This window comes from Paenarthrobacter ilicis, from assembly GCF_016907545.1.
Lineage (GTDB): Bacteria > Actinomycetota > Actinomycetes > Actinomycetales > Micrococcaceae > Arthrobacter > Arthrobacter ilicis.
In genome coordinates this window covers 1-114,469 of record NZ_JAFBCD010000001.1, presented here as the reverse complement: position 1 = coordinate 114,469, position 114,469 = coordinate 1, and the positions used below count along the sequence as shown (strand labels likewise).

Here is a 114,469-nt window from a genome sequence, read left to right as displayed (position 1 = left end):
CACTGACGCCACAGGCTGGATTGCGGACCGTGCAAACCAGCTCCTGGAGAACGGGCTCCGCGGAGTCAAGCGCATGCCCCTGAACGATGCCCTAGTTGCGGACACCACGGGGAAGTTCGATTTCCTCAGCAGCTACGTGGATGATCTTCCTTCCGTGCTGAACCTTGAGGCGATCCGCAACGCTGGAGTCCGCATCGGCGCAGACCCCATGGGCGGAGCCTCCGTTGATTACTGGGGCGAGATCGGCGAGCGCCACCAGTTGGACCTCACCGTGGTCAACCCCACCGTGGACCCGCAGTGGGCCTTCATGACCCTGGACTGGGACGAGAAGATCCGCATGGATTGCTCCTCCCCTTCCGCCATGGCGTCCCTCATCAAGCGCATGTCCGTTGGCGCCGACGGCACCACCGCTTATGACATCGCCACCGGTAACGACGCCGACGCCGATCGCCACGGCATTGTCACACCTTTGGTTGATGGGGTGGGTGGCCTCATGAATCCCAACCATTACCTCGCCGTCGCCATCGACTACCTGTACCGGAACCGCAGCGGCTGGAACCCGGAGTCCGTGGTGGGCAAGACGCTTGTTTCTTCCTCAATCATCGACCGCGTTGCCGCCGGATTGGGCCGGAAGCTGGTGGAGGTCCCCGTGGGCTTCAAGTGGTTCGTTCCGGGGCTGTTGTCCGGGGAAGGCGCCTTCGGCGGCGAAGAGTCTGCCGGCGCATCATTCAACAAGCTGGACGGTTCCGTGTGGACCACGGACAAGGACGGCATCCTGCTGGCCCTGCTCGCGTCTGAGATCACCGCCGTAACCGGGTCTTCGCCTTCGCAGCTGTACAAGGGCCTCACCGACCAGTTCGGTGCACCCGTTTACGCCCGCATCGATGCCGCCGCCACCCGTGACCAGAAGTCCAAGCTGGGCAAGCTCTCCGCTGCCGACGTCACGGCCACATCCCTTGCAGGCGAGGAGATCACCGCCAAGCTCACGGAAGCACCCGGCAACGGTGCATCCATTGGCGGCCTGAAGGTTGTCACCGAGAACGCCTGGTTCGCCGCCCGCCCGTCAGGCACGGAGGACGTCTACAAGATTTACGCGGAGTCCTTCAAGGGTGCCGACCACCTGGCGCAGGTGCAGCAGGAAGCCAAGGCATTGGTGGACGGCGTCATCGCCTGACCGCCCCTCTCTCACAGAGCGTTCGAGGGGGCCTACCGGTCGGGGCTTGCCGGGCTGTCCAGGAGTGCGCGGAGGAGTTGTTCCATCGGCTCGGTGAGCTGCTCACGGGACGCCGTTGAAAGTGGCTGCACTTCCGTGGAAGTCCGCAGCATGACGAGTCCCAACATGGTGGCGATTGCTATCTGTGCCCTGAGCAACAGCGGCTGCGAGGCCGGATCATCCAGCCTCCACCCTGCGGCCTCTGCGAGCTTTTCCGTATAAGCCTCCAACGTCCTGCGCCGGATCCTGTCCGCATTCTCGTCACCGGACGAGCGCAGCAGGAGCAGGAGCTGCAGCGGATCGTCGGGATTCGGCGCTTCCACCACATGGGTGAGGAGCCGGGCAATGACGTCGTCGACGCCGGCGGGCCGGGTCCGCGGATCCAACTCGTCAAAGGTGCGGTTCATGCAGGCTTCAAAAAGCCCTTCCTTGGATCCGAAATAGCGGCTGATCAACGCGACATTCACACCGACGTCACCAGCTATATGGCGGACAGTGGTGGCGCGATAGCCTTCGGTGGCGAACCGGCGTCGGGCGGCCCGCACCAGCGCGCGGCGGGTGGCATCGGCGTCGCGACCGGAGCGGACAAGCTCCTCGTCTAAAGATGCTGCTTCAGTGGCCACTGCTATGGACTTATCGGTTTCACTGCTCACCTCTCTACTGTAGCCCGGCAGCATTCAAAGTAAACGCTTGTTGACATGATCATTTGGACAGGTCTACCCTCGAAGTAATCAAACGTTTACATGCCGAGGAGCATCATGTCCGCAGCAACCACGGAGCACCCAACACCCGGGGCCGCACCGCAATCACGGGGCAAACGCTCCCGCGGCACCGCGATCATCGCCTACCTTTCCCTGGGCGGGCTCTCGTTCGCAGTACTGCAGTCCCTCGTGGCTCCTGCCTTGGGGACCATCGGGAAGGATCTTGGCGTTTCCACCAGCGACGCCAGCTGGGTACTGACCGCCTACTTGCTCTCGGCTTCCGTTCTGACCCCCATCCTGGGCCGCCTCGGTGACATGGTGGGCAAACGAAAAGTCCTAATCGTTGTCCTTTTCCTCCTGTTGGCCGGTGCGGTTCTGGCCGCGCTTGCGCCCAACCTCACCGTGCTGATCGTCGGCCGGGTACTTCAGGGAGCCGCAGGCGCAGTCATGCCGCTGTCCATTGGGATCGTCCGCGACGAGCTTCCGAAAGAACGCGTGAGCGTCACCATCGGATTGCTTTCCGCTATTTTCGGGATCGGGGCCGGAGTCGGAATCGTCGCAGCCGGCCCGATTGTTGAATCCCTGTCCTGGCATTGGCTGTTCTGGCTGCCTGCCGGCCTGGTGGTGATCGCCCTGTTGGGTGCCATCTTTGGCATGCCCGAATCGCCGGTGCGTACGCCCGGCCGCTTGGACTGGCTGGGCACCGGAATCTTGTCCGCAGGTCTCGTGGCCGTTCTTTTGGCGATCAGCGAAGGCCAAAACTGGGGCTGGGGTGACGGCAAGACCCTGAGCCTGCTGATCGGCGGAGGCATTGCCCTCATCGCATTCGTCCTGGTGGAATTGCGCGTCGCAGAGCCTTTGATCGATGTCCGCCTCTTCCGCATCCGGGGCGTCTGGACAGCGCATGTGGTTGCCTTGGCCTTCGGGTTCGCCATGTTCGGCACTTTCGTCCTGGTTCCCACCATCCTGCAACTTCCCAGCGTGCTGGGGTACGGCTTCGGCAAAACCGTCAGCGAGGCAGGCCTCTATCTGCTGCCCACGGTGGTGGCGATGGTCATCTCCGGCGTTGTTGCCGGCGCACTCATTCGCAAGGTCGGACCGAAAATCCCCATGATCGTCGGAGCCGTTGCGGTGACCATCGCCTTCGTGATTCCAGCCCTTGGACATGGCGAAGAGTGGCAGATCATTATTTCCGGAATCCTGACGGGCATCGGGATCGGCATGGCACTTGCTGCTACGTCCAACGCCATCGTTGAAAGCGTCCCCGCGGCCCAGACCGGAGAGGCAATCAGCGCCAATACGGTGCTCCGGACCATCGGCAGCAGCATCGGAACAGCCGTCATCGCGGCCTTGATCTCCTCGAACATCACTCCGCAGGGCGCGCCGTCGGATGACGCCTTTACTCTCGGTTTCTGGGTTTCAGCGGGTATCGGAGTGCTGGCGTTGCTCGCAGCCCTGGTTGTCCCCTCCCGCGTGCAGCGGCGCCGGAATGCGGCGTCCGCCGGAGTTGACGACTTTGACGAGTTGGAGAAGCACTGACGCAAGGGCACCCGGCCAGCGGCCGTGCGGGACGTGAGAGAGGAAGTCCCACAAACCGTAGGGATCTGAGAGAACAACGGTGGTTGCTCTCTCACATCCCGACCCGTTCACGTGGTTGCTCTCTCACATCCCGACGCTTAAACAGGAACGCTCCTGCACATGACGTGCAGGAGCGTTGCCTTTTAAGCGATGAAGACTAGACCGTGCGGACAACGTCCTCGTAAGCGAACTTGGGCTTGGCGTCGCCCCAGGCATCAGGACCCGGCTGACCGATGTTGACCACCAGGAAGCTCTTCTGGTCGCCGGCGGGGAAGAACTCGGCGTCGATGGCCGCGAAGTCGGCGCCGGTCATGGGGCCGGCGGCGAAACCGAGCGAACGGACGGCGAGGATGAAGTAGCCTGCCTGCAGGTGCGCGTTGTTGTTGCCGGTGGAGGCAGCAAGTTCCGCATTGTCGTCGTACATGGCCTTGGGGGCGTTGTATCCGGGGAGGAAGTTGTCCCACTGGCCCTGCCAGTTGGTGTCGTAGGACAGGACTGCCACCAGCGGTGCCGAAGCGGTCTTGGCCTGGTTTCCGCGGGAGAGCGTGTCAACCAGCTTTGCGCGGGCCTCGTCCGAGCGGACGTAGGTTACGCGGAGGGGCTGGGAGTTGAAGGCGGTGGGGCCGAACTTGGTGAGCTCGTAGATGGCGCGGGCCTGCTCTTCGCTGACTTCACCGGCAAAGCTGTTGGCCGTGCGGGCTTCGGCAAAAATGGCGTCGACTGCTGCGGCGTCAATGACTGCTTCTTCGTGGGCAATCGTCATGGTGAACCTTTCGCTGGGCCTGACCCTGAGCCGGCCGGGCACTTCTGCTTTCCATAGTTGCAACTTCAACTACCTTTGTCCTCTTCCCATGACGGCCCGTGACGTTGCGCACACAGCGTGACTCCGCGCGTCGTTTCCTAGCGTTGCGAGGCCCGTTGTGCGCGCTCCCAGGCGAGCGAGGCGCGTAGAGCAGGCCCCGCAATGGCGGTAATGTTGCACCGAATCCCAACACTCTTCCCAGGAAGGCCCGCCATGAGCATGCTCGGCATGAAATGGAAGCTCCACGGCAACGGCAAGTCCATTCGCCCCGGCCACGTAGTAGCTCCCGATGAGCGGCTCGCGTGGCCCCTGACCATCGGCATCGGCATGCAGCACGTTGTTGCCATGTTCGGCGCCACGTTCCTGGTGCCCATCATCACGGGCATGCCACCGGCCACCACCCTGTTCTTCTCGGGCATCGGCACCCTGCTGTTCCTGGTCATCACCAAGGGCCGCGTTCCCAGCTACCTCGGGTCCAGCTTCGCCTTCATTGCGCCCATCATGGCGTCGCAGCAGCAGTACGGCGTGGCTGGCGCCTTGGGCGGCGTGGTGCTTGCCGGCGTCGTGCTGGCCATCATTGGTGCGATCGTCCAGAAGTTTGGCGCCGAGTGGATCAACAAACTGATGCCGCCGATCGTCACGGGTGCAATCGTGGCGCTGATCGGCTTGAACCTGGCGCCGGCCGCGAAGAACAACTTCGACCTCGCGCCGGTTACGGCGCTCATCACACTTGTCACGATCATCCTGGTCAGCGTCCTGTTCCGCGGCATTTTGGGCCGCCTGAGCATTCTGGTGGGCGTTGTGGTGGGGTACATCGTTGCGATGATGCGCGGCGAAGTGTCCTACGAAAAGATGGACGCCGCCGCCTGGATCGGCCTGCCGCAGTTCCAGACGCCCGAGTTCCACCTTGGAGTGGTGGGCCTCTTCGTTCCGGTGGTTCTGGTGCTGGTGGCTGAGAACGTGGGCCACGTGAAGTCGGTTGCGGCAATGACGGGGCAGAACCTCGACGGCGTCTCCGGCCGCGCGCTGATGGCCGACGGCGCCGCGACGGTACTTGCCGGGTTCGGCGGCGGTTCCGGAACCACGACTTACGCGGAAAACATCGGCGTCATGGCCGCCACCAAGGTGTATTCGACGGCGGCCTACTGGGTGGCCGGTATCTTCGCCATCCTGCTGAGCTTCTCCCCGAAATTCGGCGAACTCATCGCCACCGTCCCGCCGGGTGTCCTGGGCGGCGCAGCAACCATGCTGTACGGCATGATTGGCGTCCTCGGTGTGAAGATCTGGGTCCAGAGCAAGGTCAATTTCTCCAACCCCATCAACCTGACCACCGCCGCCGTCGCGCTGATCATCGGCATTGCGGATTACACCTGGACCATTGGCGAGCTCAAGTTCACTGGCATTGCCCTCGGTTCCGCCGCTGCCTTGGTGATTTATCACGGCATGAAGGGACTGGCTCTCTGGCGCGGGACTGTTGCCGAGCCCGAGACCGAAACCGCGGGCCTGCCGCCGGCCGCGAAGTCGGCGATGAATGCCGCGGCCAAGCGGGGCGGGAAGAAGGGGAAGTAGGCAGGACGCCGTAATAGTCAGCTTGCTTAGTACCCGCTCCTTCCTTAGGCTTGAACCGGTCACACAAACGACTCTCACCGCAGAGGTCCGCTCCCACAAGGGCGGCCGAACAAGAGGAGGAACAGTGTCAGAACACAACATCTCAGGCAAGAAGGTTGCATTCCTGCTGACGGACGGCGTGGAGCAGGTTGAACTCACCAGCCCTTGGCAGGCAGTGAAGGACGCAGGCGGCGAGCCCACCCTGATCGCTCCGGAAAAGGGTTCGATCCAGGGGTACAACGGCACCGAGCCGGGCGACACCTTCGACGCGACCCTGGCCGTAGCCGACGCCAACGCATCCGACTTCGACGCGCTGGTTCTGCCCGGCGGCGTGGTCAACGCGGACAACCTCCGCGTGGACAAGGACGCCCAGAACTTCACCCGCGCGTTCTTTGAACAGCACAAGCCCGTGGCATCGATCTGCCACGGACCCTGGCTCCTCATCGACGCCGGCGTCATCAAGGGCCGCAACGTCACCTCCTTCCACACACTGCAAACGGACCTCAAGAACGCAGGGGCCAACTGGAGCGACGAGGAAGTGGTGGTTGACCAGGGCCTGGTCACCAGCCGCAACCCCGACGACCTCCCCGCCTTCAACGCCAAGGTTGTAGAGGAAATCTCCGAGGGCCAGCACGCAGGCCAAACCGCCTAGCGGAGCCTGAACAGCCCACGGCGAGTGCCGCCGTCGTACTTTCACAAGAAGTACGACGGCGGCACTTCCCTTAAGCGGCTGGGCGTACTTACGCTGGGGACGCTGCAGGGTGGCAGCACTGATGAAAGGCACAGATGCGCAAAGTTACCGCCGGCCTCTTCCACTCCGTGGATGGTGTGGTCCAGGACCCGTTCAAGTTCCAGTTCGACAGCTTCGACGAGGACCTGGGCAAGGGCCTCACCAAGATGATCAACTCGGTGGATACCGTGGTGCTGGGCAGGGTCAGCTACCAGGAGTGGGCCCAATATTGGCCTAATGCGACGGAGGACGACGACTTCGCCAGATTCATCAACCCAGTCGAAAAGTTCGTCGCATCGCGCACCCTCAAAGAACCCCTTGAATGGGAGAACTCGCACCTGATTGAGGGCAGCGTGGAAGAGTTCGTCACGGGCCTCAAGTCGCGGGAAGGCGGCGAGATCGCCGTATGCGGCAGCATCTCACTGGTACGCCAGCTCCTGTTCGCCGGCGTCTTGGACGAGCTAACGCTCATGACGCACCCGGTCATCGCGGGCAGTGGACGGCGCCTCTTTGACGACGGGGATCCCCTGAACCGGCTCGTGCTGGAGGACCAGTACGCTACCAGCAAGGGCAACGTGGTGACCACCTACAGCGTGCGAAAAGACTGAACGCACGACGGCGGCGCTCACCGAGGACTGCCGCCCCTAAGCACGATCACCCCAGCAGCAACGCGGACCCCAGCTCGCTTCTGAAATAGAGCACACTATGGCCGTACCGCGTCGATGTCACCAAGCCGGCGTCCCTGAGCGCCCTGAGGTGCTGATTCACAGCGGACGCGGTGACGCCGAAGCGCACGCCGAGTTCAGTGGATGATGCAGGCGCTGCCAAGGCAGTCAGCAAACTGGTCCTGACGTCGCCGAGCACCGCCACGACAGCGGCGGGGTTCCGAACATGTTCCGCCTCCCACATGGCGCCCTGCCCCCGCGCAGGGTACATGAGCATCGGCGGATCGCCGTGGTTCACCGGTGCGGATGCCCTGCGGGTGAACATCGTGGGAACAAGGGTCAACCCCAGTCCGTCAGTCTTCTCAGTTCGAGATTCCGGGTTCTTCATCCGCACAGATATGACGCGGCCGTCGAACCCCACAGCCCCGGACAAATCGTTGAGCATTGTGAACAGCCCACCCTGGGCGATCTGCCGCCCGCGGTAGACGATATCCGCTTCCAGGATGGTCCGCATGCGCGGCCAATGCGGTGAGAAGCAAGTATCCCAAAATTCCCTGAGGATAAGGACCATGCGCCGGACGGCCGATCGCGTCGATCCGCCGAAGACCGCGGGCACCACACCATGGACCCGGATCAGGTCGCCATGAAATCTCTCAGCGGAAATCCGCTCCAACGTCGCGAACTCGTCGTCGATCCGGGTCAGCGGCGACTGAGGCCTGGGGTTGAGGAAGTCCGGCGTCCACAGCCGGTCATCGACCAAGGCAAGCAAACCCTCGAGGTCCAACCGCGAACGGGCCTCTTCAGTTCGACGCAGCCACGGCAGTTGAAGGGGGTACTGGCTGGGGTCCCGGATAGCCCTCAGGGAAAGGCCCAGTTCGCACAGGGGTGAGATGCCAAAACGCACGCCGCCCAGATCTGCCTCGGTCAATTCGTACTTCAACATCAAGCACAACGCTACATCAATACCGACACCGTCCCCAGATTGGCAAAACTGGGGCCGTGACTAACTCACCCACAGGAACTACCCCCGTTCCGAAGCACACGCTTCGCGCAGCGCTGTCCGAACCCACCCTTAAGATCCTCGCCTCCGCCATCCTCGTGTCCACCTTGGGCCGCGGCATCTTCCTCACCCTGACCGTTTTGTACTTCAGCCGCTTTGTGGGCCTGAGTGCAGCGGAAATCGCCCTGATTCTCTCCATCTCCAGCGGGGTTGGCGTCGCTACGTCGTACATCGGCGGTCGACTGGCCGACCGCTTCTCCGCGCGTCGGCTTCTGGTGGGGATGGTAGCCGTCCAAGGTTTCGCGATCGCAAGCTATACATTCGCCGGAAACTTCGGCGCCGCCGTCGTCATTGCCTGCATTACGGTGGGCGTGGACCGGGGTGCCAATGCAACACGCTCAGCGATCATCGCCCGGGCATTTGAGGGTCCCAACCGGGTAAATGCGCGTGCGGTCCTCCGGACTGTTACAAATGGGGGCATCGCAGTGGGTGGCATGATCGCCGGACTCGCATTGCTGGCCGGAACCGCCGAGGCATTCCGGGTCATGATGGTCAGCGCAGGTGTGGTCTACATCCTGAGTGCACTGCACCTCCGCCGCCTCCCCAACCGGGTCAACGCTCCCCGCCACGACCCCGCCAACGCTGCTCCGATGCGGGGGATCTCCCCCTTCCGGGACCGCCGCTACCTTCTGCTGACCGCGCTTTCAGGCATATTTGGCATGCAGTTCGGGTTGGCCGAAATGGGCGTTCCCCTGTGGATATCCCAGGACACCAGCGCGCCGGATGTGCTCATATCCGTGGTCCTTGTGATTAACACCGCGTGCGTGATCATGTTGCAAGTGCCGCTGTCCCGCGGCACCCACCAACCCCGCCATGCAGGGAAGATCGTGATGACAGGTGGGTTGCTCATGGCCGTAAGCTGCGCGCTCTACGCAATGGCCGGCGGCGTGACGATGGTCGCCGCCGTCGTCCTCCTGTGTGGAGCTGCGCTGCTGCACTCTTTGGCGGAAATCCTCTCCCAGGCGGGAGCGTGGGGACTCAGCTTCGAACTCGCCAACCCACTCCAAGCCGGCGCTTACCAAGGGATGTTCGGCATGGGATCTGCCCTTGGAGCCATGCTCGCACCGCTGGTGGTGACCGCCACCGTCGTCGAACATGGCCTCGCTGGGTGGTGCGTCCTCGGCGCCGTCTTCCTGGCCTCAGCGGCAGGGATCGCCCTGATAGCACGGAAGGCATAGTGCTCCCGTGGGTAACTACTTCTTCCCAGCCTTCAAATCTGAAACCACCTTGGCGATCCGTCGCGCCCTGGTCTCCTCGGTTTTGGCGTCGCCGATGGGTTCCACGTAGCGCCGCTGGCTGCTGTAATTCAGTGTGCTGTAGAACGCCTTGGCCTCCGGCTCGGCGTCCAGGGCAGCAGCCAAGTCTTCGGGCACTTCGACCACCCGCGGCTCGGTGTCCACTTCCAGGTCGACTTCCAGGGTGTCGCCGGCCTCAACTCCGGTCAGCTTCCTGTTGGCTGCACTGACGCCCACCATGAATTTGCCGCCCATCACCGCGATGCTGCTGCGGTAGCTCTGGCCGTTCATGGTCACCACCACGGGAGGTTTCTTGCCGCCGCCCAGCCCATCAACCACGTCCGGTGGAACTTCAATGCCTGCCTTGTTGCCATCGCCAACGATGGTGGTGGTGAATTTCATGACCCAAGTATGCCGCCCGCATCCCATAGACGCACCCGAAAAGCTGGACTACGTTCAATAGCAAACAGCGCTTCACCCGGACCAAGGAGACATCATGGACGATCACGACCTTCTGGAACGCATTCAGTCGCTGGTGGAAGAAGAACACCAACTCCGCGATGCGTCGGCCAACTCCGGCGAAGACGACGGCGCCGCAGGCAGTGCGCGCTTGGCCCAACTGGAAGTGCAGCTGGACCAGTGCTGGGACCTGCTGCGCCAACGCCGGGCCAAGAAAGAAGCCGGAGGAAACCCTGACGACGCCGAGGCACGCCCGGTCAGCGAAGTGGAAGGCTACCGGCAGTAGCCCTTACGCGCCTTCAAGTACCTGACTGGTAGCCCACGCCAGGTACTTCGCGGCGTTGGCCACGGCATCAGCCACATCCGGAACACCATCCTTGCGCTGCGCCACATCCAAAAGCTGCGCCGCTGCCACAATGCCGTGCTTGGCCAGGTCCTCCGGTGTCACCGTGATCCGTCCGGCGACGGCCACCACTGGGATTCCGTGCACGCTGGCTGCATCGGCCAACGCGATGGGAGCCTTGCCGGTCAGCGATTGGTCATCCATGGACCCCTCACCGGTAATCACCAGGTCCGCCTCACCCAAATGCTGCGCCAGCCCGGTCAGTCCAGCCACCAAAGCGAAGCCGCCTTCCAGCGCGGCCTCGGTGTAGGCAAGGAACGACGCCGGGAACCCACCTGCTGCTCCGGCACCCGGAATGTTGACGTCCCGGCCGGTTGCTTCCCGAAGGAGCGAGGCCCAGTTGCGGAGACCGGCGTCGAGCTTCTCTACGGCGTCCTCGTCGGCACCCTTCTGGGGACCGAAAACGTACGCGGCACCTTCCGGTCCGTACAGAGGGTTTTGGACGTCCACGGCAATGCGGAACTTCACAGCGGAGAGGCGCGGATCCAGCCCGGATGCATCCACTGCGACCACGTCAGCCAAGGAACCGCCGCCCAGCGGGACCACGTTTCCGGCTGCGTCAATGGGCTTGAGCCCCAACGCGCGGAGGGCACCACTGCCGCCGTCGGACATCGCGGAGCCGCCCAGGCCCAGGACAATCTCCGTGGCTCCGGCTTCCAACGCGGCTGCAATGAGCTGGCCGCAGCCGTAGCTGTGGGCACGGAGGGCGTTTTCGGGCGTCGGCTCCATGTGCTCCAATCCGGAAGCCTGGGCCGTTTCAATGACTGCTGTGGCGCCGCCAAATGCGTCCTTGCGGATGGCCCATGACGCACCCACCGGCTTGAGGATGGGACCCACCACGGCGTTGTTCCGCTCCTCGTAACCCGCGGCAATGGCGGCATCCAGTGTGCCTTCGCCGCCGTCGGCCACGGGAAACTGTGTGGTCACGGCGTCCGGGTAGACGCGAAGGGCTCCTTCGGCCATGGCTGACGCGGCTTCGGCGGCGGTCAGGGATCCCTTGAACTTGTCCGGGGCGATGAGGATACGCATGGGTCCATCTTGCCAGCTTGGTCTGGAAAGCGCTTGCCGACCCGTAATGTTCCGTGCGAGCTACCCGTTCAGCACACGCACCGGGTCCCCCGCCAGCCACGCCTTCACGTCCTCGAACGCCCCGCCATAGAACTGCCGATAGCTCTCATGGGTCACGTAGCCGATATGCGGGGACAGTACGGTTCGACGGGAATGGATCAGCGCGTGCCCGGCAGGAAGCGGCTCCTCGTCAAAGACATCCAGTGCGGCGCCGCGAATCCAGCCTTCCTCGAGGGCCTGAACAAGCGCAGCCTCGTCCACCAAGGGACCCCTGGCGGTATTGACCAGAACGCCCTCCGGCCCCAGGAGACGCAATTCCTTGGCGCCCACAATCCCTTCGGAACGCTCGGACAACCGCAGATGCAGGGTCACCACGTCCGATTCCCGGAACAGCTCTTCCTTGGTCACTTTCCGGGCCCCCGCAGCCTTTGCCGCATCCGCAGTAAGGTTCTGGCTCCACGCGAGGACATCCATCCCAAATGCGTTGGCGTAGCGGGCCATCCGGGTACCGATCTTGCCCAGCCCCACGATGCCCAGGGTCTTGCCTTCCAGCTCGAAGCCGACGCCGGTCTGCCACCCACCCGCCCGCAGCGAGTTCTCCTCCACAGGCAGATTCCTGGCGAAGGCCAACAGCAGTGCCCACGTCAGTTCGGGAGCCGCGGCAGGTGATCCACCTGTCCCGCACACCACGATTCCACGTTCTGCCGCCGCTTTCATGTCGATCGCCGCGTTGGCCATGCCCGTGGTGACCAACAGCTTCAGGTTGGGGAGGGCATCAAGCACCGTCTGTGGAAAACGGGTCCGCTCCCGCATCGCCACAACAATGTCGAACGGCTCCAAAGCCGCCACAGCCTGCTCTTCCGAGACGAACGGTGCGCTGAACACGCTGACCTTCACGTCGTCGTCGGGCAGTGAATCCCACGGGGCGTAGTCCCCGGAGACTTGCTGGTAATCGTCAATGATGGCTAAGCGGTATGGGGTCACAAGCCCCATCCTTGCGTGCGACACCCCCGGGACTCAAGCATGGCATCACAAGGCAAAAGATTCTAACGTTGTAAAAGACGCAGAATTCCCCGCAAAAGGAGACCTCTTGGCTGATCCACGCACTATCCCGAAGCCCGAGCACCCCCGCCCGCAATTGGTTCGCGACAAGTGGATGAACCTCAACGGCACCTGGGAATTTGAGATCGACGCCGGTGACTCGGGGTGGGAGCGCGGCCTCGCCACGCGCCAACTCGCCAGCGAGATTCTGGTTCCTTTCGCACCTGAGTCGGCGCTTTCCGGGATCGAAAACGTGGATTTCATGGAAGCCGTGTGGTACCGCCGGACCGTGGATATCCCCGCCGATTGGGCCGGCTCAACGGTCCTGCTTCACTTCGGCGCTGTGGACCACGATGCCACGGTGTGGGTCAACGGTGTTGAGGTAGCCCGGCATCGGGGCGGGTTCACACAGTTTACCGCGAACCTCGCAGGAGTGGTGGAACCCGGTGGTGAAGCCGTGGTTGTGGTCCGGGCGCGTGATTCCCGGCATGGGATGCAAGCGCGGGGCAAGCAGGCAACCTGGTACAACAACACACACTGCCAGTACACGCGCACCACGGGGATCTGGCAGACAGTGTGGATGGAGGCCGTCCCCGAGGTCCACATCAGGCGGCTCACGATGACCCCCAATCTGGCCGCGTCGAGCATCAGCGTGGAGGTACCCCTGAGCCGGAACAAGGCTGGGCACACCATCACAGCCGTGCTCAGCGGCGCCGGTGCAACTGTTGAGGCACAGGGAAGGGCGGATCTGGACCTGACCCCGGTCCTGCACCTCAGCATCCCGGAGGAATCACTCCGCCCCTGGTCCATCGATGACCCCTTCCTCTACGACCTCGAGGTCACAGTGCGGGAAGGTGAGGGCGCGGTGGTGGACCACGTCAGCAGTTACACCGCAGTGCGCTCCATCGCGTTGGACGGCAAAATGGTCCGCATCAACGGCAAGCCTGTCTTCCAACGGCTTGTCCTTGATCAGGGTTACTGGCCCGAATCCCTCATGACCTCGCCGGACGATGCCGCCTTGGTCCGGGACATCCAGCTGTCCATGTCTGCGGGGTTCAACGGGGCCCGGCTGCACCAAAAGGTTTTTGAGGAGCGTTTCCTCTACCACGCAGACCGGTTGGGGTATCTGGTGTGGGGGGAATTCGGAGATTGGGGTGTGTCAGGCGGTGGAACAGTGGGCCACAACCAGCAGCCCACCGCCAGCTTTGTGGCCCAGTGGCTGGAAGTACTCATGCGGGACATCAACCACCCCTCCATCATCGGTTGGTGCCCACTGAATGAGACCCACCAGGTGCTGCACGATCGCCTGACGGTTCTGGACGACGTTACCCAAGCCATGTTTCTGGCCACCAAGCTGGCCGATCCCACCCGTCCCGTCATCGATGCCTCAGGGTACGCGCACAGGATCCGGGAGACGGACATCTACGACTCCCACTCCTATGAGCAGGAGCCTGAACGCTTCCGCGTTGAGCAGCAGGGACTTGCCGATGGCAAGCCCTACATCAACCGGAAGGATGACGGCCAGGAATACTCGGTTCCGTACGCCGGCCAGCCGTATTTCGTCTCCGAGTTTGGCGGGATCTGGTGGAACGAGGCGGAAGCGCGCCAGGCCGCAGAGGCGGCGGGCACCGACGTCGAAAGTTCTTGGGGCTACGGTCAGCGCGTGGGCAGCGTGGAGGAGTTTTACGCACGCTTTGATGGCCTGTGCCAGGTGCTGCTCAGTAATCCGGACATGTTTGGCTACTGCTACACCCAATTGACGGATGTGTTCCAGGAAAAGAATGGCATTTTCACCTTTGACCGGGGCACCAAGTTTGATCTGGACCGGCTCCGGGCAACGCAACAACGTCCGGCCGCCATCGAAACCGACGGGATGTGAGAGAGGAACTGCAGGAAAACCGACGGGATGTGAGAGAGGGGCGGGTTTAGAGCCACTCGCCGCGGCGGATCAGGACTTCCTTGAGCAGATCCAGTCGATCCGAAACCAGCCCGTCCACACCCAGGTCCAGGAGCCGGTCCATCTCTGCAGGCTCGTTGATGGTCCACACGTGTACGTCCAACCCCAGGCCGTGGGCGCGCTGAATGAACGCGGGCGTCACCACCGGCAGCTTGCCGTAGCGGACGGGCACCTGGAAAACGTCGACGCCGGACAGCAGCTTCCGTGCCAAGGGAACCGGAAGCACGGGGCCAAGGAGCACGAACACAGCGGTCACCAGGCTGCCGGCCGAAGAAGCGACCCGGCGGGACAACCGACGGAGGACAGCCCGTCGCCGGCGGTCGGAGAAACTGGTGACCAACACCCGGTCATAAATTCCGTGCTTCTCAATGGCCGCAGCCAAGGGAGCCACCGAATTCCAGTCCTTGACGTCCAGGTTGAACCGGGCCTGCGGGAATGCCGCAACAAGTTCATCAAACGTGGGCACGGATTCCACGCCGCCGATCCGCGCCGTGGCAACCTCGGCTGCGGTCAGCGAGGAAATGGTTCCCACGGAATCGGTCACGCGGTCCAAGGAAGAGTCGTGGAAGACCACAAGAACGTCGTCAGAAGTGGTGTGCACATCGGTTTCCAGGTGCACGGTCCCCAGGTCCACTGCAGCGCGGAAGGCGGCCATGGAATTCTCCAGGCCATCCAGGGAAAATCCACGGTGGGCGAAGGCCAAGGGACCCCGCGAACCGTCTTTACGGAGGAAATAGGGCAGCGTCACACCCGTAGCGTAGCCCACCCCCATCACTGCGGAACTGCGTCAGGAGTCGTGCGGAACTATCGCCACGCCGTCGCTGATGTGCACCAACGTGCGGCCGCGGCCGCCGTCGAGCTCCACCCACACTGCACTGGCGTCGCCGGTGACATCGTCAATCACGCCCGTGGACTCGAAGCCCGGGGTGAGCGTCACGTTGACGCGGTCACCCTGCCTCAGCGAGCGCCAGTGGTGATCCGGTTCCACGCGCCGCAAAGGCGCCGTGGTGAAGTCATTGATCCTGCGCTTGGCCATGATTTCCCCTGCATCTTCCAGCTAACCGGTCCGTGGCTGAAAGCCTACGGACGCAAGATGAACGCCGGTTGTATGGAGGCTGGGAAGTCGGTGACAGCCAAACTGCTGCGAAACTAGGGTCATGACTGTGTTGATTGCCGGTTGCGGCGACCTCGGAACTGAAGCAGGACTCCGTTATGCCGCCGCCGGGCACCGGGTGGTTGGCTTGCGCCGCTCGCCCGAAAAGCTGCCCCCGGAGATTGAGGGCCTCCGCGCTGATCTGTCGCAGGAACTCCCGGAGCTTCCCTCAGATGTGGACATTGTTGTGGTGGCCATTGCCGCTGATTCGTCCACCGAGGAGGCCTACCGCGCGGCGTACCTGGACGGCACACGCAACGTGTTGGACGCGTTGGAGCGGCAAGGCCTGGAGCCGCGCCGCATTCTCTTTGTTTCGTCAACGGCTGTCTACAGGGATTCGGGCGGGGCTGTGGTGGACGAGTCCACTCCCACGGAGCCCACGCGCTTCAGCGGCCAGGTGCTGGTGGAAACGGAGCAGCTGCTGTTCAACCGGACCAAGGGAACCGCAACAGCGCCGGTTTCCCTGCGGCTTGGCGGAATCTACGGACCCGGCCGCACGCGGCTCATCGATCAGGTCCGCTCCGGCAAAGCAGTCATCCCGGCGCAACCCCGCCACACCAACCGCATCCACCGTGACGATGCTGCAGCCATGATCGTGCACCTGACCACCATGGCTGACCAGCCCGCCGGGGTGTACGTGGGCGTGGATGACCACGCAGCCGAGATGGGCGAGGTCCTACGCTTCCTTGCGGCGGAAATGGACTGCCCGGAACCCCCGACGGCGGCACCTGGCGGCGCGTCCGACTCCGGACCCGGGGACAAGCGCTGTTCCAACAAGCTGGTGCGGGCCACGGGCGTGGAGCTCGCGTTTCCCACCTACAAGGAGGGGTACCGCGCCTTGCTGGCGGGCGAAGGCGTGCGCCACCCCTGAACCCTCCGGAAGGAGCCTGCTAAACCCGCTGCTCCGTGAGCATTGCCTCGAGGACCTGGGCTACGCCGTCGTCGTCGAAATGCGGTGCTGACTGCCCGGCGGCGGTGATGGCGTCCGGGTGCCCGCTCGCCATTCCGTACCCTTGGCCGGCCCAGCGGAGCATTTCGATGTCGTTGGGCATGTCCCCGAAGGCAATGACGTCAGCGGCCTCAATACCCAGCGATTCTGCGTATTGCGCCAGCGTGACGGCCTTGTTGATCCCTGGGACGGACATCTCCAGCAGGGCCGTGCGCGGGGCGGAGTGGGTGGTGCTCACCAGGTGGGCCACGGCAGGCTGGACCTCCGCAAGGAATTCATCCGGGGTAGCGTTCCGGGTAACGGCCAGGAACTTTACCACCGCGTCATCCGCGGTGAGCGTCTCATCAAGCGGCTTGGGGGTGAACTGCGCCAGCAACTCGCTGGTTTCGTTCTCGATGAACCCGGGCTCCAACTGGAAACCCGTGAGCGTCTCAACGGCGAACAGTGCCTCCGGGCGGAGGGACTTGATGATGCGGCGGGCCTCAAAGACCGCTGCAGCATCCAGGGCGGTGGACTGAAGGGCCCTTTCCGTTTCCAGGTCCCACACCACAGCCCCGTTGGAACAGATCACGATTCCGCTGTGTCCCAACTGTTCCTGGAGCGGGTAGAGCCAGCGGGGCGGCCGTCCCGTCACGAACACCAGCTCCACCCCGGCGTCGCGGCAGGCTTGGAAGGCCCTGATGGTCCTGTCGCTGATTTTCCCGTCATGACCCAGGATGGTTCCGTCGATGTCGCTTGCTACGAGCCGCATGAGGCCAGTCTACTTTGGCGCCCTGCCACACAAATTCCGCCGGTGCTGGGCACATTGCCAGGCAGGCAGCATAGGGTGAAGCCATGAGTGGGAAGACAAGCGAAGTCGAAGAACACAGCACCAAAGGCGCCTACGTCACCGGCAATGAGTTCACCCGGGACACCAATTACATTGAGGACCGCATCACGCGCAGCGGTGCTCCCGGGCCGAATGGTGAGCCTGGCTGGCCGGTGGAACCCGGGCGTTACCGGCTGGTGGCAGCCCGCGCCTGTCCCTGGGCCAACCGCACGGTGATTGTCCGGAGGCTTTTGGGACTTGAAGACGTTATCAGCCTGGGGCAGCCCGGCCCCACCCATGACGCCCGCTCATGGACTTTTGACCTGGACCCGGACGGCAAGGATCCAGTGCTGGGGATCGAGCGCCTCCAGGAGGCCTTCTTCCGCCGCTTCCCGGACTACCCGCGTGGGATCACCGTTCCTGCGCTGGTGGATATCCCCAGCGGAGAGGTAGTCACCAACAACTTCCCGCAAATCACCCTGGACTTCTCCTCCGAATGGAAGGAATACCACCGGCCGGGAGCTCCGCAGCTCTACCCTGAGCACCTGCGGGAAGAAATCGACACCGTCAACAAGCGGGTGTTCACCGAGGTCAACAACGGCGTGTACCGGTGTGGCTTTGCCGGCTCCCAGGAGGCCTATGACGCCGCCTATGCCCGGTTGTGGACCGCCATGGACTGGTTGGAGGAACGGCTCACGCACCAGCGCTACCTGGTGGGAGACACCATCACCGAGGCTGACGTGCGGCTGTTCACCACCCTGGCCCGCTTCGACGCCGTTTACCACGGCCACTTCAAGTGCAACCGCAACAAACTCAGCGAAATGCCTGCTCTGTGGGCCTACGCCCGGGACCTGTTCCAGACTCCTGGATTCGGCGACACCACGGACTTCGTGCAGATCAAGCAGCACTACTACATAGTGCACGAGGATATTAATCCCACGCAGATCGTCCCTGGAGGCCCGGACCTGTCCGGCTGGCTGACCGACCATGGCCGTGAGTCACTGGGCGGCCGTCCGTTCGGTGACGGCACTCCTCCGGGACCGGTCAAGGCCGGCGAAGAAGTGGCCCCCGGACACGGAGCCGGCTAAGCGCGCTTGGTGATTTCTGCCCGGGTGGGAGGATTCGCCCCCGCCCGGGAGACGGTGATGGCGGCCGCCTTGGTGGCATGCGACAGGATGGCAGACAACGTTTCAGCGGGGATGGCCCGGAGCGCAGCACGGTTCTGGGCGCCATCCAACCCGTGGTCCACCACGGCGGACAACAGGCCAGCCATGAACGAATCGCCGGCGCCCACGGTGTCCACCACGTCCACCTGCGGCGCCGGGATTTCAACCTCACCGGACCTCGCGATGCCCCACGGCCCACGCGAGCCACGCGTCACAACCACCACAGCGGGCCCTTCATCGCCGGCCAGGCTCAGCCAGCGTCGTGCCGACTCCTCCGGTTCAACTCCCGGGTACAGCCATTCAAGGTCCTCATCGGAGGCTTTGACCACGTCGGAGAGCGCCACGAAACGTTCCGCCTGGGTGCGGGCATAGTCAACATCGGTGATGATGGTGGGCCGGCAGTTGGGATCAAAACTGATGGTGCTGTTGGGGTGGGCATGCTCGACGGCGGCAATCACCTCGGCTGCGCCAGGCTCCAGGGCAGTGGCAATGGATCCCGTGTGGAGCAGCGTGGCCCCCTGCAGCATCACCGGCAACCGCCCGGCGAGCCCGGGCAATTCCCAGGCGAGGTCGAACGTGTAGGTGGCGGCGCCGTCGTCGTCAACCAACGCCGTGGCAATGCTGGTGGGCTTCTGGTCCGGGGGAAGCGGCACCATCACGGAGCTGGCACGCAGGTGCGCGGCAATGGACTCGCCGTACTCGTCCTGGCCGTAGCGCCCAATGAACTGCACGGGGTGGTCCAACCGTGCCAGGCCCACGGCAACGTTGAGGGGACTGCCCCCAACGTGCGCCTCGGTTCCGGCGGTGCGTTGGACGACGTCTACCAGGGCCTCACCAATAACTGTCAGCATGGCACCACTCTGCCAGAGCGCCCGCCGAAGCGCGCAAGCGCCCACCAACAATTACGAAAGCAGTCTCTGCACCAGTTCGCGGCACTTTTTGTAGGCAACGGCCTTGGGATCGATCAGGTCGAAGTGGTCGCCCGGAACGCGCAGCAATTGTGCAGGGGTGCCGGCGGCCGTGGCGGCTGCGACATAGGCTTCGGACTGGCTCGCAGGAACGTCCTCGTCTTCAGTGGCATGCACTGCGTAGACGGGGACGTTAATGGGCAGCAGGCTCATGGGATCAGCGTATTTATGCCGCTTGGGGAATCTACCGGAATCCCCGCCCATGAGGTTGCAGACCGCACCGTTGCTGAGGTTCAGCTTCTCCGCGGCGGCAAGGTTCAGGACGCCGGATTGGCTGACGACGCCCGTCAGATGCACAGCGTCGTCCTCGGCCGAGCGGACCAGTTGCCTGTCGGCGTCGGGAGTGCCGATTGCGGAGAGCCGCTGGCGTCCGGCGGCCCATACTGCAAGGTGGCCGCCGGCAGAGTGGCCCAAGGCCACAACTTTCCCGAGCTGGAGGTCATGGTCCCCGGCAATCGTGGAAAGGTGGTCAATCCCGGCAAGAATGTCCTCGAACGTGTGGGGCCATCCACCGCCGTTGCCTGCACGCCGGTACTCGAGGTTCCAGGCAGTGATGCCGTGCGCGGCCAGGTCCCGGGCCAAAGGCTCCCCAAGTTCAGCGCCGTACTGAGAGCGCCAGTAGCCCCCGTGGATCACAACGGCCACTCCGCCGGAGGCCGTGGCACCCCTGTGGTTGCCGTTGCCCGGTTCAGGTATGAAGAGTTCGCCCCATTGGCTGGGGTGTTCGCCGTAGCTGTACTTGTGCCGCAACATTGCGCCCTCCTTTGTACTGAGCCTATCCTGACGGTCCGTCGGTTTGGCTAGAGGCACCCCGACGACGGTTGTCCCGGTTCAGTGTCGGACCAGCACCGTAAGCTGGGGGCATGGCAAGCAATTGGGACCTCCTGGACCAGGATCAGCGCGACGCAGTGGATGCGAATGTGGCGCTTTACGAGCGCGTCCGGCCCGCCCTGAAGCGGGTTACCCGGGATGTCCTGCTCACTCTCCGCGACATGCTCAATGACGCTGAGGTCACCCCGCTGTTCGTTACCGGCCGCACCAAAACGGTGGAGTCCTTCCGGGAAAAGATTTCCCGGACCGAGGATTCGCTGGAGCCCGGCGGCCCACGCCTTTTGAAGTTCCCGGACCCCTTCCGTACGTTGAACGACATGGTGGGCATCCGCGTCATCACCAAGCTCCCCGCGGAGAACGCGGCGGTAGCCAACATCATCAAGCGGCAGCGCCAGCTTTTCGATTGCCGTGGTGACCGGGAGAAGGATATCGGCTCCATTGAGTCCGGTACCTATGGCTATTCCAGCCGCCACCTGATCCTGCGGACCATCCAGAACGAAACGGTCAAGGAGTACCAGCACGCCTTCAACCCGGAGATGCCGGCCAACGGCAGCTACTTCTTCGAATGCCAGATCCGCACCGTGTTCGCGCACGCGTGGAGCGAAATTGAGCACGACATCCGCTTCAAGGCCGAGGATCCGCGCGCTTGGACACCTCATTTTGACCGTCAGTTCACAGCCACGGCCGCCATGTTGGAAACCGTTGAGAGCGCGTTTGCTGACCTTCATGAGCGTTACGAGGAAGTCCGGGGCTACTGGGATCTGCACGGCGAAGGCGCCATGCCCCTCACGCCCAACCGGGTCCGTGACGTCTGGAGAACCCTCTTGCCGCACGTTGACCGTAAAGTTGATGATGACTGGGGCTGGGCCGCTGAACTGCTTGCCGCCCACGGTTTGACCAAAACCGTGGAACTGGCGGGACTGCTCAGCGCCAACCGGATCACCGAGGTCCGCAAGGCTTTGGACCACCGCTACTCCCCCGGCCCGGACCGCCTCCTGGATGATCTCCTGTTGTGGCAGTACGGAACCGAACACATTGACCTCACCGCTGAGGCGCCCGACGCCGTTCCGCACCCGCGGCGCGACAGCCTCCAGCGGCGCCTTAAGCAGATTGAGCGCTACCGCCAAACTGCTCTGTAAAAAGAGTGCATCTTAAGGACCCATGACTCCCGAGCAACTCATGTCCCTGCGGGTGACTTTCCGGTCACCCAGACGCCTGCTGACGGAATCACTGGCAGGGCTGGTTGTGGCTCTGGCTTTGATTCCGGAGGCAATCGCGTTCTCCGTGATTGCCGGGGTGGATCCGCGTATCGGGCTTTTCGCGTCCTTCACCATGGGCGTGGTCACTGCCCTGGTGGGTGGACGGCCCGCCATGATTTCGGCAGCCACAGGGGCTGTGGCGCTGGTGATCGCTCCCGTGATGAAGGAGCACGGCCTCGATTACCTGATTGCCACGATCATCCTGGCCGGCGTGTTCCAGATCATCCTTGCTGTCCTTGGCGTGACCAGGTTGATGCGGTTCATTCCGCGCTCCGTGATGATCGGGTTCGTGAATGCCCTGGCCATTCTGGTGTTCACGTCCCAGATGCCGGAACTGTTCAACGTACCGTGGATGGTCTATCCGATCGTGGTGGTGGGACTGGTGATCGTATTCGGGCTTCCGCGCCTGACTACTGCCATTCCCGCACCGCTGGTGGCCATCGTGCTGATCACGCTGGTAACCGTAGTGGGCGGCATCGACGTTCCGACTGTGAGCGACAAAGGCGAACTCCCGGACAGTCTTCCCGGGTTCTTCCTGCCCCATGTTCCCTTGACCTTGGAGACATTCCAGATCATTGCCCCCTTTGCCCTGTCCATGGCTTTGGTGGGCCTCCTTGAGTCGTTGATGACAGCCAAACTGGTTGACGACATTACGGACACCCGTTCCAACAAGACACGCGTCTCCTGGGGTCAGGGAGCGGCAAACATCGTGACGGGCTTCCTGGGTGGGCTGGGTGGTTGCGCGGTGATCGGCCAAACCATGATCAACGTCAAGGGCTCGGGAGCGCGCAGCCGCCTTTCCACCTTCCTGGCGGGTGTATTCCTCCTGTTGTTGGTGGTGGTGTTGGGCGATGTTGTGGGGATGATCCCCATGGCCGCCCTGGTAGCCGTGATGATCTTCGTTTCGCTCATCACCTTTGATTGGCACTCGGTACGGATTTCCACCCTGAAGCGCCTGCCGAAATCGGAGACGGCGGTAATGCTGCTGACCGTTGCCGCAGTGGTGGCGACGCACAACCTGGCGGTGGGCGTCGGCGTCGGCGTCCTGGCTGCCATGGTTCTCTTCGCGCGGAGGGTGGCGCACTTCGCGACCGTTGAGCGGACCGAGCTGGAGCTCAATGGCCAGCATGTGGCAACCTACACCGTGGATGGTGAGCTCTTCTTCGCGTCCTCCAATGATCTCTACACGCAATTCGACTATGCGAAGGATTCCTCCGAAGGCATAGATCGGGTGATCATTGACCTTCACGGCTCGCATATCTGGGATGCCTCCACAGTTGCCGTGCTGGATTCGGTGACGGAGAAGTACCGCAACCATGGCCGCGAGGTGGAGTTCATTGGCCTCAACCAGGCAAGCGTCCGGATGCGTGAGCGCTTGGCCGGGAAACTGGGATCCTGACGGTCACCTGACATATACACGTCAGCGAATGTAATGAACTCGCCTGCCCGCACGGCAAGTGTGAGCATGGATGGATGCTTGAGGCAACCAACACTCCCCCTAAGAATGATGAATCCGCGGCTCCCGTGAACCCTGCCCTCGCCGCCGAGGCCAGGATTGCCCGGGTAGCCGTCACGGTGTTCCCGCTGCTGGTGGTGCTTGCCGGCGTGGTGGGCTTCCTGATTCCGGATGTCTTCAAACCCATGGGCGTGGCCGTTCCCTACCTGCTGGGCGTCATCATGTTCTGCATGGGCCTGACGTTGACCCCGCCGGACTTCGCCTCGGTGGCGCGCCGGCCGTGGGCGGTGGCGCTAGGCATCGTTGCCCACTACGTGATCATGCCCGGCGCGGGCTGGCTGATCGCCGTGCTGCTGCAACTCCCGCCGGAATTGGCGGTGGGCCTGATCCTGGTGGGCTGCGCTCCCTCCGGAACGGCGTCCAACGTGATGGCATTCCTTGCCAAGGGGGACGTTGCGCTGTCCGTCGCCGTGGCCTCGGTATCCACCCTCATCGCCCCCCTGGTGACTCCGGCGTTGACCCTGTTCCTCGCCGGCTCCTTCCTGCATATTGACGCCGGCGCCATGGTCCTGGACATCGTGAAGACGGTCCTTCTTCCCGTGATCGCGGGCTTGCTGGCCCGGCTGTTCCTCTCCAAGGTGGTGGCGAAAGTCCTCCCCGTCCTGCCCTGGGCATCTGCTGTGGTGATTTCCCTGATCGTGGCAATCGTGGTGGCCGGCAGTGCCAGCAAGATCGTGGCAGCGGGGGCGATTGTGTTCCTGGCCGTGGTCCTCCACAACGGCTTCGGCCTGGGCCTGGGGTACCTCGCCGGCAAGCTGGGAAGGCTGGATGACAAAGCCCGCCGCGCCTTGGCTTTCGAAGTCGGCATGCAGAACTCGGGGCTGGCTGCCACGCTGGCAACCGCGCACTTCAGCCCGCTGGCAGCACTGCCGTCCGCCGTCTTCTCCCTGTGGCACAACATCTCCGGCGCGATCGTTGCCGCTTGGCTGGCCCGCCGCCCGTTGAAGGACTGACACCAGGCCGCAGGTGAGCTCCCGGACCGCCTGCGGACACCCCTTGACTAATTTAGTTAAGGCCGTGAACAATTAAGGCACTTACTAATTCCTAGGGGAAGATCCTTCAATGAAGAACTGGGCAGGAAATCTCGAGTACTCTTCCGCGGAAGTGCACCGTCCAACCACCGTGGCGGAGCTTCAGGAACTCGTGGCCAGCGCTTCAAGGATCAAAGCGCTGGGTTCCCGCCACTCCTTCAACACCGTTGCAGACACCGATGGCACACACATCCTGCTGGATGGACTACCCCAGGAAGTGATCCTCAACAAGGAGAAGTCCACGGTCCGCGTCAGCGGCGGCATCAGTTACGGAGCCCTGGGACGCGCCCTCGAGGAACGGGGTTATGCCATCCACAACCTGGCCTCCCTTCCCCACATCTCCGTGGCCGGCGCCATCCAGACCGGCACCCACGGCAGTGGCGTCAACAACCCCTCCTTGGCTGCCGCCGTCGTCGCTATTGACTTGGTACGCGCTTCAGGCGAGTTGGTCACCTTGACCGCGGACGACGCCGATTTCCACGCCAGCGTGGTGGGCGTGGGAGCACTGGGCATCGTCACGGGACTTGAGCTCTCTGTCCGTCCCAGCTTTGAAGTCCGCCAGCGCGTGCTCACCAACTTGTCCTGGGAAGGCGCCCTGGCCAACTTCCACACCATTGCAGCCAGTGCCTACAGCGTGAGCTTCTTTACGGACTACACCGGTGACACCATCCCGCAGGTGTGGTTCAAGGCCCTTGACACAGAAGCGCCGCTGGTTGACCTGTTCGGGGCCACACCGGCAACAGCGGCTTTGCACCCACTTCCGGACATGTCGGCCGAAAACTGCACGGAACAGCTGGATGTTTCAGGTAAATGGCTGGATCGTTTGCCCCATTTCCGCCACGAATTCACTCCCAGCAACGGCGAGGAGCTTCAGAGCGAGTTCCTGTTGCCCCTGGACCAAGCACCCGCAGCCCTTCAAGCGGTCCGTGCGATCGCAGACAAGATCGCGCCCCTGCTCTTTGTATCCGAGATCCGCACCATTGCTGCCGACGAGTTTTGGCTCAGCCCGTTCTACCAGCAGCAAAGTGTCGCCCTGCACTTCACGTGGAAGCCGCGCCAGGAGGACGTGGAAGCCGTGCTTCCCGAGTTGGAGGAGGCGCTGCGCCCATTCAGCGCACGGCCGCACTGGGGCAAGCTGTTCACTCCCGCCCAGTACAACTTTGCGGCGCTTTACCCGCGGTTCGACGATTTCCGGGCTTTGGTCCGGGCACATGATCCGTCGGGGAAGTTCAGCAATACGTTGCTGGACACCGTGCTGGGCGTTCCTGTTACGTCGTAGCTCTGATCACGCCACCGGCTCGTAATTTCGTTGCCAGCCCGCAGTTACGTTGCCGGGCCGCAGTTACGTTGCCGGGCCGCGACGGAATAGCGGTCCGGCAACGGAATAGCGGGACTACTCAATAGCGGCACTACTCAATATGGGCCAGCACGGCGCCGGCGGTCACCACTTCCCCGGGCGCAGCGGCTACGTCTGCGAGCGTCCCGGCGCGGTGGGCAGTCAGTTGCGTCTCCATCTTCATGGCCTCCAGCACCACCAGCGGATCTCCGTTCTTGACCGTCCCTCCGGGTTCCACCAGCCACTTCACCACGGTGCCGGCCATGGTGGACACCAGGGCCGACTCAGCTGGTGAGTCGCCGCCGGGGATGACAGAACCCGGCGCATCGGTCAGGGATGCAGGCGGCAGCCCCTGCCCGGAGCGTGCCCAACCGTCCAGCAGGTCCGCGGGCAGTCCTACGGCCAGCCGCTTGCCGTCCAGGTCCACGGTGATGGTTCGCCTGCTGCCCGCAGGAGCCGAGTGGCTGTAGTCCGGGTCCACCGGGATCTTGTCAGCGAAGTCGGTTTCGATCCACCGGGTGTGCACCCGGAGATCGGTGGCGGACGTGAAGTCACTGGACTCCAGAACGGCCCGGTGGAACGGAAGTACGGTGGCCACGCCGGTGATCTTCATGTCGGCGAGCGCGCGGCGCGCACGGCGAAGCGCCTGCTGCCTGTCGGCCCCGGTAACCACCAGCTTGGCCAGCAGCGAATCGAATTGTGGCGGCACCACGGAACCACTGCGCACCCCGGAGTCCAGCCGAATTCCAGGGCCGGTGGGTCCCTCGAAGGATTCAACCGTTCCCGGGGAAGGCAGGAATCCGCGCCCCACATCCTCGGCGTTGAGCCGGAACTCAAAGGAATGTCCGCGGGGAGAAGGGTCCGTGGAAATACTCAGGGGCAACCCGGCAGCTATGCGGAGTTGTTCCTGCACCAGGTCAATGCCTGCCGTCTCTTCCGTGATGGGGTGTTCAACCTGAAGCCGGGTGTTGACCTCCAGGAACGCCACGGCACCGTCAGCAGAGACCAGGAACTCCACTGTTCCGGCACCGTAGTAGCCGGCCTCGCGGATGATCGCTTTGGCGCCGTCGTAGATCTTCTGCTGCTGTTCGCCGCTCAGGAAAGGTGCGGGGGCCTCTTCCACCAGCTTTTGGTGGCGCCGCTGCAGGGAGCAGTCGCGGGTGCCCACCACCACAACATTGCCGTGGGTGTCGGCAATGATCTGGGCCTCCACGTGCCGTGGCCGGTCCAAGTACTGCTCCACAAAGCATTCGCCCCTGCCGAAGGCCACCACTGCCTCACGGACGGCGGAATCAAAAGCTTCCTCTACCTCGGCGAGTTCACGGACCACCTTGAGGCCGCGGCCGCCGCCTCCAAAGGCGGCCTTGATGGCCATGGGGAGCCCGTGCTCCTCGGCGAAGGCACGCGCTTCAGCCGCAGACTCCACGGGACCATCACTGCCCGCCACCAAGGGCGCCCCGGCCCGCACGGCAATCTCCCGTGCGGTGATCTTGTTGCCCAACTGGCGGATCGACTCGGGCGAGGGACCGATCCACTCCAGCCCGGCGTCGATGACAGCCTGGGCAAAGTCCGCATTCTCGGAGAGGAAGCCATACCCGGGATGGACCGAGTCAGCACCGGAGCGGGCCGCAACATCGAGCAGTTTTCCGATGTTCAGGTACGTGTCCGCTGGGCTGTTTCCGCCCAAACTGTAGGCCTCATCCGCGGCACCGACGTGCAGGGCATCGGCGTCGATGTCCGCATAGACGGCCACTGAGGAGATACCGGCGTCATGGCAGGCTCGGGCCACGCGCACAGCAATTTCGCCGCGGTTGGCGATCAGGACCTTATGCATCTTCACTCACTTCTTTGGTCTTGTTGAATTCCGGGGAAAGGCGGAACCGGATCCGCCCGCCGATGGGGACCTGCGCCACCCGGTCCAGGTGTTCATCCCGCACCACGCCAATCACCGGGTAGCCGCCCGTGATGGGGTGGTCCGCCAGGAAGAGGACAGGAAGTCCGGCGGGCGGTATCTGCAGCGCTCCGGCCATGGTTCCTTCGCTGGGGAGCTCACCGTCACGGGTCCGCTCCAGCGGCATCCCGTCCAGGCGTAGCCCCACGCGATTTGATTGGGGTGTCACCACCCAGTCCTGGCTGGTCAGGGACTCCATGGCTGATGGGTCGAACCAGTCGGCACGAGGCCCGGGAACCACCTCCACTTCGGTTACTCCGGCGCCTGGAAACTCAGGCTGCAGTTCGGGGCTGCCCACGGCTGTGGAGGCCGTGGCCGCGCCCCGGGGCAGCACCGTGCCGGCGGCCAAGGGCTTTGGTCCGATCCCGGACATGGTGTCGGTGGACCTGCTGCCCAGGACCTCCGGGACATCCACTCCGCCGCGGATGGCCACGTAATTCCGGAAGCCTGAGGCAGGCGGGCCCACCGTGAGGACCTCACCGTCAAGCAGGGCGAACGGGGTGGCCATGGGAACTGTCCTCGGGGCACCTTGCCGGGTGTCGCCGTCGGAATCCGTCCACGACGGCGGTTGGACCGTCAGCGTTGCCGGCGCACCGGTCACGGCAATCACCTGGTCCTCCACCGCTTCCAGTGCCAGCCCACCGCTGACGGACTCGATGGCTGCGGCGGCAGCGTGGTTTCCTACCAGCCGGTTGGCCCGCCGGAGCGATGCCCGGTCCAGTGCGCCTGCAGCGGAGACCCCCAACGGGCCGTAGCCGCGGCGCCCCAAATCCTGGATCAAACTCTGTGCTCCCGGGGACACAACAAAGAGGCCAGGTCCTTGGTGGGGTTCCTTTCCAGGCTCCTGGTCAACGGCTGCCGTGGCGTTCACGACCTCGCGGATGGCCCGGTATTGCACACGATCACCCGGGCGAACCAGCGCCGGCTGCGCGCGGTCCAAGTCCCACATCCGGGCCCCGGTCCGGCCTATCAACTGCCACCCGCCCGGCGAACGGCGAGGGTAGACGGCCGAGTACTGACCACCGAGGGCCACGGACCCAGCGGGAACTGCTGTACGCGGGGAAGAACGGCGAGGAACCGTGAGGGCCTCGTTCTCTCCCACCATGTACCCAAATCCGGGCGCGAAGCCAGCGAAGGCAACCGTCCAAATCTGGCCGGTGTGGGCAGCAACAACGCCTTCGACGCTCAGTCGGGTCAATTCAGCGACATCGGCGAGGTCTTCGCCGTCGTACACCGTATCTATGACCACCAGGCCTGAGCCGGTGGCTTCACGGGGCAAAAGCTCCAACTCAAGAAGGCGGGCGCCAATGGCGCGGGTGGCAGCGGCAGATTCACCCACCACCATCACCGTTTCCGCGGCGGCAAGTACGTCCACCTGCCCGGGCAGCGGAGACTTGTTGAGCATGTCCTGCAGCGCGAGGACATCCTGCAGGCCGTCCAGTTCGGCCAGCACGGCGCGGGTGCCGACGGGCCTGACGGAGCGAACCCTCTTGGCTGTAGCTGTGTGCATCACGGTTTCCATTTTTCGTTACGTCGCCGGCTGAGCGTGCGTCCCCTGCATCAGTCGGACGTCTTCTTCCGGCTCGGGGTCGCGGCCGAGGAGCATGCCGACGATGGTGACAACAGCGGCCACCAGGATGTAGACGGCGATCAGGTACCAACCGCCACCGGCTGCGCCGTAGAGCGCCGTGAAGATGATGGGTGCAATGGCTCCGCCAACGACACCGGCCAGGGTGTAGGCCAGCGAGCTGCCCGCATACCGCAGGCGGGCAGGGAACTGCTCCGTGATGAAGGCGGCCTGGGGGCCGTACATGAAGGCGTGGAGTGCCAGGCCAATCACGGTGCCGACTGTCAGCATGGCAACGGACTTGCCCTGGATCATGAGGAAGAACAGGGGAATGTAAGCCGCTGTTGCAGCTGCGGCGATGCCGTAGACCCAGCGACGGTTGAAACGGTCCGTCAGCGCACCGGCCGCGGGGATGAGGAAGAGCTGGAATGCGGAGCCGATCAAGATGGCGGACAGCACGTTGCCGGTGGTCATGCCCAGTTCCTTGGTGGCATAAACAGCCACGAACACCGTAAACAGTGCGTACAGGATGTCAGGGCAAACACGGGAGAGAGCCGCGGCCACCAACGCCTTGGGTTGCGTGGTGAAGACTTCCTTGATGGGAGCCTTGGGACGGTCGCCTTGGGCCTGGATGGCCTTGAATACGGGGGTTTCTTCAAGCTTCAGCCGGATGATCAGGCCGAAGCCCACCAGAAGTGCGGAGGCCAGGAAGGCTACGCGCCAGCCCCAAGACAGGAAGGCTTGTTCGCTGAGGGAAGCGGCGAGAATGGCGAGGACACCGTTGGCCATGAGGTTGCCGGCGGGCGGGCCGATCTGGGCCGCGGAAGACCAGAAGCCGCGCTTGTTGGGGTCGCCGAATTCGCTGGACAGCAGCACTGCACCGCCCCATTCGCCACCAACGCCAATGCCCTGCGCCAAACGCAGGAGCACCAGGATGGTGGGCGCCGCGACACCGATCACTGAGTAGTCAGGCAGCGCGCCGATGAGGACCGTAGCGACGCCGATCAGGACGAGCGTGAAGACCAGGACGTACTTACGGCCAATCTTGTCTCCGAGGCGACCAAAGATCACGCCACCAATCGGCCGGGCCAAGTAACCAACCGCAAATGCTGAGAATGAGAGGAGCAACGCCACGAACTCGTCATTGCCGGGGAAAAAGATCTTGGGAAACACGAGGGCCGAGGCCACCGAGTAGATCGCGAAGTCGTAGTACTCCAGCGAGGTACCGGTGAGGCTGGCAATGTACGCCTTGAGCGCGCCGGGCGGTGGCTTCCTTGTCACTGCCTTGGCTGCATTGTTGGTGCTGGTCATGATGTCCTCCGGGGGGATGAGGGGTGGTGCGGTGTCTGGGATGGGACTAGAGGAACGAGCCGACAGTTACGCCGGCGTCGCCCAGAGCGGACTTCACTGCGGTAGCCATTGCCACGGCTCCGGGTGAGTCACCATGCACGCAGATGCTCTCTGCGCGGATTTTCAGGATGGAACCGTCAATGGTCCTGACGGACTGTTCGGTAGCCATGCGCAGGACGTGCTGGGCCACTTCTGAGGGGTCATGAAGAACGGCCCCCGGTTGTGAGCGGGAAACCAGCGTGCCGTCCGGGTTGTAAGCACGGTCCGCGAATGCTTCGGAAACGCCCCGAAGGCCGGCTTCCTCAGCGAGGCGCAGGACCTCGGAGCCGGGGAGGCCAAGGATCGGAAGGTTGGGGTCAACCGATTTCACAGCCTCGACGACGGCGCGTGCCTGGGCGGTGTGCTTCACGATCGCGTTGTAGAGGCCGCCGTGCGGCTTGACGTAGTGGACCTTGGCGCCGGACACGGCAGCCAAGGCTTGCAAGGCACCGATCTGGTACACAACATCGTCAGCCAGCTCCACGGGATCGATGTCCATGAAGCGCCTGCCGAATCCCGCCAGATCACGGTAGCCCACATGCGCTCCGATAACGACGCCGGCCTCAACCGCCTTTTCGCAGGTGTTGCGGATGACGCTGGGGTCGCCAGCGTGAAATCCACAGGCCACGTTTGCGCTGGAGACGGAGCGGAACATGGCCGAATCATCGCCAAGTGTCCACCGGCCGAAAGACTCTCCGACGTCGCTGTTCAAGTCAATGATTGCCATGAGTGTGATCCCTGCCTCGTGATGCGCGTTACATCTAGGATGCATCAATCTGCTGGATTGTTCAACAATCCAGCGATCCTAGTTTTCGGCAATCGTGTAATTTTGAGGCATGGCCAGTGCAGATCAGGAAAAAAGCGAACACGCTGGCTTTGACGGTGCGCGGGCCAGGGTGCGGATGAAAGTTCCGTCCGTAGCCGAGAGAGTCGCGGAGGAGCTGCGCTACCAATTGGCCGAAGGATTCCTGGTCCCGGGGGCCAAGCTCACCGAAGCCACCATTGCCGAGGACCTGGGCGTTTCCCGGAACACCGTCCGCGAAGCTTTCGCCGAACTGGCCGGTGAACGCCTACTCCTCCGCCAGCCCAATAAGGGCGTCTTTGTGGCCACTCTTGAAGCAGGCGACATCCACGACGTCTACACGGTTCGCCGGGCAATCGAGGTCAGTTCCATCCGCGCCGGCGGTTCACCCGAGCGCGTAGCCGCCGTCAGGGCCGCCGTCGAGGAAGGCAAGCAGGCTGCTGCGAGCAACGACAACGAGGGGTTGGGAAGCGCCAACCAGCACTTCCACGGTGCAATCGTGGCCCTGGCCGAGAGCAACCGGTTGAACACGATCATGGCGCAGATCCTGGCCGAGATGCGGCTCTACTTCCACAAAGCCACCATGAACGCGCACTTCTACAGCGACTGGCTCACGGAGAATGAGCAGATCTGCGCAGCCTTGGAAACGGGTCAACTGGACCGTGCGGCGGATTTGCTCCTCGCGTACCTCAACCGTTCAGAGCAGCAGCAAACCACCATCCACGGCGAATAGTCAGCGCTTGCCCTTCTTCCGCGAACCCTTGCCGCGACCCTTGTCCGGATTGGGGGCGTAGCGCTGCGCGACCGCGGGCTTCTTTGGGCCGCCGCCACGACGATCGGGCTTGGGCGCCTTCTTGGGCTTCTCCTGTTGGGCTGATGGTTGGCGCGAACTCTGCGCCGTCCGTCCCCGGACGATTCCAATGAACTCTTCAATGATGGGGCTGTCCGAACCCTCCAGCCACGCCAAGCCGATCTGCGTGGTGGGAGCCCCGGTCAGGCGACGCATGACAGTGTCTTTAGCATTCAGGTGACGCGCCACGGACATCGGAAGGATCGCCAGCCCGGCACCGGATGCAACCACCTGGAGGGCCATGTCCGGCCCACCCATTTCGTCGATGTCCAGGAAGTTCTCCTCGGACAAATCGTCCAGCGCGACTTCCTCGAACACGGAGATTTCGTGGCCCTTGGGGGCCACCACCACAGGTTGCTCCTCGTAGAGCGGGATGACGTTCAGGCCGTCGCGTTCCACGGGCAACCGGACAAAGCTGAGGTCTGCGGAACCGTCGCGCAGTACCGAAACCTGGGCGTCGTCGTCGGACATGAAGGAGACCAACGGAACCGTGGGCATCCGCTCTTCCCACCGGCGGATCCACTTCCCGGGCGTCACACCTGCAACATAGGCGAAGCGGAGGTTGGGGAGCGGCTCAATTGTTTCGGGGGATTCTTCAGCGGCTGGCACACACTCACAGTACCGGCCAGATACCCTTGAAGCATGACGTCCTCCAACTCCCAGTCCATGAAGCCGGCAACAGTTGCCAAGAAACTCGGCATCTACCTGCCCGCAACACCCCAGGAGTTCCAGGATTCATCCATCTCCCGCGATGAATTCGCCGAGCTTCAGGCCAACCCGCCGGAGTGGTTGGCCGAACTGCGCCGCAACGGCCCGCACCCGCGTCCGGTGGTGGCGCAGAAGCTGAACATCTCCATCAGCGGCCTGGCCCGCGGTGGAGTGGAAGACGCACTCACGACGGCGCAGATCGCCGAGCTGCTGCAAGCTCCCCCGCAGTGGCTGGTCACCGAGCGCGCCACCCACGCCGCTGTTCGCAGCGAAGCCCAGCGCGTGAAAGATGAAGCACACAAGAAGGCCGCCACGAAGGAGGCCCGTGAAAACGCGGCCGCCAAGCGCGAGGCCCCCAAGGGCACCAAGCGCAACCACGCGTAGGGTTCTAGGGCACATAGGCATCAAAAAGCTGTGGCCGGGACGTATGTCCCGGCCACAGCCATTTCATTTTTACGCCGAAGCAGTTCAGTCCTGGTGGAGTTGGACGTAGTTTCCGCAGCCGTCGTCGAACACCGCGCTGATGCCGGACGGGTCCTCCGCCGGCTCGCTTTTGAAGGCCACTCCGGCGGCAAGCAGGCGATCGTACTCTGCCCGCACGTCCGGTACCCCAAGGACCAGGGCAGGCATCCCTGCTTGGTACACCGCATTCATGTAGTCGGAGCCGATCGGGTTGTCGCTGGGTTCAAGCAACAGTCCCGGTGAATCGTCCCCAGCCCCTGGGTCCTTGATGATGAAAAGGTTGTACTCGGGCATGGCCATCAAGGTGTCGAAGCCCAGGGTCCCCGTGTAGAAGGCGTGGGCCAGCGCAGGGTCCTTGACGTGGATGCTCAGCATTTTCAGTCTCATGGACAAAGGCTACGCCGGGGAGCCGCCGGGAAGCAGGGTCAGGCCGGGGTGTAGGCGGCTTCAAGGTCCAGCACCCAGGTGACGCCAAAGGCGTCAGTGAGTTGGCCGTAAAGGGGGGCCCACTGGGATGGTCCCAGAGGCTGGATGATCGAGCCTCCAGTGGCCAGCTTGTCCCAATACCCCTGAAGCTCGGCATCGCTGGTCCCCCGCACGGAAACGTAGAACGGGTTTTGCCCCTGATGCCACGGCAAGTGCGGGTAAACGTCGTGGGCCATGATCCGGAACCCATTTCCGGCCTCTACTTGTCCCCACACCACATGGTCCGCCGTGTCCGTGTTGGCGTTGCCCATATCGGCGTAGGTGATGACGGAGAGTTCGCCTCCAAAGGCCTCGCGGTACAGCTCGAGCGCCTTGCGTGCTGTGCCCCGGAAGTTGAGGTGGGGGGTGATGGTGATCGGCATGTGTTTCTCCTTGTACGGGTGGCGTGGTTGCCAGCGCCACGAACAGCTTCACAGGAGTAGCGGTCAGATTCTGTCCGCTATTTCGAGGAGACTGGAAATATGGCAACACCTTCGGCCCGCATGTTGGCACTGCTCTCCCTACTCCAAACCCGGCGCGATTGGCCTGGCGGGGTCCTTGCCGACCGGTTGGACGTCAGTGACCGCACCCTCCGCCGCGATGTTGATCGGCTCAGGGAGCTGGGGTACCGCGTCCTCGCGTTCAAAGGGCCGGACGGCGGCTACCGCCTGGACGCCGGCTCCGAGCTCCCGCCACTGCTGTTCGACGACGAGCAAGCCGTCGCCCTGGCTGTGGCCCTTCAAGCGTCCTGGGCCGCCGGACTGAGCGATCCCGAGCCAGCGTTGCGGGCGCTGCATACCGTCCGGCAAGTCATGCCGTCACGGCTCCGTCATCGCGTGGACAGCATCTCCTTCTCCACCGCTCCACCATCGGAGCCGGGGGTGGCCTCCGACGTCCTGGTTGCCCTCAGCACTGCCGTCAGGGCACAGGAGGTACTGCGCTTCGAGTACGTTCAGGCGGGCAAAGAGTCCGACTCCAAACCATCCCGGAGGAGGATCGAACCGCATCACCTGGTGTTCCGCAACGCCCGCTGGTATGTGGTGGGCTGGGATCTGGACGTGGATGATTGGCGTGTGTTCCGGGCGGACCGGATGGTTCCGAAGATTCCCACTGGACCCACATTCCACCCGCGGTCGCTGCCCGGCGGAGATGTCCAGCAATACCTGTCAGGACGTTTCCGCGGATCCGCCGGTTCGTCTGCCTCCTGGCCGTGTGAGGGAAGCGCCGTCCTTGGGATGGCAGCGTCCCTGGCTGCTCCGTTCATCGGCGAAGGCAGCGTGGAGGAATTGGAGAAGGACACGTGCCGGGTAACCATGGGCTCGTGGTCCTGGGTGGCGTTGGCCGCTTCCCTTGCCCGCTTCGACGCGCCGATCCATCGCGCAGAGCCGGCAGGCCTGGCGGATGCATTCGCGCACCTGGCCCAACGGTTCCTGGCGGTTGATCGGGGTCAATAGGTCCAGGATTCCCCCATCCCCACCTGCCCCTCGCCACCGGCGTGCGGCTGGCCCATACTGGAAGGACAGCAAGGAGATCCCACCAGGAGGTGGTCCGATGCCCGTCATGATGCTTCTCTGGGGGTTGGCTCTGGTCCTCGCGACTGCAGCCACCACCTACTCCCTGCATGGGAAATTGACCCGTGGCCCAGGGGACGAACCGGATGCAATTTTCTGGGACCTCTTCGGAGGCTCCGTAGTGATCCTTCCGGCAGTCCTGGTCCCGGCGGTGCACTGGGGGCCAGCCGGCCTGATCATGGTCATGGGCGCCGTGGCCACCTCGGCGGCAACCCTGGCCACCATCCGCAAAGTGGAGCGTCAGCACGCAGCCGAGCCCCGCCGTCGTGCCGGTTTTTCCGAGGACGTGGCCCGCCACCAGAGCCTGGTCCGGCAATGGCAGCAGTACGAACTGGACCCCGCGCAAACCATTGATTTCCCGGCAATGACTGACGTCAGGGCAGCGGAGACCGCCGCCCTGACCCGCGCCATGCGTCACGCCGAGCATTGCCGGGTGACTGCCGGAACCGACTACGGAGATGCCGTGGAGCACCTCTCCAATGCCCTCGCGGCAGCGGAACGTGCCGCCGGCGTCCCGCGCCAGGTGACCAGCTAGGCCCTGCCCAGCACCTTGCCTTTGAAGAACTCGGACCGTACCCGGTACATCACCAGCATGATGGCGACGCCCAGCAGGATGACGCCCATGCCCAGTACGAACACCAGGCCAACCCCGCCAACGGAGGAACCTGAGCCGTACCCGGGGTCCATGGAGTCGATTGCCGTCTTGACGAACATGACCAACAGGATGACCCCGCCCACCAGCGGCGCCAGGAAGCTGAAGAAGAACGCCCGGACGCTGCGGAAGGCGGTAGCCCGGAAGAACCATACGCAGGCCAATGCAGTGATGCCGTAGTAGAAGCAGATCATCATGCCCAAGGCGGTGATGGTGTCCCACAAGGCGTTCTCGGAAACGGTCCGGGTGATCACGTAGAACGCCGCAGCCGCTATGGCAGCCGCGATCGTGGCGAAGCTGGGCGACTTGTACGTGGGGCTGATCCTGCCAAAGCGCGGCGAGAGTGCACGGTAATGTCCCATGGCCAACATGGTCCTGGCCGGCGAAACAAAGGTGGACTGCAGGGATGCTGCGGAGCTGCTGAGGATGGCCAGGGACATCAGGATGGCGAACGGACCCATGACCGGACCTGCCAGGACGGCGAAGATGCTGGACTGGTTCTCCGGGTTTCCGGCACCCAGGCCCGCGTCGCCCACGCCTGCGAAGGAGAGTGTGGCCAGCGCAACGGTCATGTAGATGACCACAATGACCAACACAGTGATGGTCGCGGCGCGTCCGGGAGTCTTCTCCGGGTTCTTGGTTTCCTCGTTCATGGTGAGCGTGACGTCCCAACCCCAGTAAATGAAGATGGAGAGCGAGACTCCTGCAGCAAAGGAAGAGAACGAATCAACGGCAAAGGGATTGAACCAGTCGGGCGAAATGGCGGTGGCATCGAATGCGGTCCCGTTGGCCACATGGATGAACGCGGACACGGCAAACCAGCCAAGGACCAGCAGTTGGAAGGCCACCAGTACGTACTGGACGCCTTTGGTGGTTTCCATGCCGCGGTACGAGATCCAACATGCCAGGGCAATGAACACCAACGTGGTGGCGATGTTGAGCGGCAGGACCTTGCTGAGCGACGCGAGCTCGGGGTTGCTGAACAACTGGCCGAGCATCAGGTAGAAGAAGTCCACCGCCACGGCCGCCAAGTTGGACAACACAATGATCGTTGCAGCGATCAGTCCCCAACCGCCCATCCACCCGATCCACGGGCCAAAGGCGCGCGTTGCCCAGGTGAAGGAGGTACCGGCGTCGGGCATGGCGTTGTTGAGTTCGCGGTAACCCAGCGCCACCAGCAACATGGGAATGAAGCCCACCAGGAAGATGGCCGGAAGGTGGACACCCACTTCGGAGACTGTGGGGCCCAGGGCCGCAGTGAGGGTATAAGCGGGTGCAATGCAGGAAACACCGATCACGACGGCGCCGATCAAGCCCACCGATCCGGCTTTCAGCCCCTTTTCACTCAGGGCCGCTGTTTCTTTCGACTGGACCGTCTTTGGTGCAGTAGACATGGGTTTTGCCTCTCAGGCGATTGCTAGGAGATTTGACGCGTGTAATCGCGGGGAACCACGATCATGGGAACGGGAAGTGCGCGCAGGATCCTGTTGGCAGTAGTCCCCAGGAAAGTTGCGCGGTGCTGGGCCAAACGGCTGGACCCGATCAGCAGAATTTCGCCGTCTTCCCAGTCCATCCGGTCCACGGCCTCTTCGATGGTCCGGCCCTGAGCCACCACAATTTCGGGCTCGGACAGCTGCGGGTCATCGGACGAACTTTCGACGGCGGCAATCCGCTGGGCGGCATGCATCCAGGCCGCGTCGAGCAGCTCGGGCGAGTCGCCGCCGTCGAGCGCCAACAGTGAGACAAGCCGCAGCGGAAGGCCGCGGTCCCGCGCTGATTCCACGGCAACGTCCAGCAGTTCATCAGCGCCGGGGCGCGTTCCGAAACCGCAGCTGATCCGGGTGATCGGCTCGGTCCGCTGGTAACCCTGCGGCGCCAGTGCCACCGGCAACGGCGCGGAATGGAGCAGCGAGCCGGCAACAGATCCGATGGTGAAGCGCTTGAGCAGCCCGCTGTTGGTGGCGCCGATGACCAACGCCGCCGCATCCAGTTCCACGGCAGTGTTGATGAGAGTTTGGGCCTCCGAATCGCCACGGCGGATATGCCCGCGTGCCGTGACGTCGTCCGGAATGAGGGACAGCCCCTGGTCCAGCCACGTTTGGGCTTGGTCGTTGAGGATGTCGTTGTAGCCGGCCTCAGGCGGATAGACGGCGTTGTAAGGAGAGTCCTCCGGGATCACCAGGACGAGGTCCAGGCTTACGTTTTGGTTCCTGGCGAGAGCAACGGCGAGGTGCACGGCGTCGTGTCCCCTGGCGTTGGCGGTATAACCCACTACGTAACGCATGGTGTTCCCTTCGGCTCTTAAGCAGTGCGGCCGGCAGGCCGGGGGTTCACTTCCCCCGGCCTGCCGGTGCGGTGGTCACGGCGATCAGACCGTTACAGAACTCAGTGTGTTTGCTTCGACGATCCGCGCGGCCGTGGCCTGGCCCATACGCACTGCACCATCCACGTGCTGGTATCCCTCGGCTGCCAGATCCGAGGAGGACCAGTAGATCGGCCCCACGTTGGCGTGCTGATCCTTGCCGTAGCGGTGCAGGCCACCCAGGTCGTAGCTGGACGCATAGGCGCCACGTGTCCATTCCTCCGAGCCCCAGTCGGACTCGTAGTAGACCTCGGGAGTCAGCGCCTGGTCGCCCAGGAAACCTGCGATCGATTCCAGGATGGCTTTCTTGCGGTCTTCGGCGCTGAGCTCGAACACGGCGTCGGCCTTTTCGTCCGAGACGAAGCCCACCAGGGTGCCACGCGAATCGCCGTGGTTGGTGTTGTCGTAGACCTCCTGGACCAGCGCGCCGGCGCTGAATCCTGTGCCGGAGAGGCCCGCTTCACGCCAGAACGGTGTCTCATAGACGGCGTGCACCTTGATGACGAGGCCCAGCGACTGGTGCTGGTGCATCTGGTGCTGGCGGCGGGGCAGCGGAGGGTTGAAGGAAACCCTGGAGTACAGGTTGGGCGGAACAGCCATGATCACGTAACGGGCATTGACGGTTGCCTCGTCCGAAACAACGGTCACGGCGTTCTCTGACCAGTTGATGGTGCGGACCGGGCTGTTCAGGACGACGTCGGAACCCAGCTCGGCTGCCTGCAGCAGTGACACCTGCTGCATGCCGCCCACAACGCGCTTGTCCAGGATGAAGTCTTCGTCCGTCAGGTGGCTGAAACTGCCGGCCGAGGCTGCCATCAGGACGGCCTGGAGTGCGGAGAAGGCGTGGGCGGGTTTGGTCAGCATGCCACCGGCGATGAACAGGCCAATGTTGTTGCAGGCCTCTTCGTCGTGGGAGTTCTGGCGGAGCCAGTGGTGGAAGGAGATGGTATCCAGCTCACGTGCCTTGGGATGTGCCCAAGGCTCGGTGGGGCCGATCTCTGCGGCGAGCCCGTCGAGGATACCCACCAACTTATCCATCTCGGCCTTGGTGGTTTCGTTCACCGGGAAGGTATCTCCGGTGTACTGGGTCCGCTTGCCGTCGGCGCCGATGTAGACGGACTCGCCGTCGCGGTACCGCGAGTACATTTCGAGGCCGAGCTCGCCCAGCAGGTCCATGAGGGCGGTCTGGTCCGGGGAAACCCACTGGCCGCCGATTTCCAGCATGGCGCCATCAATGGTGTCGGTCCAGGTCCGGCCGCCGACGCGGTCGCGTGCCTCGAGCACTGCAACGCTGAGTCCGGCCTTTTTCAGTTCGCGTGCCGCCGTCAGCCCTGACGGCCCGGCACCGACGATCACAACGTCGCGATCAAGATTCTTCATGATGTCCTTTCCGTGGCCGTCCGTTCGTGGCTGACCAATAAATGAATGACGTTCATTTATGATCATGATAGCCCCGGAATCTGCCGCTGTGAAGACCCAGTGGAATAATGCTGGGGACACAGGCAGCAGAAAGGCCTCCGATGCCCGCACCCAAGCCCGCCACCGGCTCCCCCGCCGCCTCCCGCCGTCGTGCTGGGCGCCCGATGGCCCGGGTCCTGAACCAAGGTGGAATTACGACGGCGGCACTCGAGTTGATCAGGACCAAGGGTTACGACGGACTCACCATGGCGGCCTTGGCCCGCTCCCTGGGAGTGGCCCCTTCCGCGCTGTACAACCACGTCTCCTCCAAGGACGACGTACTTATCCTGCTCATGGACCACCTGGCCGCAATGGTGGACGTGTCCGCCTTCGGCTACGAATCGTGGGATGAAGCTGTCCGGCGCTGGGCGTGGTCCTACCGGGACGTTTTCTCCGAGCACACCCCCCTGATACCCATCATTGCCGTACTTCCTGTGGCCAACGCCCCCAAAACACTCGCCATGTACGAGTCCGTGACCGCCGGTTTCCGCGATGCCGGATTCCCGGAGGACCGGATTATTTCGGCGATCGTGGCCCTGGAAGCCTTCGTCTTCGGCGCCGCTTACGACGTCACCGCCCCCGAGGACATTTTCGACGCCGGCACCCTGGCCGCCGAGGTTCCCAATTTCACCTCAGCCGTGGAACACCTCTCCCTGGCAGGCCAGGAGCGGCCAACAGACACTGCCTTCAACCTGGGACTTGAAGCCCTGATCGCAGGATTCGGAGCGCTGCGGGCGTAACGTACCAAGGCTGGATCCCCATGGGATGCTTAATGCCCACTTAGTGCACTATGCTGCACTGTGTGGATAAAAGTGCAGAGACGTTGGCGCGCGCAATCGGTGAGCGTGTAAAGCAGGAGCGCAAAGGCCGCGGCTGGACGCTTGACCAGCTGGCTGAAACGGCGGGCATCAGCCGCCGCATGCTGGTGAACGTCGAACAGGGCGGGGTCAACCCAAGCATCGGAACCCTGCTGCGGCTCAGCGATGCCTTGGGCGTGGGACTGCCCGCGCTGGTAGAACCACCTGCTCCGCGGCCCGTGCGGGTCACCCGGTCCGGCCAAGGCGCAGTGCTGTGGACCGGGGCCTCCGGGGGTCGGGCCGTCCTGGTTGCAGGCACCGGGTCTCCAGACGTCGTCGAACTCTGGGACTGGACGCTGGAAGCCGGCGAACAGCACGCGAGCGAGGCGCACTCTGCCGGCACACGCGAACTGCTGCAGGTCCTGGAGGGCTCCCTGACAGTAAGCGTCGATGGTGAAGTCCACGAGCTGGATACAGGAGACGCCATGACCTTTTTCGGCGACGTCCCGCACGCTTACTCCAACAGCTCACGGCAGTCCACCCGCTTTGCCTTGACCGTGTTTGAACCCGGGGTGGGGACGGCGCACCGAACGGAGAACTCGAATGCGTGAACGCCTCTCCGGAACCATCGGCGGCCTTCCGCCATGGTCCATGGCAGTTGCCGCGATGATGGCTATTCAGCTGTCAAACGCCGCGTCCGTGGTGGTGATCCAGCAAGTGGGACCGGGCGGTACGGCCTGGCTTCGCATGAGCTTTGGCGTCCTGTTCCTCTGGATCATCAGCAGGCCGGCACTCCGCTCCCTGCGTCGCCACGATGTGCCGGCATTGATCGCGCTGGGCGTGGTGACCGGTTTCATGACCACCTTCTTCCTTGCCGCGGTGGAGCGCATCCCGCTGGGCACCGCAGTCGCCATTGAGTTCCTGGGTCCCCTGACAGTGGCCGGCATCATGAGCAAGCGGCCGAAGGCGCTCATCTGGCCCCTCCTCGCGTTCGCGGGTGTGGTGCTTCTGACTGAACCGTGGCACGGATCCATTGATCTGGTGGGCGTCGGTTTCGCACTGGCCGCCGGCGCCTGCTGGGGGCTGTACAACGTGCTCACACAGCACGTGGGAGATCGCTTTTCGGGCATCAGTGGCTTGTCGCTCACCATTCCGGTTGCCGCCTTGGCAACACTTCCCGTAGGCCTGCCTCAGGTCCTCGGTGGTTCCTTTGAGTGGTGGGTGTTGCCTGTCGCGGCCGGGATTGCCCTGATCACCCCGGTGATCGCCTTCGGCCTGGAAATGCTTGCTCTGCGTCGAATGACACATACCGCTTTTGGCACGCTGCTCTCCATTGAGCCTGCATTCGGAGTACTGATCGGAATGCTGGTACTTTCCCAGGCGCCCACCGCCCTGCAGATTGCGGGAGTCGCCCTGGTTGTTGTGGCGGGGAGCGCTGCGCAGCAGGGTGGACGGCGCCCTTCACAACAGGTGGCGCAGAACTAATTTCCGTCAAGCTCCGGATCAAACGGAGTACGCAATGCTTGGATCATCCCGCGGAGGATGGTGAAGGCAGCGGCCTGTTCAGAGGAAGAAAGCCCTTCCAACATCCGGATTTCCACGGATCGGACGGCGGCACTGGCTTCCGCGAGCCTTTCGCGGCCCAGCGGCGTGAGCTCGGTGGGAAGAACTTTACCCACACGGGCCTCCGGGGCCCGGCTCACGAATCCATCGCGTTCCAAGGACTGCAACAGCACGTTCATGGATTGGCGGGTGACAAAGGCACCCCGGGCGAGTTCGGAGTTGGAGAGCCCCGGCCGCTGAGCAAGCAGTTCCAGGCAGGAGTAGTGGGTGACGGTCATGCCCAATGGCTTGAGAACGGCCTCCATCCCTACCCGAAGAGCGGTGGACGCTTCCTTCAGGAGATAGCCCAGCGATGTCTTGAGCTCGATTCCCTCTTGACTCATGTCAGTATTCTGACATACATTGCTGATGTCAGATAACTGACACGAACGAAAGAAGCTGAAATGCCCGTTACCGGACCCGATTTCATCTCCCTCCAAACCCGCGACCTCGTGGCATCGCGGGCCTTCTACGAGCAGTACCTCGGCTTGGTCCGCTCTCCCGCCGGGCCTCCGCACGCCGTTGTTTTCGAAACCCAGCCTGTGGCTTTCGCGCTACGGAGCATCATTCCGGGCTCGGGGGTTGAGTCACTCTCCCAGCCAGGCGTGGGTGCGGCGATCTGGCTCCACGCCACTGGCGTGCAGGAAATCCATGACGCCCTTGCCTCGGATGGCAACACCATTGTTGCGGCTCCGATCGATGGCCCCTTCGGGCGCACCTTCACTTTCGCCGATCCGGACGGCTATCACATCACCCTCCACGACAAGGCCTGACAGGGATCGGCGCCACGCGCCGTCGTCGGAACGGCGCAATGGCGCCCTCTTGTTCTACAAGTCTTAAACTTGTATCCTAAGCGAAAGGCAACGCCGCCTCGTCAAGGAGACCCATGAGCACCGTAGATCTGATCCGCCACATCAAGTTATCCACCGCCAGGCTTCCACTCACCGTGCCCATCAGCGATGCCAAAGTCTTCACGGGTCGTCAGAAGCCCATGACTGAAGTGGTGTTCCTCTTCGCGGAGATCACCACGGAGCAGGGACACAGTGGCCTGGGATTCAGCTACTCGAAGCGCGCCGGGGGACCCGCACAGTATGCCCACGCCAAGGAAGTCGCAGAGGGCATCATCGGCGAGGACCCCAACGACATCGGCAAGATCTACACCAAGCTCCTCTGGGCCGGCGCCTCCGTGGGCCGTTCGGGCGTAGCAACCCAAGCGCTGGCGGCGATCGACATCGCGCTCTACGACCTCAAGGCCAAGCGCGCCGGACTCCCCTTGGCCAAGCTGCTGGGCTCGTACCGCGATTCCGTGCAGACGTACAACACCTCCGGCGGCTTCCTCAACGCCACACTGGACGAGGTCAAGGAACGCGCCACGCAATCCATCAACGACGGCATCGGCGGCATCAAAATCAAGGTGGGCTTGCCCGATTCAAAGGAAGACCTCCGCCGTGTTGCCGGAGTCCGCGAGCACATCGGCTGGGACGTGCCGCTCATGGTGGATGCCAACCAGCAGTGGGACAGGGCAACCGCGCTGCGCATGGGCCGGCAGTTGGAGGAATTCAACCTGATCTGGATTGAAGAACCCCTGGACGCGTACGACTTCGAAGGCCACGCGCACCTGGCCCAGGTCCTGGACACACCCATCGCTACCGGTGAGATGCTCGCGTCCGTCGCAGAACACAAGGGCCTTATTAACGCGAACAGCTGCGACATCATCCAGCCCGACGCGCCACGCGTTGGCGGCATCACCCAATTCCTCCGCTTGGCGGCCTTGGCCGATGAACGCGGACTGGGCCTGGCGCCGCACTTCGCCATGGAAATCCACCTCCACTTGGCCGCCGCCTATCCACGCGAGCCCTGGGTGGAACACTTCGACTGGCTGGACCCGCTGTTCGAGGAGCGTTTGGAGACCAAAAACGGCCGCATGATCGTTCCGGACCGTCCCGGCTTGGGCGTCACGCTCAGCGAGCAGGCGCGCGCCTGGACCACCGAATCCGTGGAGTTCGGCGCGTAATCTTGAACCCATGAGCCGAAACCTGACCGCGGATCTCGCCGCCGACCTTCGCAACCGCATTGTGGACGGCATCATCCAGCCAGGTGAGAAGCTCCCCAGCGAGAACACCCTCATCAGTGAATTCGGGGTCAGCAGGACGGTGGTCCGTTCGGCCCTGACCCGGCTGCAGGCCGAGGGACTGGTGGAAACCGAACGTGGGCGGGGCAGCTTCGCGCTGACCCCGCCGGCAGACGGCCCGTCCGCTGCGCCTGGCACACGTCCGGTGGCAAGCAGGGAGGACCGGCTGCAGATGCTGGATTTCCGAGTTGGCGTGGAGACGGAAGCCGCTTCCTTGGCCGCACTCAACCACACCGAGCGCCAGCTCAAGGCCGCGCATGGCGCCCTGGAACTGTTCATCGCCAGCTCAGGGCACCCGGCACACTCCATGAAGGCTGATTTCGAATTCCACCGGGCCATCGCCGCCGCCACTGGCAACCCCTTTTATACGGACTGCATTTCAGCCTTGGGCCAGACCATGATCACCATGCCCCGGCCGCGGCTGGTCACCAGCGAAGACCAGGAGTCCCCGGAACGCTTCGCACAAGTGGTCCACGAGCACGCATCCATCTACGCAGCAATCGCGGAACGGGATCCAGTAGCTGCCGCGGCTGCCATGCGGCTGCACCTGAGCAACTCACGACGCCGGTTCACGGGTTCCGCGCGAGGCTGACCCGCGGCACGACAAAGAAAAAAGAGCCCCGGTCCTAAGACCGGGGCTCTTTCAATTGCGTGCGCGAGGGGGGATTTGAACCCCCACACCCTTTCGGATACTGGCACCTGAAGCCAGCGCGTCTGCCGTTCCGCCACTCGCGCGCAACTTCTTTTTCCGGAGTTCCCACTGGCTTCCCAGTTTCGCTTCCTTCAAAAGCAGCGAGATCAAGCATAACGGACACCCTCGGCAAAACACCAATCGGGCCCCTCACAGGAGAATTTTCACCCCTCACCAGCCCCGCCACCACGGGCCGGAGGCGAACTTTTCCAGCCCTAAAGGCGTTGTGGATTAAGGCCATTCCCAGTCAGTCCCAGTAGTATCGGGAAGTGGAAGGGCCGTCGGGCGCGCACTTTGACGTGTTCGCAGATGGCCGCAAGGCTGGACTATCGGATCAGGCACTGAAGGTGCCGCGGCAAGGAAAGGAGAAGGACATGGGATTGCTGGACAAGGTCGAGCGTGGCATTGAAAAGGCCGTCCGGAACGTCTTCTCCACGGGGTCGCGTGCACGTGTTGAACCGGTGGAGATCGCAAGCAAGCTACGGGGCGAGCTGGACAACAAGTCCATCACCATCGCCGCCGGGCGGACGCTGGCCCCCAATGTTTTTGATGTATTGCTCAGTGATGAGGATTTCGCCCGGGCCCAGGAATGGGGAACCCCGCTGGCCGAGGAACTGTGCGACGTCGTCATCCAGCATGTGCGGAGCCAGGGTTACACCTTGCAGGGCGCAGTCCGGATTTCTTTCCGCCGCAACGAAGAAGAACGCGCCGGTCACTTCGAGATCGCTTCAAGAACAGAGAAGCAGTCAAACGACGGATCAGCACCGGCGCCGTCCCCCCGGGCCAACGTCCCCGCCGCTCCGGTGCGGCAGCCCACGCGCATGCAGCCGGTCCTGGACATCGGAGGGCAACGTTATTCCCTCAACGCGCTGTCCGTGGTGCTGGGACGCTCCTCCGAGGCGGACATTCTTGTGGATGACACCGGCGTTTCACGTAAACACCTGGAGATCCGCACGGAGAATGGCAGTACGTGGGCCGTTGACATGGGTTCCACCAATGGCAGTTACGTTAATGGACACAAGGTAAACGGCAGCGTCGAGCTTACCGACGGCTCAACCATCACGATGGGACGTACCAAGATTATTTTCCGTCTCCTCCCCCAAACCCCGGGTGGCCACGCGTGAACGACATCAGCGAACTGACCATCACCGCACTTCGCTTTGGATTTCTCCTTCTCCTGTGGATATTGATCTTCAGCATCGTGTCCACCATGCGCCGGGATTTCCAGATCGGCCGCAAGGCTGCGACCGGAGTTCCCACCGCCCGTGAAGTGCGCAAGCACCCGGAACTGGCCGCCTCACCGCCGCCGGCCATCCAGCACGCACGGAACCTGGTGGTCACGGAAGGTCCACTCAAGGGCACAACCCTTCCGCTGGCAGCCAGCCCCATCCTTCTGGGCCGTGCGCAGGAAGCAACGCTGGTCCTTGAAGACGACTATGCTTCCGGGCGCCACGCACGCCTGTTTCCGCAAGGAAGCCGGTGGTTCATTGAGGACCTCGGCTCCACCAACGGCACCTACCTGGCCGATCAACAGCTCACCCGCGCTTTGCCGGTTGAACTTGGCGTCCCCGTGAGAATCGGCAAGACGGTCATTGAATTGAGGCCGTAGCCCGTGGCCTCCCCCGAGACTCCCAACACCGCCGAGAGCAAGGAAACACCGTCGGCGCGCCCGCTGATCATGCGCTACTCGGCGCGCTCGGACGTTGGACGTATCCGCTCCAAGAATGACGACTCCGCATATGTGGGCCGCCACCTTGCTGTGGTGGCCGATGGCATGGGTGGTCACGCCGGAGGCGACGTCGCTTCAGCCTCAACCGTCCTGGACATGATCCACCTGGACCACGACGACTATCCCGACGGCGCGGAAACAGTGCTGGCTGACGAAATCCAGACAGCCAACTCTTTGCTATCCGAGCTCGTCCACCAGAACCCCAAGCTGTCAGGCATGGGCACCACTGTGACGGCCCTGCTCCTGGAGGACCGCAAACTCCACTTTGCGCACATCGGCGATTCCCGGGCCTACCGGCTTCGCAACAATAAGTTCGAGCAGATCAGCATTGATCACACCTTTGTTCAGCGCCTGATCGATGAGGGCCGCCTCCGCCCCGAGGAAGCCGAAACCCACCCGCACAAGAACGTCCTGATGCGGGTCCTCGGGGATGTTGATGCCAGCCCGGAGCTGGACCTGGACATCCTGGACGTGGAACCCGGAGAACGCTGGCTCCTCTGCTCGGACGGGCTCAACTACGTTGCCGGCCACGTTGTGGAGCGGATGGTCCGTGAAACCAAGGATCTCCGCGAATGCGCCGAGATCCTGGTGGACCTCACCCTGGAGGCGGGCGCCCCGGACAACGTCACCGTGGTGGTACTGGAGATCGTCGAAGAGACGGACGACGACGTCAACACCGCCGCCGTCGACGTCGTTCCTGCCGCCGCCCTCGCCGCAGCCGACCAAACTGACGCTGTAACAGCCACCAAGTCTGCCGACGCACCAACGGCAGTCAAACCGAAGACTGAGACCAAGAACCCGGCTGCTCCCGCAGAGCCCGGCACTGGCGGGTCCTCCTTCAGCACGGGCGATCCGTCTGCCGCCCAGGAAGACGATCCCACCAGTTCCGCGGATGGCGCCGGCGAGCCTCCTGCCACCACAGATCCGCACCTGGGCGAGCACCTGTCCGCCGAGGTCCTTCGGGAAGAACTGGCCAGCCGCCCCCACGAATTGGTGGGCGCAGCAGCCACAGCCGCTGAAACCGGATCCATCCCCACCATTGCCGGCCGCACAGTGGCTCGTCGCGCCGCAACAGTACTGACGCACAAAGCTGAGCAGGACCGCCCCGACGCCGAGGAACCACCCCGCCGCCGGGTCCGCTGGTTGATGCCCGCAGTGGCCGCTGTAGTGGTCCTTGGCGTTGCAGCCGGCCTCTGGCTGGGCTACGCCTGGACCCAGACGCGCTACTACGTGGGTGAATACGACCAGCGTGTGGCGATCTTCAACGGAATCTCCCAGAGGCTCGGCCCCATCCAGCTCTCCAGGCTCGAGGCAGTGACCGACGTCAAGGTGGACAGCCTGCCGGAATATGGCCAACAGAGCGTCCGGCAGACAGTCCCGGCCGGCGATCTGGACGATGCCCAGATGATCGTGGAGAACCTCAAGAACTTCGGCAGCGCGTCGGCCAACTGTCCGGCACCCAAGCCTTCCGGCTCCGGGACCCCCACGCCGACGGCGTCCGCCACGGCCACAGTGCCGGTTCCGAGCACCGCAGCGGTGGCGACTCCCAGCCCCTCGCCCGTTCCTACTCCCTGTGAGGGGGCCAAATGACGCAGATTGAAGCAGCCCCCAAGCCCCGCCGCAACGTTGAGCTTGTACTCATCGTGGTGGCCCTGGCCGTGGGGATCGGCGCCAGCGCACTGGTCAGCATCAACTCGGATCTTGGCTTGGACAGTGACTTCTGGTTCCAGTCCAGCCTGCTTGCAGTGGCCGCCTTCGCCTTCCACATGGTGCTCAGGATCCGCGCGAAGTATGCCGATCCGGTAATACTTCCAATTGTTGTAGCCCTGAACGGCTTGGGGCTCGCCCTGATCCACCGCATGGACGGTCCCGGGGACGATACCGGCAACAACCAGCTCCGGTGGACCTTGATCGCCATGGCGGTATCCATCGCCGTGATCTGGTTCCTCAAGGATCATCGCGTCCTCCGGCGTTTCACCTTCATTTCCCTCGCGGTCAGCGCGCTCCTGCTGCTTCTTCCGCTGATCCCCGGCATCTCCGCCGGCGAGATCCTGGGTGCCCGTGTGTGGATCCGTGTTGGACCCATGACCTTCCAACCGGGCGAAATTGCCAAGATCACGCTGGCCATCTTCTTTGCAGGCTATCTTTCGTCCAACAGGGATTTGATCCTCCTGGCCGGCCGGAAGATCGGCCCCATGCAGTTCCCGCGCTTCAAGGACCTTGGCCCCATGATCACGGCCTGGTTGGTGAGCATCGGCGTGCTGGTGTTCCAGCGCGACCTCGGTTCCTCCATCCTCTTCTTCGGCCTGTTCATCGTGATGATTTACGTTGCCACCAGCCGCATCTCCTGGGTGGTCATCGGTGTCCTCCTGATTCTGGGCGGCGGCTTTGTTGCCTCGCAGATCTTCTCCCATGTGGCCTTCCGTATCGACAGCTGGATCAACGCGTTCACCCCGGAGGTGTTCGGCAGGTCGCCGGGCGGCAGCGGGCAGATTGTCCAAGGCCTCTTCGGCATGGCAGACGGTGGGCTTGTTGGCACGGGACTTGGCCAGGGCCGCCCGGATCTGGTGCCCTTCGCCAACAGCGACATGATTGTGGCCCTGATCGGCGAGGAATTGGGCCTGATCGGTCTCTTCGCCGTGGTGATGCTGTACCTGCTCCTGTTCACCCGCGGCTTCCGTGCTGCTTTGGGCACCCGCGACGCTTTCGGCAAGCTGCTGGCCTGTGGACTGTCCTTCGCGATCGCACTGCAGTGCTTTGTGGTGATCGGCGGTGTTACCCGGCTCATCCCGCTGACGGGCCTGACCACGCCGTTCCTGGCGGCCGGCGGTTCATCACTGTTGGCCAACTGGATCATCGTGGGTCTGCTGCTCATGATCTCCAACACGGCCCGCGGACCGGTGGACACCACCCCCATGGTGACCAAATCCCCCACCAGCAACAGCACACGTAAACCAACCACGGCACAGACTCCCAGTGCACCAACAGAGGCGGTGAGGCAACAATGAACCAGGCAATCCGCAGTTCCTGGATGGCCGCCGTCGCCATGTTTGCCCTGATCTTTGGTGCCATCAGCTACGTGCAGGTCATTGGCGCCGATGATCTCAACAAGAATCCGTGGAACCAACGCGCCATTCTTGCCTCCTATTGCAATGAACGCGGCTCCATCCTTGTTGGCGGAAAACCGGTTGCCGAGTCCGTGCCCGGCACGGAATCGTGTGCGTTCCAGCGCAAGTACAACCAGCCCGAGCTTTACGCCGGCGTCACCGGCTTCTTCTCCCGCGGTTTCGGCTCCACCGGACTCGAACAATCCATGGGCGATACTTTGGCGGGCAACTCCGACCAGCTGTTCCTGGACCGCATCAGCCAGATGTTCCTCGGCAACGAGCCCAAGGGCGCATCCGTGGAGCTGACGTTGGATCCCGAGATCCAGAAGCTCGCTTACGATCTCATCCCGGACGGACAACGCGGGTCAATTGTGGTGACCAACCCCAAGACGGGCGCCATCATTGCCATGGTCTCCAAGCCGTCCTACGATCCCAACCTCATTGCCACGCATGACTCCAAGGCAGCTGAGGCCAGCATGGCCCAGCTGAACCAGATCCCGGGCATCAACCTGAACCAGAATGTCAGCGGGCCCACGGGGAACCTGTTGTCCCCCGGTTCCGTCTTCAAGCTGATAGACACCGCGGCCGCCCTCAACTCGGGCAAATACAACAAGGACAGCGAGCTGCCCAACCCCAGCAGCCTCCCTTTGCCCGGGTCCAGCGCCAGCCTGCCCAACTACGCCGGTGGTAACTGCAATGTCCGCCAGACGGCCTCCTTCGTGTTTGCGTTGGAGCAGTCCTGCAACACTCCGTTCGCCAGCATTGCCCTGGACCTGGGACAGGACGCTATCCGCGACCAAGCCCGGAAATTCGGTTTTGGTGAGACGTTCGGTGACCAACTGAAGCTCCAGCAAGCCAGGAGCGTGTTCCCGGAGGACCTGGACCAGGCCCAGCTTGCCCAGTCCGCTGTTGGCCAGCGCGACGTCAAGGCAACACCGCTGCAGATCAACATGATGACAGCGGCGATCGCCAACGCGGGTGTGCAGATGAAGCCGAACCTGGTGAAGACAGTGCGCGCTCCCGATCTCCGCGTCATCAGCGAACTGAAGCCTGAACCCCTCAGGACCAGCACCACGCAGCCCATCGCCAGCCAGATCACCGAGTGGATGACCAGCGCTGTGGACAACGGCATTGCCAACGGCGCGGCCGTTCCCGGCGTGAAGGTGGCCGGAAAAACCGGAACCGCCGAGCTGGGCGATTCAGGGTTGAACAATTCTTGGTTTACCGGGTTTGCCCCGGCAAACGATCCCCAAGTAGCCGTCACCATCGTCATGGAAAGTATCGATGTGGTCAGCGGTGCCAAGCTAACCAGTCCGAACGCAAAGAAAATTTTTGAGGCGGTGTTGAATAAGTGAGGCCTACTTCGGGAATCACACTCGGCGGCAGGTTCCAGCTGACAAGTCGCATTGCGATTGGCGGCATGGGCGAGGTCTGGAAGGCCAAGGACCAGATCCTCGGCAGGATCGTTGCCATCAAGGTGCTGAAAGAGGAATACACGGGAGATCCCGGTTTCCTTCAGCGCTTCCGTGCCGAGGCGCGCCACACGGCACTCCTTAACCACGTGGGTATTGCCAACGTCTTCGATTACGGCGAGGAAGCCGGCTCGGCCTACCTGGTCATGGAATTGGTTCCGGGGCACCCGCTCAGCGGCATTCTGGAGAAGGAACAGGTCCTGTCTCCGGACATGACGCTGTCCATCATCGCCCAGACGGCCCGTGCCTTGGCGGTCGCGCACGCGCAGGGACTGGTTCACCGGGACATCAAGCCCGGCAACCTGTTGATCACTCCGGACAACCGGGTGAAAGTCACAGACTTTGGCATCGCACGCCTGGCAGACCAGGTGCCGCTCACCCAGACGGGGCAGGTCATGGGCACAGCCCAGTACCTGGCACCTGAGCAGGCCACCGGACAGACCGCCACGGGTTCCTCGGACATCTATTCGTTGGGCGTCATCGGTTATGAGTGCCTCACGGGCCACCGTCCGTTCTCCGGCGAATCCCAGATCGCCATTGCGCTGGCGCAGGTGAACGACGCTCCGCCACCGCTTCCGGAGACCCTGCCCACCCCGGTGCGCGCGCTCCTGATGTCCATGCTGGCCAAGGATCCCAAGAACCGCCCGGCCAACGCCATCAAGCTGGCCGAAGCCGCTGAAGCCATCCGGAACGGCGACATCGCCACCGCCCACGCCGCAGTCCCCGGAATGCTGCTGTTCGAGAGCACCACCGGACCCATCACGGCGCCGGTGGACACCGCAACGGCACCAACCGGCGTCGTCTCCTCGCCTTACGGCAAGGAGCAATCGTCGACGGCGACCTCCGCACTTCCGGTGCTTGGTGCCGGAGCCGCAGGGGCTGCTGTAGGCGCGGCTGCCGCGTCGGCTGACAACCCTTTGACCCGGGCCAACGCCCTCGAGGCAGAGCGCCAACTGAACGACGAAGAAGAAGTCGCCTACTCGGATGAAGGCTTTGACGACGCCGAACCTGAACGCAAGAAGCGCAGCCCGTGGACGTGGCCCCTTGTGGCCCTCATCCTCCTTGTTCTCTTTGCGCTGGTGGGTGTCCTGATATCCCAGTCCGGGTTCTTCTCTCCGAGCCCGGCTCCCAGTGAGACCACGTCGACCAGCCCCAGCCGATCGTCGACCCCCAGCCCAACGTCCGAAAGCCCGACTCCCAAGCCGACGCCCACCTCCGAGGCGCCTTCGCCCACACAATCCACTCCGACGAAGGTCAACGTCATCCCGGAAGAGTTCCTGGGCCAACCGTTTGCAACCGTCAGCGCGCAGTTGCGCGATCTTGGCCTGGCCGTCGACGGCCAGGAAGTCTTCAATGCGGCTGTTCCGGGTACAGTGATCAGCCTTAACCCCACGGGACCCGTTGATCCTGGAGCGAAAATCACCGTCCAGTACTCCAAGGGCCCCGAGCAGGTTGCTGTGCCCAGCATCGGCGTTGGCCTTGACGAAGGACAGGTACGGGACCTCATTGAAGCCGCAGGCTTGCGCTGGGTAGCGGGAGATCCGGTCAACGGTGCCGTAGGCCAGCAGCCGGGTACCTTTGTTCGGTCCTCGCCCGCTGCAGGAGCCCAGGTTGCAGCCGGTTCAACGGTCACGTATTTCCTGTCCAAGAGCGTTGTTCCCACCGCCCCGGGGACTCCCAGCTCCAACCCCAGTGCTTCCGGCAGCCCCAAGAACTAAGAAGAAGCCATGTCCACGCCACGTCCCGGTCCCGCTCATCGAGAGGAGAATACTCCCGTGTCTGAGCAGCGCATCCTCAACGGCCGCTACGAACTCGGCGAGCTGATCGGTCGTGGCGGCATGGCGGACGTCTACCGTGGAACAGACACCCTGCTGGGCCGGACCATCGCGGTCAAGGTTCTCAGGGCAGACCTGGCAAGGGATCCGCAGTTCCAGGCGAGGTTCAAACGGGAAGCCCAGGCCGTGGCTGCCCTGAACCACCCCTCCATCGTGGCCATTTTTGATACCGGTGAATACCCGGTTCCCGGAGGTCCGGGCGAGGATGTGCGGGTGCCGTACATCGTGATGGAGTTCGTTTCCGGGCGGACACTCCGGGACATGATCAAGGCAAAAGAACTCAACGTAGACAGCTCTGTCGGCTTTACGCTCGGGGTGCTGAGCGCCTTGGAGTACAGCCACCGGGCGGGAATCGTCCACCGCGACATCAAGCCCGCAAACGTCATGGTCTGCACCGAGACAGGCGAGGTCAAGGTCATGGACTTCGGGATTGCCCGGGCCATGGCAGACTCCGCCGCAACCATGACGCAGACCGAGGCCGTGGTGGGTACCGCGCAGTACCTGTCACCGGAGCAGGCCCGCGGCGAAACCGTGGACGCCCGCAGTGACCTCTACTCCGCCGGATGTTTGCTTTACGAACTCCTGACCAGCAGGCCACCCTTTGTGGGTGACAGCCCCGTGTCTGTGGCATATCAGCATGTGCGGGAAACCCCGGATCTGGCCAGTGCCCATAATGCCGAGGTCACCGAGGCCCTGGACTCCGTGCTCTCCAAAGCACTCCAGAAGAGCCGCTCCGACCGTTTCCAGGATGCTGCGTCGTTCCGGCGCGCACTTCGCGCCGCCAACAACGGTGTGCCTGTACCGGCACTGCCGGCCAGCGAAGCCCCGACTGACCCCAACGATCTTGTAGAACCCGAGGACGCCTCCACCCAGCTCCTCAGCGCCACCGCCGTGGGGCTTCTGGACGTCGGTCAGTTCAAGGACCTGCCTCCCGAAGAGCCCCACGAGGAACCACTGCCCCTTGGCCTCCCGGCTGAACGTGAGCCGTCAGCCAAACAGAAGTCCCGCCGTCGTGCATGGACCGCCACTTTGGTGATCTTTACGGTCATTGTCCTGGTGGGTGGCGGATTTTGGCTGTACAGCCTGATGAACATGCAGCCGCCGCCCCCGGCAAAGATTGCAGTCCCGGCCGTCTCCAACATGTCCGAGTCGCAAGCAATCCAGGAGTTGTACACCGCCAAGCTGGTCCCCAAATCCGTGCGGGAACCCAGTGACTCCGTAGCCAAGGACATGGCAATCGGAACTGCACCCGTTGCAGGGTCCATGATGGACGCCAACGCCGAGGTGATCCTCAAAGTTTCCAGCGGACCCAGCTCGGTGACCATCCCTGCCAACATCGTGGGCCGCACCGAACCGGACGCCCGGGAGGCCTTGCGCAAGCTGGGCATCACCGGGGACATCGTGTCGGTCCGCACCCATAGCGCCACAGTGCCCGTGGGCCTGGTGATCACCACCGGACCTGCTCCTGGCGGGGCCATTGCGGCTTCTTCCAAGGTGGAACTGCAGGTTTCCTCCGGCAAGGTCCTCATGCCGCAGCTGATTGGCCTGCCGCTGACGGAGGCCGAAGCGGCGCTCAAGACCAACGGTTTGGTGCTCAACGTGGTGGAGCAGGAGAACTCCGAGGTTGCGCCGGGAACGGTCACCGCCCAGAGCGAAGTCTTCAACACCGAGGTTGACCAGGGCAAGACCGTCACCCTGACCGTCTCCAAAGCCCCTGTGGTTCCTACGCCTACCCCGACGCCGACGCCCACCCCTGAGCCTACGGAGACGGACAAACCGAACCCCAAGCCCACTCCCACCAAGAAGTAAGGGCTATTGCTTGATCCCTACTGTTTGATCAGGGGGCTCAGCTTTGATGCCCGTTGTGCTGCGCCCTCCATGCCCAAGGACTCCAACCAGTTGCCCAGCATCTGGTAGCCGCCCTCGGTCAGTACCGACTCCGGGTGGAACTGGACACCGCACAGGGGAGCGGTTTTGTGCTGCAGTCCCATCACCACACCGTTGGTGGTTTCAGCGGTGATTTCCAGGACATCAGGGATGGAATCCCGAACCGCAGCCAAGGAGTGGTATCGCGTAGCTGTCACCGGGGACGGAAGCCCGGCAAAGACGCTCTTCCCCTGATGCTGTACCGGTGAGGTCTTGCCGTGCATCAATTCCGGGGCATGGGTGACAACACCACCGTAGGCTTCGGCCAGGGCTTGGTGGCCCAGGCATACCCCGAACATCGGCTTGTTGGCGTTGCCACACCATTTGATGAGCTCAATGCATACGCCGGCCTCGGCGGGAGTGCCCGGCCCGGGTGAAACCAGGACGCCGTCGCGTGCGGAGGCCAGCTCAATGGCTTCAGCCAGCGTGACATCATCATTCCTGACCACGGTGGTTTCGGCACCGAGCTCCTGAAGATATCCCACCAGGGTGTATACAAAGCTGTCGTAGTTATCCACTACCAGGATTTTTGTGGTGCTCATGGTTGCTGCACTAAACCAATCGTCGAGTCAGTCAATGTGGTGAATTGGGAAAACCAAGGGAACAAGAATTCAACCATCAGTACCAGTGCTGCTGCCACCAATACCAAGCAGGTCAGGATCCGGACCCACAGGGGCCCGGGCAGGTTCCGGAAGATCCAGGCGTACATCTCTCAGCCCTTTCCGCTTGCTTTGGCCACTTGCGCTGCAATGTCCGACGGCGGCCCGGCGGAGGCCGGTTGCCAGCTCTCCAGCAACGAGTAGGCAATGATCCGCTCTTGGGAACCAAACCGGGGGTTGCAGCTGGTCATGGTGAGAATGCTGTCCTTGGGCTGCACTCCCGGCTGGGTGGGTACCGGCATCAGCACATCCGAGCGGTCAGGAGTAACAATCTGGTTGTTGCGGAAAACGTAGGTGTAGTAGCCATCGGCCGTTTGGACATAGATTTTGTCTCCCGGAACCAGGGTGTGGATGTTGTCCAGGACCGCACCGTGGGTTTGCCGGTGACCGGCAACGGCAAAGTTGCCAACGGCGCCGGGCATGCTGGTGTTTTCATAGTGGCCAAGCCCCAGGGTGTCCAGCACCGCTGAGTCAGTCCCATCAATGATGGGGCGCGTGTAGTCCGGGCCGAAGCGCGGAACGTACATGATGCCCAGGGTTTTCCCGTAGCCGGGAGCCTGGCCCACCACCGGTTGGCCGGTGGTGGACGGATCCGCGGGTGCCGTGGGAGCCAGTGGCCCGGTGAATTCCTGGGCAAAGTTCTGGACCACCTCTGTTTGTGCGGCATCTGCCTGCACATTGGTCCACCACAATTCCCAGCCCACAAAGAGAAGCAGGATCACGCCGGCGGTAATGAACAGTTCGCCGAATACCTGGATGATTTTGCGGATAACGTCTGACGGCCTGATGCGCCTGCGCGATGACTTGTCCCGTGAACCGCGGCGGGACGGAACGGCAGGCTCTGCCGTCGTCTGCTGCTGCGCCACAAGGTCTCCTGGGATCGGGCGCGGGCGGCGAGGACTGACCCGGAGTTACGGCTAGACTTGACAGCTAGAACCAACCCGGAACACCGCCCGGCCGTTGACCGCTGGAATTTCCTTCCTGCAGGATATCAAGGCTGGCCGTGACCGGGTGTCGATCGATCAGCCAGGAGGATCCGTGCCCGAGTCCAAGCCCCGCAAGCGGCCTGCCCGTCAGGCGCCGCAGACTTCCGCCGCGCAGCAGTACAAGCCCAACCCGGTCTGGTACAAGCCGGTCATGTTCGGACTGATGATCATCGGCCTGATCTGGATCATCACCTTCTACATCACCGAAGGCCAACTGCCGGTCCGTGACTGGGCATCCTGGAACATCGTGGCTGGTTTTGGCATTGCGATCGTCGGCTTCCTCATGACAACGCGCTGGCGCTCCTAGGAAACCCGAACCTCACACTTCCGTGCCCGGGAACGTCTACAGGATATGAGCAGCCGGCATACCACCATCGATTCCCCACTGGGGGAATTGACGCTTACCGCGCGGGGAGACTTTCTCACGGGGATCTTTTACGAGGGCCACTGGCATCTCCCGCCGTCCGAATACTTCGGTGAGCGCGTCTCCGCCGAAGAATCACTCTTTACCCACACAGAGGCGCAGCTCCAGGAATACCTCGGGGGTCAGCGGACCACGTTTGATGTGCCCTTGGAAACCCATGGCAATCCTTTCCAGGAAAGGGTGTGGGAACGGCTCAAACATATTCCCTATGGAGAAACTGTCAGCTATGGCCAGCTTGCCGGTGAACTGGGCGATCCAAACCTCGCGCAGGCAGTGGGATCCGCGGTGGGACGCAACCCCATCAGCGTCATCATTCCGTGCCATCGCGTGGTGGGGCGGAACGGGCAGCTGACCGGGTACGCCGGGGGCCTGCCCAACAAGCGTTTCCTGCTGGAGCTGGAAGAACCTGCGGTGGTCAGGGAAGGGAAACTCTTTTGATCCAGCGGCAGCAGGAATTCATCAAGAAGCCCTTTGAGGCAGTGGTCCAGGATCACGGTGCCACAGTTCTTCGCGTATGCCGTGCGGTACTGGCTCTCCATGATGCTGATGACGCTTGGTCGGATACGTTCCTGGCAGCACTGCAGTCCTATCCCGAGCTTCCCGCGGACGCCAACGTCCAGGCATGGCTGGTGACCATCGCCCACCGGAAGTGCATTGACCATTTGCGTGCCGGTAACCGCCGCCCCGTTCCCACGGACACGCCTCCCGAACAGTCCTCACGCTGGGGCATACCTGGCGAGGGACACCGTGAGTTGATGGAGGCAGTAGCCCAACTGCCCCCCAAGCAACGCCAGGCCGTGGCGTATCACCACATTGCGGGCCTACCCTATGCGGAAATTGCAGGGCTACTGGAGGTCACGCCGGAGGCAGCACGCCGGGCGGCGTCCGATGGCGTCAAGGCACTCCGCAAAACCTTGGGCACAAAGCCACAATCCATTCCGTCGGTTGTGGCCCATTCGTCGTCGAAGGGAGCTCTGGCATGACCGTTCTGGATCCACACACTGACCACGCTGAAGTAGAAGCGCTCCTTGAACCGTTGACGGGAGAGCTCGAGCCCGCATTGGCCAGCCTCCATGCCCGCCTGGCCCGGGACGCCCAGCTCCTGCACACCTTGGATGTTTCCTACCGTGTGGTCGATTCCCCGGTAGGCAAATTGCTCCTGGCCGCCACGGATCGTGGAATCGTCCGGGTGGCTTTCGAACGGGAAGGCCACTCTGACGTCCTCCAGGCCCTGGCCAACACACTGAGTCCCAGAATCCTTGAGGCCCCGGCGCGGTTGGAGGATGCAGCCGTGCAGTTGGAGGAATACTTTGCCGGCCGGCGCCGGCTCTTCGATCTGACGCTCGATTTCCGCCTCTCCAAGGGCTTCCGCCTCAATGTCCTTCAGCATCTTCCCCGGATCGCTTACGGCCATACCCAGAGTTACGCGGACGTAGCCCGCGCAACGGGCAGCCCCAACGCCGTACGCGCCGTGGGCACTGCCTGTGCCACCAACCCATTGCCGGTGATCCTCCCATGCCACCGTGTGGTGCGCTCTGACGGCAACTCCGGAGGCTACGTGGGCGGTCCCGAAGCCAAGCACATGTTGCTGACCTTGGAGACGGCATGACGGACGATGCCCTCTTCCCGCTGGAACTGGTCCACCCGGACCTGCACGACGCCGGACCGCGGCTGATTGCCCCGGGTGCGGTCCACATTCCCGGCTGGTTGACCGCGGAACAACAGCGCTGGATAGTGGCCCGATTTGGTGAATGGACGCGTGGGCCGGTTCCATTGCGGGCAGCAACCCTCCCCGGGGGCCACAAGATGTCGGTCCGGACCGTGTGCCTGGGATGGCACTGGCAACCCTACAAATACACCCGGGAAGCCACGGACGTTAACGGTCAGCCCGTGCTGGATTTCCCCGAGTGGATGGTTCGCCTTGGACAGAAGGCCATCCAAGCCGCCACCGGTGTGGACGGAGGAAACGATTCGTCGCTGTCAGTGACTGCCAGTGATTACACCCCGGACGCCGCCTTGGTGAACTTCTATGATGACGGCGCTGCCATGGGGATGCACCAGGACAAAGATGAGCACTCCAATGCTCCGGTGGTCTCCCTCAGTATTGGAGAGTCCTGCATTTTCCGGTTCGGCAATACAAAGACCCGCACCAAGCCCTACACGGATGTCCAGCTGGGGTCCGGGGATCTTTTCGTCTTCGGCGGACCGTCCCGATTCGCGTATCACGGCATTCCCAAGGTTCTCCAAGGCACTGCGCCGGAGGACTGCGGCCTGTCCCGTGGGCGGATCAACATCACCATGCGTGTCACTGGCCTGGGTGAACCCAAGCAAACTGAGCGCAAGGCCGGAGCAAAGGAGCTGCCATGACGGAGAACGGACTCGTTGTGGGACCGGATGGCTTGGCCCGTCCCCTGTGGGCCGCTGCGGACCCCTTGATGCAGGCTTATTACGATCACGAGTGGGGAATGCCCGTCCGTGATGAGCAGGGCATGTATGAGCGCATCAGCCTGGAGGCCTTTCAGGCTGGCCTGTCCTGGGCAACCATACTCAGGAAGCGGGAATCCTTCAGGAAGGCATTCCTGGACTTTCATCCTGAGAGCGTTGCTGCCTTTACGGAGGCGGATGTGGAGCGGCTCATGCTGGACGCCGGCATCGTTCGTAACAGACTGAAGATCCACGCCGCCATCACCAATGCCAAGGCCACCATCGCCCTGCGGGAGGAAGGTGGGTTGGTGGACTTCGTCTGGTCGTTCCAGCCCGAGTCCACGCCGGCGCCGCGTACCTTCGCTGACATCCCCACCACATCCCCTGAATCCATCGCTTTGTCCAAAGCACTCCGCAAAAAGGGCTTCGCCTTCGTTGGTCCCACCACCATGTATGCGCTGATGGAAGCCATCGGCATCATTGACACCCACTTGGTTGATAGCCACAGACGCGGCACGTCAGGGATCTGGGCCAACTGAGTCCGGACTCATCCGCCCCGAGTCCGCGGTAACCCGCCTTCCCTGCGTTTTCCCCCTCATTCCGCAGAGTCATTTCCACAGAAGTGCGTAACTTTATCCACAGGCGTGGATAACTCTTGTGGACATCCATGTATCCCCAGCCATCCAAGCGCCATGCCGCCGATTAATGGGGTTCCCGGCTCAGCCCTGGTTTATGCCCACTGTGCATGACCCTGTGGATAGTTCGCCAGGCTTCATCTGGCGTTCAACACAACGGTGTAGTTGTGTTCGTTCTTGCTCTGAAATGCCCACGAGGTTCATCCCCAGCGCACGTGAACATCCCGCAGTTGGTTACCCACTTAATAACAGGCTCCCTCCGAAAAGTTATCCACAAGTGGGGAAAACTTGTGGGTTTCCTCGGTCGGAGTGCCTAGATCCCGGCGATCCAAGCCTCACACCGGGCCTAAACTACACGTGTGTAAGTTATTAACAGTGTTGATAAACCTGTTGATACACAGCTCTGAGCGGCGCTATTAACAGGGTTATGCACACCACGGTCAAACAGTCCATATTTATCCCCAATCCTCGATCGTTTGAGGACAAAGTTATCCACAGGTGTGGAGAAACCCATGCCTTTCCGGGGATATCTCCGCCTCTCCCGGCCCGCACAGGGCTGTTTGTCCCTAATCACAGATGTGTAAACTACTCACAGTGTGGATAACACCTGTGGAAAACCCCCGACATGCATCAACCGGCCAGTGGATACTGGGGACCATGAAGACGGATTTCAAAAAGGACATCAGCTCGTACGCCGCCAAGCAGGGGGTGTTCCACGTGGTGACCGTGCCTGCACTTAACTTCCTGATGCTTGACGGCCACGGAGATCCCAATTCTGCAGGAGAGTACCGGGACGCGCTGGCTACGCTGTACCCGGTGGCCTACTCCCTGAAGTTCTTCAGCAAGTCCGAGCTGGGCCAGGACTATACGGTGATGCCACTGGAAGCCCAGTGGTGGTCAGAGGATATGGGCGCGTTCACCAGTGACAGGGACAAGTCGCGCTGGGATTGGACCGTCATGAACATGGTGCCGTCATGGCTTACCCAGGAGCAGGTGGACGAGGCATTTCGTCGGGTAGCGGCCAAGGGAAGCGCTCCGGCCTTGGGAAAGCTCCGCTGGGAGAGCTTTGAGGAGGGGCTATGTGTGCAGACGCTGCACACAGGTTCATATGACCAGGAAGGGCCGGTGCTGGAGGAGATGCACCACGCTGTCATCCCTTCAAGGGGACTGACCATGACAGGACGGCATCACGAGATCTATTTGAACGATCCCCGCCGCACGGCACCGGAGAAGCTGAAGACAATCCTCAGGCAACCTGTCAGGGAAGGCCCGGGCAGCCGGACGTAACCTTGCGTCAGCCCAGGGAGACGCGGATATAGGTGGCAACGGCCAGGAGTCCCACTACCAATGCCAGCCCGCCGGCCTGCAGGAGGGGCTGGTTCTTCCCGCGGGGCGCATAGGCGATGACCGCCGCTGCCAGGCCGCCGGTGATCAAGCCACCCAAGTGGGCCTGCCAGGCAATGGTGGGAACCATGAATCCGATCGCACCATTGATGGCGATAAGCACCCATAGCTGCTTGGTTTCTCCACCCCTGTGGCGTTGAACCACCAGCATGGCGCCAAAGAGACCAAAAATGGCCCCGGATGCGCCAACCACTCCCACCACCGGGAAGCTCGGAGTGAGCAACAAGTAGCCCACGGAGCCACCAATTGCTGATATGAGATACACCGCCAGGAAACGGACCCGCCCGAGCAAAGGCTCAAGGGCTTGGCCGAAGATCCACAGCGTGTACATGTTCAGGACGATGTGAAGCAGGAAGCCCTGCGAATGCAGGAAGGCCGCAGTAACCATGCGCCACGGCTCGGTGTCGGCGAAGACATTCGCGAAGGCGAAGTTCTGGAAAACAACCTCGCCCGGCAACAGCCATTGAAGGGCGTACACCAGCACGCAGATACCGATGATGATGAACGTCACCACAGGCCTGCCCACCGCCAAGGCGCCGCCATACGGCGACTTGTAGGCCGGCGTCGTACTCTTTTGTTCGTTGACACAGTCAACGCATTGGAACCCGACGGCGGCCGTCCGCTGGCACTCAGGGCATGCCGGACGTCCACAACGCTGGCACCTCACATAGGAGGGCCGGTCCGGATGCCTGGGGCATACGGGAATGTCAGCGGACGGCTCTGCCGAAGGGATTCCGTAGCTCATGGAAGCAGATTAGAGCTGTTCGATGTCGATGCTGTTGATGACAACATCCTCAACGGGGCGGTCGCCCATGCCGGTGCGGACAGCTTCAATTGCGTCCACTACCTTGCGGGATTCCTCGTCAGTGACTTCGCCGAAGATGCTGTGCTTGCCGAAGAGCCAGTCGGTGTTCACGGTGGTGATGAAGAACTGTGAACCGTTGGTGCCCTTGCCCATCTGGACGCCGGCGTTGGCCATGGCCAGCTTGTAGGGAGCGTTGAAGTTGAGCTCGGGGTGGATTTCGTCGTCGAACTGGTAGCCCGGTCCGCCGACGCCGCGACCCAGGGGATCGCCGCCCTGAATCATGAAGTCCTTGATGATGCGGTGGAAGATGGTGCCGTTGTAGAGCGGCGTGCCCGTCTTGTCCTCGCCCGTTTCGGGGTGGTTCCAGGACTTCTCGCCCGTGGCCAGGCCAATGAAGTTGGCGACCGTCTTGGGGGCGTGGTTGCCGAAGAGGTCAACCTTGATGTCGCCGAGGGTCGTGTGGAACGTTGCTTTAGCGGTTGCAATGGTCATGGCCCCATTCTTCCACGCAGGGTCAACGGCCGTGGAGTTGTACAGCCGGTTCCGCGCTGGGTGAAATCCGCGGCGAAACGGCCGGAGGAATAGCCGGTGTTCCCCAAGCGACGTAGGCTAGCAACAAACCAGCATGTGTATCGGGAGGTAGTTGTGAAGAAATCAGACCGTATTGCCCGCGACATCGAACAATCCGTTGCGGATGGTGTGGAAAACGCCCGCGACTGGGCCGCACCCCGCGTGGAGGCTGCCGTGAATTGGGCTGTCCCGCGCATCCAGCACGGCATTGATACCGCTTCCCCCAAGATCCAGGAGGGGCTCAAGACTGCTGCCCACAAGGCCGCCGACGGCGTTGCAGTAGTGACGCCCCGGCTCCAGGACGGCTTGGCGCACCTCGCGCCGAAGATCCATGACGCAGTGGAAGACGCCACCCCCCGGATCCAGGAAGCCCTGAACAAGGCAACCCCTGTTCTGGGGCAGGCCAAGGACAAAGTGGTGGACGAATACCTCCCCAAGCTCTCCGAGCAGCTGGGACATGCATCCGTTGCAGTTCACCACGCACTGGAAAAGGCTCCCGGGCAGGTGGACGCCGTAGCCCAGAAGCTGGTGGACTCCGGCGTTGTGCACAACGTGCAGGAGCAGGCACAGGCCACAACCAAGCAGATCAAGGCAGCCGCTGACGAGGCCACCAAGGCTGTCTCCGCCAAGTTGGGCAAGGAACCAAAGCCCAAGAAGCGCGGTTGGCTGATTGCCACTGTGATCGCTGCCGCCGTAGCTGCCGGTGTTGCAGCCTGGAAGGCTTCCAAGCCCGTGGAGGACCCGTGGAAGACCCCCGCCCCCGTCACGCCCAAGCCTGAGACCAACCCGGTCGAGTCCGCCTCAGCCGCCGTTGCTTCCAAGGTCGAGGAGGCCAAGGACAACAGCATTTCCCCTGAGGACGCTGTTGACGAAGCCAAGCAGGCCACCAAGGAAGCTGCGGAAAACGTTGAGGACACCGCCGCAAAGGTGGCAACCGACGCCAAGACTGCCGTCAAGAACATTGCGGCCAGCCTGCACAAGGACGCCGATGCCACTGACTCCGGTACAAAGGGTGCGCACAGCTGACCTGTACCGCCCATAACTGCATTTGAGGGGATTCCTGCCACGGCAGGGGTCCCCTCAGTGTTTTCCGGGTGGTCACGGCGAACTCCCTTGGTGTAGCAGTCCCGGATGTTAGATTTGGAGGGATGTCAGCCGATAGACCCTCTGAGGGTGCCCTCAAGGACGCTCCCGAACCTCCGGGGGTGTCCATTGTCATCCCGGCGTACAACGAGGAAAGCGTCATACGCCAGTGCCTCATCGCTGCCATTTACCAGTCGGTTCCCGCCGACGAGATCATTGTGGTGGACAATCTCTCCACGGATCGCACGGCTGCCATTGTGCAGCAGATGCAGCAGGAATATCCGGAAAGCCCGATCATCCTGCTCCGGCAGGGCGATGCCCAAGGCTTGATCCCCACCAGGAACTACGGCCTGAACCACTCAACCGGGGATGTTGTGGGGCGCATTGATGCGGACTCGGTGCTGGAACCGGACTGGGTTGAGCACGTCCAGAAGGCTTTCGCCGACCCCACGGTGGCGGCAGCGACAGGCCCAGTGGTGTACTACGACATGCCCATGCGCCGCTTTGGCCTCAAGGCTGATGACAAAATGCGGCAACTCATGTTGCGCCTGGCCAAGCACCAGTACCACTTCCTCTTCGGTTCCAACATGGCGCTCCGGCGCACAGCCTGGGAAACCATCCGTGACGAGGCTTGCCTGGATCCAAAAGACGAGATGCATGAGGACATCGATCTTTCCCTGCACCTCTTTGAGCACGATCTCAGGGTCCAATACCTGCCACAGATGGTCTCGGGCATGTCAGCCCGGCGGTTGGAAGACTCGCCGCGGGACTATCGGTATTACGTGCAGCGCTTCGACCGGACCTACAAGGCCCACAACGTCAAGAAGATGGCCTTGAAAGCACCCATGGTGGTGTTCTTTTCGGTGTACTTCCCGGCAAAGCTGCTGCGGGCCATCCATACCGCCAACGCCGGCCAGGGTTCGCGCCGCGGAGGCATCTAAGCGTCCGACGGCGGCGCTTCAGTCAGCGCCCAGCTCGGCTTCGCGCCGGTCTGCTGCTGGACGGGACCGCCTCTGCCCGGAAACCACCACAGCCAGGCCCACAAGAATCAATGCCAACCCAGCGTAGATTCCGGCGGGCAGTGTTTCGTTGAGGAAAACAGCAGCCAGGATCGCAGCTCCGGGTATCTCCAGGAGGATGATCATGGAGACGACCAGGGGACTGATGGTCGCCAGCAAGTGGTTGAAGGCAGTGTGCCCCACCAACTGCGCACACACGGTGATGGCGACGATGCCAACCCAACCTCCGGCGTCGAACCCTGTCAGTGGCTGTCCGCTGACCAAGGCAAGGACCGCAACGATTGCCGCACACATCCCATAGCAGAGAGTGGTGTACGTGCCCGTTCCCATGGTTTGGCGGGCCTTACCGCCAGCCAGCGTATAGAGGCCGGCCAAGGCCCCTCCAGCCAGTGCCAGGATGTCGCCCAGCAGGGCGTCCGGCGAGGATCCCATATCGAATCCGGTGATGGCCACAACGCCTCCAAAAGCGATTCCCAAGCCCAAGAGGACAGGCCAGCGGTGCCTGGTTCCACGGAACAGCTGGAAAACGGCAATCCAGGCTGATTGAAGGCACACCAGTGCAGTGGCCGCGGCCACCGAGGTGAGCTGAAGTGCGGTGATGAAGCAGGCAAAGTGGAACGCCAAGGCGACGGCGGCCACTGTGGACCACGCGAATTCGCGCCTGGAAATCCTGCCGAAAGCCTTCGGCTGCCTGATCGCCACCGGTGCTGCCATCACCACCGCACCAATGGCGTTGCGCCAGAAGGCGATGGCCAGCGCCGTCACGGACGTGGCACCCAGCGTCCCAGCCATCAGCGGCCCGGAAGCGGCGACGCCCAGCACACCCAGGGCAGCAATGAGAAGGTTCACGGATCAACCCTAGTGCGTTCCATTGCTGCTCTGACCCCTATCAGCCCGGCCCGCAGTGTGATTGTCTTGTTTCACCATCCAGTGAGCCGGTGACGGCGGACCCAAGGGGTTACCTGATTGAACACCGCACCCGCCCGTTCCTCCGGCAACCGCAGGCGCTCAATGCTGCTGTTGGTCGTTGCGGGGGTCCTGGCCGCCGCATTGGTGGCCGCCGGCTGGTACGTGCTCGCCCGCAACGGCTCTGCCGGCAAGGATGGCGGGGATTCGGGCGTACCGGGCATCTATCCGGTCCCACAACACGTTGAGGCGGCCTCAGGTGATTCCGTCCGCTTGAACGGCCGCGTGTACGTTGTTGCTCCTGCGGGAACCGACACGGCGTCGGTGGCGGCAGTCCAGGACATCGTTGCGGCGGCTGGCGGCAACGTGCAGGTTGTTCCTTCGTTGAAGGACCCGGCAGCCGGAGCTTCGGCGGTCTACTTGGGGGTAGCGGGAGAGGCCGATGTGGGCGGAGCCCTCAAGGAACTTGCCGTGGATGGGGATGCCCGGTCCCGCGACGCTTTGGAGAAACCGGAGGGCTATTCGATCTCCACCGGCAAGGCGTCGGGAATTCCGACGGCTGTGCTCGCCGGACATGATGACGACGGCGTCTTCCACGCAGTCCAAACGCTCCGTCAGCTGGTCAAGGACAACAGTGTTTCTCCGGTACGTGTCAGCGACTGGCCCCTGATGGAAACCCGGGGTGTGATCGAGGGCTTCTACGGCATCCCATGGTCCCATCAGGCCCGGCTGGACGTCATTGAGTTCGCCGGCCGCCAGAAGATGAATACGTACATTTACTCGCCCAAGGATGACCCTTTGCTGAGGGCCAAGTGGCGGGACCTCTACTCCGAGCAGGAGCTCGGTGACCTCAAAGAACTGATCACCACCGCAACATCCAACCACATCCGCTTCACGTACGCGTTGTCGCCGGGAATCGATGTCTGTTACTCCCGCGTGGCGGACCTGGACAGTGCTGTGGCCAAGCTCGAATCGCTGTACGCCCTGGGGGTGCGTTCCTTCGTGGTTCCGCTTGACGACATCGCCACCAAGGTCCAGTGCTCCGAGGACGTGCAGGAATTTGGAACCGGCCAAGCGAACCTGGCCAAAGCGCAGGCCTCATTCCTGAACGACGTCAACCAGAAGTTCATCGTGGGCAAGCAGGGCGTCCAGCCGCTGGAAACGGTCCCCACCTTCTACAACGGTTCCGGCAACACCAACTACAAGAAGGAACTCGGCAAGGCCCTGAACCCCGCCATTGTGGTTCAGTGGACCGGCGAGGACGTTGTTTCGCACCGCATCACCAAGGAATCGGCGGACACCGCACGGCGCAGTTACGGAACCCCGTCCTCCCTCCGGAACCTGGTGATCTGGGACAACTATCCGGTGAACGACTTCTCCCAGGACCACTTGTTCATGGCACCGGTGATCGGCAGGGATACGGACCTGCACACGTCCATCCGAGGCATTGTCACCAACCCCATGATCGAGCCGTACCTGTCCCTGCCGGCCATCTTCAACTACGCCGACCTATCATGGAACGGACCCGCGTATGACGCGGCAAAGTCCATGGACGCCGCCCTGTCTCTGGTGACGGGCCAGGATCCTGATGTCCAAGCAGGCGTCCGGGCCTTTGTGGACCTCAACCAGGACTGGCAGGACGATCAGCTCACGCCGTCCGCTCCCGCCTTGCGCCGGGATATGGACCAGTTCTGGGCGGAGTACGACGCCGGCAAGTCACCGTCCGGGGCCTTGAAGGCGCGCGCGGAGCTGCTTCAGCGCCTGCCCGGGCTCCTACCGCGAATGGCAGAGCCTGGGTTCGCTCAAGATGCTGCCTCGTGGACTGCGGCGGCAGCCAACTATGGCAAGGGAGTTGAACAGGCGCTGGTGATGCTGGACGCGGCCCAACGGAAGGACACCTCAGCCGTGGATGCAGCAAGGGACCAAGTGGAGGCCGCAATATCGGCAGCCAACGCCAAGACGCAACCCACCTTGGAATTGGGGGTGGTCACCCCTGTGCTGGGCGATGGCGAGCTACAGGCATTCCTTGAGCGGGCCCTTCAGCGTGTGCCTGCTGGCTAGGGACGTGTTTCTGCCGGAATAGGGCAGAAGGCGTTAAAGCAAAAGTCCCGGTCATTACTGACCGGGACTTTTCTTATGGTGGAGGCACGGGGACTCGAACCCCGAACCCCCTGCTTGCAAAGCAGGTGCGCTACCAATTGCGCCATGCCCCCATAAGAAGCAACCCATCAATCATACCCCATGTTTTTACCGGTTATTACCAGTTCCAACCGGGCTCTTCGGCTAGTTGACCGTGTCGGTCGACTTGCTCCAGACATCCTTCCGGGCTTCGGATTCCTGAGCCTTTTTATAGACCAGGACGCCTGCGACAGCAGCTGCTACAACTACCAGCAACTTCTTCACAAGCACCTCATTCCGGTTCAGTTTTACCTGAACCACTGTGGTTCCGTGGGCGTACCAGGACTTGAACCTGGGACCTCTTCGTTATCAGCGAAGCGCTCTAACCGCCTGAGCTATACGCCCCGATGCCTCATCGGGCCGAGATATGACTGTACAGCACATCCCGGCCCGATCTCAAATCGAGGCAATTTCGCGGATGATTTCCCCGTTTTCCGGCGAATATCCGCGGTTTTTTCTTAGTCGTCGGTCAGGGTGACGCCGACGCCACCAACCAACGTTGCCGAAATGTTATACAAGACGGCAGAGAGCATGGACAGGGCCGTCAGCAGCACGACATTCACAACGGCGATGATGGTTGCAAAAGACGCCACCTGTCCCAGTGAAGCAATCTTCTTGAGTTCGAATCCGCTGCCTTCAGAACCGGCCAGCGTTCCCAGGAGGCTGTCCACCTGGTTGAAGATGCCGGTAAGGTCCAGAACTGTCCACAGCACGATTGCTGCCACAACCGTGACGATCCCCAAGGCAACCGACAGCAGGAAAGCCATCTTCAGGACCGACCACGGATCAACCTTGCTGACCAGCAAGCGGGCACGGCGGACTTTGGCCTTGGGGGCCGGCTTTACCAAGCCCGGGGTGCCCTGCGCGGGACGCTGCCCGGAGGCTCCTGCGGGTCGCTGGCCGGCACTGCCGGCAGGACGCTGCGCACCGGTTCCTGCCGGACGCTGTCCGGGCTGGGCCGGTCGCTGGCCGGGGGCAGCGGCGGGCCGCTGTCCTGGCGCACCTGTTGGACGCTGGGCATTGGCACCGCCGGTGGGACGGGCTCCGGAAGCTCCGGCTCCAGCCTGTCCACTGGCAGGTCGCTGTTGCGGCCTGGCCGGTGTTCCTGAGGGTGTGCTGCCCGAGGGCTGCCGGAGCCCGCCGGGGACACCTGTGCTCGGCTTGGGATATGAGTCGGAATTACTCACTCGTTACCTCCGGTATTGTCTTCGTTCAGCTCCGCGCCCGATTCACGTTCCGGGTCTGCGTCGTCTTCCGTTTGGGCACTGGCGATCACCACGGGGGCGTCGCCGTCTGCAGCCAACGTTACGTCATCAGCCGTATCATCCTCAGCTTCGTCGACTTCCAGTCCACGTTCACTGTTGCGTGCTACTTCGATGATCCTGTCATTTTTGTCCGGCTTGGCGAAGATGACGCCCATGGTGTCACGGCCCTTGGCAGGGACGCCTGTGACTGCTGAGCGGACTACCTTTCCGCCCTCCATCACCACCAGTACTTCGTCCTCTTCCTGCACGATCAAAGCTCCCACGAGGTCGCCCCGGTCTTCCGCGAGCTTGGCCACCTTGATGCCAAGGCCGCCACGGCCCTGGAGCCTGTACTCGTCTACGGCGGTCCGCTTTGCGTAGCCACCTTCGGTCACCACGAAGACGAAGGAACCATCCTGGACCACGTCCGCAGCCAGCAGCTCATCGTCCTCGCGGAACTTCATACCGGTCACGCCGGAGGTTGCCCGGCCCATGGGCCGGAGTGCCTCGTCAGTGGCCTTGAAGCGGATGGACTGTCCCTTACGGGAGACCAGCAGGAGATCGTCGGTCTCGCTCACCAGCTGGGCGGAGACCAGTTCGTCTTCGTCCCTGAGGTTGATGGCGATCACGCCCGCCGTGCGGTTGGTGTCGTAATCCTCCAACCGGGTCTTCTTGACCAGGCCGTTCTTGGTGGCCAGCACCAAGTAGGGGGCCTGCTGGTAGTCCCGGAGATCCAGTACCTGGGCAATGTGCTCGTCCGGCTGGAACGCCAACAGGTTGGCGACGTGCTGGCCCTTGGCGTCACGCCCGGCCTCGGCGAGCTCGTATGCCTTGGCGCGGTACACCCTGCCCAGGTTGGTGAAGAAGAGCAGCCAGTGGTGGGTGGTGGTCACGAAGAAGTGCTCAACAACGTCGTCGCCACGCAGCTGGGCACCCTTGATTCCCTTGCCGCCGCGCTGCTGCGAACGGTAGTTGTCGCTGCGTGTCCGCTTTACATAGCCGCCACGGGTAATGGTGACAACCATTTCCTCTTCGGGGATCAAGTCCTCCATGGACATGTCGCCGTCGTAGCCCATCAGGATGTGGGTTCGGCGGTCGTCGCCGTGCTTGGCAACAATTTCTGCGAGTTCCTCGCTGATGATCCGGCGCTGGCGCTCCTCTGAAGCGAGGATCGCGTTGTATTCCTCGATCATTGCTTCAAGTTCGGAGTGCCGGTCCTGGATCTTTTGGCGTTCCAGGGCGGCCAAACGGCGGAGCTGCATGTCCAGGATGGCACGCGCCTGGAGTTCATCGATCTCCAGGAGTTCCATGAGGCCTTCGCGGGCAGCCTCTGTGGTGTTGGACGCGCGGATGAGGGCAATGACCTCGTCCAGCATGTCCAACGCCTTGAGGAGTGCGCGCAGGATGTGCGCTTCTTCCTCGGCCTTGCGCAAACGGTAGCGCGTGCGGCGTGCAATGACGTCCATCTGGTGGGCAACCCAGTGCCGGATGAAAGCATCCAGGCTCAGGGTCCGCGGAACGCCATCCACAATCGCCAGCATGTTGGCGGAGAAGTTGTCCTGCAGCTGGGTGTGCTTGTAAAGGTTGTTCAGCACCACCTTGGCCACGGCATCGCGCTTCAGCACGATCACCAAGCGCTGGCCCGTGCGGCCGGAGGTTTCGTCGCGGAGATCCGCGATGCCCTGGATCTTGCCGTCCTTGACCAGTTCAGCGATCTTGATGGCCAGGTTGTCCGGGTTTGCCTGGTAGGGCAGTTCAGTCACCACCAGGCAGGTGCGGCCCTGGAGTTCCTCAACATTGACCACTGCGCGCATGGTGATGGAGCCACGGCCGGTCCGGTAGGCGTCCTCGATTCCCTTGTGGCCCAGGATGGTGGCACCCGTGGGGAAATCGGGTCCCTTGATTCGCAGCAGGAGAGCCTCGAGGAGCTCCTCCCGGCTGGCCGTGGGGTTGTCCAGGGCCCACTGGACGCCCTCCGCAACTTCGCGAAGGTTGTGCGGCGGGATGTTGGTGGCCATGCCAACGGCGATACCCGAGGAACCGTTCACCAGCAGGTTGGGGAAACGCGCCGGCAGGATGGTGGGTTCCTGGTTCTTGCCGTCGTAGTTGTCCTGGAAGTCGACGGTTTCCTCGTCGATGTCGCGGACCATTTCCATGGCCAGCTGGGCCATTTTTGTTTCGGTGTAACGCGGTGCCGCGGCGCCGTCGTTGCCGGGGGAACCAAAGTTGCCTTGGCCGAGTGCCAGCGGGTACCGCATGGTCCAGTCCTGGATCAGGCGGACCAAAGCATCGTAAATGGCCATGTCACCGTGCGGGTGATAGGTACCCATGACGTCGCCAACCACGCGCGCGCACTTGTTGAACGAGCGGTCGGGGCGGTAACCGCCGTCGAACATCGCGTACAGGACGCGGCGGTGAACCGGTTTGAGTCCGTCGCGGACGTCTGGAAGGGCGCGGCCAACAATAACGGCCATGGCGTAGTCCAGGTAGGACCGCTGCATTTCGGTCTGCAGGTCCACCTGCTCCACGCGGTCGGTCAGGACATCGCCCTCAAGGATGACGTCCTCGGCATTGGGATCCGCCGGAACTTCGGGAGTTTCGTCACTCATAATCTAAGTTTTCCGTTTCAGGTATATGTCGGTTCAAGAATATTCAACGGGGTTTGTGAAACCCTTAGATATCCAGGAACCTGACATCCTTGGCGTTTTGCTGGATGAAGTTACGGCGCGATTCAACGTCCTCGCCCATCAGGACGGAGAACGTCTGGTCCGCAGCCAGGGCGTCATCCATGGTGACCTGCAACAGTGTGCGTCGATCAGGGTCCATGGTGGTGTCCCAAAGCTCGGTGTAGTCCATTTCACCCAAGCCCTTGTAACGCTGAATGCCGTTGTCCTTGGGGAGGCGCTTATTCATGGACGCACCCTTGCGGATGGTCTCGTCACGTTCGCGGTCGCTGTAAACGTAGTCGTGCGCAGCGTTGGACCACTTGATCCTGTAGAGCGGCGGCTGCGCCAAATACACATAGCCGTTCTCGATCAGCGGACGCATGTAGCGGAACAGCAGGGTCATCAACAGCGTGGTGATGTGCTGGCCGTCAACGTCGGCATCTGCCATCAAGACGATCTTGTGATAGCGGAGCTTGGAAATATCGAAATCCTCGCCGATGCCTGTACCAAAGGCGGTAATCATCGACTGGACTTCGGCGTTGCCCAGTGCCTTGTCCAGGCGGGCGCGCTCAACGTTCAGGATCTTGCCACGGAGCGGAAGGATGGCCTGGGTTTCGGGGTTGCGGCCGCGCTTGGCCGAGCCACCGGCGGAGTCTCCCTCCACCAGGTAAACCTCGCAGCGGGCAGGATCCTTGGAGGAGCAATCGGACAACTTTCCGGGCATTCCGAAGGATTCCAAGGGACTCTTGCGTCGGGCGTTGTCGCGGGCCTTGCGCGCAGCCATGCGTGCCTGCGCGGCCGAGATTGCTTTGCGGATCACGTCGCGGGCCGGACCCGGGTTCCGTTCCAGCCAGTCGCCCAGTTGGTCCGTCACCACACGCTGAACAAAGCCCTTGACCTCGGAGTTACCCAGCTTGGTCTTGGTCTGACCTTCGAATTGGGGCTCCGAAAGCTTCACGGAAATGACCGCCGTCAAGCCTTCACGGATGTCATCACCGGTGAGGTTGTCTTCCTTTTCCTTGATGATGCTCTTCTCGCGCGCATAGCGGTTGATCAGAGAGGTCATCGCAGCGCGGAAACCTTCTTCGTGGGTGCCACCCTCGTGGGTGTTGATGGTGTTCGCGTAAGTGTGGACACTTTCCGAATAGGCGGTGGTCCACTGCATGGCAACCTCCACGGAGATGTGCCGCTCTGTGTCCTCGGTTTCGAAAGCGATGACGTCCTCATGGACGATTTCAACCTTCTTGTTGGAGTTGAGGTGCTTGACGTAATCCAGCAGTCCATCCGGGTACTCGTACACCACGGTGCGGTGCTCGGCGTTTACTTCGCCCTCAGTGGCCACCGCGTCCAGGTCCAGCTCGTCGTCGCTGTCGCGGGCTGCCGGACGTTCATCGGTCAGCGTGATTCGCAGGCCCTTGTTGAGGAAGGCCATCTGCTGGAACCGCGCCCTGAGGGTCTCAAAGTCGAACTCGGTTGACTCAAAGATGGTGCCATCGGGGTAGAACGTCTGGGAAGTTCCCGTGGCCTCAGTGGCTTCACCCTTGACGAGTTCGCCCTGCGGCTTGCCGCCGTCGGCGAAGGACATCCGCCACACATTGCCTTGACGGCGGACTTCAGTGTCCACCCGGCGGGAGAGGGCATTGACGACTGAGATACCCACGCCGTGGAGGCCGCCTGACACGGCGTAACCGCCACCACCGAACTTGCCGCCGGCGTGCAGGATGGTCATGACCACTTCCACCGTGGGCTTGCCTTCGGTGGGGTGGATGTCAACAGGAATACCACGGCCGTCATCCACCACCCGGACGCCACCATCGGCGCGAAGAGTCACCTCGATATGGCTGCAATAGCCAGCCAGGGCTTCATCGACGGAGTTGTCCACCACCTCGTAGACGAGGTGGTGCAAGCCACGGGGACCGGTGGAACCGATGTACATACCAGGGCGTTTGCGTACTGCTTCGAGGCCCTCCAGCACAGTGATGTCGCTGGCACCATATTCCCTGGGCGCCGAAGGCGTGTCAGGTGTGGGGGCAGTCTCCTCTTCGGGCTCTACTGCCAAGGTCTCTGCATTGTCGTTAGCCACAGGCGCTTTCGACTCCTCTGTACTCGATGTCGGCCGTTCCCGGAGTTGTCCGCGGAAACCGCGGCCGTCAACGGGCACGTGACTGATTGCGCCGACTACTCCGCAGCAAGACACCCCTCATCATCAACAACAGATCAGGGAACCTCACAACGGCCAACCGGCGCTCAGTGATCTGGCTCAATTCTATCGTGGAAACCCGCGAAACCCCGCAAATACAAGGCCTGCCCTCAGCTGAATATGGCTCTGGGAGGCCACTGGCCCTATCCGCAATGGCCCTGTGGTGGTGCTGATGGGGGTCCGTACGGCTCGGGGGCGTTGAATCGCCCTGCACGCCGTTCAGCCGTATGTGTCCCGGGGGCCGCGGCCGTTGACGCTCCGGCCGCCTTTCCGCCAACTCGGGGCGGATGGACCCAGCACCTGGATGCTGGTGACGACTCCCTCGCCGAGTTCGTTCCGGAACAGTTCAAGGAGGCTTGTGGTGAGCAGCCGCAGCTGTGTTGCCCACGCAGTGGAGTCACAGCGGACGTGGAGTGTGGTGTCCTCAAAACTCTCAGGGGTGCAATGGGAGGAGATATCCGGGCCAACCAGGGTCTCCCACTCGGCCATTACGGACCCCACGGCCACGGGCGATGTCCAACCCCGCTCTGCCACCAGGCGGCCCACCACTTTGCCCAGCCCCAAAGGGTCACGCCCACTACCGTGGAATTGCGCGAAACCACGGGTGTCCCGCAGTCCCTTGCGTTGCGGGACGGAACCGGGACGCGGTGCGCGTTGGCGGACCTCGCCGCGGGCGGCAGCAGCCTCGCGCATACGGTTCAGTGCAGCCTGAGCAGCGTCAATCTCATCGGGATCGCGGCCCGGTTGGCGTGCGCCGGAACTATCCTTCGCCATCAATTCCTCCCGGAACAACGGTTACGCGCCGTCCGGCCAGCTCCTCGGGAATGTCAGCGTCGACGGCGGCAGTCACCAACACCTGTTCGGCGCCGGCCACTATGGCAGCCAGCTTACGCCGACGTTGCACGTCGAGTTCGGCAAAAACATCATCGAGGATCAAAATGGGAGCCGTGCCTCCCGTTTGAGCGTCGTCCAGCATGACGTAGTACGAAGCCAGACGCAGGGAAAGGCACATGGACCACGTTTCCCCATGGGATGCGTATCCCTTTGCAGGGGCCTGGCCAAGCACCAACTCGAGCTCATCCCGGTGCGGCCCAACCAAGGAGATGCCCCGTTCCAGTTCCTTTTTGCGGGACGCTGCGAACGCTTGGACATAACGCGCGGTGAGCTCATCCACGGACAACAGCCGGAGATCCTCAACCGACGCTGGCGGTTCCGTCCCGGGGTGGGCCGATCCGCCGTCGTCGTCCAGGATGTCCTGAAGGGTAGAGCGATAAACCGCCCCCGCATCCTTGGATCCGTCCGTGAGCTGGGCATAAGCGCTGTTCAAATGAGGGCGCAGTTTCTCCACGAGTTCCAGGCGGGCATGCAGCAATTCCGCCCCCGCCCGGGCCATGTGTTGGTCCCATACGTCCAGCGTTGCCTCGTGACCGGCAGTGAATTTTCCGGTCCGCGCGGATTTCAACAAGGCGTTCCGCTGCTTGAGGACGCGATCGTAATCACTGCGCGTAGCAGCATGCCGTGGAATCAGGCTGACCAAGAGTTCGTCCAGGAAACGGCGACGGTTGGACGGGTCGCCCTTGACCAAGGCGAGGTCTTCCGGTGCGAAAAGCACGGTGTGGCAGATCCCCAGAATGTCCCTGGCCCGGACCGGATTTCCGCGGTTGATCCGGCCGCGGTTGGCCCTGCCCGCGTTGATTTCCAGCTCAATCACAGTGGATTGCTCGCCCCGGACCAATCGGGCCCGGACCAACGCACGTTCTGTTCCAAAGCGGAGCAATGGAGCGTCCGTGCTGACGCGGTGGGAGCTCAGTGTGGCCAGATACCCTATGGCTTCCATGAGATTGGTCTTGCCAATTCCATTGGAACCCACCAGCACGGTCACGCCGGGACCCAGCTTCAGGTCAACCTGTGCGTAACTGCGGAAATCCGTCAGTGAAAGATGTTCGAGGTACACGCCGTTTGCAGGACTCCTTTGGCCTAGCTGGCCGGACGGGTGGCGTGTCCGCCGAACTGGTGACGAAGGGCAGAGACCATTTTCATGGCGGGTGAGTTGTCTTCCCGGGAAGCAAACCGGGCAAACAGTGCCGCGGTAATCGCCGGAGCCGGAACGGCGTTGGCAATTGCTTCTTCAACGGTCCAGCGGCCCTCACCGGAGTCTTCAACGTAATCGTCAATGGAGGCAAGGCCCGGATCCTCGTCCAGTGCCTTGACCATGAGGTCCAGCAGCCAGGAACGGACTACAGTTCCCTTTTGCCAGGCCCGGAATGTTCCAGGAAGATCCTTCACGATGTCCTTGGCTGCCAGCAGCTCGTAGCCTTCGGCATAGGCCTGCATCAAGCCATATTCGATGCCGTTGTGCACCATTTTGGCGTAGTGGCCGGCACCCACTCCGCCCACGTGGACAAAGCTGTCGGCACGGTCTCCTTCGGGCCTGAGGGCATCGAAAACCGGCATCGCAAGCGCAATATCCTGGTCGTCGCCGCCTGCCATCAGGCCATAACCGTTCTCCAGTCCCCAGACGCCACCGGAAACGCCACAGTCCGCGAACCTGATGCCCTTTTCGGCCAAGGCAGCGGCGTGCTTCTGGTCTTCGGTGAACCGTGAGTTGCCGCCGTCGATCACCAGGTCACCCGGGCTAAGTTTCTCGCCAAGCTCCGTCACTACGGCATCGGTGATAGCGCCGGAGGGAACCATGACCCACACCAGTCGCGGAGTGGGCAATGCGGCAATGAGCTCATCAACAGTAGCGACATCCGTGACATCGGGATTTCGATCGAAACCGGTGACCTCAATGCCCCCGTTCCGCATGCGGGCACGCATGTTGAAACCCATTTTTCCAAGACCGATCAGTCCGATGTGCACAGGAAACTCTTTTCTGCGGAAGGTTGGCGGGGTGGATTCAGGGTGCTGCTAGTTGGGCAGGCGCACCGGCATCACGAGGTAGCGGTAATCGTCCTGGTCCTCGCCATCAGCATCTGCCTGCGCTGTGATCATGGCCGGTTTTGGGGCAGTGGTGAACGAGAAACGGACGTACTTGGTCTCGATCACGCTGAGGCCCTCCACCAAGTAGTGCGGGTTGAAGGCCACGGTGATGTCCTCACCTGACAGTTGGGCTTCGAGTTCCTCGGAAGCCTGGGCGTCCTCTCCGGTGCCGGCATCCAGATTCAGCAGGCCCTGGGTGAAAGCAAGGCGGACCGGCGTGTTTCGTTCTGCCACCAGCGACACACGACGCACGGCTTCAACGAGCTCCTGGGTTTGCACAGTCGCGTGAATGGGGGTGGAATCCGGGAAAAGCGAGCGGATCTTGGGGTAGTCGCCATCAACCAGCAGGGACGTAGTGGTGCGTCCTCCGCTTTCGAAACCGATCAGGCGGCTGTCGTCATCAGCAAGGGCGAGGTTGATGTCGCCACTTCCACCAAGGGTTTTCGCAACCTCGTTGAGGGTTTTGGACTTGACCAAGGCGCTGGTTGAGATGCCGGGAGTAACCGGCTTCCAGGGAACTTCGCGCATGGCCAGACGGTACCTGTCGGTGGCCAGGAGCGTAATGAGGTCGTCTTCGATCTCCATACGTACGCCGGTCAGGATGGGCAGGGTGTCATCTTTGCTGGCCGCGATGATGACCTGCGAAACGGCCTGGGCAAACGCGTCACCGGGCAGGGTTCCGCTGATGGCCGGAAGCGCGGGAAGTGCGGGGTATTCCGATTCCGGCATGGTGGCCAGGTGGAAGCTGCTTCGGCGGCAGGTGAGCGTGACTTTGCTGCCGTCGGTCTCAACTTCCACCGGTGCCGACGGAAGGCTCCGGCAAATATCTGCCAGGAGTCGTCCGGACACCAGGATGGTTCCTTCAACGGCGATGTCAGCTGGGATTTCCAACCGTGCGGACGTCTCGTAGTCAAAGCTCGAGAGGCTGACGGTTCCAGCTTCGGCTTTGAGGAGGAGACCGGAAAGCACAGGGACGGGCGGCCGCGGAGACAACGACCGCGCAGTCCACGTGACGGCTTCTGCCAGGACGTCGCGGTCGACTCTGAACTTCACGGAAGGGTGCCGCCTTTCATTGGTGTTGCCATGTCATAGCTGCGGATTCCAGCGTGGAAGCCGCAAAGTCTTCGCAATCCTGCACCGGAACCTGCATGGTCCGCACTGAGCGAATGACAAACAGACCCAAGGATGGGAGCGCTGCTGACAGCTTAGCCGGAAGATCCTCGATTAACCCATCCCCAGCGGCGGCGGCCCCTCGTATGTGGACAGCCAGCGGCTGTTCCCGGACGGCCGTTGGCTGGACCTGGACGCGCAGGGAACCAGATTGTTATTTGAGGGATTTCAATTTTTTGGGATTCGTAGTGTTAATAACTGCTGTGGAAACTGTGGATAACCCGGTCTGGCCGCGAAGATCCGCGGTTAAGCCCTGTTCATGGGATGTGCGTTAACTGGGTTTTAAACAGGGTGTGGATGGGGACAACTCCCAGGCCCGTTTTTAATGATCCACAGATGGCTTAAGGGTTTTAAGCCCATTAACCACGCTTGTCCCCTTAAGTATCCACAGGCTTATCCACATGCACCTGTTAATAAGGTATGTAGTGGCGGATGCGATGTGGATTCAGGAGTCGCGTTGCTGCTGTTTGATCCGGTTGGTGAGCTCTGTGACCTGGTTGTAAATCACACGGCGCTCAGCCATGAGTTCGCGGATCTTCCTGTCGGCGTGGATCACAGTGGTGTGATCGCGCCCACCGAGCTCCTGCCCGATCTTCGGAAGCGACATGTCGGTCAGTTCGCGGCAGAGGTACATTGCGATCTGGCGGGCAGTCACCAAGGTGCGTGTGCGGGACTTGCTGCAAAGCTCTTCCATGCTGAGCTTGAAGTAGTCGGCAGTCTGGTCCAGGATCTGCTTGGCCGTGATCTCCTGGGCGCCGTCATCGGTGATCAGGTCCTTGAGGACCATTTCTGCCAGGGCCACGTCCACCGGCTGGCGGTTGAGGCTGGCGAATGCGGTGACACGGATCAACGCCCCCTCAAGCTCACGGATGTTGCTGGAAATCTTGGACGCGATGTACTCCAGGGCGTCATCCGGAGCGGAAAGCCCCTCGCTGAGACCCTTCTTGCGAAGAATGGCGATGCGCGTCTCGAGTTCTGGAGGCTGGATATCCGTCAGCAGGCCCCACTCGAAGCGTGAGGTCATGCGGTCCTCGAAACCGGCCAGCATCTTGGGCGGTTGGTCCGAGGTGATGACTACCTGCTTGTTGGCGTTATGCAGGGCGTTGAACGTGTGGAAGAACTCTTCCTGCGTCCGGTCTTTGCCGGCCAGGAACTGGATGTCGTCGATCAGCAGGACGTCCACGTTCCGGTACGTGGTCTTGAAGCTGGTGCCTTCATCGTCACGGATCGAGTTGATGAAGTCGTTGGTGAACTCCTCGGAATTCACGTAGCGGACACGGATGCCGCTGTAGAGGCGCCGGGCGTAGTGACCGATTGCGTGCAGCAGGTGGGTCTTGCCCAGTCCCGAATCACCGTAGATGAACAACGGGTTGTACGCCTTGGCCGGGGCTTCAGCCACAGCAACGGCCGCTGCGTGGGCAAAACGGTTGGACGAGCCGATCACGAAGGTGTCGAAGATGTACTTCGGGTTCAGCCTGCCAAATTCGTGGGAGGTGCTGGGGGGCGTCGGCTGGGGCTTTGGTTCGGCGAAATCAGGAACCGTGGAGAGTTCGACGACGGGCTCGGGCTCGGCATGGACCGGGACCAGGTCAGTATCAACGTCGATTGCACAGCGGATGTCATCCGAGAAAACGCTGCGAAGGGCGTCATCCAAGGCGTCCTTCACCTGGGTCTGGAGGACTTCGCGGGTGAGTTCGTTGGGAACCGCCACCAGCAGGGTTGATCCGATGAGGCCCTGCGCCTGGGCCAGGATGACGAAGCCACGTTGCCGGGGAGTTACGCGGTCGTCCTGCTCCAGCAGGGTGAGGACCCTCCGCCAGGAACTTCCGACAGTGTTGGCTTGGTTGGCTTCGTCTACTGTCATCAATCAGTTCCTAAATACTTGCTTGCCGGCGTTGCTGGCAGCCGAAGTGCCTCCGGCAGCGCTGTTCTGGGCAATAATCCACAGAGTTATGCACAGCGGGTGGAAAATGGGCTACTGAGCCACTCTAGGGGATGCAATGGCCAGAAGATAGCTGGGAAGTTGCCTGTGGATAATTACACCGTTGTGGTTCCCAAAACGAGCCTGTGAGCCACTTCATCCACAGGTTCGATCACCATGTTGAACACACCTGTGGATAGAGTTGACGAGGAGCCCCGGTTTGACTGTGGGTCCCTTTTTGCCCTAACGTTGTGAAGTCCTTTGTGTCCGCTTTTGAGATCAGTTGTAACCTCGTACGTTCATCGTGTGGGAAGCAACGGCGGCGGCACATACAAAACTTAGCGTCGGCCAGTTCTTCCCCTTTTTTGATCGGGTGGGCGCACCTTTGATCCACTGGAGTAACTAACGTGAGCAAGCGGACTTTTCAGCCGAATAACCGCCGTCGGGCCAAGAAGCACGGCTTCCGCCTTCGTATGCGTACCCGTGCCGGCCGCGCCATCCTGGCTGCCCGTCGCGGCAAGGGCCGCGTCGAACTGTCGGCTTAAATAACTGACTTGTCGGTCAGCGTCTTCCTGCAGGTTCTACGGTGCTAGCCACCCCTAACCGTCTGCGGACGTCTACCGACTTTTCAACAACTGTACGTTCCGGCGTCCGCAATGGACGCCGGAACTTAGTGTTATATACGGCTCTTATCGGAGCCGGGGAGCCGAGTCGAATCGGCTTCATTGTCTCCAAAGCCGTCGGGAACGCCGTGACCAGGAACCTCGTTAAGAGGAGACTGAGAGAAGCAGGAGCTCTTTCCTTGCAGACGCACGGAACTGGCCTGGCAGTGGTAGTTCGGGCTCTGCCTGCAGCTGCGTCTGCCAGCTGGGAGCAACTGCTCTCGGACTACAACGCTGCACTGGCAGTGACGACGAAGCGACTCGGTGGATCAACTCGCCGGGATGCTTCGCCGGACAGCAACGGGACCACAACGGAAGGGACACCGCGTGCATGACGTAGGCGCCGCCGTCGTTCCTTCTTCCAGCGAGCCTTCCCACGCAAGTCCCTTGCGTGCCGTGGGCACGTTTTTCTGGGAGTTGCCGCGCAACATCCTCATCCTCCTTCTCAAGGCGTACCGGAAAGTGATCTCGCCTCTCTACGGCCAGGTCTGCCGGTTCTTTCCTTCGTGCTCGGCGTACGCGCTTGAGGCCGTGACAGTGCATGGCGCTGTGAAGGGCAGTTGGCTCGCAGCCCGCAGGCTCGCTAAATGCCACCCTTGGAATGCCGGTGGAGTGGACCATGTCCCCGCCGGCCACCGTCATTGGCCAGAAGGTCGGACGCCCACAATTGTTGTACTGAACAACCCGGACCAGTTCTTGGCTGCTCAGGCTGATGAAGAAGGCCGCTCGGCGGCCTGACGAATAGGGATACGTATGGACTTCTTTGAAACAATCATGTTTCCGTTCAAGTGGCTGGTGTCAATCATCATGGTTGGCTTCCACGAGGGACTGAGCTTCATTGGCCTGCCCGCCGCCAACGGCTGGACCTGGACTCTGTCCATCATTGGCCTGGTGCTGGTGATCCGCGCTGCCCTGATTCCTGTCTTCGTCAAGCAGATCAAAGCACAGCGCGGCATGCAGCTGCTCCAGCCTGACCTGAAGAAGCTGCAGGCAAAGTACAAGGGCAAGACCGACCAGCTCTCCCGCCAGGCAATGGCGCAGGAGCAGATGGCCATGTACAAGAAGCACGGGACCAACCCGTTCTCTGCATGTTTGCCAATGCTGATCCAGATGCCGTTCTTCTTTGCACTGTTCCAGGTGCTGTCCGGCATCTCCAACGCCAAGAACGCGGGCAATGGCATCGGTGCCATGAGCGCGGAGCAGGTTGTTGAGTTTGATCAGTCGAGCATTTTCGGGGCCCCGCTGTCCGCAGCCTTGCTCCACGGTGGTGCCGGTAACGTCTCCGTGGTTGTCCTCAGCATCATCATGATCGTTGCCATGACCGCTTCGCAGTTCATCACTCAGAAGCAGATCATGGCCAAGAACATGTCCGAAGAGGCAATGGCCAGCCCGTTCATGCGCCAGCAGAAAATGATGCTGTACATCCTGCCGTTGGTGTTCGGTATTGGTGGCATCAACTTCCCCATCGGTGTCCTGATCTACTGGACCACTACCAACCTGTGGACAATGGGCCAGCAGTTCTTTGTCATCCGCCGTATGCCCACCCCGGGTTCCCCGGCAGCCAAGGCCTTGGAAGAGCGCCGCGCCGCCAAGGGCTTGCCGCCGCTGCTGGGCGGTAAGAAGACTTCAGCCGCTGATGCCGCTGCCGAGGCCGAAGCTGCGGCGGTTGCAGCCGCCGAAGCCCGTGCCCAGCGCGTCCAGCCACAACGTAAGAACAGGAAGAAGAAGTAATGTCTGCCGAGAGCACCGAAGAAGTCACCAGCGTTGTAGCCGAGGACCAGGAAGAAACCCAGTCCAAGACGGCCAGCCGTCTGGAAGAGGAAGGCGACATCGCCGCCGACTACCTCGAGGAACTCCTGGATATCGCTGACATTGACGGCGACATCGACATTGAAGTCCGTAACGGCCGTACTTACATCTCCATCGTCGCGGACGAAGAGTCGGCAGCGTTGGACAGCCTGGTTGGCCGTGATGGCGAAGTCCTGGAGGCACTCCAGGAACTGGCCCGCCTCTCAGTACTATCCGCAACGGAGAACCGCTCGCGGCTGGTCCTGGACATCAACGGCTACCGCAAGGAGCGTGCCGGCGTGCTCCAGCAGATCGCTGAGGACGCAGTGGCCAAGGTGAAGGAATCCGGTGGAACTGTTGCCCTGGAACCCATGAGCGCTTACGAACGCAAGATTGTTCACGACGTCGTTGCGGATCTGGGCCTGGTGTCTGAGTCCGAGGGCGAAGGCGCCGGCCGCCACATCGTTGTTTCGGCTGACTAGACGCATGGTTGATATCACCCCGGTTGAGCTTGAAGCAGCCGAGAAGATCTTTGGTGACCGTCTGGATCTTGCCAAGCGCTACGTGGAGCACCTGGCGACATCGGGAACTGAGCGTGGCCTGATCGGGCCGCGTGAAATTCCCCGTTTGTGGAGCCGGCACGTTCTTAACTGCGCCGTCATCGAGTCTGCCATTGCCAGGAACAGCCACGTCGCTGACGTTGGATCCGGTGCCGGTCTTCCCGGGCTCTGCCTTGCAATTGCCCGGCCCGATCTGGAACTGACGTTGATCGAACCCTTGGAACGGCGCGTCATCTGGCTTCAGGAAGTAGTTGACGATCTGGGATTGAACAACGTGACCATCATGCGAACCCGCGCGGAGCTTGCGGTGGGCATGGTGGAGGCCGATGTTGTGACGGCTCGGGCAGTCTCCGCGCTCACTAATCTTGCCGGCCTTACCATTCCCTTGCTGAATGGCCGGGGCGAAGTGGTGGCCATCAAGGGCCGAAGCGCAGGCGAAGAGATTGAGAAGGCCAAGAAGGTCATCCGCAAACTGGGGGGCGTGGAGACCTCGGTTGTCGTCTGCGGCCAAGAGCTCTTGGAGGAACCCACCACAGTGGTGAGGATTATCGTCAATAAGCCCGGAAAGACGCCGTAGCCACAGCAAGGTTTCCAGCGTGTCGGCGGTGGAGCGGTTAGGCTAGAGAACGGCAGCCAACGCCAAATTGAGAGTGAGAGTGTGACCAGTGGGTAGTAGTGAAACCTCCACGCAACGAATTCCCCCGTTTATGTCTTTGGGGTCAGCGCGTGCCATGGCTACACCCTCTGCCTCCGTTCAGTCCGCGCTTGTGCGACCTAAATCCGTTGATAACGCAGTTTCACGTGAAACTGCAGCTGAAGAGTCCAAGAACGTCATGGATTCGATCGACGATTCCAGTCCCATCGCCCGGCAACTGGCCAACGAAACCCGGCGGCGTGAGCGCCTGACCGGGCGTGAATTGCCCAAGCCCGACGGCACCCGGATTTTCACCGTGTCCAACCAAAAGGGCGGGGTGGGAAAAACCACCACCACGGTAAACATTGCCGCTGCCTTGGCTTCGGCCGGCCTGAATGTTCTGGTGATCGACATCGACCCCCAGGGCAATGCCTCCACAGCTCTTGGTATTGAGCACCATGCTGATGTGGACAGCATCTATGACGTCCTCATCAATGATCTTCCGCTGAAGGACGTCGTGGCGCCTTGCCCCGATATCCCCAACCTGATCTGTGCTCCAGCCACTATCCATCTGGCCGGTGCCGAGATTGAGCTCGTATCGCTGGTGGCCCGCGAGCAGCGCCTGCGCAGGGCGATCGACGTGTACGCCAAGGAGCGGGAGAAGAACGGTGAGGGTCGCCTGGACTACATCTTCATCGATTGCCCGCCGAGCCTGGGCCTCCTTACCGTCAACGCATTCTGCGCTGCCAGTGAGGTCCTGATTCCCATCCAGTGTGAGTACTACGCACTGGAAGGCTTGAGCCAACTGCTTAAGAACATAGAGATGATCCAGAAGCACCTCAATGCGGACCTGGTGGTTTCGACCATTCTCCTCACCATGTACGACGGTAGGACCAACCTCGCAGCACAGGTAGCTTCCGAAGTCCGTCAGCACTTCCCGCAGCAGGTACTCAGCGCTGTTGTTCCCCGGTCCGTTCGTATTTCCGAAGCGCCGAGCTACCAGCAAACCGTCATGACGTACGATCCTTCATCCAGCGGCGCGCTCTCCTATATGGAAGCCGCTGCCGAGATCGCCGAACGTTAGAATTTGGAAACACTGCAACAGCTCGGGCCCATCAGTGCCCAGCTATCCATCGGAGGGATGAATCAATGAGCGAAAAGCGAAGGGGCCTCGGCAGGGGTCTTGGGGCTCTCATTCCTAGCGCCCCAGGCGCGCAGGGCAATGGCGCCGCTGCGTCCCGCCCCGTGGACCTGTTTTTCCCGGAGGCCAAGAAGACTGCGGCGTCGAGTGTAGCGGATAGTGAAATTGCTGCCTCTGCTCCGGCCAATGGCAGCACGGCTTCTTCGCCTACCCGACGCACCAAGGTTCCCGCGGCCAAAGCGGCGCCGCGTACTGCGCCATCCAAGAGCACAAAGACGTCGACGGCGGCTGGTAAGTCTGCGGACGACGCCAAGGGTGCCGAGGAAGTGACAGCCTCGAACATCACTCCTTCAGGTGTCGAGCTTGTAGAGGTTCCCGGAGCCCGGTTCGCCGAAATCCCCGTAGGCGACATCCACCCGAACCGAAAGCAGCCACGTTCAGTCTTTGATGAAGACGATATGGCAGAGCTTGTGCACTCAGTGAAGGAAATTGGCGTCCTCCAGCCAATTGTTGTACGGACCTCAACCGAAAAGGGTGGAGAACCGTACGAGCTTGTCATGGGTGAGAGGCGTTGGCGTGCCGTACAGGCAGCTGGTCTCGAAACCATCCCGGCAATTGTCCGTGACACCACTGATGATGACCTTCTACGCGATGCGCTCTTGGAGAACCTCCACCGGAGCCAGCTGAACCCCCTCGAAGAGGCAGCCGCCTATCAGCAGCTCTTGGAAGACTTCGGCACCACGCACGAGCAGCTCGCAGATCGCATCGGACGTTCGCGTCCTCAGGTTTCCAACACTCTGCGTCTATTGAAGCTCCCTCCTCTGGTTCAGCGTCGTGTTGCAGCGGCGGTTCTTTCGGCCGGCCATGCTCGTGCTTTGCTTGCATTGCCCGATGCCGCGGCGATGGAACGCCTCGCTCAGCGGATTGTTGCTGAGGGCATGTCCGTACGTGCAACCGAAGAGGCTGTGGCGCTCTACCAGGATCCTGCTTCCCCGGCGAAGAGCAGTATCCCCAAGCCGAACGCACGGCACGAACGCCTGGACTACCTGGCATCATCGCTCTCGGACCGCCTGGATACCAATGTGAAGATTACCCTTGGTGCCCGAAAAGGCCGTGTCAGCATCGAATTTGCCAGTGTTGAAGACCTGAATCGAATCATGGATGTGTTGGGGCCGGGTTCGGAATCCTAGGATCAGTACGTTGCTCCATGCCGGATGATCCGGCCGATGCCCTTAAAGAGGACCTGCTCATTGAGCAGGTCCTCTTTGGTTAAGGGACTAAGTGGGTCTGAAGCTACATTGATGGGCTACTCCTGCCCCGTTTCACGTGAAACATTTGCGGTAGACCATCAGCGTCACTGGTTCTGGTTGGGCGGCCGAACGCTGTGTTCTGTCTACACCGTCAAGCGCGACAAGAGAAGGCACACTGGTCATGTGAGGCTGTGCGTAAGCCGACTTCCACTGAGCGAAACTTCCGGCGCTCTGTCAATGGTTCAAATGCTAATTATGAGCGAGTAGGGACTCAGTGACAGTGGGGATTGCGGTCGGAATGTCCAAACGCAATAGTCGAGACCGAATTGTCCAGATGCTCGGAAAGACTGAGTTAGGTCGCTTTCACCGGCCCTCTCATCAGGACCACTAGCTAGTTGAATTCATCCAAGTGGGGACTGTTAGTGGACTGTTTCACGTGAAACCAGTCAAGAAGGCCACGAAACCATGATCCATATGAAGACACTGCGTGAAGATTTGGTACGACCCACACGGACTTCCGTAGTGAAATCGCGTTACCCCACCGTCGAGAGAAGCGCACCCGCATGCCATGGACGGCTACACATTGGCTTGCATCCATGATTCAAGGCCTACCCCCGGCTCAAATGCTGGGCTAAGCCTGACCTGATACAGTGATGCACCCTTACATTTATGTCGGAGGGGGCCCGGATGGTCCACCAGCGAGCCGCGACTTCTCTTCATGAGTCACAATCCCTCAATGATTGCGACTAGGCCAGCAACAGGCCGCGCGGGTTTAGAAAGATGGCGCATCTTCTCTCCCTGATGGCCAGCAATGGTGGAAGCGAGCCTTCGTTTCACGTGAAACATGTTCATGTGCCCGCAGCTGGCAAGCAGGGAATGCTCGAGGTCTTACGGAGAATACGCTTCGTGGTTCAGGAGGCAGAGCAAGAGCGTTCGGTGGTCAGCTGGATGCACAGCAATTGCCATTTGATCGCACTGGTCTGGGAGTTGCGTGGTGCCGGAGTGCTGCGCAGAGCCGCTTCGTAGCCGCCATAGTCGCCTCTATTGTGCCCAAACGACAGCATGTCCTAGGCTGAGAGTCCTCCGGAAGCGAATAGTCCCATCTCACTTGGCAGGGGCATTCGGGCCCTCCCCCGACTACGTATGCTGCCAAGTCCTCCGGATAAGATGCGCAACGCGGCCATCTCATAGAAAAGCCAAGGGAAGGAGGCTGCGAGGAATCATCACAGGAGGCGCCTGAAATCTCGTACAGCGCCTCGGCAGGCCTGTAGGAGGCCCTCCCGGATGTCGAGGTGGCTCACCGGCAGTATGGCGTGCGGTCTCACTGCGGGCCACTGTCAGCCCTCTGGGGAGCCCTCTTGAAAGTCGTGGCAAGATGGCGGCGTTAGCCTTTCCCATCACGTGGTCCGCGGCGGGCTACAGCGATTCAGCGGATAGTCGGTCCAGATGTAGGCGCGCACGCTTCGACCGCCACAGCGCGAAGTTCTACAGGGGAGGCTACGTCTGACGTTAATCCAGGTCTTGGTAGAGACTACACCGCTCAGACTGCCCCCTGTCAGCCAGAGTTGAACAGTGAGAGCCTCCGCTGAGAGCTGGCGTACTGAGTCGGCGCCTACCAGATCTTGATCCCGCCAGGCTGCATATGCGCGGAGATAGTAAGCCATCCCGTTCAGCGATACCGGGACGACAACTAGCCAAGTAGTGAGCACGGGAACGAGCGGTCGCCGGACGCTGCTGGGTGTGAGCACGGACTTGGTGCGTTGGAGCCAAACTACGGCGGTGTGCAGTCCAAGAGCTGATCCTACGGCTCCCCCAGGTGTACAGTCCAGGAGCTGATCCGACGGCCACCCTAGGTGTGCCACTGGCATGATGGGTGGACAGCATTGAATAGCCTCTGAACTTCGATATACAGGGACACGGGTATCGCCGATGCCTCGCAGAGGGGGACGGCCTTCTGCCATTCGGTTCCATGTACAGCGGCTCGAGGGGTGAACTGCAGAGGGTGTCCTGTCTATACGAATCGCCTGGCCTGAGTCTTTTGGTCGGACGTTGTGTGGATAATGCCAAGATGCTCGCCGGCGTTGTTGATCGATGTTCGCCGGATGGGAAAGCCAGTCGGAACACTGTTGGGCTTCGGCAGGTTCCGGTGAGATGCGGAGGATCTGGTAGGACAGCGTTCTCGTTTCACGTGAAACATGATCGTTGTCCCTCTCCACATTCTGGGGGGCGAGGCCCCGCCGAATCCCCGGTTATAGGCCGGTGGATAAGCCTGTGGATAACTCCGGGGATAACTTTGGGGATATCATCGCCTGACCCGCCTGGCGTGAGGATTGTTTCACAGAACTTCCGAGTAGCCTGACTCTACACATCGAAGCTAGAAGGCAAGCAAGTGCAGCTCCTGCTTGTGCCCGGTAGAAAGTGCTCGCAAAGCATCGGAAATAGCCCGCCAGTGCTTGATTTCATCGGCATCTGCGAGCCTCCGTGGCGCGTCTTCGGACCATGCGGTCAGCAGCCGATACATCTGGCCGCTGATGCCGATATGTGGCAAGAAACGAGATCATATTCACAACCACTCCCAGGCTGTGAATCTAGCGACAGCCACCTGTGGATAACACTGTGGATATGCATCCATGCATTCGACCCCCACGTCTTCTTCATGGTGCCCCAGATTGGGAGTTCTGTGAGGCTGGTGGTCGGTTGCCTGGACATGCCAGGGAGACGTGAGTGGTTGGAAGCGAAGCGGGAGCCCGTGGTCGCGCTGGGCCCACCGAGAACTGCGGGGACCATCCCTCGGTCCGGCTTGTGGAACACCAGAACAGAGAAGCTGGGCCCTAGTACGACGAGCCAATCATCGGATGTATCCAGGCGTCAGTGGACTCTGCTTATAGCTATTGCGGATAGCGCTGGGCAGGTGACGGTGAACTGGCCGAAAGGGTGGCTGTCCTTGGTTGGGAGATTCAGCCCTGACGGATCCCGATAAGCATTCAGATGGAGGGTCGCGCAGCTTGCAGATTGCTATGGCGAGGTCATGAACGCGTCAGTACTGACGAAGCATTCTGTCGACCGCAGATGCTGAGGAGCCGCCGACCATGCCTGGGCGACTTTAGCCATGCCGGCTCTTGTGCAGCCGGCCCAGGTCTTGCGGGATAGTTCATGTGCCGAGAGGATCGCTGCAGCGGTTCCGAGTCCATACGCACGGGCTTGAGCTGATCGTCTCCATTCACCGAACCGGTGTGGCAGTGCGCTCGGCTACGTGCACCCTAGGGAACGTTCACCCTCGGCTCGGGTGTGTGTTTCACGTGAAACATCGCCGACTCGTTCATCCGAACGTGCGGTTGTGGGGTGTGCGCCGGGAGGCTCAGAACTGCTGCCGGCCTGCCCGCTCAACTACCTGGTTGCCGCTGAGCGGGAGTGGTCCCGCCATGCTGAGTGCTGCAGGTTCACCGTAACGTCCAGCGATGGCCGGCCACTGTGGGAGTGGTGGCCGGGTAACTTGATGTGGATGCGCTGGGGGCAGGTAATGCAGTTGGAGCCCAACCGACCGGCAATGATGCTGGAGCCCAACCGACCGGCAAAGTTGCCGGAGCCAAACTCGCCAGCAAAGTTGAACGCTGAGGTCAGGTAAGCGGAGTTGAGCACTGGGGCCCAGGCGACGGGGCGAGAGTCTGTTCCGGTTACAGAGGATGTGAAGGCTGCTATGAATCCAGGACCACATGTCATGATGATGACACCCTCAGGCATCCGAGTTCCCCACTGGATGCCCCTGATCAATGGAATCGAGACACCAGGCGGCTCTGGACGGACCCATGGGATGCTTGGCGAGGTTCAAGGATGGAGCTTTCAGTTGTCCGGCCAATACGCCGTAGGGAGCATTCATAGGCGGTCGGTCGAAGTTGTGAGAGGAATGCTGCAAGCGACCTGCAACACGCACCGTAGAATCAGGATCACCACGCAAGAGAATGTCGGCAACGGGGTGATCGCCCACGGCGTTTTCTGGAGTTTTTCTGTAGCCTCTTCAGTGGAGCGCAGACCTTACAACTGACCAGACGAAGCTATTCCGCCCAGATTGCACTAGGGACCTATGGCGAAAGAGCAGACGCAGCGCACGCTGAAGAGAACGTTTTTCGCTTCTGATCCTTGCAGTGTGGTGATTGGGCAAGTACCTATCCTCGTCGGAGCCGGTGAGATGGACCATCACTGAGAAGCGGAAGTCCGAGATGCCCGTTGGGTACGGATATCAGCAGGACTTTTGATACCCGAGCAGGGAGCAGGCTGATTAGTGCTTGTTGCTGTTTACAGGCAGCAATTTTCGCCATCCCGACCGTGACGATTCGGTGGGATGTCCGTTTTGTTCGGGAATCCGCAGTTACAGCAACTTATCCGAGGCGCTTGGTCCACTGACCCGGCAGTTGGGGCTCTACAGCCGTCAGTACGTCTGTACCCGGCTGGGCCTCACTTGATGTTCCCAGCTCACCACAGAGGCACTGAGGGGGCCTTGTAGCCCTTTTGGGTGCATCCCCCGCCGCGTCTATTCAGGTCGACCGTCGGCGGATTCCGTGCCGTCCGTGCCGTCCGCGCCTCGTGTGCCACGCCGTCGCGAGGCGTCATTGCAGAGTGAAGCCTTCTTCAGCGCAAGTGTACAAACGACACGTTCAACTTCAGCATCCGAGTAATTAGCGAAGCGATCTAGCCGATAGCCAACACAGCCCGATAGCCAACACCGCTGACGTATTTTTCAGTTGATTCTCCCCGACACCACGACCAGACAGCTTCCCTATACAGTCATTGGCCACCCAGGGCACCAGTCCCAACGGTGCTTTAGGCGGTTCGTCGAGCTCGACGACGCACGGACCATCTAAGAACAGTAGGCACATCCACATCGCTCTAGTCGGCTCGTCAGCCAGGCAATGCAGAACTTCTGTGTTTCACGTGAAACACAGAAGCTGCGGTCTAGGACGAAAGACTACAAGTATCGAAATGCTCAGACGCGATTGTTTCACGTGAAACAAGAGTCGCAATGCGGCCAACCAGTGGGCACTTCACTGTACCCGCGTGCCTTCTCAATAGACTCTCATGTGCTTGTGATTTCAGGAGCGCTTCCCGCAATTACGTGGCGTAACTAACCCGAAGGCAGTTGCTATGCACGTAAAAACGAAAAAGCCGACGGCCAGTCACTCCCCTCAGGGAGAACCAGCCGCCGGCTCGGTGTCCTTCAGTGCAGACTAGGAAAGAACGTCCGCGAATTCCTTCTCAAAGAACTGCTTCGGCTTTGCGCCGATGACAGTGCTCTTCACTTCTCCCCCGCTGAACAGATACACGGCCGGGATGGACGTGATTCCATACTGGGCAGCGATCGCGGGGTTGTCGTCTACGTTGAGCTTAACGACGTCCACCTTCTCGCTGTACTCAACGGAGATCTCATCCAGGATGGGACCGAGCTTGCGGCAAGGACCACACCACTCCGCCCAGAAGTCCACGATGACTGGCTTGTCAGAAGCCAGGACATCGGTGCTGAAGCTTGCGTCGGTTACATCTTTGGCGTTGCTCATAACTCTTCCCTTCGTATGATTGCTGGCTTGCAGCTTAGGCGTGCAAATCTGCGAGGTAGTGCTCTACGTCCAGCGCTGCCACGCATCCCGAACCGGAAGCCGTGATGGCCTGGCGGTACGTGGGATCGATGACGTCGCCTGCAGCGAACACACCCTTGATGTTGGTCTTGGAGCTGCGGCCATCTACTGCGATGGTGCCCTCCGGAGTCAGTTCAACTTTGCCCTTGACCAGATCGGTCCTGGGATCGTTGCCGATCGCCACGAAGACGCCGGTGACTGCGAGCTCGGATTCGGTGCCGTCAACCAGGTTCTTCAGTTTCAGACCTGTGACCTTGTCACCGCCCAGAACATCCTCAACTGCCGTGTTCCACACGAAGTTGATTTTCTCGTGGGCCAGGGCGCGGTCGCCCATGATCTTGGAAGCCTTGAGGGTGTCGCGGCGGTGGACTACAGTAACCGACTTGGCGAACTTGGTGAGGAATAGGGCTTCCTCCATGGCGGAGTCCCCTCCACCGATCACAGCGATGTCCTGATCCTTGAAGAAGAAACCGTCGCAGGTTGCACACCAGCTGACACCGTGTCCTGAGAGGCGCTTTTCGTTGACCAAGCCGAGCTCGCGGTAGGCGGAGCCGGTGGACAGGATGATGGCCTTGGCCTGGAAGGTTTCGCCCGTGCCAATGGTGACGGACTTGATGTCGCCGTCGAGGTTGAGTTCGGTGACGTCTTCGAAAAGGATCTCAGTGCCGAAACGGGCAGCCTGCTTCTCGAAGTTCTCCATCAGGTCCGGACCCATGATCCCCTCGGGGAAGCCCGGGTAATTCTCAACGTCCGTGGTGTTCATCAGTTCGCCACCAGCAGTGACGGAGCCGGCAATCAGCAGAGGCTTCATGTTGGCACGGGCCGTGTACACACCGGCTGTATAGCCAGCGGGGCCTGAACCTACAATGATGACGTCACGCACCTGCGATGCGCTGTTTTCTGCGTTGCTCACGTGGAGTGAACCTCTTCCTTTGTCGATGCTGCGGCTTTCGGGGCAGCCATCTGACTCAACCCCTGTCTGGCCCCAAATATTCCGTTGGAGTTTGGGAGCGTAACAGCCACCAATATTCAGGGTACCGCTTTGGGGCGCATCGAATCTAAGTGGCGACGGGCCGTGACTGCCTCCCCCGGGCTACCTGCCAGAGGGCCACGCGCACATACAGAAGAGGCCGTCCTGACGTATCAAGACGGCCTCTTCACGGCTGGTCGCTGTGCCCTGCCGAAGTATTACTGGACAGTGACCTCAGCGAGTCGCAGGCCAAATCCGAAACGGGTCTTCGGCGCCGCAAGTTTCGGCAAGGCCTTGATAACCACAATGACGTACTCGGTTTGCGTGGGCGCGGCCAACGGCAAGGTCAGCTCCGGGGAGGTGAAGCTGTTGGTACCTACCAGCTTGGCGCCATCCATGGCAGGACGATCGTTGGTGAAGACGCTGATGCTGCCGCCGGAACCGCCCAGCTGGTTCAGCGCAACGGACTTGACCTCGGTCTTTTCCTTGAGCTTGATGACCAGTGGCATGTCCGTGACGAGTCCACCCCAGTCCGCCGTGGCAAATTCCATATCGGACCAATAACTGGCCGCATTGCCATCGAACGCCTTAACCAGATCCTTGTCGTACGTGGCCGCGAACGGGAAGTCCCCCAAACGGGTAATCCCCTCGATGGCGGGAGGAGTGGCGGGCGGCGGAGCCTGCGTGGGTGTGGGCTCTTCACTCTCAGTTGCCGCAGAGGAAGCAGGTGCCGGGGTTGTTTGGCTGGCCGCGGGTGATCCACTGGGCAAGAGGCTGCCCAGGTTGGTCACTGCCAAAACCAAGCCGACTACCAGAACTGCGGCGAGAAGACCGCCAACCAACCAACGGAGGGAACGGGGTTCCTTCTCCGGGGCCTCGTCCTCGTACAGGTCATCGTCCTGGTAATCGTCGGCAGCAGCCGCCGACGATGGGAAGTTGGACGGAGCGCGGTCATAGCTCTGCGTGGAGTCGCCGGCACCGGACGTGCCAGCACCCGAAGCCGCAGCAGCTCCCCCAGCAAAACCGTAATCTTCCTCTGACCACAACGACACCTTGGGCTCAGAGGGCTCTTTCGCCGGGACGGGCTGGGACGCGACCGCTTGTGTCGGCGGTTCGACCGGAGGCGCAGGCTGTGACGCCACGGCCTGGGTGGGCGGCTGGGCGGGCGCTGCGGGCGAGGCTCCCCCCGAATCCCGAGCGGAAGCCGGAGCGGCAGCACCGGCGTCGTTGTTCCTGGACCCTTGGTTCTTCAGCGCAGCGGCGGCAGCGAGGCCTGCTGCTCCGGCGCCTGCTGCGGCCGCAGCCAGCTTGCCGGCGATCCCGCTCTTGGCAGACGCCGGGCTGCCCGCGGGCTTGGGCGGAAGGTTGTCCCCTTGCTGGCCCTCTGCCTCGGGGGCATCCTCCGAGTGGATGGGATAGCCGTTTTCGTCGTACTGGATGTAAGCGGCATCGTGCTCATCGTCTTCATACAGGCCGTCGTACGTCTCGGGCTCGTAGGTCCGCGGCTGTCCGAAGATCTCACTGCCGAGGGTCTCGGTGAAGAACGGCTCAATGTAGGGAGGGTTGGTGGCCACCACCAGGTCCAGCAGGTCCGGAGCGGAGCTGTGGTTGGTGATCAGGTACGTGGTGTCCTCGTTCACGCCGAGATCCAGGATCTGGACGTGGCCAGGGCGCTCACCGGTAGCCACTTCGCGGGCACTTTGGGCGACCTGTTCGGTATTGCCGGGACCGGCAACAAGGATGCTCACGGGACGGTTGAGGACCTGGTCCACGCCGTCGAGCACCTGATCTTGGTCATGCGAGGTCAACACATTGGCTGTGACCTTGTAGCGGCCGCCAAGTACTGATCCGACGTCGATCGGGTGGGACACGTGTTCCTCCTAGGCTGTCCGGGAGTTGCGGGTCCTGCACTCGGAAGGCCCGGCGAGCCGGTTCCACCGCTTTTGCAACTACCTGTCTTCGTTTCTAGCCTAGCCGATGGGTGCCCGGCGCCCGTGTTGGCGGCGCCGGTTTACTTCTTGTTCTGCCCGCTGGGGAAGTACGGGTTTTGGCCTGCCTCACCCTGGTAGGTGCGCCGGCCGGGCAGGGGAACCTGGGGGCTGAACTTGGTACCCAACGCCGTACTGGGGACGTCCTCTTCGGGCAGATACGTTTTGGGGACATCCGGAGCGGCGGTTGGGCGCCGTGGTTCAACCACCGGGCCGGCCCTGAAGGACGCAGCGTCAAATTCACCTGAGATGCGTGGAATCAAACCGGTGTCGTCGGACACCGTGGCGCGTGCCGGCGTCGTGCTCTCTTCAACAGCGCCAGTGGCCGGTTCCGGCGCTCCGCGGCCCAGGCGTCCCATGAGGGGACGCAACAGATCCCGGAGCTCAGTGACGCGGAAGACGCGCAGGAGAACCAGGTAGGCAAGCAGCATGACCGGCCCGACGACGACCACGGTCACCAACGCGGCGGGGCGGCTGCTCCATGCGAAGCCATCGGCCCGGTAGCTGCCGAACAGCCACAGTGCCAGTGCTCCGGCAAGTGCCGAGCCCAGCCCCGCGTAGCCCATTCGGATGTAGGAGTTGGCAATGCGGGGGCCATCGAGATGGCCCAGCAAGCGGCGCAGGAACACCACGCTGATCACCACGGAAAGGATGTTGCCCAGCGTATAAAGGATGGCGATCGCGTAGATGATCTGTCCCACGGGGAGGAACTGGATGAAGAACGCGCCCACCACGTAGATCACCGCCAGCCACAACTGGACATACAGGGGCGTGCGGGCGTCCTCGTTGGCGTAGAACACGCGGGACATCATGAAGTTGGCGCTCAGGAAGGGCGTGCTCAGCGCCAGGATGGTGAGGGTTTGCGCCAACATGACGCCGTCCTGGGGTTTGCCACCGGAGAAGAACATGCCCAGCGGGCCGGCAAGGGCAAACAGTGCCAAGGCGCCGAACACCGTGGCCACAGCCATGGTGCGGAGGCCGTGGGACAGGGCGTCACGCAGGTCCCCCTTGTTGCCGTCCTGGGAGGCCCGGGTCATGCGGTTAAAGAGGACAGTGGCCAAGGAAAGCGCGATGATCGAGTGGGGCAGCAAATACAGCTGGCTGGCCACTTCCAGGACCGCGTTGCCCGGCAGGACAGCCGCCGCAGCAGTGTCCCCCGCGTTGTTCAACCGCTGGCGCTCAGCACCGGGAATGGTGGCGATCGTCATGATGTAAAGGAACGCCAACTGGCCGACGGCGGCAGTTGCCAGCGTCCACACACTCAGCTTGGCTGCCTGGCCCAGTCCAACGCCGCGCCAACCGAAACGCGGACGGAGGCCGAGGCGCAAGCGGAAGACGGGAACGAGGAGGATGGCGGTTTGGGCAAGAACGCCGAAGGTGGAGAAGCCCGCAATCAGGAAGGTCTGGGTTGATCCCCAGTTATCCAGCGTGTGCGGGTTGGTGACGTTGGCCCCGAGGATCCAGATGAACATTCCCAGGCCGGCAATGGCCACGATGTTGTTAAGGATGGGGGCCCACATGGCGGGGCCAAACGCTCCGTGGGCGTTCAACACCTGGGTCAGCAGGGCGTAGAGGCCGTAGAAGAAGATTTGAGGCAGGCACCAGAAAGCGAAAGTAACCGCCAACGCCTTTTGCTGCTCGGAATAACCCTGGGTGGTGAGATCGATGACCAGTGGTGCCGCCAGCGTCACCAACGCGGTCAGGGCGAAGAGGACCAGGACGGCAAGGGTCAGCAGCCGGCTGATGTAGTCTGCACCGCGGTCCGGGGCTTTGCTCGCCTTGATGATCTGGGGCACCAGGACGGCGTTGAACACGCCACCCGCTACCAGCAGGAAGATCAGGTTGGGCAGGTTGTTGGCGTTAATGAAGGTGTCATTAACGGTTGAACCTAGGCCGAGGGCTGCACCGAGCATCCACGTTTTGGCAAAGCCCAGGAAACGGGAAACCAACGTACCGGCGGCCATGATGGCGCTGGAACGTGCTTCTCCGGACTGGACGGACTGGGTGGTTTTGGCTTCAGACATCGCCTTTATCGTCCCATGTACCCGGCTCAGAGATGTTCGGGCAACACTTCCCGTGCCAAATCGGCGATCCGGCGTTCGTTCGGGAAGGACAATTTCCGGGCCAGCTCATGGATGGGTACCCACGCTGCGTCAACGGCTTCCTGGTCCGGATCATTCTCGATGGTCAGCTCGCCACCGGTAGCCCGGAGGAGGAAATGGTGCACGGTTTTGTGGACGCGGTGCCCGCTGACGGTGAACCAGTAATCGATGCTGCCCAGCGGTGCCAGGATGTCGCCCTCGATCCCGGTTTCTTCCGCGATCTCACGGACAGCGGCTTCCTCGTTGTTCTCCCGACCCTCCGGGTGGCCCTTGGGAAGGCACCACTCAAGCCGGCCACCCCTGTTAAGGCGGGCAATGATCGCAACCCGGAGTTCGCCGTCGGACGTGTCAACTACAACACCGCCGGCCGACACTTCTTCCACCGTTGGAAGCGAGGCCTGGGCCGGGTGCTGTTGGGCAGGCGCAACGTGGGCACCGATTGCCGATGGCAACGGTGCGTTCGTCCTCCTGCCGGGAGCGCTCGGTATCGGGTTGGCCATGAGGTCCACTCTAACGACTCTTGCCCCGGAGTGATGACCGGGACATGGCTACAAGATGGACAACGGGAGACCGTCCACGGACCCACGCTTGGTATTGCTTGGAACGGTGGCCCACCGCCGGGTAAAAATCTGCCAAGCTTAAGGGACTATGGCGCACGTATTGGACAGCTCTTCTGTTAACTTCACCCTCGATCCCGTGGTGATGGACCTCGGGCAGCGTTTTGTTGACGCCGGCTTCGAGCTGTCCCTGGTGGGCGGTCCCGTCCGCGACCTCTTCCTGGGGCGGACCTCTCCGGACCTTGACTTCACCACGGATGCGACGCCGGACCAGACCATTGGGGTCATCAAGAAGTGGGCTGACAACTTCTGGGAGATCGGCCGCGCGTTCGGCACCATCGGGATGATGAAGAGCGGCTTCCAGATTGAGATCACCACATACCGTGCGGAGGCCTACGACCCCGATTCCCGGAAGCCCGTGGTGGCCTTCGGGAACTCCCTGACCGATGACCTGCTCCGCCGCGACTTCACCATCAACGCCATGGCCCTGAAACTTCCCAGCCTTGAATTGGTGGACCCCTTTGGTGGCGTCCGCGATCTCCATGCATCGGAACTCGCTACCCCGGGAGCGCCCGAAGCGTCCTTCTCCGATGATCCGCTGCGCATGATGCGCGCTGCCCGATTTGCGTCGCAGCTGGGTGTGTCCGTCCACGACGACGTCCGGCTGGCCATGACCAACATGGCTGACCGCATCAAGATCATTTCCGCGGAACGCGTCAGGGAAGAACTGGTGAAGCTCATCAACGGCGCCCACCCCCGCGTGGGTATCGACCTCCTGGTGGACACCGGTTTGGCTGATTTTGTGCTGCCCGAAGTGTCCGCCCTGCGCCTGGAAGCCGATGAGCACCACCGCCATAAGGACGTGTACCAGCACTCGCTGCAGGTCCTGGAGCAGGCTGCCGCCCTGGAAACAGGTCCGGACGGGCCGGTACCGGGCCCGGACTTCGTGCTGAGGTTCGCAGCGTTGATGCACGACGTCGGCAAGCCGGCTACGCGCCGTTTTGAACCGGGCGGCGCGGTCAGCTTCCGCCACCATGACGTGGTGGGTGCCAAGCTGGTGGCCAAACGCATGAAAGCCCTGCGCTTCGACAACGACTCGATCAAAGCGGTTGCCCGCTTGGTTGAACTGCACATGCGCTTCTATGGGTACGGCGAGGCCGGATGGAGCGATTCGGCAGTCCGGCGCTACGTCACTGACGCCGGTCCACTCCTGGAGCGGCTCCACCGGCTGACGCGATCGGATGTCACCACGCGTAACCAGCGCAAGGCAGACCGTTTGTCCTTCGCTTACGATGACCTTGAGCACCGCATTTCGGCGCTCTTGGAGCAGGAATCGTTGGCAGCAGTCAGGCCCGACCTTGATGGAGCACAGATCATGGCACTCCTGGGACTGAAGCCGGGTCCGGTAGTCGGACGCGCCTACAAGTTCCTGTTGGAAGAGCGCATGGAGCACGGACCCCTTGCGCAGGAGGAAGCCCGGCAGAAGCTCTTGGCGTGGTGGGAAACGCAACCCGAGTCCGCCGTCGTCGATCCTGAAAACGAAACAGAGGAGACCCCATGACCGCCGCTACTTCCCCGCGTCCTCAGCTCTGGATCCTCCGCCATGGCGAAACCGAGTGGTCCAAGAGCGGCCAGTACACCGGGCTGACTGATCTTCCCCTCACCGTAGAGGGCGAGCAGCAAGCGGTAGAGGCCCGCAAAGTGCTGGAAGGGATCGACTTTGACCTGGTCCTGACTTCTCCGCTGCGCCGTGCCCGCCGCACCGCCGAACTGGCCGGCTACCCGGACGCTGTTCACGAGCCGTTGGCTGTCGAGTGGAACTACGGGGATTACGAGGGCATCAGCTCCGACCTGATCCGCAAGGACAACCCGGAGTACCTCATCTGGACGGACGGGGTCCCCAACGGCGAGACCCTGGATGAAGTAGCCGCCCGGGCCGACAAGATCATTGGGCGCATCCTGGAGTCCGGTATGGACAACGTGCTGGTTGTTGCGCACGGCCACTTCTCCCGGATTCTCACTGCACGCTGGCTTGAAATGGATGCCCGCGAGGGCCGGCATTTCGTTTTGGGGACCGCGAAAGTGTGCACCCTGGGATGGGACAAGCGGACGCCCGCAATTGTCCGTTGGGGCCTCTAAGTAATTAATTTCCAAAAACTTTTGGCGAATTGATGGAATTCGCTGGTCAAACTGCACGTTCATGGGGTAGCTTTTATCTTGTTCCCAGAGCGATCCGCCGGGAACGAGGCGCGCTTTCAGTCGATTGTCAGTCGATTGAATGCCACAGCAGGCTGTAATGGCCGGAAGGAGGTTGGGAAAAATGATTACTTTGACTAGCGGACGGAAGTTTACTGTCAATGACACCCCGGCCTTTGCTGATGATGCGCGCCGTTTTGCCCGTCTGACCCACTCCTGATTCACCGGACCGGCCTGTAGCCGGCGGTAGTCATGGCCACCACGGAATGTGGTTGGCGGCCTGGTAGTCAGCAGCATCAGTGGACCTTCGCAGCATGCCGCGGGTGCGCAGTTTCCCCAAAAATCGGAACCAGCTTCTTGTTGGGTCGACTGCTGGAAGCACGCGCCATTGCACAATAATCAGTTTCTGCTGATTAAGTCCGCTGAATACCCTTTTTATCATTTCGGCTTTACCTGCCCAATTCAGGCTTTTTCCGTTGCGGATAAATGCCTCTATTTGTTGCGCCCAAAGCCCCATTTACCGAAAGGAGGTGAACCATGCGAAAACGCCCTGAAGACATGCGCTTCATGAAGACTGTTGTGGCTCCCAAGGACCGCACCCTGTTCAACGGCCAACTCCTGGACCAGCGCCGTGAAGATGTGTACGTTGCCCTGCACCAAATGGGACTCATCCGCTGAAGCCGAACAGCTGCACCGAAGGAGTTTCAGATGCCGCAGATACATGCTGACCATCAAGGAGCCCACGCGGCTACGCGTGGGCTCCTCCGTTTAAGTCATCATCCTGTGGAACGGGGCTGGTTCCGTGAAGGTAAGCTCGATCCATGCAGGAGACGAAGCCGCACCAGCAGAAAAAACGTGCCAGCTTTGTGGTTCCTTCCCGGAGTGATTCACTGCTCCGGAATTTCACCGAGGTGATCGGCGGACCCCTGGGACGGCGGTCATCACCCGGCGAGATCTCTCCGGGACCGTTCAGTGTTGAACGCGTGCTGATTCTCCTGACCGTCCTGGCGGCCGTTCTGGCGGTCCTCGCGAAGGACTACTGCCGGGTCAACGGGTGGGAAACCCCCGGCCAGTTCTACTCCACCTGCTACTCCGACTTTCCCGAGCTCTTCAAGAACCGGGGACTGGGAGACGGGATCATCCCGTTCTTCAGCCAAGGCAGTTCCTTTGAGTACCCGGCACTCATGGGAATCATCGCAGGGGTCACAGCCCTGCTGGTCCCCGGACAGGGCGTCGACAACGCGCGCATCCTGGGCTACTTCGATCTCAACGCGGCGCTCATAGCTGCCCTCTGGATAGTGATCGTGCTGCTGACAGCGCGCATCAACCGGCGGCGTCCCTGGGATGCCGCCATGGTGGCGCTGGCCCCGGGAATGATCCTGGCCGGCTACATCAACTGGGACATGTGGGCGGTGGCCCTGCTGGCTTTGGGCATGTACTTCTTTGCCCGCGACCAGACCATCCTTGCCGGTGTGTGCATTGGCTTGGGTGCCGCAACCAAGCTCTACCCGGTGCTGTTCCTGGGTGCCGTCCTGCTCCTGGCCCTGCGCACAGGGAAGCTGAGGACCTTTGCTGTCACTGCAGGAGCAGCGGCGGGCTCCTGGCTTGTGGTCAATGTTCCCCTGGCCCTGATAAACCCGGGCGGCTGGAGCTACTTCTTCGAGTTCTCGCAGGACCGCCCTGCCGGTTACAGCTCCCCCTGGTTTGCCTACAACCTGGTGGCGGACCGGCTGCAGTTGATCAAACCCGACGCCGGGACCATCAACGTCCTGGCGTTGTCCCTCTTTGTTCTGGCCTGTGTCCTGATCGCGGTCCTGGCCCTCCGGGCTCCACACCGTCCCCGGATAGCCCAGTTGGTGTTCCTGATTGTTGCCGCGTTCATCCTTACCAACAAGGTCTACTCACCGCAGTTTGTGATCTGGCTGATCCCGCTCCTGGCACTGGCCAGGCCCAGGTGGCGGGATTTCCTGATCTGGCAAGCAGCCGAGGGGCTGCACTGGGCCGCCATCTGGATGTACTTGGGCCAAGCCACCAGTGGAGGGTCCGTCCAGCACAACATCGACATGTCCTACTACGTCATGGCTGTAGTCCTGCACATGATGGCCACCGCCTACCTGATGGTCCGCGTTGTCATGGACATCTGGAATCCCGCGCAGGACCCGCTGCGTGAGAACGGGGTGGACGATCCCCACGGTGGACCCTTTGATGGAGCGCCGGACTGGCGGCCTGCCCCTAAGCACCCCACACGCGAGGAAGTAAACAGCGATGGTTGATGTCGCCGTCGTCGGTGCAGGACCCAACGGACTGGCTGCTGCCGTGGTGATGGCCCGCGCCGGCTTGGACGTCCATGTCTACGAGGCCGGAACGGCCATTGGCGGTGGCACCCGGACAACAGAGCTTATTGAACCGGGCTATTTCCATGACGTGTGTTCCGCCGTGCACCCCATGGCTGTGGCGTCGCCGTTTTTCAAGCAGTTTGAATTGTCGCGCCGGGTTGAGTTGCGGCTTCCCGAAGTGCAGCATGGCACTCCCCTGGACGCGGGTGGCGCAGCGTTGGCCTTCCAGTCCTTGGAGCGGACTGCGGAGGGGTTGGGAGCGGATGGCCCCGCCTACCAGCGTTTGATGGAACCACTGCTGAAACACGTGGACGGTGTGGTGGACTTTACGTCCAACCAGTTGCTCCGGGTCCCCCGGGATCCCTTGGCCGCCATCCGCTTTGGGTTGGCCACGCTGGAGCAGGGAACTCCCCTGTGGAACCGCCGTTTCGGCTCGGAGGCCGCACAGGCATTGCTCACGGGAGTCATGGCCCACGCCGTTTCTGCACTGCCGTCCCTGTCCGCCACGGGCGCAGGCTTGTTGCTGAACGTCCTGGCCCACGCCGGCGGATGGGTGATCCCGGTGGGGGGCTCGGCGTCGATCGCAGCGGCCATGGCAGAAGACGTGGAGGCCCATGGAGGCAGCATCCATGTGGGACAACGGGTGGATTCCCTGGATCAGGTGCGTCCAGCAAAGGCCATTCTTTTGGACGTCGCACCGCCCACGCTGGCGCGATTGGGTGGCGCGGAAGTCCCGGACAGGTATCGGAAGTCCCTGGAAACATTCCGCTTTGGGAATGCAGCCTGCAAAGTGGACTACATCCTGTCCGGCCCCGTCCCGTGGCGGGCGCCGGGCCTGGCAGGGGCCGGTACGGTCCATGTGGGCGGCTCGCGTGCCTCGATCGCGTATGCCGAAAACCAGGTGGCTGCCGGCAAACATCCGGATCATCCCTACGTCCTGGTTTCCCAGCCATCCGTGGTTGATGCCTCCAGGGCTCCGGAAGGACGGCACATCCTGTGGACCTACTGCCACGTTCCTGCAGGATCCGACGTAGATATGGCCGAGGCCGTCACGGCACGCATTGAGCGTTACGCGCCAGGCTTCAGGGACGTTGTGGTTGCTTCAAAGACCACGACGGCGGAGCAACTGTCCGCGTATAACGAGAACTACGTGGGTGGGGACTTCAGTGCCGGACTGGTGGACCTGCGTGGGCTGCTCCAGCGGCCCGTGGTGTCCCCCGCCCCGTGGCGCACCCCCCTGAGCGGCGTGTACTTGTGCTCTTCCTCAACGCCGCCGGGGCCGGGAGTCACAGGGATGCCCGGATACCACGCCGCGACGCATGCCCTTAAGGACATATTCCGCATACCGGTACCCGGGCTGGGAATCGGTCTCTGATCAGGCGATTGCCGCCGGTGTCCTGTGGTGGCTCAGCAGGCCATCCCGCATGGTGGCAACGGAATCTGCCATGGGCAGGAATTCGGTGTCGTGAGTGACCATGACGGTCGCGGTCATGAATTCATCGGTGACGGTCCTGAGCAGGTGGACAATTGATTCACTCCGCTGGTGATCCAGGGCGGCCGTAGGTTCATCCACCAACAGCACCGACGGCTTGCCCATGAGCGCGCGGGCAATATTGACCCGTTGCCGTTGGCCGCCGGAGAGCTGGTGGGGTTTTCGGTCCGCTGATGCTGACAGGCCAACCACGTCCAGCAACTCCATGGCTTTCGGCCGGGAGTCCGCGGTCCGGCGGCCACGCAGGTGGTCACGGATCACCAGTTGCTCCACCGCAGTGAGTGAAGGGAGCAGGTTGGGCTGCTGGAAGATGATGCCAACCTTGTCACGGCGAAGGGCTGTGCGGGCGGCCTCCGACAGGAGGGACACATCCTCCCCGTCAATGGAGACCACCCCGGAGGTGGGCCGGATAAGCGTGGCAGCGACGGCAAGCAGCGACGATTTTCCCGAGCCCGACGGGCCAACCAGGGCAAGGAACTCGCTGCTGTTGACGGTGAGGTCAACGCCGTCCAGGGCTTGGAGGGTGGACGCGCCATCCGGGTATTCGAGGGACACGTTGGCGAGGGTGAGCGTGGAAGCCATGGTGTATGCCTTTCAGGGAATGTTCAGTTGCCGCCGAGGGCGAGCAGGGGATCAATGGTGGTGACTTTGCGGACAGCCAGTACGGCGCCGGCCAAACCCAGCAGGATGATGCCTGCCACCGGTACCAGCGTGGTCAGCGGAGTCACCAGGAAGGGCGCGGCCTGGGCGGCAAACAGCCCGCCGGCGAGTCCCACCAATCCCCCCACCAACGCCCCGGCCAGCAGAACGATGGCTGCCTGGGCAAGGGCATCCCGCAGCACGTACCCGGAGGACGCCCCCAGGGCTTTCAACACCGCGATGTCCCTGGTCCGCTGGACAGTCCACACGGTCAGGAAAGCGACGATCACCAACGCGGAAATACCGTAGAGGAAGGCCTGCATCAGCAGCAGTGAGCCGTTTTCGCTCTTGTACGAGGCCAGGGCTTGGAACGAGCCCACAGGATCTGTGCTGACTGTGCCGGCCCCGGCGTTGGCGGCCTCCAGATTGACGGAGGACCCGGCGTCGAGCTTAATGACGATCACCGTGGCGGTACCCGGGGAAGCATGGGCAACGGACTGCCATGTTGCCAGGGTTGTCCACACCACCCCTGTATGGGAATACCACTGGTCCTCCACAATGGCGGAGACGGTGAGGTCCACCGCGCCCATACTGACCCGGCTGCCCACCGTCAAGGACAGGTCCTTGGCGAGTGTCTTGCCGATCACCACAGCCCCGTCCGAAACCGGTGTGGGGCTTGTGGAGCCGCCGAAGACGGTGGCATTCGCCGTTCCGGATGCGCCGCCGGAACCGTCCAGGGATTGGAACCGGGTCTGGCCGATTCCCAGGGGCTGGGCGGAGGCAACACCTGGTTGTTCCCGCCACGACCCAACCTGGGCTGTGGAAACCTCGGACTCCGTGTAGGACGCCTTTGGCTCACCGCCCGCCGGAGCGCCGAAGGCGATCTGCTGCGCGGGCAGTGCGCCGATCGCCGATGTTGACTGGTTGCCCAATCCGGCCGTCAGCCCGGACAGCATCACCAGCAGAAGGGTTATCAGGGCAACAACACCGGCCATGAGCGCGAAGCGGCCCTTGGCAAAACGGATGTCGCGGATGGCGAGAAACATCGAATTCCTTTGGCTTTGGTGCGGGCTTGATCCCGCACCATCAACTCTTCCGCTGCCTGCCTTCCGGGACATCGTGAGGGTGGTGGGTCCGCCGCCATCGAAGGGAGGGGTGTCCCATCAACCGAATGGTTGATTCCACATCCCGGACGTGCAATTCCTGCGGGCAGGCCCCAGCCCGGCGATACGCTGGTAGGCATGCAACCAGCCTCGGGTACAGCCACCGTTCTCCGTGTGCTGCGCGTGAGCCTTCACGTGGGATTCGCGGTACTGCTGGTGGTGGCTGTAACCCGTTTGCTGGCCGGGGTGGGGGCCGCTCCGTCACCGGGTGCCTTGGCCGCCGGACTCGGCTTGTCGGCGTCGTTGGCGGCGGTCTACTTGGCCGGGACAGTCCTGGAAAAGCGTCACGCCGGTGACCCCTCCCGTTTCAACCCGGCGCCCTACGCTCGGTGGTGGCTTGGTGGAGTGATGCTCCTGTGGCTGCTGCTTTTGTTGGTGAGCGGGGACTTCGCGTGGGTGGCGTTCCCCTTGTTCTTCCTCCAGCTCCACCTGCTCCCCCAACGCTGGGCCCTGGTGGGAATAGCCGCAAGCACGCTGTTGGTGGTGGCCGCGCTGTGGTTCCACAGCAAGGGAGCTTCCGACGGCGGCCTGCAGCTTCCCATGGTGCTGGGACCCGTGTTCGGGGCCGGGTTTGCGGTGGTTACCGGAGTGGCTTACCGAGCCTTGTTCCTGGAAGCGGAAAACCAGCGGGTTGTGGCGGACGACCTTCGCCGGACCCGCGCCGAGCTTGCCAGGACACAGCACGACGCCGGAACCATGGCCGAGCGCGAACGGCTGGCCAAGGAAATCCATGACACTCTGGCCCAGGGTTTCTCCAGCATTGTCCTCATGGGAAGGTCCGCGGAGACGGCACTGGACAACGGCGATTTTTCGACGGCGCGGGAACGTTTAAGGGTCGTCCAGGACACCGCATCCGCCAACCTGGCGGAAGCACGCAGTTTTGTGCGCGGACTCCGCTCACCGGATCTTGAAGAATCAGGGCTGGTGGAGACCCTGCGGCGGCTGTGCGCCAAGACCCAAACCGAGGCCGGCGCCCGTGGAACGCCGCTGCAATGCCGGTTCGAGTTGGTGGGCGCGCCGTTGGAACTGCCCAATACCTTCCAGACCACGCTGCTTCGGGCCGCCCAGGCCTCCCTCGCCAACGTGTGGGCACATGCGAAGGCGCGAACCGCCGTCGTCACGCTGTCCTTCCTTGATGATGAGGTGACCTTGGACGTATTTGATGACGGAATCGGATTTGTGGCGGCGACGGCGGAAGGCACAGCACGCCGTGATGGCACGGGCGTGGGGCTCACAAGCCTGCGCGAGCGGCTGGGCGTGCTCAACGGAAGCCTGGCCATCGAGTCAGCTCCCGGTGAGGGGACAGTGGTAGCCGTGCGCGTCCCGTTGCCTGAAGGGGACGATGCAGCATGAGCAGTATCCGGATCCTCCTGGTGGACGATCACCCCGTGGTGCGTGCCGGGCTCCGGGCCATGCTGGCCGAATTCCCGGAGGTTTCAGTGGTGGCCGAGGCCGCGGACGGAGATGCTGCGCTGGCTGAACTGCGGAGGCTGCATGCCTTGGGCGAGCCGGTTGACCTGGTGCTCATGGACCTTCAGATGGGCGCCGGCATGGACGGGGTCACTGCCACGGCGAAGATCAAAACAGGTGAGGCCGGCAGTCCCGCGCCACCTGTGCTGATCCTGACAACCTACGACACCGATGCGGACATCCTGGCGGCCGTGGAGGCCGGCGCCAGCGGGTACATGCTCAAGGACGCTCCGCCGGAGCAGATCCGGCAGGCCGTCTTCGACGCCGCGGCTGGGCAGACCGCCCTTGCTCCCGGGGTTGCGGCCAGGCTCATGGGCAGAATCCGCAACCCGGCACCGGCCCTCAGTGCCAGGGAGGTTCAGCTGCTGGAGCTGCTGGCCACGGGCATGAGCAACAGGGCCATGGCCAAGGAGCTGTTCATCTCGGAGGCCACAGTGAAGACACACCTGGTGCATATCTACTCCAAGCTTGGCGTGGACAACCGGACAGCGGCCATTGCGGTGGCAACGCAGCGGAGGATCATCCGCGCTCCCTGACGGAGGGCCTTCCATGCGGTCCGCTGACTGGGCGTTGCGGGAAACTGTCGGTGGAACGGGGCATAATGTCGCAAATGGGGAAATTTACACCGCACCACTTTGTCCTTGGTCTCGCGGCGGTTGTCATGGCCGGATCGCTGACCGCCTGCGATGACGGCCGCTCGGGAGCGGAAAGCGCTGCAAAGCAGCTGGCTTCCTCACTGTCAACGCTCGACGTCGGGTCCCTCGCCGTTGCGGGCAAAGACGCTGCCGCGGCCAACGAGGAATTGAAGGCGGTGTTCGAGGGCCTGGATGCCAAGCCGTCCGTGCAGTCCGGAGACGTGAAGTTGGACGGAGACACCGCCACCTTCCCCTTGAACTACAGCTGGAACATCGGGTCCGCGAAATGGGAGTACGCCGCGGACGCCACGCTCAAAAAAGATGGCGACAAATGGGCCGTTCAGTGGAGCCCTGCCCTGCTGGCACCCCAGCTGGCTGACGGGGAAAAGCTCACCGCCAAAACCATTCCGGCCCAGCGCGGGCAAATCCTCGGCGCAGGGGACGCTCCCATTGTCCAGGACCGGCCGGTGTTCAAGGTGGGTATCGACAAGACCAAGGTTCCCGCTGAGCAGGCCGACGCTTCCGCGCGGGCCATGGCCGCCTTGTTGGGCCTTGACGCCGAGGAGTACGCCAAGCAGGTAGCCGCCTCCGGGGCCCAGGCATTCGTTGAAGGACTTGTCCTCCGTGCCTACACCGCGGACATTACCGAGGCCAAAATCCAAGCTATCCCCGGTGGATCCAGCATCCTCGATTCCATGGCACTGGCTCCCACCAGGACCTTTGCCCGCCCAGTCCTGGGCAGCGTGGGCCAGGCTAGCGCTGAGCAGATCGAGAAGTCCAATGGGGCACTCCGCGCTGGTGACACCACCGGCACAGGCGGCCTTCAGCAAAAGTACGATTCCCTGCTGCGCGGCAAAGATGGCGTGGAGGTGGTTGCCAGTTCCGCTGCCAAGGATCCAGGTGAAACCCAGGGCACCAGGGAACTCTTTTCTTCCCCGCCCGCTCCCGGCACCACCCTCAAAACCACGTTGGACCTGAAACTCCAGCAGTTGGCGGAAGAAACGTTGGCCCAGGTAGGTCCGGCCTCGGCAATTGTTGCCGTGAAACCCTCAACCGGTGCCGTGCTTGCCGCTGCGTCCGGGCCGGGGAGCAACGGCTACAACACGGCCATGTTGGGGCAGTACGCGCCGGGCTCCACGTTCAAGATGGTTGATTCCCTGGCGATGTTCCGGAATGGCGCCACTCCGGATTCCAAGGTGGAGTGCACTCCCACCCTCACCGTGGATGGCCGCACTTTCAAGAATGCGGAAGGGTACCCGGCAGGATCGCTGGGATCAGTGGCGCTCAGGGATGCCTTTGCGCACTCCTGCAATACTGCGTTCATCAATGCCCGCGATACCGTCAGCCAGAGCCAGCTCGAATCAGCGGCACAGGCCTTGGGAGTTGCTGTTGAAGCTCCCAAGCTGGGCGCCGACGCGTTCCTGGGTTCCGTTCCCGGGGCAGCCGAGGGCACCGAGCACGCCGCATCCATGATCGGTCAGGGCAAAGTGTTGTTCTCGCCGCTGTCAGCCGCTGTGATGGCGGCTTCTGTTGCCAACGGTGCGCCGGTATCACCCCAGCTGGTCCTCAACGCCGATGCCGCGCAGAACCCCGGCGCCAGTGCCACTCCCACCGAAAGCGGCACCGCCACGCCGTCGTCCGATACCGCTACCGCAAGTGCGCTCCCGGCGTCCCCCGCCTCCACCCAGCCCATCACCAAGGAAGAAGCGGCCTCGCTGGCGGACATGATGCGCGCCGTGGTGACCTCCGGCCACGCGGGCTTCCTTGCGCAGGTTCCGGGCGCCCCTGTGGGTGCCAAAACGGGGACAGCAGAATTCGGCAATGACGATCCCCCCAAGACCCACGCCTGGATTGTGGCGACGCACGGTGATTTGGCCGTTGCCGTCTTTGTGGAGGACGGCGGGCTTGGCGCCACAACCAGCGGACCGCTCCTGAAGTCCTTCCTGACGGCGGCCGGCTAAGGAAGCCCATGGGAGGATGGAAACGTGGCCCATATTGACGTTTCCGGCATTGACTACTTCCTCTCCGACGGCACACAGCTGCTGAACGGGGTGACCTTCAAGGTCCCCGACGGCACCAAAACCGCTCTTATCGGACCCAACGGAACCGGCAAGACAACGCTGTTCAAGATCATCGCGGGTGACCTCACCCCGGACGAAGGCGTGGTGGGCCGCTCCGGCAACATGGGCATCATGCGTCAGTTCGTGGGCCAGGTACGCGACGAATCGACGGTCCGCGATCTGCTGGTTTCCACCGCGCAGGCAGGCCTCGCTGCTGCTGCCAAGGCTGTTGAAGACGCCGAGCTGGCCATGATGGAACACGACGACGAGCCCACGCAGATGAAGTACGCCCAAGCGATCGTGGACTGGGGAGACGCCGGCGGTTACGACCTGGAGACCGTGTGGGACGAAGTCTGCATGGCCGCCCTGGGTATCTCGTTCGACAAAGCCCAGTTCCGCCGCGCCTCAACACTGTCCGGTGGAGAGCAGAAGCGGCTGGTCCTTGAAGCCTTGTTTGCGGGGCCGGACGAGTTGTTGCTGTTGGACGAACCGGACAACTACCTGGACGTGCCGGGAAAGCGGTGGCTTGAGGGCAAGCTGGAAGAGTCCAAAAAGACAGTGCTGTTCATCAGCCACGACCGCGAGCTGCTGAACAACGCCGCCGGCCGGATCGTGACCCTGGAACCCGGGATCAACGGTGCAGGCGCATGGATTCACGGTGGTGGATTCGGGTCCTACGTAGAAGCCCGCGCCGACCGCAACGCGCGCTTTGAGGAACTCCGCAAGCGCTGGGACGAGGAGCACATCAAGCTCAAGGAACTCGTCAACATGTACAAGAACAAGGCTGCGTTCCGCTCCGATATGGCCAACAGGTACCAGGCGGCCCAAACACGCCTGGCCAAGTTCCTGGAGATCGGGCCACCCGAAGCCCTGCCCATCGAGCAAAACGTCAAGATGAGGCTGAAGGGGGGCCGGACCGCCAAACGGGCCGTTGTGGCCGAGAAATTGGAACTGACCGGGCTGATGAAGCCGTTCTCCACGGAGATCTGGTTTGGTGACCGTGTGGGTGTCCTGGGTTCCAATGGGTCCGGCAAGAGCCACTTCCTCCGTCTCCTTGCGACGGGAGGGACCGATCCCGAGCGTGAGCACCTGCCGGTGTCCGACGTCGTCATTGCTGAAGTCCCGCACGAAGGCATGGTGAAACTGGGCGCCCGCATCAGGCCGGGTTTCTTCGCGCAGACCCATGTGCGGCCCGACCTTCTGGGCCGGACCCTGCTGGAGATCCTGCACCGGGGCGACGAGCACCGCTCCGGCCTGGCCCGCGAAGGAGCAGCGGGTGCTTTGGACTCCTACGGCCTGGCAGGGCAGTCGGAGCAGAAGTACGAGTCGCTTTCCGGCGGACAACAGGCACGTTTCCAGATCCTGCTCCTCCAACTCTCCGGCGCGACGCTGCTGCTGTTGGATGAGCCCACGGACAACCTGGACCTGCACTCGGGCGAAGCCTTGGAACGGGCCATTGACGCTTTTGAGGGCACTGTCCTGGCCGTGACGCACGACCGTTGGTTCGCCAAGTCCTTTGACCGTTTCCTGATCTTCGGTTCGGACGGCAAAGTGTACGAATCAAAGGAACCGGTGTGGGACGAAAAGCGGGTTGAGCGCGCCCGCTAAGGGGTGCGTGTTTGATGGACTTGCGCATTTGATCACCACTGATGATTAAATGCGCAAAGATTGCTACGGTTGATCCATGGGAACAGCTGACCGCCACCGGCTCATCGGCGAGCTTTTGCGCGCGCGCGAACACGTCACTGTGGAGGAGCTGGTGTCCTCCACAGGATCATCCGGGGCAACCATCCGCCGCGACTTGGAGATATTGGCTGCGCATGGTGTCCTCCAACGCGTCCACGGAGGTGCGCGGAGCCTGGTGGCCCGGGGCGACAACCCCGGCTACGGGCAGCGGGTCCTTGAAGACCACGAAACCAAACTGCGCCTTGCCGCTGCGGTGGATGCCCTGATCCGGGACCGCGACCATGTATGGCTGGACGCCGGATCCACGGCAACCGAGGTGGCCCGCCGTCTCGGCAAGCGCCAACTGACGGTGATGCCCATGTCCTTGCACAGCGTTGACGGACTCTTGGAGGATCCCTCCGGTCGGGAACCCGACATCATCCTTCCCGGAGGCAGCCTGATCCTGGGGGAACGTGCCTTCAGGGGACCCATGGCGGAAGCCAACATTCGTTCGCTGAGGTTCGACACCGCCGTCGTGACTCCCTGCGCACTGAACCTCAAAGACGGGCTCCTGGCTCACGACATTGACGACGCCGCGGTGAAACGGGCCGGCATTGAATCGGCCGCGCGGGTGATAGTTGCCGCCGCGGCGGGCAAATGGACCGCCGGCGCCGTGGCATTGGTGGCGGCGATGGACGCTGTGGACGTCATTGTGACGGACCTGGAACCCACCCCTGAAGATCGTGAACTGCTCAACAAACTCTCCGTGGAAGTTGTGATTGCATGACCACCAACACCAGAAGCACCACCAACGTCAATGCCGCAGCCGTGGCAACCTTCCTGGTCTTTGGCATGAACGGACTGGTGTTTGCCAGCTGGGCTGCGCGGATCCCGGCCGTGACGGACGCACTCAGCCTCACCTCGGGGCAGATGGGCACGTTGCTGCTCTGCACGGCTGTGGGTTCCCTGCTGGCCCTGCCGTCCGCCGGCTGGGTGGTGGGCAGGATTGGAACCGCCAACACCGTTCGCCTGGCGGGCATCATTGCCGGTGCTGCCGGCGCGGGTATTGCCCTGTCGCTGATGGCCGCGTCCGTTCCGGCCACTGCCGTCTCACTGTTCTTCTTCGGCATCGGCATCGGGCTGTGGGACGTAGCTCAGAACATCGAGGGGGCGGATGTTGAACACCGGCTCAACCGCACCATCATGCCGCAGTTCCACGCCGCCTTCAGCGGTGGTGCCTTCCTTGGTGCGTTGATTGGTGCATGCCTGTCGCAGTTGGGCGTGGGACTGCCGGAACACCTGTTGGTGATTGCCGCGATCGCTGTGCTGCTGGCCCTGACCGTTCCCAAGTACTTCCTTCCGCATGAGGCGGTGGAAGTGAACGACGGCGGGGTCCCGGATGAAAAGGGCACCTCGGCATGGCGGGACGGCAGGACGCTGCTGATCGGCGTCGTAGTCCTGGGTGCAACGCTCACCGAGGGCGCCGGCAACGACTGGATCGCGAAGGCGGCCGTGGACGGCCTGGAGGCTTCGGAATCCACCGGTGCGCTGCTGTTTGCTTTGTTCGTGGCAGCAATGACCCTGATGCGGTTCCTGGGCGGCAAGGCAATCGACACCTTCGGCAGGGTTGCGGTGCTGCGGGCCAGCATGGCCGCTGCCGCAGCAGGCTTGGCGCTGTTCGTCTTCTCCGGGAACGTCATCATGGCGGGTTTTGGCGCGGCGTTGTGGGGCATCGGCGCGGCGCTTGCTTTCCCCATGGGCATGTCCGCCGCGGCGGATGATCCCAAGCACGCCGCAGCCCGGGTTTCGGTGGTATCCACCATTGGCTACATTGCGTTCCTTGCCGGGCCGCCGTTGCTGGGCTACCTTGGCGACCACACAGGAATCCGCATGGCCTTGCTGGCCATTGGGGCGCCCATCCTGCTGGCCCTCTTGCTGGCCGGCGTGGCCAAGCCGCTGAAGAAGAATCCCTGACACCCAGGGATTCTTCACTGACCGGGAAGTGCATTCTCCTTGATGCATATGTCCCGGAAGCGCCACCAGAGTAGAAACACGACTCCGCCGGCCAGGCAGGCTCCACCAAAGACATCGCTCAGCCAATGGGCTGAGAGGTATGTGCGGCTGAGCATCATGGCAAGAACGCCTGCGACCGCCACAAGGTTCATCCACCACCGTGCCATGAGCAGTGCAACTACTGCCAGCAGGGCGGTGGTGGCGGAAACATGCCCCGAAGGGTATGAACCCGTATCCGTGAGGACATGGGCTCCCTGTGGCCTTTCCCGACCCACTACGGTTTTGGCCAGTTGGGTCAGGGCCAGGACAGAGAGCCCTGAGGCAAGGACGAACACGGCGGTCTTAGGGCGGCGCCTCATCAGCAGCGCAACAGCCAGTACGGCATGGACAATCAGGGCGCCCGTATACCCGGCCAGATTGAGTACCGCGTTCACCCCGTCCCAGAAGGGCGTATGCCAGCCAAGGGCCACGGACTGCCAGGCGGTGTCCACGCTTTGGAAAGCAGGCGCGCCCCGGCCTGCCAGCAGCAAGACCGCAGGCACCACAAAAGCAGCCAGCAAAACGAGGGCCGGGGCCAGGAACTGCCAACCGGGCCGGTGCTTCGGAGCCATGACGCGGATCATGCGTTCATCGTAGTCATGTCAGCTTGGCCTGATGATGAGGCGTTAGTGTGTTGGGATGCGAGGCTTCGTGGGCAAAGGTCCCAAACGTGTTGCGAGATTCGATCGGTTCCTGGTCCGGGCGGTGTCGCGGCAACCCCAAGGGGATCAGGACGTCTTCTTCCGGCGCTTGTCCGCGGCCGCAACCAAGGGAAAACTCTGGTTCGGAGTAGCAGGCGTCATGTCCGCCTTTCCGGGCAGGCCGCGCCGAGCCGCCCTCCACGGATTGCTTGCGTTGGGTGTGGCGTCCGGCGTGACCAACGTGATTTTCAAGAGGCTACTTCCCCGGGCCCGTCCGCGCCCCGAGCAGCTGCCCTTCTTCCGTTTCGTGGATCCGCAACCCACCAGCTCCTCCATGCCGTCGGGGCACTCGGCCTCCGCCGTGGCTTTCGCCGTGGGTGCAGGGATCGTGTCGCCGGCCATTGGCGTGGCCTTGGCTCCGATCGCCGCGGGCGTGGCGTACTCCCGGGTCCACACTGGAGCCCACTGGCCCTCTGACGTGGTGCTCGGGTCCGCGTTGGG

General features: G+C 62.3%; 106 protein-coding genes and 3 tRNA genes (1 of these 109 cut by a window edge). 61 read left to right on the top strand and 48 right to left on the bottom strand.

From position 1 onward, the window contains the following. A protein-coding gene (gene pgm, locus JOE60_RS00540; RefSeq protein ID WP_239528776.1) for a phosphoglucomutase (alpha-D-glucose-1,6-bisphosphate-dependent) crosses the window boundary here: on the top strand, positions 1–1,174 show its 3' portion. The gene continues 500 nt to the left of window position 1, outside the view; the window shows 1,174 of its 1,674 coding nt (coding positions 501–1,674); its start codon lies off the left edge, out of view; the stop codon is at positions 1,172–1,174. 32 nt (positions 1,175–1,206) lie between these two features. Here pgm and JOE60_RS00535 read toward each other — a convergent pair whose 3' ends face one another. Further along, on the bottom strand, positions 1,207–1,866 hold the full coding sequence (locus JOE60_RS00535) for a TetR family transcriptional regulator (RefSeq protein ID WP_204814802.1): 660 nt from the start codon (positions 1,864–1,866) through the stop codon (positions 1,207–1,209). Positions 1,867–1,971: 105 nt separating this feature from the next. Between JOE60_RS00535 and JOE60_RS00530 the strand changes: the two genes are divergently transcribed. Continuing rightward, positions 1,972–3,453 (top strand): MFS transporter, encoded by a 1,482-nt coding sequence (locus JOE60_RS00530; protein WP_167268311.1) that lies wholly within the window; start codon positions 1,972–1,974, stop codon positions 3,451–3,453. Between the two features lie 196 nt (positions 3,454–3,649). Here the strand turns inward: JOE60_RS00530 and JOE60_RS00525 are convergent, their stop codons facing one another. Then, a complete protein-coding gene (locus JOE60_RS00525) occupies positions 3,650–4,255 on the bottom strand; it encodes a malonic semialdehyde reductase (RefSeq protein WP_167268309.1) in 606 nt (201 codons plus the stop codon). Between the two features lie 252 nt (positions 4,256–4,507). Here JOE60_RS00525 and JOE60_RS00520 point away from each other — a divergent pair, with 252 nt between their 5' ends. The 3 genes from JOE60_RS00520 (at position 4,508) to JOE60_RS00510 (ending at position 7,240) form a co-directional block, all read left to right on the top strand. Beyond that, the gene (locus JOE60_RS00520) at positions 4,508–5,863 is read left to right on the top strand and encodes a uracil-xanthine permease family protein (RefSeq protein ID WP_167268306.1); all 1,356 of its coding nucleotides are present in this window, start codon (positions 4,508–4,510) and stop codon (positions 5,861–5,863) included. Positions 5,864–5,987: 124 nt separating this feature from the next. Continuing rightward, positions 5,988–6,554: a type 1 glutamine amidotransferase domain-containing protein gene (locus tag JOE60_RS00515; protein WP_167268304.1), complete on the top strand. Its 567-nt coding sequence runs from the start codon at positions 5,988–5,990 to the stop codon at positions 6,552–6,554. A 134-nt stretch (positions 6,555–6,688) separates the two neighbouring features. Beyond that, positions 6,689–7,240: a dihydrofolate reductase family protein gene (locus JOE60_RS00510; RefSeq protein WP_167268302.1), complete on the top strand. Its 552-nt coding sequence runs from the start codon at positions 6,689–6,691 to the stop codon at positions 7,238–7,240. A 46-nt stretch (positions 7,241–7,286) separates the two neighbouring features. On the opposite strand, the gene JOE60_RS00505 is transcribed toward JOE60_RS00510, so the two are convergent. Then, on the bottom strand, positions 7,287–8,240 hold the full coding sequence (locus JOE60_RS00505; protein WP_167268300.1) for an ArsR/SmtB family transcription factor: 954 nt from the start codon (positions 8,238–8,240) through the stop codon (positions 7,287–7,289). Between the two features lie 56 nt (positions 8,241–8,296). On the opposite strand from JOE60_RS00505, the gene JOE60_RS00500 reads away from it, so the two are divergent. After that, positions 8,297–9,535, top strand: coding sequence for an MFS transporter (locus JOE60_RS00500; protein ID WP_167268298.1), 1,239 nt, complete (start codon positions 8,297–8,299; stop codon positions 9,533–9,535). 15 nt (positions 9,536–9,550) lie between these two features. Here JOE60_RS00500 and JOE60_RS00495 read toward each other — a convergent pair whose 3' ends face one another. After that, positions 9,551–9,994, bottom strand: coding sequence for a YdeI/OmpD-associated family protein (locus JOE60_RS00495; protein ID WP_167268296.1), 444 nt, complete (start codon positions 9,992–9,994; stop codon positions 9,551–9,553). Between the two features lie 94 nt (positions 9,995–10,088). Between JOE60_RS00495 and JOE60_RS00490 the strand changes: the two genes are divergently transcribed. Beyond that, the gene (locus JOE60_RS00490) at positions 10,089–10,337 is read left to right on the top strand and encodes a DUF2630 family protein (protein ID WP_167268294.1); all 249 of its coding nucleotides are present in this window, start codon (positions 10,089–10,091) and stop codon (positions 10,335–10,337) included. A gap of 3 nt (positions 10,338–10,340) precedes the next feature. On the opposite strand, the gene JOE60_RS00485 is transcribed toward JOE60_RS00490, so the two are convergent. Both JOE60_RS00485 and JOE60_RS00480 read right to left on the bottom strand, forming a co-directional pair. Beyond that, on the bottom strand, positions 10,341–11,483 hold the full coding sequence (locus tag JOE60_RS00485) for a glycerate kinase (RefSeq protein WP_167268292.1): 1,143 nt from the start codon (positions 11,481–11,483) through the stop codon (positions 10,341–10,343). A gap of 60 nt (positions 11,484–11,543) precedes the next feature. Further along, a complete protein-coding gene (locus tag JOE60_RS00480) occupies positions 11,544–12,515 on the bottom strand; it encodes a D-2-hydroxyacid dehydrogenase family protein (RefSeq protein WP_167268290.1) in 972 nt (323 codons plus the stop codon). Positions 12,516–12,678: 163 nt separating this feature from the next. Here JOE60_RS00480 and JOE60_RS00475 point away from each other — a divergent pair, with 163 nt between their 5' ends. After that, a complete protein-coding gene (locus JOE60_RS00475; protein WP_167268454.1) occupies positions 12,679–14,442 on the top strand; it encodes a glycoside hydrolase family 2 protein in 1,764 nt (587 codons plus the stop codon). Positions 14,443–14,488: 46 nt separating this feature from the next. On the opposite strand, the gene JOE60_RS00470 is transcribed toward JOE60_RS00475, so the two are convergent. Further along, positions 14,489–15,286 carry a glycerophosphodiester phosphodiesterase family protein gene (locus tag JOE60_RS00470; protein ID WP_167268288.1) on the bottom strand — a complete coding sequence of 266 codons (798 nt, stop codon included), beginning with the start codon at positions 15,284–15,286 and terminating at the stop codon, positions 14,489–14,491. A 21-nt stretch (positions 15,287–15,307) separates the two neighbouring features. Continuing rightward, positions 15,308–15,556, bottom strand: a complete 249-nt coding sequence (locus JOE60_RS00465) for a hypothetical protein (protein WP_167268286.1) — start codon at positions 15,554–15,556, stop codon at positions 15,308–15,310. Positions 15,557–15,677: 121 nt separating this feature from the next. Between JOE60_RS00465 and JOE60_RS00460 the strand changes: the two genes are divergently transcribed. After that, complete coding sequence (locus JOE60_RS00460; protein ID WP_167268284.1) at positions 15,678–16,544, top strand: SDR family oxidoreductase; 867 nt, start codon at positions 15,678–15,680, stop codon at positions 16,542–16,544. A gap of 19 nt (positions 16,545–16,563) precedes the next feature. On the opposite strand, the gene JOE60_RS00455 is transcribed toward JOE60_RS00460, so the two are convergent. Then, positions 16,564–17,373, bottom strand: coding sequence for an HAD family hydrolase (locus JOE60_RS00455; protein ID WP_167268282.1), 810 nt, complete (start codon positions 17,371–17,373; stop codon positions 16,564–16,566). 83 nt (positions 17,374–17,456) lie between these two features. On the opposite strand from JOE60_RS00455, the gene JOE60_RS00450 reads away from it, so the two are divergent. After that, positions 17,457–18,518: a glutathione S-transferase family protein gene (locus tag JOE60_RS00450; protein WP_167268280.1), complete on the top strand. Its 1,062-nt coding sequence runs from the start codon at positions 17,457–17,459 to the stop codon at positions 18,516–18,518. Here JOE60_RS00450 and JOE60_RS00445 read toward each other — a convergent pair. Both JOE60_RS00445 and JOE60_RS00440 read right to left on the bottom strand, forming a co-directional pair. Beyond that, complete coding sequence (locus JOE60_RS00445; RefSeq protein WP_167268278.1) at positions 18,515–19,447, bottom strand: carbohydrate kinase family protein; 933 nt, start codon at positions 19,445–19,447, stop codon at positions 18,515–18,517. The genes JOE60_RS00450 and JOE60_RS00445 overlap by 4 nt on opposite strands. A gap of 51 nt (positions 19,448–19,498) precedes the next feature. Then, the gene (locus JOE60_RS00440; protein ID WP_167268275.1) at positions 19,499–20,317 is read right to left on the bottom strand and encodes an alpha/beta hydrolase; all 819 of its coding nucleotides are present in this window, start codon (positions 20,315–20,317) and stop codon (positions 19,499–19,501) included. 110 nt (positions 20,318–20,427) lie between these two features. Between JOE60_RS00440 and JOE60_RS00435 the strand changes: the two genes are divergently transcribed. From JOE60_RS00435 to JOE60_RS00420, 4 genes are all read left to right on the top strand, one after another. Then, on the top strand, positions 20,428–21,534 hold the full coding sequence (locus JOE60_RS00435; RefSeq protein ID WP_167268273.1) for a GTP pyrophosphokinase: 1,107 nt from the start codon (positions 20,428–20,430) through the stop codon (positions 21,532–21,534). Between the two features lie 22 nt (positions 21,535–21,556). Then, positions 21,557–23,053, top strand: coding sequence for a SulP family inorganic anion transporter (locus tag JOE60_RS00430; protein ID WP_167268271.1), 1,497 nt, complete (start codon positions 21,557–21,559; stop codon positions 23,051–23,053). 74 nt (positions 23,054–23,127) lie between these two features. Next, positions 23,128–24,123, top strand: coding sequence for a bile acid:sodium symporter family protein (locus JOE60_RS00425; RefSeq protein WP_167268267.1), 996 nt, complete (start codon positions 23,128–23,130; stop codon positions 24,121–24,123). 109 nt (positions 24,124–24,232) lie between these two features. Continuing rightward, a complete protein-coding gene (locus tag JOE60_RS00420) occupies positions 24,233–25,480 on the top strand; it encodes a D-arabinono-1,4-lactone oxidase (protein WP_167268265.1) in 1,248 nt (415 codons plus the stop codon). 130 nt (positions 25,481–25,610) lie between these two features. On the opposite strand, the gene JOE60_RS00415 is transcribed toward JOE60_RS00420, so the two are convergent. The 4 genes from JOE60_RS00415 to JOE60_RS00400 are packed head-to-tail and all read right to left on the bottom strand — an operon-like array spanning position 25,611 to position 31,171. After that, positions 25,611–27,371 (bottom strand): acetyl/propionyl/methylcrotonyl-CoA carboxylase subunit alpha, encoded by a 1,761-nt coding sequence (locus tag JOE60_RS00415; RefSeq protein WP_167268452.1) that lies wholly within the window; start codon positions 27,369–27,371, stop codon positions 25,611–25,613. After that, positions 27,364–29,010 (bottom strand): 5-oxoprolinase subunit B/C family protein, encoded by a 1,647-nt coding sequence (locus JOE60_RS00410; protein ID WP_167268262.1) that lies wholly within the window; start codon positions 29,008–29,010, stop codon positions 27,364–27,366. The genes JOE60_RS00415 and JOE60_RS00410 overlap by 8 nt, the downstream gene beginning before the upstream one ends. A 6-nt stretch (positions 29,011–29,016) precedes the next feature. After that, the gene (locus JOE60_RS00405) at positions 29,017–30,366 is read right to left on the bottom strand and encodes an MFS transporter (RefSeq protein ID WP_167268259.1); all 1,350 of its coding nucleotides are present in this window, start codon (positions 30,364–30,366) and stop codon (positions 29,017–29,019) included. 46 nt (positions 30,367–30,412) lie between these two features. Then, positions 30,413–31,171: a LamB/YcsF family protein gene (locus tag JOE60_RS00400; RefSeq protein WP_167268257.1), complete on the bottom strand. Its 759-nt coding sequence runs from the start codon at positions 31,169–31,171 to the stop codon at positions 30,413–30,415. Positions 31,172–31,280: 109 nt separating this feature from the next. Here JOE60_RS00400 and JOE60_RS00395 point away from each other — a divergent pair, with 109 nt between their 5' ends. Then, positions 31,281–31,979 (top strand): GntR family transcriptional regulator, encoded by a 699-nt coding sequence (locus tag JOE60_RS00395; protein ID WP_167268254.1) that lies wholly within the window; start codon positions 31,281–31,283, stop codon positions 31,977–31,979. On the opposite strand, the gene JOE60_RS00390 is transcribed toward JOE60_RS00395, so the two are convergent. Further along, a complete protein-coding gene (locus tag JOE60_RS00390) occupies positions 31,980–32,705 on the bottom strand; it encodes a LysR family substrate-binding domain-containing protein (protein ID WP_167268251.1) in 726 nt (241 codons plus the stop codon). Between the two features lie 33 nt (positions 32,706–32,738). Between JOE60_RS00390 and JOE60_RS00385 the strand changes: the two genes are divergently transcribed. Next, positions 32,739–33,188 (top strand): DUF5997 family protein, encoded by a 450-nt coding sequence (locus JOE60_RS00385; protein WP_167268248.1) that lies wholly within the window; start codon positions 32,739–32,741, stop codon positions 33,186–33,188. Positions 33,189–33,272: 84 nt separating this feature from the next. Here JOE60_RS00385 and JOE60_RS00380 read toward each other — a convergent pair whose 3' ends face one another. Both JOE60_RS00380 and JOE60_RS00375 read right to left on the bottom strand, forming a co-directional pair. Then, positions 33,273–33,653 (bottom strand): VOC family protein, encoded by a 381-nt coding sequence (locus JOE60_RS00380; RefSeq protein ID WP_167268246.1) that lies wholly within the window; start codon positions 33,651–33,653, stop codon positions 33,273–33,275. A gap of 38 nt (positions 33,654–33,691) precedes the next feature. Further along, entirely contained in the window at positions 33,692–34,114 is a 423-nt protein-coding gene (locus JOE60_RS00375) for a VOC family protein (protein ID WP_167268243.1), read from the bottom strand. 99 nt (positions 34,115–34,213) lie between these two features. Between JOE60_RS00375 and JOE60_RS00370 the strand changes: the two genes are divergently transcribed. Both JOE60_RS00370 and JOE60_RS00365 read left to right on the top strand, forming a co-directional pair. Then, entirely contained in the window at positions 34,214–35,185 is a 972-nt protein-coding gene (locus JOE60_RS00370; RefSeq protein WP_167268241.1) for a helix-turn-helix transcriptional regulator, read from the top strand. A gap of 97 nt (positions 35,186–35,282) precedes the next feature. After that, positions 35,283–35,837 carry a hypothetical protein gene (locus tag JOE60_RS00365; protein WP_167268238.1) on the top strand — a complete coding sequence of 185 codons (555 nt, stop codon included), beginning with the start codon at positions 35,283–35,285 and terminating at the stop codon, positions 35,835–35,837. On the opposite strand, the gene JOE60_RS00360 is transcribed toward JOE60_RS00365, so the two are convergent. From JOE60_RS00360 to JOE60_RS00350, 3 genes are all read right to left on the bottom strand, one after another. After that, on the bottom strand, positions 35,834–37,348 hold the full coding sequence (locus tag JOE60_RS00360; RefSeq protein ID WP_167268235.1) for an APC family permease: 1,515 nt from the start codon (positions 37,346–37,348) through the stop codon (positions 35,834–35,836). The genes JOE60_RS00365 and JOE60_RS00360 overlap by 4 nt on opposite strands. Before the next feature lie 23 nt (positions 37,349–37,371). Next, positions 37,372–38,238 carry a universal stress protein gene (locus tag JOE60_RS00355; protein ID WP_167268232.1) on the bottom strand — a complete coding sequence of 289 codons (867 nt, stop codon included), beginning with the start codon at positions 38,236–38,238 and terminating at the stop codon, positions 37,372–37,374. Positions 38,239–38,322: 84 nt separating this feature from the next. Beyond that, the gene (locus JOE60_RS00350; RefSeq protein WP_167268230.1) at positions 38,323–39,696 is read right to left on the bottom strand and encodes a flavin monoamine oxidase family protein; all 1,374 of its coding nucleotides are present in this window, start codon (positions 39,694–39,696) and stop codon (positions 38,323–38,325) included. Between the two features lie 107 nt (positions 39,697–39,803). Between JOE60_RS00350 and JOE60_RS00345 the strand changes: the two genes are divergently transcribed. From JOE60_RS00345 to JOE60_RS00335, 3 genes are all read left to right on the top strand, one after another. Then, positions 39,804–40,514: a TetR/AcrR family transcriptional regulator gene (locus tag JOE60_RS00345; RefSeq protein ID WP_167268227.1), complete on the top strand. Its 711-nt coding sequence runs from the start codon at positions 39,804–39,806 to the stop codon at positions 40,512–40,514. 62 nt (positions 40,515–40,576) lie between these two features. Beyond that, positions 40,577–41,182 (top strand): helix-turn-helix domain-containing protein, encoded by a 606-nt coding sequence (locus JOE60_RS00340; RefSeq protein WP_204814800.1) that lies wholly within the window; start codon positions 40,577–40,579, stop codon positions 41,180–41,182. After that, the gene (locus tag JOE60_RS00335; RefSeq protein WP_239528775.1) at positions 41,175–42,056 is read left to right on the top strand and encodes an EamA family transporter; all 882 of its coding nucleotides are present in this window, start codon (positions 41,175–41,177) and stop codon (positions 42,054–42,056) included. Before JOE60_RS00340 ends, JOE60_RS00335 begins: the two co-directional genes overlap by 8 nt. Here the strand turns inward: JOE60_RS00335 and JOE60_RS00330 are convergent. Next, positions 42,053–42,517, bottom strand: coding sequence for a MarR family winged helix-turn-helix transcriptional regulator (locus JOE60_RS00330; protein ID WP_167268222.1), 465 nt, complete (start codon positions 42,515–42,517; stop codon positions 42,053–42,055). The two genes, JOE60_RS00335 and JOE60_RS00330, sit on opposite strands and share 4 nt — an antisense overlap. A gap of 60 nt (positions 42,518–42,577) precedes the next feature. On the opposite strand from JOE60_RS00330, the gene JOE60_RS00325 reads away from it, so the two are divergent. The 3 genes from JOE60_RS00325 to JOE60_RS00315 all read left to right on the top strand — a co-directional run bounded on the left by JOE60_RS00325 (position 42,578) and on the right by JOE60_RS00315 (position 44,896). After that, positions 42,578–42,946 (top strand): VOC family protein, encoded by a 369-nt coding sequence (locus JOE60_RS00325; protein ID WP_167268219.1) that lies wholly within the window; start codon positions 42,578–42,580, stop codon positions 42,944–42,946. Positions 42,947–43,059: 113 nt separating this feature from the next. Continuing rightward, entirely contained in the window at positions 43,060–44,187 is a 1,128-nt protein-coding gene (locus JOE60_RS00320) for an L-talarate/galactarate dehydratase (protein ID WP_167268217.1), read from the top strand. A 10-nt stretch (positions 44,188–44,197) separates the two neighbouring features. Continuing rightward, positions 44,198–44,896: a FadR/GntR family transcriptional regulator gene (locus JOE60_RS00315; protein WP_167268214.1), complete on the top strand. Its 699-nt coding sequence runs from the start codon at positions 44,198–44,200 to the stop codon at positions 44,894–44,896. Positions 44,897–44,956: 60 nt separating this feature from the next. On the opposite strand, the gene JOE60_RS00310 is transcribed toward JOE60_RS00315, so the two are convergent. Next, positions 44,957–45,039: transfer RNA gene (locus JOE60_RS00310), tRNA-Leu, on the bottom strand. Positions 45,040–45,369: 330 nt separating this feature from the next. Here JOE60_RS00310 and JOE60_RS00305 point away from each other — a divergent pair. Genes JOE60_RS00305 through pknB form a run of 7 tightly spaced genes read left to right on the top strand, consistent with a single transcriptional unit; the run spans position 45,370 to position 54,947 of the window. Then, a complete protein-coding gene (locus tag JOE60_RS00305) occupies positions 45,370–46,119 on the top strand; it encodes an FhaA domain-containing protein (protein ID WP_167268446.1) in 750 nt (249 codons plus the stop codon). Positions 46,120–46,124: 5 nt separating this feature from the next. Next, positions 46,125–46,604 carry an FHA domain-containing protein FhaB/FipA gene (locus JOE60_RS00300; RefSeq protein WP_167268443.1) on the top strand — a complete coding sequence of 160 codons (480 nt, stop codon included), beginning with the start codon at positions 46,125–46,127 and terminating at the stop codon, positions 46,602–46,604. A 3-nt stretch (positions 46,605–46,607) separates the two neighbouring features. Beyond that, the gene (locus JOE60_RS00295; protein WP_167268211.1) at positions 46,608–48,314 is read left to right on the top strand and encodes a protein phosphatase 2C domain-containing protein; all 1,707 of its coding nucleotides are present in this window, start codon (positions 46,608–46,610) and stop codon (positions 48,312–48,314) included. Further along, on the top strand, positions 48,311–49,732 hold the full coding sequence (locus tag JOE60_RS00290) for an FtsW/RodA/SpoVE family cell cycle protein (RefSeq protein WP_167268208.1): 1,422 nt from the start codon (positions 48,311–48,313) through the stop codon (positions 49,730–49,732). The genes JOE60_RS00295 and JOE60_RS00290 overlap by 4 nt, the downstream gene beginning before the upstream one ends. After that, on the top strand, positions 49,729–51,186 hold the full coding sequence (locus tag JOE60_RS00285) for a penicillin-binding transpeptidase domain-containing protein (RefSeq protein ID WP_167268206.1): 1,458 nt from the start codon (positions 49,729–49,731) through the stop codon (positions 51,184–51,186). The genes JOE60_RS00290 and JOE60_RS00285 overlap by 4 nt, the downstream gene beginning before the upstream one ends. Continuing rightward, positions 51,183–53,021 carry a protein kinase domain-containing protein gene (locus tag JOE60_RS00280; RefSeq protein WP_167268204.1) on the top strand — a complete coding sequence of 613 codons (1,839 nt, stop codon included), beginning with the start codon at positions 51,183–51,185 and terminating at the stop codon, positions 53,019–53,021. The genes JOE60_RS00285 and JOE60_RS00280 overlap by 4 nt, the downstream gene beginning before the upstream one ends. A 9-nt stretch (positions 53,022–53,030) precedes the next feature. Continuing rightward, positions 53,031–54,947 carry a Stk1 family PASTA domain-containing Ser/Thr kinase gene (pknB, locus tag JOE60_RS00275; protein WP_167268203.1) on the top strand — a complete coding sequence of 639 codons (1,917 nt, stop codon included), beginning with the start codon at positions 53,031–53,033 and terminating at the stop codon, positions 54,945–54,947. A gap of 17 nt (positions 54,948–54,964) precedes the next feature. On the opposite strand, the gene JOE60_RS00270 is transcribed toward pknB, so the two are convergent. Both JOE60_RS00270 and JOE60_RS00265 read right to left on the bottom strand, forming a co-directional pair. Beyond that, positions 54,965–55,606 carry an aminodeoxychorismate/anthranilate synthase component II gene (locus tag JOE60_RS00270; protein WP_167268202.1) on the bottom strand — a complete coding sequence of 214 codons (642 nt, stop codon included), beginning with the start codon at positions 55,604–55,606 and terminating at the stop codon, positions 54,965–54,967. 170 nt (positions 55,607–55,776) lie between these two features. Next, complete coding sequence (locus JOE60_RS00265; protein ID WP_420851368.1) at positions 55,777–56,589, bottom strand: class E sortase; 813 nt, start codon at positions 56,587–56,589, stop codon at positions 55,777–55,779. A gap of 172 nt (positions 56,590–56,761) precedes the next feature. On the opposite strand from JOE60_RS00265, the gene JOE60_RS00260 reads away from it, so the two are divergent. The 7 genes from JOE60_RS00260 to JOE60_RS00230 all read left to right on the top strand — a co-directional run bounded on the left by JOE60_RS00260 (position 56,762) and on the right by JOE60_RS00230 (position 61,479). Next, complete coding sequence (locus tag JOE60_RS00260) at positions 56,762–57,016, top strand: cell division protein CrgA (protein WP_167268201.1); 255 nt, start codon at positions 56,762–56,764, stop codon at positions 57,014–57,016. 45 nt (positions 57,017–57,061) lie between these two features. Next, entirely contained in the window at positions 57,062–57,571 is a 510-nt protein-coding gene (locus tag JOE60_RS00255) for a methylated-DNA--[protein]-cysteine S-methyltransferase (protein ID WP_167268200.1), read from the top strand. Continuing rightward, a complete protein-coding gene (locus JOE60_RS00250) occupies positions 57,571–58,116 on the top strand; it encodes an RNA polymerase sigma factor (protein ID WP_167268439.1) in 546 nt (181 codons plus the stop codon). The genes JOE60_RS00255 and JOE60_RS00250 overlap by 1 nt, the downstream gene beginning before the upstream one ends. Next, entirely contained in the window at positions 58,113–58,742 is a 630-nt protein-coding gene (locus tag JOE60_RS00245; protein WP_167268199.1) for a methylated-DNA--[protein]-cysteine S-methyltransferase, read from the top strand. Before JOE60_RS00250 ends, JOE60_RS00245 begins: the two co-directional genes overlap by 4 nt. Continuing rightward, positions 58,739–59,500, top strand: a complete 762-nt coding sequence (locus JOE60_RS00240; protein ID WP_167268198.1) for an alpha-ketoglutarate-dependent dioxygenase AlkB family protein — start codon at positions 58,739–58,741, stop codon at positions 59,498–59,500. The genes JOE60_RS00245 and JOE60_RS00240 overlap by 4 nt, the downstream gene beginning before the upstream one ends. After that, on the top strand, positions 59,497–60,096 hold the full coding sequence (locus tag JOE60_RS00235) for a DNA-3-methyladenine glycosylase I (RefSeq protein ID WP_167268196.1): 600 nt from the start codon (positions 59,497–59,499) through the stop codon (positions 60,094–60,096). The genes JOE60_RS00240 and JOE60_RS00235 overlap by 4 nt, the downstream gene beginning before the upstream one ends. A gap of 753 nt (positions 60,097–60,849) precedes the next feature. Next, on the top strand, positions 60,850–61,479 hold the full coding sequence (locus JOE60_RS00230; RefSeq protein ID WP_167268194.1) for a GyrI-like domain-containing protein: 630 nt from the start codon (positions 60,850–60,852) through the stop codon (positions 61,477–61,479). A gap of 7 nt (positions 61,480–61,486) precedes the next feature. Here JOE60_RS00230 and JOE60_RS00225 read toward each other — a convergent pair whose 3' ends face one another. Both JOE60_RS00225 and JOE60_RS00220 read right to left on the bottom strand, forming a co-directional pair. Beyond that, positions 61,487–62,341, bottom strand: a complete 855-nt coding sequence (locus JOE60_RS00225) for a rhomboid family intramembrane serine protease (RefSeq protein WP_167268192.1) — start codon at positions 62,339–62,341, stop codon at positions 61,487–61,489. 9 nt (positions 62,342–62,350) lie between these two features. After that, entirely contained in the window at positions 62,351–62,893 is a 543-nt protein-coding gene (locus tag JOE60_RS00220) for a peptidylprolyl isomerase (protein WP_167268190.1), read from the bottom strand. A gap of 153 nt (positions 62,894–63,046) precedes the next feature. Between JOE60_RS00220 and JOE60_RS00215 the strand changes: the two genes are divergently transcribed. Together JOE60_RS00215 and JOE60_RS00210 are read left to right on the top strand one after the other, a co-directional pair. Next, a complete protein-coding gene (locus tag JOE60_RS00215) occupies positions 63,047–63,997 on the top strand; it encodes a hypothetical protein (protein ID WP_167268188.1) in 951 nt (316 codons plus the stop codon). A 122-nt stretch (positions 63,998–64,119) separates the two neighbouring features. Next, positions 64,120–64,995, top strand: a complete 876-nt coding sequence (locus tag JOE60_RS00210; RefSeq protein ID WP_167268186.1) for a glycosyltransferase family 2 protein — start codon at positions 64,120–64,122, stop codon at positions 64,993–64,995. 18 nt (positions 64,996–65,013) lie between these two features. Here the strand turns inward: JOE60_RS00210 and JOE60_RS00205 are convergent, their stop codons facing one another. Beyond that, on the bottom strand, positions 65,014–65,922 hold the full coding sequence (locus JOE60_RS00205; RefSeq protein WP_167268184.1) for a DMT family transporter: 909 nt from the start codon (positions 65,920–65,922) through the stop codon (positions 65,014–65,016). A gap of 117 nt (positions 65,923–66,039) precedes the next feature. Between JOE60_RS00205 and JOE60_RS00200 the strand changes: the two genes are divergently transcribed. After that, positions 66,040–68,040, top strand: coding sequence for a glycoside hydrolase family 84 protein (locus JOE60_RS00200; protein ID WP_167268182.1), 2,001 nt, complete (start codon positions 66,040–66,042; stop codon positions 68,038–68,040). A 76-nt stretch (positions 68,041–68,116) separates the two neighbouring features. Here JOE60_RS00200 and JOE60_RS00195 read toward each other — a convergent pair. From JOE60_RS00195 to dnaA, 11 genes are all read right to left on the bottom strand, one after another. Next, a tRNA-Ala gene (locus tag JOE60_RS00195) sits at positions 68,117–68,192 on the bottom strand. Positions 68,193–68,262: 70 nt separating this feature from the next. Further along, positions 68,263–68,382, bottom strand: coding sequence for a DLW-39 family protein (locus JOE60_RS18245; RefSeq protein WP_314323845.1), 120 nt, complete (start codon positions 68,380–68,382; stop codon positions 68,263–68,265). Positions 68,383–68,428: 46 nt separating this feature from the next. After that, a tRNA-Ile gene (locus JOE60_RS00190) sits at positions 68,429–68,502 on the bottom strand. A 113-nt stretch (positions 68,503–68,615) separates the two neighbouring features. Then, the gene (locus JOE60_RS00185) at positions 68,616–69,344 is read right to left on the bottom strand and encodes a DUF3566 domain-containing protein (protein ID WP_167268180.1); all 729 of its coding nucleotides are present in this window, start codon (positions 69,342–69,344) and stop codon (positions 68,616–68,618) included. Next, on the bottom strand, positions 69,341–72,010 hold the full coding sequence (gene gyrA / locus JOE60_RS00180) for a DNA gyrase subunit A (protein ID WP_167268178.1): 2,670 nt from the start codon (positions 72,008–72,010) through the stop codon (positions 69,341–69,343). The genes JOE60_RS00185 and gyrA overlap by 4 nt, the downstream gene beginning before the upstream one ends. Before the next feature lie 64 nt (positions 72,011–72,074). Then, complete coding sequence (gene gyrB / locus JOE60_RS00175; protein WP_167268176.1) at positions 72,075–74,150, bottom strand: DNA topoisomerase (ATP-hydrolyzing) subunit B; 2,076 nt, start codon at positions 74,148–74,150, stop codon at positions 72,075–72,077. Positions 74,151–74,486: 336 nt separating this feature from the next. Further along, on the bottom strand, positions 74,487–75,041 hold the full coding sequence (locus JOE60_RS00170) for a DciA family protein (protein ID WP_167268174.1): 555 nt from the start codon (positions 75,039–75,041) through the stop codon (positions 74,487–74,489). Next, positions 75,028–76,221, bottom strand: coding sequence for a DNA replication/repair protein RecF (recF, locus tag JOE60_RS00165; protein ID WP_167268172.1), 1,194 nt, complete (start codon positions 76,219–76,221; stop codon positions 75,028–75,030). The genes JOE60_RS00170 and recF overlap by 14 nt, the downstream gene beginning before the upstream one ends. Before the next feature lie 23 nt (positions 76,222–76,244). Continuing rightward, positions 76,245–77,129, bottom strand: coding sequence for a phosphogluconate dehydrogenase (NAD(+)-dependent, decarboxylating) (gene gnd / locus JOE60_RS00160; RefSeq protein WP_167268170.1), 885 nt, complete (start codon positions 77,127–77,129; stop codon positions 76,245–76,247). A gap of 48 nt (positions 77,130–77,177) precedes the next feature. Next, the gene (dnaN, locus tag JOE60_RS00155; RefSeq protein ID WP_167268168.1) at positions 77,178–78,302 is read right to left on the bottom strand and encodes a DNA polymerase III subunit beta; all 1,125 of its coding nucleotides are present in this window, start codon (positions 78,300–78,302) and stop codon (positions 77,178–77,180) included. A gap of 562 nt (positions 78,303–78,864) precedes the next feature. Beyond that, positions 78,865–80,283: a chromosomal replication initiator protein DnaA gene (gene dnaA, locus JOE60_RS00150; RefSeq protein ID WP_167268166.1), complete on the bottom strand. Its 1,419-nt coding sequence runs from the start codon at positions 80,281–80,283 to the stop codon at positions 78,865–78,867. 464 nt (positions 80,284–80,747) lie between these two features. On the opposite strand from dnaA, the gene rpmH reads away from it, so the two are divergent. The 8 genes from rpmH (at position 80,748) to JOE60_RS00110 (ending at position 86,315) form a co-directional block, all read left to right on the top strand. Next, positions 80,748–80,885, top strand: a complete 138-nt coding sequence (gene rpmH, locus JOE60_RS00145) for a 50S ribosomal protein L34 (protein WP_011776797.1) — start codon at positions 80,748–80,750, stop codon at positions 80,883–80,885. A gap of 41 nt (positions 80,886–80,926) precedes the next feature. After that, positions 80,927–81,337 (top strand): ribonuclease P protein component, encoded by a 411-nt coding sequence (gene rnpA, locus JOE60_RS00140; protein WP_167268164.1) that lies wholly within the window; start codon positions 80,927–80,929, stop codon positions 81,335–81,337. Further along, entirely contained in the window at positions 81,285–81,740 is a 456-nt protein-coding gene (gene yidD / locus JOE60_RS00135; RefSeq protein WP_167268436.1) for a membrane protein insertion efficiency factor YidD, read from the top strand. Before rnpA ends, yidD begins: the two co-directional genes overlap by 53 nt. Positions 81,741–81,755: 15 nt before the next feature. Further along, on the top strand, positions 81,756–82,733 hold the full coding sequence (gene yidC, locus JOE60_RS00130; protein ID WP_167268162.1) for a membrane protein insertase YidC: 978 nt from the start codon (positions 81,756–81,758) through the stop codon (positions 82,731–82,733). Next, positions 82,733–83,272 (top strand): Jag family protein, encoded by a 540-nt coding sequence (locus JOE60_RS00125; RefSeq protein WP_167268159.1) that lies wholly within the window; start codon positions 82,733–82,735, stop codon positions 83,270–83,272. Before yidC ends, JOE60_RS00125 begins: the two co-directional genes overlap by 1 nt. Positions 83,273–83,276: 4 nt before the next feature. Next, positions 83,277–83,927: a 16S rRNA (guanine(527)-N(7))-methyltransferase RsmG gene (gene rsmG / locus JOE60_RS00120; protein ID WP_167268157.1), complete on the top strand. Its 651-nt coding sequence runs from the start codon at positions 83,277–83,279 to the stop codon at positions 83,925–83,927. 88 nt (positions 83,928–84,015) lie between these two features. Continuing rightward, a complete protein-coding gene (locus tag JOE60_RS00115; protein WP_336111000.1) occupies positions 84,016–85,068 on the top strand; it encodes a ParA family protein in 1,053 nt (350 codons plus the stop codon). A gap of 65 nt (positions 85,069–85,133) precedes the next feature. Further along, complete coding sequence (locus JOE60_RS00110; protein WP_167268155.1) at positions 85,134–86,315, top strand: ParB/RepB/Spo0J family partition protein; 1,182 nt, start codon at positions 85,134–85,136, stop codon at positions 86,313–86,315. Between the two features lie 3,447 nt (positions 86,316–89,762). Here JOE60_RS00110 and JOE60_RS00105 read toward each other — a convergent pair. The 6 genes from JOE60_RS00105 to JOE60_RS00080 form a co-directional block, all read right to left on the bottom strand. Next, the gene (locus tag JOE60_RS00105) at positions 89,763–90,014 is read right to left on the bottom strand and encodes a hypothetical protein (RefSeq protein ID WP_167268153.1); all 252 of its coding nucleotides are present in this window, start codon (positions 90,012–90,014) and stop codon (positions 89,763–89,765) included. 1,583 nt (positions 90,015–91,597) lie between these two features. Then, positions 91,598–91,924: a thioredoxin gene (gene trxA / locus JOE60_RS00100; RefSeq protein ID WP_167268151.1), complete on the bottom strand. Its 327-nt coding sequence runs from the start codon at positions 91,922–91,924 to the stop codon at positions 91,598–91,600. 34 nt (positions 91,925–91,958) lie between these two features. After that, complete coding sequence (gene trxB / locus JOE60_RS00095; protein WP_167268149.1) at positions 91,959–92,915, bottom strand: thioredoxin-disulfide reductase; 957 nt, start codon at positions 92,913–92,915, stop codon at positions 91,959–91,961. Between the two features lie 275 nt (positions 92,916–93,190). Next, a complete protein-coding gene (locus JOE60_RS00090; RefSeq protein ID WP_167268147.1) occupies positions 93,191–94,843 on the bottom strand; it encodes an ABC transporter substrate-binding protein in 1,653 nt (550 codons plus the stop codon). Between the two features lie 140 nt (positions 94,844–94,983). Continuing rightward, positions 94,984–96,984, bottom strand: a complete 2,001-nt coding sequence (murJ, locus tag JOE60_RS00085; protein WP_204814799.1) for a murein biosynthesis integral membrane protein MurJ — start codon at positions 96,982–96,984, stop codon at positions 94,984–94,986. A gap of 26 nt (positions 96,985–97,010) precedes the next feature. After that, positions 97,011–97,562: an NUDIX hydrolase gene (locus JOE60_RS00080; RefSeq protein WP_390905077.1), complete on the bottom strand. Its 552-nt coding sequence runs from the start codon at positions 97,560–97,562 to the stop codon at positions 97,011–97,013. Between the two features lie 148 nt (positions 97,563–97,710). Here JOE60_RS00080 and JOE60_RS00075 point away from each other — a divergent pair, with 148 nt between their 5' ends. The 5 genes from JOE60_RS00075 to JOE60_RS00055 all read left to right on the top strand — a co-directional run bounded on the left by JOE60_RS00075 (position 97,711) and on the right by JOE60_RS00055 (position 103,526). Beyond that, positions 97,711–99,180 (top strand): CCA tRNA nucleotidyltransferase, encoded by a 1,470-nt coding sequence (locus JOE60_RS00075; RefSeq protein WP_167268143.1) that lies wholly within the window; start codon positions 97,711–97,713, stop codon positions 99,178–99,180. After that, on the top strand, positions 99,177–99,758 hold the full coding sequence (locus JOE60_RS00070; RefSeq protein WP_167268141.1) for a histidine phosphatase family protein: 582 nt from the start codon (positions 99,177–99,179) through the stop codon (positions 99,756–99,758). The genes JOE60_RS00075 and JOE60_RS00070 overlap by 4 nt, the downstream gene beginning before the upstream one ends. A 594-nt stretch (positions 99,759–100,352) precedes the next feature. Next, entirely contained in the window at positions 100,353–100,493 is a 141-nt protein-coding gene (locus tag JOE60_RS00065) for a hypothetical protein (RefSeq protein ID WP_167268139.1), read from the top strand. A 143-nt stretch (positions 100,494–100,636) separates the two neighbouring features. Beyond that, on the top strand, positions 100,637–102,088 hold the full coding sequence (locus JOE60_RS00060; RefSeq protein ID WP_204814798.1) for a glycosyltransferase family 87 protein: 1,452 nt from the start codon (positions 100,637–100,639) through the stop codon (positions 102,086–102,088). Further along, entirely contained in the window at positions 102,081–103,526 is a 1,446-nt protein-coding gene (locus JOE60_RS00055) for a phytoene desaturase family protein (protein WP_167268137.1), read from the top strand. The genes JOE60_RS00060 and JOE60_RS00055 overlap by 8 nt, the downstream gene beginning before the upstream one ends. Here JOE60_RS00055 and JOE60_RS00050 read toward each other — a convergent pair whose 3' ends face one another. Together JOE60_RS00050 and JOE60_RS00045 are read right to left on the bottom strand one after the other, a co-directional pair. Continuing rightward, positions 103,527–104,225, bottom strand: a complete 699-nt coding sequence (locus tag JOE60_RS00050) for an ABC transporter ATP-binding protein (protein ID WP_167268135.1) — start codon at positions 104,223–104,225, stop codon at positions 103,527–103,529. Positions 104,226–104,248: 23 nt separating this feature from the next. Further along, entirely contained in the window at positions 104,249–105,328 is a 1,080-nt protein-coding gene (locus tag JOE60_RS00045) for an ABC transporter permease (protein WP_167268134.1), read from the bottom strand. A 195-nt stretch (positions 105,329–105,523) separates the two neighbouring features. On the opposite strand from JOE60_RS00045, the gene JOE60_RS00040 reads away from it, so the two are divergent. From JOE60_RS00040 to JOE60_RS00015, 6 genes are all read left to right on the top strand, one after another. Next, positions 105,524–106,798: a sensor histidine kinase gene (locus tag JOE60_RS00040; RefSeq protein ID WP_167268132.1), complete on the top strand. Its 1,275-nt coding sequence runs from the start codon at positions 105,524–105,526 to the stop codon at positions 106,796–106,798. Further along, positions 106,795–107,451 carry a response regulator gene (locus JOE60_RS00035; protein ID WP_167268130.1) on the top strand — a complete coding sequence of 219 codons (657 nt, stop codon included), beginning with the start codon at positions 106,795–106,797 and terminating at the stop codon, positions 107,449–107,451. The genes JOE60_RS00040 and JOE60_RS00035 overlap by 4 nt, the downstream gene beginning before the upstream one ends. 74 nt (positions 107,452–107,525) lie before the next feature. Next, positions 107,526–109,511, top strand: a complete 1,986-nt coding sequence (locus tag JOE60_RS00030) for a penicillin-binding transpeptidase domain-containing protein (RefSeq protein WP_167268128.1) — start codon at positions 107,526–107,528, stop codon at positions 109,509–109,511. 24 nt (positions 109,512–109,535) lie between these two features. Next, positions 109,536–111,218, top strand: a complete 1,683-nt coding sequence (locus tag JOE60_RS00025; protein ID WP_167268126.1) for an ABC-F family ATP-binding cassette domain-containing protein — start codon at positions 109,536–109,538, stop codon at positions 111,216–111,218. 76 nt (positions 111,219–111,294) lie between these two features. After that, positions 111,295–112,062, top strand: a complete 768-nt coding sequence (locus JOE60_RS00020) for a DeoR/GlpR family DNA-binding transcription regulator (RefSeq protein WP_167268124.1) — start codon at positions 111,295–111,297, stop codon at positions 112,060–112,062. Next, a complete protein-coding gene (locus tag JOE60_RS00015; protein WP_167268122.1) occupies positions 112,059–113,249 on the top strand; it encodes an MFS transporter in 1,191 nt (396 codons plus the stop codon). Before JOE60_RS00020 ends, JOE60_RS00015 begins: the two co-directional genes overlap by 4 nt. A gap of 14 nt (positions 113,250–113,263) precedes the next feature. On the opposite strand, the gene JOE60_RS00010 is transcribed toward JOE60_RS00015, so the two are convergent. Further along, positions 113,264–113,911: a phosphatase PAP2 family protein gene (locus tag JOE60_RS00010; protein WP_167268121.1), complete on the bottom strand. Its 648-nt coding sequence runs from the start codon at positions 113,909–113,911 to the stop codon at positions 113,264–113,266. 55 nt (positions 113,912–113,966) lie between these two features. On the opposite strand from JOE60_RS00010, the gene JOE60_RS00005 reads away from it, so the two are divergent. Beyond that, positions 113,967–114,469, top strand: a 503-nt coding sequence (locus tag JOE60_RS00005; RefSeq protein WP_204814792.1) for a phosphatase PAP2 family protein, incomplete at its 3' end; no start/stop codon positions are given.

What these genes read in the sequence shown, in the direction of transcription:
- JOE60_RS00530 (WP_167268311.1), top strand. Translation starts at nt 1,972, where the DNA reads ATGTCCGCAGCAACCACGGAGCACCCAACACCCGGGGCCGCACCGCAA.
- JOE60_RS00525 (WP_167268309.1), bottom strand. Translation starts at nt 4,255, where the DNA reads ATGACGATTGCCCACGAAGAAGCAGTCATTGACGCCGCAGCAGTCGAC.
- JOE60_RS00520 (WP_167268306.1), top strand. Translation starts at nt 4,508, where the DNA reads ATGAGCATGCTCGGCATGAAATGGAAGCTCCACGGCAACGGCAAGTCC.
- JOE60_RS00510 (WP_167268302.1), top strand. Translation starts at nt 6,689, where the DNA reads ATGCGCAAAGTTACCGCCGGCCTCTTCCACTCCGTGGATGGTGTGGTC.
- JOE60_RS00505 (WP_167268300.1), bottom strand. Translation starts at nt 8,240, where the DNA reads ATGTTGAAGTACGAATTGACCGAGGCAGATCTGGGCGGCGTGCGTTTT.
- JOE60_RS00495 (WP_167268296.1), bottom strand. Translation starts at nt 9,994, where the DNA reads ATGAAATTCACCACCACCATCGTTGGCGATGGCAACAAGGCAGGCATT.
- JOE60_RS00490 (WP_167268294.1), top strand. Translation starts at nt 10,089, where the DNA reads ATGGACGATCACGACCTTCTGGAACGCATTCAGTCGCTGGTGGAAGAA.
- JOE60_RS00485 (WP_167268292.1), bottom strand. Translation starts at nt 11,483, where the DNA reads ATGCGTATCCTCATCGCCCCGGACAAGTTCAAGGGATCCCTGACCGCC.
- JOE60_RS00480 (WP_167268290.1), bottom strand. Translation starts at nt 12,515, where the DNA reads ATGGGGCTTGTGACCCCATACCGCTTAGCCATCATTGACGATTACCAG.
- JOE60_RS00475 (WP_167268454.1), top strand. Translation starts at nt 12,679, where the DNA reads ATGAACCTCAACGGCACCTGGGAATTTGAGATCGACGCCGGTGACTCG.
- JOE60_RS00465 (WP_167268286.1), bottom strand. Translation starts at nt 15,556, where the DNA reads ATGGCCAAGCGCAGGATCAATGACTTCACCACGGCGCCTTTGCGGCGC.
- JOE60_RS00460 (WP_167268284.1), top strand. Translation starts at nt 15,678, where the DNA reads ATGACTGTGTTGATTGCCGGTTGCGGCGACCTCGGAACTGAAGCAGGA.
- JOE60_RS00455 (WP_167268282.1), bottom strand. Translation starts at nt 17,373, where the DNA reads ATGCGGCTCGTAGCAAGCGACATCGACGGAACCATCCTGGGTCATGAC.
- JOE60_RS00450 (WP_167268280.1), top strand. Translation starts at nt 17,457, where the DNA reads ATGAGTGGGAAGACAAGCGAAGTCGAAGAACACAGCACCAAAGGCGCC.
- JOE60_RS00445 (WP_167268278.1), bottom strand. Translation starts at nt 19,447, where the DNA reads ATGCTGACAGTTATTGGTGAGGCCCTGGTAGACGTCGTCCAACGCACC.
- JOE60_RS00440 (WP_167268275.1), bottom strand. Translation starts at nt 20,317, where the DNA reads ATGTTGCGGCACAAGTACAGCTACGGCGAACACCCCAGCCAATGGGGC.
- JOE60_RS00435 (WP_167268273.1), top strand. Translation starts at nt 20,428, where the DNA reads ATGGCAAGCAATTGGGACCTCCTGGACCAGGATCAGCGCGACGCAGTG.
- JOE60_RS00430 (WP_167268271.1), top strand. Translation starts at nt 21,557, where the DNA reads ATGACTCCCGAGCAACTCATGTCCCTGCGGGTGACTTTCCGGTCACCC.
- JOE60_RS00425 (WP_167268267.1), top strand. Translation starts at nt 23,128, where the DNA reads ATGCTTGAGGCAACCAACACTCCCCCTAAGAATGATGAATCCGCGGCT.
- JOE60_RS00420 (WP_167268265.1), top strand. Translation starts at nt 24,233, where the DNA reads ATGAAGAACTGGGCAGGAAATCTCGAGTACTCTTCCGCGGAAGTGCAC.
- JOE60_RS00415 (WP_167268452.1), bottom strand. Translation starts at nt 27,371, where the DNA reads ATGCATAAGGTCCTGATCGCCAACCGCGGCGAAATTGCTGTGCGCGTG.
- JOE60_RS00410 (WP_167268262.1), bottom strand. Translation starts at nt 29,010, where the DNA reads ATGGAAACCGTGATGCACACAGCTACAGCCAAGAGGGTTCGCTCCGTC.
- JOE60_RS00405 (WP_167268259.1), bottom strand. Translation starts at nt 30,366, where the DNA reads ATGACCAGCACCAACAATGCAGCCAAGGCAGTGACAAGGAAGCCACCG.
- JOE60_RS00400 (WP_167268257.1), bottom strand. Translation starts at nt 31,171, where the DNA reads ATGGCAATCATTGACTTGAACAGCGACGTCGGAGAGTCTTTCGGCCGG.
- JOE60_RS00395 (WP_167268254.1), top strand. Translation starts at nt 31,281, where the DNA reads ATGGCCAGTGCAGATCAGGAAAAAAGCGAACACGCTGGCTTTGACGGT.
- JOE60_RS00385 (WP_167268248.1), top strand. Translation starts at nt 32,739, where the DNA reads ATGACGTCCTCCAACTCCCAGTCCATGAAGCCGGCAACAGTTGCCAAG.
- JOE60_RS00380 (WP_167268246.1), bottom strand. Translation starts at nt 33,653, where the DNA reads ATGAGACTGAAAATGCTGAGCATCCACGTCAAGGACCCTGCGCTGGCC.
- JOE60_RS00375 (WP_167268243.1), bottom strand. Translation starts at nt 34,114, where the DNA reads ATGCCGATCACCATCACCCCCCACCTCAACTTCCGGGGCACAGCACGC.
- JOE60_RS00370 (WP_167268241.1), top strand. Translation starts at nt 34,214, where the DNA reads ATGGCAACACCTTCGGCCCGCATGTTGGCACTGCTCTCCCTACTCCAA.
- JOE60_RS00365 (WP_167268238.1), top strand. Translation starts at nt 35,283, where the DNA reads ATGCCCGTCATGATGCTTCTCTGGGGGTTGGCTCTGGTCCTCGCGACT.
- JOE60_RS00360 (WP_167268235.1), bottom strand. Translation starts at nt 37,348, where the DNA reads ATGTCTACTGCACCAAAGACGGTCCAGTCGAAAGAAACAGCGGCCCTG.
- JOE60_RS00355 (WP_167268232.1), bottom strand. Translation starts at nt 38,238, where the DNA reads ATGCGTTACGTAGTGGGTTATACCGCCAACGCCAGGGGACACGACGCC.
- JOE60_RS00350 (WP_167268230.1), bottom strand. Translation starts at nt 39,696, where the DNA reads ATGAAGAATCTTGATCGCGACGTTGTGATCGTCGGTGCCGGGCCGTCA.
- JOE60_RS00345 (WP_167268227.1), top strand. Translation starts at nt 39,804, where the DNA reads ATGCTGGGGACACAGGCAGCAGAAAGGCCTCCGATGCCCGCACCCAAG.
- JOE60_RS00335 (WP_239528775.1), top strand. Translation starts at nt 41,175, where the DNA reads ATGCGTGAACGCCTCTCCGGAACCATCGGCGGCCTTCCGCCATGGTCC.
- JOE60_RS00330 (WP_167268222.1), bottom strand. Translation starts at nt 42,517, where the DNA reads ATGAGTCAAGAGGGAATCGAGCTCAAGACATCGCTGGGCTATCTCCTG.
- JOE60_RS00325 (WP_167268219.1), top strand. Translation starts at nt 42,578, where the DNA reads ATGCCCGTTACCGGACCCGATTTCATCTCCCTCCAAACCCGCGACCTC.
- JOE60_RS00320 (WP_167268217.1), top strand. Translation starts at nt 43,060, where the DNA reads ATGAGCACCGTAGATCTGATCCGCCACATCAAGTTATCCACCGCCAGG.
- JOE60_RS00315 (WP_167268214.1), top strand. Translation starts at nt 44,198, where the DNA reads ATGAGCCGAAACCTGACCGCGGATCTCGCCGCCGACCTTCGCAACCGC.
- JOE60_RS00305 (WP_167268446.1), top strand. Translation starts at nt 45,370, where the DNA reads ATGGGATTGCTGGACAAGGTCGAGCGTGGCATTGAAAAGGCCGTCCGG.
- JOE60_RS00290 (WP_167268208.1), top strand. Translation starts at nt 48,311, where the DNA reads ATGACGCAGATTGAAGCAGCCCCCAAGCCCCGCCGCAACGTTGAGCTT.
- JOE60_RS00285 (WP_167268206.1), top strand. Translation starts at nt 49,729, where the DNA reads ATGAACCAGGCAATCCGCAGTTCCTGGATGGCCGCCGTCGCCATGTTT.
- pknB (WP_167268203.1), top strand. Translation starts at nt 53,031, where the DNA reads ATGTCCACGCCACGTCCCGGTCCCGCTCATCGAGAGGAGAATACTCCC.
- JOE60_RS00270 (WP_167268202.1), bottom strand. Translation starts at nt 55,606, where the DNA reads ATGAGCACCACAAAAATCCTGGTAGTGGATAACTACGACAGCTTTGTA.
- JOE60_RS00255 (WP_167268200.1), top strand. Translation starts at nt 57,062, where the DNA reads ATGAGCAGCCGGCATACCACCATCGATTCCCCACTGGGGGAATTGACG.
- JOE60_RS00245 (WP_167268199.1), top strand. Translation starts at nt 58,113, where the DNA reads ATGACCGTTCTGGATCCACACACTGACCACGCTGAAGTAGAAGCGCTC.
- JOE60_RS00240 (WP_167268198.1), top strand. Translation starts at nt 58,739, where the DNA reads ATGACGGACGATGCCCTCTTCCCGCTGGAACTGGTCCACCCGGACCTG.
- JOE60_RS00235 (WP_167268196.1), top strand. Translation starts at nt 59,497, where the DNA reads ATGACGGAGAACGGACTCGTTGTGGGACCGGATGGCTTGGCCCGTCCC.
- JOE60_RS00230 (WP_167268194.1), top strand. Translation starts at nt 60,850, where the DNA reads ATGAAGACGGATTTCAAAAAGGACATCAGCTCGTACGCCGCCAAGCAG.
- JOE60_RS00225 (WP_167268192.1), bottom strand. Translation starts at nt 62,341, where the DNA reads ATGAGCTACGGAATCCCTTCGGCAGAGCCGTCCGCTGACATTCCCGTA.
- JOE60_RS00220 (WP_167268190.1), bottom strand. Translation starts at nt 62,893, where the DNA reads ATGACCATTGCAACCGCTAAAGCAACGTTCCACACGACCCTCGGCGAC.
- JOE60_RS00210 (WP_167268186.1), top strand. Translation starts at nt 64,120, where the DNA reads ATGTCAGCCGATAGACCCTCTGAGGGTGCCCTCAAGGACGCTCCCGAA.
- gyrA (WP_167268178.1), bottom strand. Translation starts at nt 72,010, where the DNA reads ATGAGTGACGAAACTCCCGAAGTTCCGGCGGATCCCAATGCCGAGGAC.
- JOE60_RS00170 (WP_167268174.1), bottom strand. Translation starts at nt 75,041, where the DNA reads ATGGCGAAGGATAGTTCCGGCGCACGCCAACCGGGCCGCGATCCCGAT.
- dnaA (WP_167268166.1), bottom strand. Translation starts at nt 80,283, where the DNA reads ATGACAGTAGACGAAGCCAACCAAGCCAACACTGTCGGAAGTTCCTGG.
- yidD (WP_167268436.1), top strand. Translation starts at nt 81,285, where the DNA reads ATGCTTCGCCGGACAGCAACGGGACCACAACGGAAGGGACACCGCGTG.
- yidC (WP_167268162.1), top strand. Translation starts at nt 81,756, where the DNA reads ATGGACTTCTTTGAAACAATCATGTTTCCGTTCAAGTGGCTGGTGTCA.
- JOE60_RS00125 (WP_167268159.1), top strand. Translation starts at nt 82,733, where the DNA reads ATGTCTGCCGAGAGCACCGAAGAAGTCACCAGCGTTGTAGCCGAGGAC.
- rsmG (WP_167268157.1), top strand. Translation starts at nt 83,277, where the DNA reads ATGGTTGATATCACCCCGGTTGAGCTTGAAGCAGCCGAGAAGATCTTT.
- JOE60_RS00110 (WP_167268155.1), top strand. Translation starts at nt 85,134, where the DNA reads ATGAGCGAAAAGCGAAGGGGCCTCGGCAGGGGTCTTGGGGCTCTCATT.
- trxA (WP_167268151.1), bottom strand. Translation starts at nt 91,924, where the DNA reads ATGAGCAACGCCAAAGATGTAACCGACGCAAGCTTCAGCACCGATGTC.
- murJ (WP_204814799.1), bottom strand. Translation starts at nt 96,984, where the DNA reads ATGTCTGAAGCCAAAACCACCCAGTCCGTCCAGTCCGGAGAAGCACGT.
- JOE60_RS00080 (WP_390905077.1), bottom strand. Translation starts at nt 97,562, where the DNA reads ATGGCCAACCCGATACCGAGCGCTCCCGGCAGGAGGACGAACGCACCG.
- JOE60_RS00075 (WP_167268143.1), top strand. Translation starts at nt 97,711, where the DNA reads ATGGCGCACGTATTGGACAGCTCTTCTGTTAACTTCACCCTCGATCCC.
- JOE60_RS00070 (WP_167268141.1), top strand. Translation starts at nt 99,177, where the DNA reads ATGACCGCCGCTACTTCCCCGCGTCCTCAGCTCTGGATCCTCCGCCAT.
- JOE60_RS00065 (WP_167268139.1), top strand. Translation starts at nt 100,353, where the DNA reads ATGCGAAAACGCCCTGAAGACATGCGCTTCATGAAGACTGTTGTGGCT.
- JOE60_RS00060 (WP_204814798.1), top strand. Translation starts at nt 100,637, where the DNA reads ATGCAGGAGACGAAGCCGCACCAGCAGAAAAAACGTGCCAGCTTTGTG.
- JOE60_RS00055 (WP_167268137.1), top strand. Translation starts at nt 102,081, where the DNA reads ATGGTTGATGTCGCCGTCGTCGGTGCAGGACCCAACGGACTGGCTGCT.
- JOE60_RS00050 (WP_167268135.1), bottom strand. Translation starts at nt 104,225, where the DNA reads ATGGCTTCCACGCTCACCCTCGCCAACGTGTCCCTCGAATACCCGGAT.
- JOE60_RS00045 (WP_167268134.1), bottom strand. Translation starts at nt 105,328, where the DNA reads ATGTTTCTCGCCATCCGCGACATCCGTTTTGCCAAGGGCCGCTTCGCG.
- JOE60_RS00040 (WP_167268132.1), top strand. Translation starts at nt 105,524, where the DNA reads ATGCAACCAGCCTCGGGTACAGCCACCGTTCTCCGTGTGCTGCGCGTG.
- JOE60_RS00035 (WP_167268130.1), top strand. Translation starts at nt 106,795, where the DNA reads ATGAGCAGTATCCGGATCCTCCTGGTGGACGATCACCCCGTGGTGCGT.
- JOE60_RS00030 (WP_167268128.1), top strand. Translation starts at nt 107,526, where the DNA reads ATGGGGAAATTTACACCGCACCACTTTGTCCTTGGTCTCGCGGCGGTT.
- JOE60_RS00020 (WP_167268124.1), top strand. Translation starts at nt 111,295, where the DNA reads ATGGGAACAGCTGACCGCCACCGGCTCATCGGCGAGCTTTTGCGCGCG.
- JOE60_RS00015 (WP_167268122.1), top strand. Translation starts at nt 112,059, where the DNA reads ATGACCACCAACACCAGAAGCACCACCAACGTCAATGCCGCAGCCGTG.
- JOE60_RS00010 (WP_167268121.1), bottom strand. Translation starts at nt 113,911, where the DNA reads ATGATCCGCGTCATGGCTCCGAAGCACCGGCCCGGTTGGCAGTTCCTG.